The sequence below is a fragment of the Enterobacter sp. AN-K1 genome (assembly GCF_020971765.1).
Classification (GTDB): domain Bacteria; phylum Pseudomonadota; class Gammaproteobacteria; order Enterobacterales; family Enterobacteriaceae; genus Enterobacter; species Enterobacter hormaechei_C.
Genome location: NZ_CP087390.1, coordinates 4124526 through 4236289 on the forward strand (window position 1 = coordinate 4124526; position 111764 = coordinate 4236289).

Here is a 111764-nt window from a genome sequence, read left to right on the forward strand (position 1 = left end):
CCGCGGCAAGGGCGTAGCAGAAGGTTTCAAGAGCCTCGCTATTAGCCTTATCCTTCAGGATACCAGCCGTACACTCGAAGAAGAGGAGATTGCCGCTACCGTCGCCAAATGTGTAGAGGCATTAAAAGAGCGATTCCAGGCATCATTGAGGGATTGAACCTATGGCGCTTACAAAAGCTGAAATGTCAGAATATCTGTTTGATAAGCTTGGGCTTAGCAAACGGGATGCCAAAGAGCTGGTAGAGCTGTTTTTCGAAGAGATCCGTCGTGCTCTGGAAAATGGTGAGCAGGTTAAACTCTCCGGTTTTGGCAATTTTGATTTGCGAGACAAAAACCAACGTCCGGGCCGTAACCCGAAGACGGGGGAAGATATTCCCATTACAGCCCGCCGCGTGGTGACCTTCAGACCCGGACAGAAGTTAAAAAGCCGTGTCGAAAACGCAACGCCCAAAGCAGAGTAATATGAACTAACTAAAAAGGCCGCTCACGCGGCCTTTTTTCTTTGCGCTATTTGCTAAACCCGCCGTAAAATCAATGATATCTCAACCGGATAACCTATCGTCTATGCTTGATCTTGCCCGCCGCCAGCACCGCTCCGATCTTCGCCGCCTGTGTCTGCTCGGGGTGCTGTTGATTGTCGCCACCACCGTCAGCCTGTGTGCGGGCGATCGGTGGCTGGGGCCGGAAAGCTGGTTTACGCCTGAAGGACAACTCTTTGTCTGGCAGATCCGCCTGCCGCGGACGCTGGCTGTCCTTTTAGTCGGCGCTGCGCTGGCGCTGTGCGGCACGATCATGCAGGCATTATTTGAAAACCCTCTGGCGGAACCCGGGCTTCTCGGGGTGTCAAATGGCGCAGGCGTCGGGCTTATCGCCGCCGTGATGCTGGGGGGAGGCGAGCTCTCCGGCTGGGGGATTAGCCTCAGCGCCATCCTTGGCGCGCTGTTGATAACCCTTATCCTTCTGCGCTTTGCCCGCCGCCACTTATCCACCAGTCGGCTGCTGCTTGCGGGGGTAGCGTTGGGGATCATCTGTAGTGCGCTGATGACCTGGGCCGTCTACTTTTCTACCTCCTTCGATCTGCGCCAGTTAATGTACTGGATGATGGGGGGATTTGGGGGTGTTGACTGGCGTCAGGGGTGGCTGATGGTGCTCCTGATCCCGGTCATCCTGTGGACGGCGTTCCAGGCGCAGCCTCTTAATATTCTCGCGCTGGGCGAAACGTCTGCTCGCCAGCTCGGGATGCCGATTGGATTCTGGCGCAACGTGCTGGTTATCGCCATTGGCTGGATGGTAGGCGTAAGCGTGGCGCTGGCGGGGGCGATTGGCTTTATTGGGCTGGTGATCCCGCATATGCTGCGCCTGTGCGGCATTACGGACCACCGAACCCTGCTCCCGGCCTCGGCGGTTGCCGGGGCGGCAACGCTGCTGGTTGCCGATATCATCGCCCGGCTCGCCCTGACGGCCGCTGAGTTGCCCATAGGCGTGGTGACCGCAACGCTGGGCGCACCGGTCTTTATCTGGCTACTATTAAAAGCTGGACGTTAAAACACAACCTGTAAGTCAACCTGAGGGAATGCTATGCAGTCTGATATTCTGAATACCGAAGTGACGACCATTGACGGCGAGAAAACCACGCTGGAAGGCTACAAGGGCAAGGTGCTGCTCATCGTGAACGTGGCGTCGAAATGTGGCCTTACGCCGCAGTATGAACTGCTGGAAAACATTCATAAAGCCTGGGAAAAAGACGGCTTTACCGTACTCGGCTTCCCGTGCAACCAGTTCCTGGGCCAGGAGCCGGGCAGCGAAGAGGAGATTAAGACCTTTTGCAGCACAACCTATGGCGTGACGTTCCCGATGTTCAGCAAAATTGATGTGAACGGGGAAAATCGTCATCCGCTGTATGCCAAACTGGTGGCCGCGGCGCCGACCGCCGTTGCGCCTGAAGAGAGTGGTTTCTATGAGCGTATGGCAAGTAAAGGCCGCGCGCCGCTCTATCCGGATGATATTCTGTGGAACTTCGAAAAATTCCTGATTGGCCGTGACGGTCAGGTCGTGCAGCGTTTTTCGCCTGACATGACGCCTGAAGATCCTATCGTGATGGAATCAATTAAGCTGGCGCTGGCGAAATAATGACGCTGCTGATGCAGCTCACGGACGTTGCCGGCAAGGGGCGTCTTGAGCCTGTTACCGCCGAAGTCAACGCAGGTGAAATCCTTCACCTGGTTGGGCCAAACGGCGCCGGAAAAAGCACGCTACTGGCGTGCATGGCGGGGCTGACCACCGGGGAAGGAAAGATTACCTTTCTCGGGCAATCGCTCGTCGACTGGCTACCCGCTACACTTGCCTCCCGTCGAAGCTATCTGGTTCAGCAGCAGGTTCCGCCCTTTGCGATGCCCGTCTGGCACTACCTGACGCTGCATCTGCCTGACAAAAATCAGGTGGGATTGCTCAACGAGGTTGCTGCGGCACTCGGGTTAGACGACAAGCTTACCCGGCAGGCAAATCAGCTTTCCGGCGGCGAGTGGCAGCGCGTGCGTCTGGCGGCCGTTATCCTTCAGATCCATCCGGCGGGAAATCCTCACGGGCGGTTGCTGCTGCTGGACGAGCCGATGAGTGGGCTGGACGTTGCCCAACAGGCAGCGCTGGATACCCTGCTCAGCGCGCTGTGTCGCAAGGGGATTGCCATTGTGATGAGCAGCCATGATTTAAACCATACGTTGCGCCACGCGCATCGGGTGTGGTTGCTGGCGCGTGGCAAGCTGATTGCCAGCGGAACGCGCGACAGCGTGCTGACGGCCGCCAATCTTGCGAGCGCTTACCACATGTCGTTCCGGAGGCTGGATATTGAAGGCCACAAGATGCTCATTTCCACGGCGCAGGAATAACCTTTCTTGCACAGCTGCATAGATGCACGCTAAATTACCGAAAGAACAAAAAAAGCAGAGGATTCGTCTGAAATGCGATTCTGGTTTCTCCTTGTTGCGGCGCTCTTTCTTGCAGGATGCAGCAGCCATCGTGCACCTCCGCCCAACCCACGGCTTTCCGATTCCATTACGGTCATTGCCAGCCTGAACGATCAGCTCAGCAACTGGCGCGGCACACCTTATCGCTACGGCGGCATGAGCCGGGGCGGGGTGGATTGCTCGGGATTTGTGCTGATGACCTTCCGCGATAAATTTGACCTCCAGCTTCCGCGTGAAACGCGTATGCAGGCGAAAATCGGCACTGAAATTGATAAAGACGAGCTCCTGCCCGGCGATCTGGTCTTTTTTAAAACGGGCTCCGGTGAAAGCGGCCTTCATGTCGGCATCTATGATACCGATAATCAGTTCATTCATGCCTCGACCAGCCGTGGCGTGATGCGCTCCTCTCTGGATAATGTTTACTGGCGTAAAAACTTCTGGCAGGCCAGACGTATTTAACCGCTGCATAAAAATGCAGTGCGGAGGGCCTGGCGGTGAAAATAGACGTCAGGCTTTTCTTGCGGGTTGATTAAAGTTAAATTTTTGCCCAATTATTTATGTCCGCATGTGCCTGTTTTATCTAAAACTGGCTATTATTCAATAACCAGGATAAAATTAATTTAGATTCAGGGAAAAATCTGAAAATTAATACGGAAAGAATGAAATTAATCTTATTAAAATCAAGACAGTGGAATTGTGCCTGCAATTGCTCCAGGATGTTCTCTCTCATCTTTAATGCAGGACAAGCGCGATGATTATTACGCTAGATAATGCTTACCAGTCTGAACTTTTACTCCTTCCGGCGCGTGATAGTGCAGGTTTGCTTAAAGGTTTAGAGATTTTGGTTAACTTTACTGGCGTGGGTGCGGACGTACGGATCCCGACTGAACTGGTTATCCCACATCTTTCTCAGGAAGATGAATTAGCGCTGTTTCAGGAGAAACTGCAATTACTCGATACCTGTAAGCTATTTTTTATTCAGCATCAGTTAATTGCATGGATCAATATTACACCTGCAATTGTTGAGTTTTTATTAACTAATGAGAACGCTGTTTCAATCCTCGAGCGTTATCCGTTTCTTGAGTTTACTGTTAATGAGAACTATCCAGGTTTAAATAACGGGAAAGACGATACCTGTCTGGCAAGAATGGCGATCCATTTCCCCTTAGTACTGGCTAACTTTGGTGCAGGGGCATCTTCCCTTAAACCGGTTTATGATGGTCTGTTCAAACGGGTGATTCTGGATAAAAACTTTATCCAGCAGCGCGCGTCGGCACTCTCGTTTGAGCCTTTTATGCGCGCCATTCTCTGGCAGATCGCGCCGCATTGTCAGTCGGTCATGGTCTCGGGAATTGACGATCACGGCATCTTAGAACGCGTGCTGCCCTTCAATTTCGGTGCAATGCAGGGAAGCCTGTGGCCTGCCGTCCCGGCAGAGCGGGTCACGACTCTCGTTCAGCAATAACCCCTTTCTTCGCCCGTGTTTACGTCCAGGGAAACCCTCTACACTTAAAGCAGGAGGACTTATGACCCTGTCTTTTACTGCTCACTGGCACGATGAATTACCCGGCTTTTACACCGCGCTTAAGCCAACGCCATTACAGAACGCGCGTCTTATCTGGCATAACGATGCATTAGCGGATTCGCTTGGCATCCCTTCGACGCTTTTTCAGCCAGAAAAAGGCGCCGGCGTCTGGGGCGGCGAAACGCTGCTCCCGGGCATGAAGCCGCTGGCTCAGGTCTACAGCGGACATCAGTTTGGCGTCTGGGCGGGACAGCTCGGCGATGGCCGCGGCATCCTGCTGGGTGAACAACTTCTGCCGAATGGCGAAACGCTCGACTGGCACCTGAAAGGGGCAGGGCTAACCCCGTACTCACGCATGGGGGATGGCCGCGCGGTGCTGCGTTCAACCATCCGTGAAGGTCTGGCTTCCGAGGCGATGCATGCCCTGGGGATCCCTACCTCACGCGCGCTTTCCATTGTCACCAGCGACACGCCGGTGGCCCGTGAAACGATGGAGCAGGGAGCGATGCTGGTCCGCGTTGCGGAAAGCCATCTGCGTTTCGGTCATTTTGAACACTTCTACTATCGCCGCGAGCCGGATAAGGTCCGCCAGCTTGCCGATTACGCCCTTCGCCGTCACTGGCCGCACCTGCAAAACGAGCCGGACCGCTATGTTCTCTGGTTCCGGGATATTGTCGCGCGCACTGCCGCAATGATTGCCCGCTGGCAGGCCGTCGGCTTTGCCCACGGGGTGATGAATACCGACAACATGTCCCTGTTAGGGCTGACGTTTGACTACGGTCCGTACGGCTTCCTTGATGACTATCAGCCGGGTTACATCTGTAACCATTCGGACTATCAGGGGCGTTACCGTTTCGACAACCAGCCTGCGGTGGGGCTGTGGAACCTTCAGCGGCTTGCGCAAAGCCTGTCGCCGTTTATCGACGTCGATGCCCTGAACGATGCGCTGGACAGCTATCAGGAGATCCTGCTGCGAGAATATGGTGTGTTAATGCGCAACAAGCTGGGGCTGATGACGCAGGAAAAAGGCGATAACGCGCTATTGAATGGGCTATTTGCCATCATGGTGCGTGAAGGCAGCGACTATACCCGAACCTTCCGTATGCTGAGCCAGACCGCGCAGCAGAGCGCCGCGTCACCGCTGCGCGACGAGTTCATCGATCGTCAGGCGTTTGATGACTGGTTTGCCGTTTACCGGACGCGTTTACAGCAGGAACAGATTGATGACGATACCCGCCAGACGCGGATGAAGGCGGTTAACCCGGCGATGGTGTTGCGCAACTGGCTGGCGCAGCGGGCCATTGAGCAGGCAGAGCAGGGGGATTATACCGAGCTGCATCGGCTGCATATCGCCCTGCGCACGCCGTTTGCCGACCGGGAGGATGACTATGTCAGCCGCCCGCCGGACTGGGGCAAGCGGCTGGAAGTGAGCTGCTCAAGCTAAGGGGCGAGAAAAACCTGCGGTGCGGCGTGCGCCGGATGTCTGCCGACGTGCACCTGCGCACCGTACCAGTGTGCCAGCGCGTCGGCCTGCAAAACCGTCTCCGGTATGCCCTGAGAAACAATCCTGCCGTTGTGTAACAGCAGGATCCGGTCCGACCATAATGCGGCAAGATTGAGATCGTGCAGCACCACGCAGGCGTGAAGATGGCCCTGACGGGTCAGCGATTTCAACAGGCGCAGCAGATGCTGCTGGTGGTAGAGATCCAGCGCTGAAGTGGGTTCGTCGAGAAACAGCCAGCCGCGCGGCGTTCCGTCACGCCACAGCTGCGCCAGCGCGCGGGCGAGCTGGACGCGCTGCTGCTCGCCGCCGGAGAGGGCATGATAACGCCTGCCGGCCAGCGGCAGGCAACCGGTCAGCTGCAACACCTCACGCACAATCGACGGTTCCGGGTGACGCGTCCAGGGCGCACGCCCCATGCCAACGATCTCCTCCACCTGCCAGTCAAATCCAGGCTGAGACTGCTGGCGCATCACTGCCCGATAGCGGGACAGCGTCTGCGGATGCCATTCATCCAGCGCTTTTCCCGCCAGCGAACAGCCGCCGCTGTCGGGTTTCAGGTAGCCGGTCAGCAGCCGCAGCAGCGTGGATTTCCCCGCGCCGTTGGGGCCGATCAATGTAACCAGCTCTCCCTGCGACAGTGACAGCGAAACGTTATCTGTCAGCGTGCGGCCAGATCGGATAAAAGTAAGATTTTCAGCCGTATAACGTTCAGCCATGCTGTTCTCCACGACGAAAAATGAGCCATAAGAACCAGGGTGCACCAAGGATACTGGTGAGCAGGCCGACCGGCATTTCTGCCGGAGCGACCAGGGTGCGCGCGACCGTATCCGCCACCAGCAGCAGTAATGCGCCCGCGAGTACCGTGCCGGGGAGGGTTGCCCGGTGATCGGCGCCCAGCCACATGCGCATCAGGTGCGGCACCACGAGTCCGACAAAGCCAATCACGCCGCTGACGGCGACAGCCGCAGCGACCAGCAGGGCGCTGCATAACAGTAATATTCGCTGTACAAGGGCAACGTCCACGCCAAGGTAATGCGCTTCCTCCTCACCCAGTTGCAGTAAATTTAATGCGCTGGCACAACGCCAGATCGCCAGAACGGCAGGCACCATCAGCGAGGTCACGGCGAGCAGCGTTGACCACTGTGCCTGACCAAGACTTCCCATTCCCCAGAGTGAAAGCTGACGCAGCTGGGCGTCATTGCTGACCCACGAAAGCACACCCACTGCCGCACCGCACAGGGCATTGATGGCGATACCCACCAGCAACAGACGTGACAGAGAGGGGTCACGCTGCTTGCTGAGCAGGAAGATCACGCCAGTGGCTGCCAGCGCCCCAAGAAATGCCGCCAGCATAGGGGCGTAAAGCATCACCAGCGCAGGCAGCGAGAGCGGGAGCACCACCCACAGGGCGACGGCCAGCGCCGCACCGCTGCTGATCCCGAGCAGGCCCGGGTCGGCCAGTGGATTGCGGAACAGCCCCTGCATGACGCAGCCGGCGAGCGCCAGCGATCCGCCAATCACCAGCGCCAGCAGTACGCGGGGCAGACGGATGGTAAGCCAGATCTGGCGTAGTGTCTCATCGCTGCCGCTCCACAGCACGTTCACCGGCAGGCGTAACGCCCCAAAACCGGTGGCCATGAACGTCATGACGGTAAGCAACCCCGCCAGAAGCCATAACGATAACGTGATGCGCCGGGACATCAGGGCAGTTGCTCCGCTCTGGCACGCAGCTGTTGTATGGCTTTCGGCGTGCGGACGCTGAAGCCCAGCAGGGCCATATCATCAATAGCCAGCATCTGCTTGCTTCGTCCCGCTGGCGTTTGCGCCAGGCCGGGCAGTTTCCACAGATTTTCTTCGCCGCCCAGCGCGTTAAGACCGTCCTGCGAAATCACCACCAGATCCGGCTGGCTGGCCATCACCCCCTCCTGGGAAAGCGGCTGATAGCGGGTAAAGCCCTGCATGGCGTTCTGCAACCCGGCGGCGCGTATTGCCGCATCCGCGCCGGTCTGTTGCCCGGCCGCCATTGCGGTCATTCCGCCGTGGCTGAGGATAAACAGCACCCGCTTGTTGAGCGGTGTTGAGGGCAGTGCCGCCAGCGCCTGACGCAGCGAGTTGCGCAGGGTTTCCCCTTGCGCCTCATGATGCGTCGCCTGAGCTATCACCTGTACTTTTTCGTCAATCGCGCGCAGGTCAGGCGTGCCGGGAACGGTAACCACCCGGACGTGGCTCTGTTCAACCTGTTTCAGCGCCAGAGAGGGCTGCGCCTGGTCGCTTGCCAGCACCAGCGTCGGGCGTACGGACAAAATTCCCTCCGCATTCAGCTGGCGAAGATACCCCACGTCAGGCAGCGCATTTGTCGCCTGCGGCCACTGGCTGGTACTGTCGCGCGCAACCAGAGAAGACTCCGCGCCGAGGGCGTAGACGATCTCCGTCACGTCGCCGCCGAGGGCGACAATTCTCTCCGGCGCGGCGACGGCGACCAGCGGCAGGGCGCAGAGCAGGGCGAACCAGTTTTTCATGCGGCCAGCCCTTCTGGCGTCAGGGCGTCAATCTGGCGGCGCCACTGGCTCTGCTCAGGCTCGCCTTCGGTACGCTGCCCGTAGAGCTGGGCGATCTGAGTGCCGTCCGCAGCAAACAGCTCCAGGCTGGTAACGTGTCCGTCCGCCGTAGGCTTGCGCGTTACCCACGTCTCGGCGATAGTCTCCTCCAGCAGATGCAGGGTAAAGGTTGGGTTGAAGATGTTCAGCCAGCCCTTCATGGGCGTCAGTTTTTCCACCACACCGGTGAAGATCTGCACGCAGCCGCGGTTGCCGACGAAGATCATGATTTCGTTTCCGTCCTGTCGCGCCGTCTCCAGCAGCTGTGCCAGCGCGCTGTTATCCACCTTACAGGCCAGATCGTCACTCACCAGACGAAACGCCTGCTGGCGGCTCAGGTTATGGCGCTTCAGTAAGCTAAAGAACTGATGCACATCGGTCATGGCGCGCCACTCTTTCTCCACCGAGCCTGCATCAGCACCGTCGGAATGCGCAGGGGCATCGACAGCCTTCAGTGCCAGAGTGGGGTTATCGGCAATGATAAAACGGGTCAGCACGTCGCCCCAGGCGGCAACGTCGGTGTGATCCGTGGTGTAGACCTTCAGTAAAGCGTCGCCCTGATGATCGAAGAACTGAATGCTCTGACGTTCGCCGCGGGAGGTCGTTTCACTTATGTGAAACGCGCTCGCCCACTGGTTGAGGAACAAACGCAGATCCAGCGCGCGCGGATTCAGCACCAGTCCGGCGTGGCCGCCGAGGTGCTGGTTAGTAAACGCCCCGACCTGTTCGTGAACGGCGTATTCGTTACGGCAGATGCATTTGGTTTCCCCCACCGACTCCAGCGCTGCCAGAATCTCACGGATTTCACCGCGCAGCCGCCAGGCGTCGTGTCCAACGCGCGCAAATGCCAGCTCTGCTTCGCTGATGTGCATTAATCCGGCGATATCACGGGCGTACTTACCCGGATGTTCTTCTTTAAGCTCAAGCCAGCGTGTGTAGTGACCCATAATCTTATCCTTCTGAATCGTTGCCCCGAAGGGAATTACCATTGATAACTGACGAAGATCTTGCCGTTGCGGCCATCCTGCGGGATGCCTTGTGGTGACCAGTAGGCTTTGTCGAAGGCGTTCCCCAGCACGAGGGTGGTGGTGATGCCTTTGAACTGCTGCTGGCCTTTATAGCTGACGTAGAAATCATTCACTGCGTAGCCAGGCTGCTCGCTGTAGCTGCTGCTGATGTGCGTTGAACGTTCGACGAAGGTGCCGATCCAGCCCACGGAGAAGCCGCTTTGCGCCACGGGGATATCCAGCTTGCTGGTGACGGTGTCCGGGTTGATGCTGGAGATGTATTCGCCCGTGTCGGTATCTTTCCCGCGTGTGCGGTTGTAGGCCACGTCCAGGTTGAACAGACTGGTCGCGTAAGTCGCCATCATGTCCCAGCCCCAGATTTTAGCATTTGGTACGTTATAGGACATGGTGGTGGCCGCCGCAAAATCGACGGTAGTGGAGATGTAATCTTTCGCTTTGGTGTCGAAGTAGCTGGCTTTGAACTCCAGCGCGTCGTTGGCGAGCAGCAGATCGTCAAAACGTAGCCCAAAACCGAACTCCTGGGTTTCGTTAGTTTCCGGACGCAGGTTCGGGTTCGGCACCCAGTAGTTGGTGTAGAAGCTGCCGATAGAGAAGTGCTTCGAGTCGTTATACATCTCGCCCATCGTTGGCGCACGGAAGGCCTGGGCGTAAGAGCCGAACAGCATCAGCCAGTCGGCTGGACTCACGGTTAACCCGGCGCGTGATGACCACTTATCCGCATCCACGTCGTCGTAACCGTCGCTGCTGCCGCGGTAGTTGTCGTAACGCGTCCCGCCGAGAAGCGTTACCGGCAGGTCGCGCAGAGTGATCTCATCCTGCAACCAGCCGGAGCTGAAGTCGATTTTCGCGTCCGGGAAGCCGGTGGTCGCGCCGCCAGGGTGTTGCTCCTGACGATAGTATTCCCCGCCGTAGGTCAGCAGGTGCGAGGCGAAGGAGTCGCTGAACAGGCGGGTGCGGTTTTCCACTTTGCCGCCTTTGGTAGTCTGCTTACGGAACTCGCCGCTGGCGTCGATGTTCTGGGCGTTGATCCGCGCTTCGGACCAGTAAATTTTCGCATCGGCGTTCAGCCAGTCGTTTCCGGCTGGCGCAATGCGGTAGCCAAGCTGGGCATCGCGCTGAATGGTGGAACGATCGGTCATCGGGTTACTGCTGCTGGCATCCGTGGTCTGCGGATTTTTCGGCTCCTGCGCGTCGTTGTTGTAGTAGCGCAGGGAGCCACTCAGCGTCTGCGCCGGATCGATTTTCCAGCTGCCTTTCGCCAGCATATTGTTGATGGATTCGTCGTTTGGCGCCCTCGCGCCGTCACTCTGGCGAATGTCGCCGCGATCGCGGCTGGACCAGGAGACCAGACCGTCCAGGGTATCGGTGCGGCCATAGGCGCTGGCACCCATCCCGATGCTATGATCGCCCGTTGCACCGGTAGCAAATACGCGATAGCCGCTGTTTTTACCTGCATCCAGCAGATCGCTGGCGTCGACGGTGTCATACGAAATTACGCCGCCCAGCGCGCCGCTGCCGTACAGCAAGGCGGAAGGACCACGTACTACTTCAATACGTTTGATCAGCGCCGGATCGAGGAACGTGCTGTTCAGGTGTCCGGTATCAGTGCCCTGGCGCACGCCATCCACCAGTATCAGCACGCCACGGCGGTCATAGCCCCGGAGGTTAACGTCCTGACCGTTGGTGCGCCCGGTGCCGTCCAGCATCAGACCGGGCACCTTGCGCAGCAGGTCGGCGGCGGAGCTGGCGGTCTGGTTTTCCGGCGCGGTGGCGTCAATCACGCTCACCATCATGGGGGCTTCAAAGGCGCTGCGGGCATTGCCGGTGGCGGTGACGGTGATCTCGTCTGCGGCGGCAAACGTAACGCCCGGCAGGGTGCTGACAATCGCCAGCGCCAGAAGAGACGGGCGTAAAGACGCGGATTGCAGGTGTGGCATAGCAACTCTCCATAAGAATTGAAAAGCGCTGGCTGCCTGGGGATCACCTGGGTGGCTGGCGAATGTGTTGTCTGGTTTATTTAGTCAGGATCAGTTTTCCGGCATTGGTCTGGCGCAGCAGGTAGTGCTGGCCGTCATGCTCGATAATGACCCGTCCCTCCTCACCCAACAGGCTTTTGCTGTCGATTCGGCGATCGGTGGGAGCAGGGGACGGTGCTGTGTGTGTTTTTGTTGGCGTTGCCGCGCTGTTATCGGTAGGTGACATAATGTTTATAAATAACAATCAATGTAACAATGATAATCATTATCAATAAACTGCAAATTCACGGCAAGCGTTTTTGTGAAAATTGTGTGACGGGATCAAATTTGGGGGAGAGGTGCGGTCTGATGCCCTCACCCCGACCCTCTCCCACGGGGAGAGGGAGAAGGGCACGTACCGTAGGCCGGGTAAGCGCAGCGTCACCCGGCAGGATTTTAAAAGCGTGTGTCCACGGCTGAAGCCAGCATCTCCAGCAGCAGCTCGCTGTCTTCCCAGCTCAGGCACGGGTCGGTGATCGACTGGCCGTAGACCATTTGCTGTCCGGCGACGATCTTCTGCGTGCCTTCTTTGATAAAACTCTCCGCCATAATTCCTGCAATGGCGGTCGAGCCGCTGCGGATCTGCTGGCAAACTTCCTCGCAGACGTCCAGCTGGCGGCGGTGCTGTTTCTGACAGTTGCCGTGGCTGAAATCCACCACCAGATGCTCCGGCAGGTCAAATTCCGCCAGCGTTTCGCAGGCGGCGGCAATATCTTCTGCATGGTAATTCGGTTTTTTACCGCCACGCATAATGATATGTCCGAACGGGTTGCCGCTGGTCTGGTAGATGGTCATCTGGCCGTTTTTATCCGGGGAGAGGAACATATGGCTGGCGCGTGACGCGCGGATGGCATCTACGGCAATTCGGGTATTGCCGTCCGTTCCGTTTTTGAAGCCCACCGGGCAGGAGAGCGCCGACGCCATTTCACGGTGGATCTGGCTTTCGGTGGTACGTGCGCCAATCGCGCCCCAGCTAATGAGGTCGGCAATAAACTGTCCGGTCACCATATCCAGAAATTCGGTGGCAGTTGGCACGCCCAGCTCGTTAACCTGTAACAGCAGCTTGCGCGCCAGCGTAATACCGTGATTCACCCGGTAGCTACCGTTCAGATCGGGATCGGAAATCAATCCTTTCCAGCCCACGACGGTACGGGGCTTTTCAAAGTAGGTACGCATCACGATCTCCAGGCGATCCTGATACGTGCCGCGCAGCGTCTGAAGGCGTTGTGCATAATCCATTGCCGCGTCGAGGTCGTGGATGGAGCAGGGGCCAATCACCACCAGAAGACGTTTGTCTTCACCATTGAGAATTTTTTCGATGCGGCGACGGGAGGCCGTCACATGGTCCGCCACCTCGGCGGAAACGGGATGCAGCCGGGCCAGTTCAGCCGGTGTGACCAGGCTATCAATGCGCGCGGTGCGCAGTTCGTCGGTTTTGTTCATGGAATGTCTCAGAAATTTTTTGCTTCATCGGCAGACTACCGGGAAGTGATGGCCATCACCTTAAACCAATCCCTGCTGATTTCAAGTTCGGGGCACGTCGCCCCGAGGATGGCATGATAATAACTGAAACTGGATTAATGTACTAGCATATTAGTACATGCGGCGATTCAGCCCCATGATATCGAGGATCTTGGTGGCAATTTCTTCTACTGAATAGTTGGTACTGTTCAGCCAGGGAATTTGATTTTTCCGGTATAGCGCTTCGACTTCGGAGACTTCCATTCGGCACTGGCGCATCGAGGCGTAGCGGCTGTTCTCGCGACGTTCTTCGCGGATCGCTGCCAGTCGTTCCGGGTTGATGGTCAGCCCAAACAGCTTATGCTGGAGCGGCTTGAGCGCGGCGGGCAGCACCAGGTTATCCATATCATCGGCAATAAAGGGGTAGTTGGCGGCGCGAATGCCAAACTGCATGGCCAGGTAAAGGCTGGTGGGGGTTTTACCGCAGCGCGACACGCCGAGCAAAATCACCTGCGCCTGGTCGAGATTGCGCAGGGAGATCCCGTCGTCGTGCGCCAGGGTGTAGTCAATGGCGGCAATACGCGCATCGTATTTGGTCAGGTTACCGGGGTTCAGCCCGTGGGTACGGTGGGCGATCGGCGTCGGGTCGAGCTTCAGCTCGCTTTGCAAGGGAGCAACCAGCGCCTGCACGATGTCCTGACAGAAGCCCTCGCTTTGCAAAATGATGTTGCGGATCTCAGGGATCACAATGGAATAGAACACCAGCGGACGAACGCCGGTCTGCTGGTAAATGGCGTCGATCTGGTCCTTGACCGCTTTGGCCCGGCTCTCATTTTCCACGAACGGCAACGTGATGCTGTTTATCGATACCGGAAACTGCGACATCACCGCGTGTCCCAGCACCTCGGCGGTTATCGCCGTCCCATCAGAAATATAAAAAACGTGGCGATCGACAGCATTATCCATTTTATCCACCCTGAATAGCGTACGTAATTGCCTGAAAGCATAAATTAAAAAAGTTAATTTCACAGCAAAGAACTTATCTGAATTTAAAATGAAATGGTGTTTTTGATTTTCCTGAAAAGTGGATTTCATTTTTCGAATAGCGGCTTTATTTCTATGGTTTTTGCCGGAATCTATAGGAATCATCGGGTTAGCGAGTGCCGGGAAACTGTCCGAAAAGTTGAAAATTTAAATTGCTTACACGATTCACCGTTTTTTTAGCGGAAATAAATATGCCAGTATAAATACGTAGTCAGGTGTTTCTTACTCCGATCAAATATCACAAAAGGATTGTTTCGATGTCCAACAATGGCTCGTCACCGCTGGTGCTTTGGTATAACCAACTCGGCATGAATGATGTAGACAGAGTTGGGGGCAAAAATGCCTCCCTGGGTGAAATGATTACAAATCTGTCCGGTATGGGTGTCTCCGTACCTAACGGGTTTGCCACAACCGCCGATGCGTTTAACCTGTTTTTAGACCAGAGCGGTGTAAACCAGCGCATTTACGACCTGCTGGATAAAACGGATATTGATGATGTCACCGAGCTTGCCAAAGCCGGCGCGCAAATCCGCCAGTGGATTATCGACACACCTTTCCAGCCGGAACTGGAAAAAGCCATTCACGACGCGTACAACCAGCTCTCCGCTGACGACGCGCAGGCCTCCTTTGCCGTGCGCTCTTCCGCCACCGCGGAAGATATGCCGGACGCCTCTTTCGCCGGTCAGCAGGAAACGTTCCTGAACGTTCAGGGCTATGACGCGGTGCTGGTGGCGGTGAAGCACGTCTTCGCCTCCCTCTTCAACGACCGCGCCATCTCCTATCGCGTCCATCAGGGCTATGACCACCGCGGCGTCGCGCTCTCCGCAGGCGTACAGCGCATGGTGCGTTCCGACGTAGGCTCTTCCGGCGTGATGTTCTCTATCGACACTGAATCCGGCTTCGACCAGGTGGTGTTTATCACCTCCGCGTGGGGTCTGGGCGAAATGGTGGTGCAGGGGGCGGTAAACCCTGACGAATTCTACGTGCACAAGCCTACGCTGGCGGCTAACCGTCCGGCAGTGGTACGTCGCACCATGGGCTCGAAAAAAATTCGCATGATCTATGCTCCGACGCAAGAGCATGGCAAGCAGGTCACCATTGAAGATGTGCCGCAGGAGCAGCGGGATCGCTTCTCACTGACCGACGCCGAAGTGGAAGAGCTGGCGAAGCAGGCGGTGCAGATTGAAAAACACTATGGCCGTCCAATGGACATCGAGTGGGCGAAAGACGGACACACCGGCAAGCTGTTTATCGTGCAGGCGCGTCCGGAAACCGTACGTTCACGCGGTCAGGTCATGGAGCGCTACACCCTGCACGCGCAGGGCAAAATTGTCGCGGAAGGCCGCGCAATTGGTCACCGCATCGGTGCCGGTCCGGTGAAAGTGATCCACGACATCAGCGAGATGAACCGCATTCAGCCTGGCGACGTGCTGGTGACCGATATGACCGACCCGGACTGGGAACCGATCATGAAAAAAGCGGCTGCCATCGTCACCAACCGCGGCGGCCGTACCTGTCACGCGGCTATTATCGCCCGTGAGCTGGGGATCCCGGCGGTAGTCGGCTGCGGTGATGCCACCGAGCGCATGAAGGACGACCAGAAGGTGACGGTCTCCTGTGCCGAAGGCGATACCGGCTACGTGTATGCCGATATCCTCGACTTCAGCGTGAAAAGTTCCAGCGTGGATACCATGCCGGACCTGCCGCTGAAGATCATGATGAACGTCGGCAACCCGGACCGCGCGTTTGACTTCGCCTGCCTGCCGAACGAAGGCGTGGGCCTGGCGCGTCTGGAATTTATTATTAACCGTATGATCGGGGTGCATCCGCGTGCGCTGCTGGAGTTCGACGACCAGGACGCAAAACTGCAAAACGAAATCCGCGAGATGATGAAGGGTTACGACTCGCCGAGAGAGTTCTATGTGGGTCGTCTGACGGAAGGGATCGCCACGCTCGGCGCGGCCTTCTACCCGAAACGCGTGATCGTGCGTCTGTCGGACTTTAAGTCCAACGAATACGCCAACCTGGTGGGCGGTGAACGCTACGAGCCGGAAGAAGAGAACCCGATGCTGGGCTTCCGCGGCGCCGGACGCTACGTGTCGGAAAGCTTCCGCGACTGCTTCGCGCTGGAGTGCGAGGCGGTAAAACGCGTGCGCAATGACATGGGGCTGACCAACGTGGAGATCATGATCCCGTTCGTGCGTACCGTGGACCAGGCGAAAGCGGTGGTGGACGAGCTGGCGCGTCAGGGGCTGAAGCGCGGCGAGAACGGGCTGAAGATCATCATGATGTGCGAAATCCCGTCCAACGCCCTGCTGGCCGAGCAGTTCCTGGAGCACTTCGACGGCTTCTCCATTGGCTCGAATGACATGACGCAGCTGGCGCTCGGCCTGGACCGCGACTCCGGCGTCGTCTCTGAGCTGTTCGATGAGCGTAACGAGGCGGTGAAAGCGCTGCTCTCCATGGCCATCCGCGCGGCGAAGAAACAGGGTAAATATGTCGGGATTTGCGGCCAGGGTCCTTCTGACCATGAAGACTTTGCGGCCTGGCTGATGGATGAGGGGATTGATAGCCTCTCCCTTAACCCGGACACCGTGGTGCAGACCTGGCTGAGCCTGGCAGAGCTGAACAAGTAAAACCTGCACAACCTGAAAAAGGCGAGGATATCTGTCCTCGCCTTTTTTATTTTCCTGCGAATATGCTCACCATCACAAATAAAGCAAAAAACCAAATATCATAATTTATCTGTTAATTTAGACAATTGTTAGCGGGCAGGGCGTTGCTAATACTTGAGCCTTACCGCGTACATCCGTCGGGATGATGCGCGACTGGTTGAAATACGTTTTAACCTGATAAAAAGGCAAATAACAATGACAATCTCCTCTGTATTACGTACCAAAGATAAAATAGGTTATGGCCTCGGCGATATGGCCAGCGCGCTGGTCTGGCAAACGGCAACGTTATTTCTCGCTTATTTCTATACGGACGTATTCGGTTTGCCTGCGGCCATTATGGGCACCATGTTTTTAGTGGTGCGCGTGGTCGATGCGTTTGTCGACCCGTGCATTGGCGCGCTGGTGGACCGCACTCAGACCCGCCACGGTCGTTTTCGTCCCTGGCTGCTCTGGTTTGCCATTCCGTTTGGCGTGAGCTGCCTGATTACCTTCTACGTACCCGATGCCGGGGCGACGGCAAAAATTGTCTATGCCTGCGTAACCTATGCCATCCTGAGTCTGATCTATTCCGCGATTAACGTCCCTTACTGTGCCATGCCTGGCGCGCTGACGCTCGACCCGCGCGAACGCCACTCGCTGCAATCCTGGCGCTTTGGCCTGTCGTTTATCGGCGGGTTGATTGTAACCGTCATCGCGCTGCCGCTGGTCTCATTATTAGGACAGGGGAATGTGCAAAAAGGCTATTTCTATGCCATGAGCCTGATGGGGCTGCTGGGTATTGTTTTATTCTTCTGCTGCTTCTTTATGACCCGGGAGCGTTACTCGCCGCGCAATGACACCTCCGGCTCGATGCTGACGGATTTAAAACTGCTGGCCGCCAATAGCCAGTGGCGAATTGTTTTTCTGTTTAATATTTTACTGTTAACCGCCGTCGTGACGCGTGGCTCTGCGACCATGTATTACGTTAACTATGTTCTGTTACGTCCGGAACTGGTTTTTGCCTTTATTGTTTCCGGCATGGTGGCCTCCTTAAGTGGCGCATTATTATCTGAACGTCTGCTGGGGAAATTTGACCGGGTGCGTGCCTATCAGTGGACCATTATTTCTTTCGTTATTTTTGGCGCGCTGATTTTCTTCATTCCGCCTTCGCAGGTGTGGCTGATATTCGGTCTGAATATTGTGTTTAGTTTTATTCAGAACCTGACCACGCCGCTGCAATGGACCATGTTCTCCGATGTGGTGGACTACGAAGAACACCGTAGCGGCCGCCGCCTTGACGGGCTGGTCTTTTCTACCGCCCTGTTTGCCATCAAATTTGGGCTGGCGCTGGGCGGGGCGGTGGTCGGTTGGGTGCTTGGCATGGTGGATTACGCGCCGGGTCAGGCAAACCAGGCGCCTCACGTTCTCGCAACCATCAATGCCCTGTTCACCCTGATCCCCTGCGCGCTGTTCCTCTGCATGGTGGCGCTCCTTGCCATCTACAAACTTAACAGCCGACTGGTGGACAGCATCGCCCGCGAGCTGGCCAGCAAACGCGATAGTCGAAACGATACGGGGCAGCTCAGCCCGGCAACCCAATCCGCACTACAGGAGTAAACCATGACTGCGATCTACAAGGACGCGGGACGTTCCGTACACGAGCGTGTCGCTGATTTACTGGCGCGTATGACGCCGCAAGAGAAATTTGCCCAGATGCACGCGTACTGGCTGATCCTCGATGAACACGGCAACCACCGCGAGCGCAGCGATCTGAGCGATGAATTCGCCGGCGTGAGTGAACAGGCGTCCCTCAGCGAAAGGCTGAAGCTGGGCGTCGGGCAGATCACCCGCCCGCTCGGCACGCACATTGTTGATGCAAAAACCGGCGTGCGTGCCGCCAACCGCCTGCAACGCATGATGATGGAGGAGACCCGGCTCGGCATTCCGGCGCTGTTTCATGAGGAGTGTCTGGTGGGGCTGCTGTGCAAAGATGCAACGCTGTTCCCGTCGTCGCTGAACTACGGTTCTACCTGGGACCCGGCGCTGGTGCAGCGCGCGGCGGAGCAGATTGGCAAAGAGGCCCGGTCTGTCGGGTGCCAGCACGGGCTGGCCCCGGTGCTGGATGTCTCGCGCGATGTGCGCTGGGGACGGACGGAAGAGACCTTTGGGGAAGATCCGTGGCTGGTAGGGGTGATGGCGACGGCGTACGTGAAGGGGTTGCAGGGCGATAAGCGCGATCTGCTGGCGACCCTGAAACATTACGTCGGCCACTCCTTCAGCGAAGGGGCGCGCAATCATGCGCCGGTCCATCTCGGTTTCAGCGAGCTTAACGATACCTTCCTGCTGCCGTTTGAGATGGCGGTAAAGCTGGCCAACGCCGGTTCGGTGATGCCAGCCTATCACGACATTGATAATCAGCCAGGGCACAGCGACCATTTTCTGCTCACCACCGTGCTGCGTGAACAGTGGGGCTTCGACGGCATTATCGTGGCGGATTACGGCGGCGTCAGCCTGCTGCACCAGCACCACGGGATTTCTCACGATCCAGCACAATCGGCGGCGCTGGCGTTTAACGCCGGGCTGGACGTGGAACTGCCGAAGGATGACTGCGCGCGTCATCTGGCTGAAGCGGTAGAGCGTGGGCTCATCTCAATGGCGAAAGTGGATGAGATTGTGGCGCGCGTGCTAAGTGAAAAATTCCGTCTCGGGCTGTTTGAAAAACCGTACGCCGACGAAGACGGTATCGATTTGCAGAATGAGGCGACCCGGCAGGTGGCGCGCGAGGTGGCAACAAAATCGATCACGCTGCTGGAAAATAACGGCATTTTGCCCCTCGGCGGAAAACCCCGTGTAGCGGTAGTGGGGCCGACGGCGGACGATCCACTGGCGTTACTGAGCGGCTACAGCTTCCCGGTTCACCTGATTATCAGCGATATGGTTGAAGAGACCTCGCAGGTGACTACCCCGCGCGCGGCGCTGGAACAGTACCTTGGCGCATCACAGATACGTTACGCCAAAGGGTGTCTCATTATCGAAAAACGGATGGCGGGCGCGCCGGTGTTCCCGGGCGACAGCGGCGGTAAGCCGATGCAGCAATCGCCGGTTTCACAACGCACGGATTTGATCCCCGACGCCGTGAGCGCGGCAAAAGAGAGTGACATGGTGGTGGCCTGCGTGGGCGACCTCGCCGGGCTATTCCAGAGCGGCACCGTGGGGGAAGGTTCGGATACCGATTCGCTGGATCTGCCGGGCGTGCAGCAACAGCTGCTGGAGGCGCTGGTGGCAACCGGTAAGCCAGTGATTGTCGTCATGACGGGTGGGCGTCCTTATAACCTTCAGGGGCTGGAAGAGAAGGTGGCCGCGCTGATGATGGCCTGGGCGCCGGGGCAGGAAGGGGGCTGGGCGATTGCCGATGTCTTAACCGGCCGCGCGGAGCCGCAGGGCAGGCTGGTAGTGAGCGTGCCGAAAAACGCCGGGGCGATGCCGTACTACTATAACCACAAGCTGAAAAGCGGCGGCACGCCGTTTGCGTTCCATTTCGGCGCACTTTACCCGTTCGGTTACGGTCTCGGCTGGACGCAGTTTCGCTGGGGCGCGGCCCGCCTGACGGAAAGCCGCGTCCCGATCGACGGAGAGGTGGCGTTAAGCGTCGATATCACCAACACCGGCGAGCGCAGCGGCAGCGAAGTGGTACAGGTGTACGTACGCGATAAGGTCGCTACGCAGGTGCGTCCGCTTCAGGAGCTGAAAGCGTTCCAGCGCGTTACGCTTTTACCGGGAGAAACCGCCACGCTGACCTTTACCCTGCCGGTGGAGATGTTTAATTTCACCCGCCGGGACGGGAAGCGGATTGTCGAGCCAGGGGAATTTGAGCTACAGGTTGGCGCGTCCTCGGCGGATATACGCGAGGTGGTGAACGTGCTGGTAACCGGGGAGACGCGGGAGCTGGCGGGGGAATGGCGTATGCTCAGCCGCTGTGACATTACACGGGCGTAAAAAGGATAAAAAAAAGCCCATCGTGGGAGATGGGCAAAGACTACACACAGCAATTCGTTGTTTCACTCAGGGGATTTCCATGCTTATAAATCAAGGTGTTGATTTATAACCGTGTCTTAATAGTAGGCATGCCAGGATTTTGAGTCGATCGGATTCGTCTCAATAGTTAAAGGCAGGTAAAGATTTCTTGAAGAGAATGACGGTTTTAGGCAGAAAAAGGCGGGTCTGACCAGTGTGCAGAGAATAAATAGTTTAGCAACGTTTAAGTATTGCTGTGGAGAGTGTAGCCGGGTAAGCGTTAGCGCCACCCGGCCTACGTTCTTACTGCGCGTTCTTATCTTCCAGTTCTTCAAGTTCGCTTAAGATGACGTCAGGGTCGGTTCCCGGCGGCGGCACTTCATGCACCCAGGCGGAGAAGAGACGCCAGGTTACCGCAAGCAGCACCGGACCGATGAACAGGCCAATCATGCCGAAGGCAATTAACCCCCCGATCACCCCGGACAGGATCAGAATCAGCGGCAGGTCAGCGCCCATGCGGATGAGGAGGGGACGGATCACGTTATCCATGGTGCCCACCACGCAACTCCAGACCAGTAGCACCGTGCCCCAGGTCGTGTCCCCCGTCCAGTAAAGCCAGATAATGCAGGGAACCAGCACCAGCAGCGGACCGAGCTGAGCCAGACAGGTCATCAGCATGACGACGGTGAAAATGGTGGCATAAGGTACGCCGGAAATTGCCAGCCCGATTCCGCCAAGTACAGCCTGCACCAGCGCTGTGACCACCACGCCGAGCGCTACCGCGCGGACGGCCTGGGCTGCCAGCAGCACGGCCGCATCGCCGCGTTTACCTGCCAGTCGGGTGGCGAAATGACGTACCCCCAGCGCAACCTGCTCGCCGCGCCAGTACAGCAGGGCGCTGAAGACCAGCATCAACGTACAGTGCATCATGAAGCGACCAATGTGCGCAGCCTGCCCCACAAACCAGGTGGTGGTTGTGCCGATGTACGGACGCACTTTGGCCATCAGGGCGCTACCGCCCATCTCCAGCAGGCTGTGCCAGCCGCTGTACAGTTTTGCGCCCACAACAGGAATACTGTTCAGCCACGCGAGATCCGGCAGCGTCATATCACCGCTGGTGACCGCGCGAATAACCGGGCCGCTACTGTCAACCAGGCTGTTAACCAGCAGTGCAATGGGAATAATAAACAGCAGGAACAACAGCAGCGTCATCACCAGCACGGCCAGGCCGCGGCGACCAAACAGCAGTTTCTGCAAACGTAAGAGTAAAGGCCAGGTTGCGACGACGACGGTCGCGGCCCAGGCAAATCCGAGCACGAAAGGACGAACAATCCACAGACACGCAATAATCATAATGGCTAAGAACAGCACCGACAGCAGTATCTGCGCGACATCCCTGGGCTGACGAAGATTGACCATAAACGAAACTTTCCTTAAATGAACACCAGCAAGGCTGATGGGAATATAAACCGCATCTCTCTAATCATTAGTGATTTCAGCGATTTTTGACAGGCGGATTTTGCCCGTAATTCTACGAAGCACATAAGAAAAAAATGTGATAAAACTTTCCAGACACAACGCAAACGATTTCACACTATTCTCATTAGGGTCGACAGCAATGATCCCACAGATTTCTCAGGCACCGGGCGTCGTTCAGCTGGTGCTTAATTTTTTGCAGGCACTGGAGCAACAGGGTTTTACAGGTGACACCGCCACCGATTATGCCGACAGGCTGACGATGGCGACCGATAACAGTATTTACCAGCTTCTTCCCGATGCCGTCGTTTTCCCGCGCTCTACCGCCGATGTGGCGCTCATCGCCCGTCTGGCGTCGCAGGAGCGTTTCAGCACCTTGGTCTTTACCCCACGCGGCGGCGGGACGGGTACCAACGGGCAGGCGCTGAACCAGGGCATCATCATTGATATGTCCCGCTATATGAACCGCATCATTGAGATCAACCCGGAAGAGGGGTGGGTGCGAGTGGAAGCGGGGGTGATCAAAGATCAGCTGAATCAGTTTTTGAAACCTTACGGCTATTTTTTTGCGCCAGAGCTTTCCACCAGTAACCGCGCGACCATTGGCGGGATGATCAACACCGATGCCTCGGGGCAGGGCTCGCTGGTCTACGGCAAAACCTCCGATCACGTTATGGGTGTGCGGGCGGTGCTGCTGGGGGGCGATATCCTCGATACCCAACCGATGCCGATCGAACTGGCCGAAACGCTGGCAAAAGAGAGCACCACCAGCGGACGGATTTATCGTACCGTGCTGGAGCGCTGCCGCGAAAATCGCGAACTGATCCTCAACAAATTCCCGAAGCTTAACCGCTTCCTGACGGGCTACGATCTGCGCCATGTCTTTAATGACGATCTGAGCCAGTTCGATCTTACCCGCGTACTGACCGGGTCAGAAGGGACGCTGGCCTTCATCACCGAAGCGCGTCTGGATATCACCCGGTTGCCAAAGGTGCGCCGTCTGGTGAATGTCAAATACAACTCCTTTGACTCCGCGCTGCGTAATGCACCGTTTATGGTGGAGGCGCGGGCGCTGTCGGTGGAAACCGTCGATTCAAAAGTTCTGAACCTGGCCCGGGAAGATATCGTCTGGCATTCGGTGAGCGAACTGATTACCGACGTGCCGGATAAAGAGATGCTCGGCCTGAACATCGTCGAGTTCGCCGGGGATGACGCAGAGCTGATTGAGAGCCAGGTAAGCACGCTCTGCCAGCGTCTGGACGAGCTGATTGCCCAGGGGGAAGGCGGCGTCATTGGCTGGCAGCTGTGTAACGATCTCTCCGGCATCGAGCGAATCTACGCGATGCGTAAAAAAGCGGTGGGGCTGCTCGGCAACGCGAAAGGGGCGGCGAAGCCTATTCCGTTTGCGGAAGATACCTGCGTGCCGCCGGAGCACCTTGCTGATTATATTGTGGAGTTTCGCGCGCTGCTCGACAGCCATGGTCTGAGCTATGGCATGTTCGGGCACGTGGACGCGGGTGTGCTGCACGTGCGCCCGGCGCTGGACATGTGCGACCCGCAGCAGGAGATCCTGATGAAGGAGATCTCCGACCAGGTCGTGGCCCTCACGGCCAAATACGGCGGCTTGTTATGGGGCGAGCACGGCAAAGGATTCCGCGCCGAGTACAGCCCGGCGTTTTTTGGCGAACAACTTTACGCCGAGCTGCGTAAGGTGAAAGCCGCTTTTGATCCCGATAACCGCCTCAACCCGGGAAAAATCTGCCCGCCGGAGGGCATCGATGCGCCGATGTTGCAGGTGGACGCCGTCAAGCGCGGCACCTATGACCGACAAATTCCGATTGCGGTACGCGCTTCCTGGCGCGGCGCGATGGAGTGCAACGGCAACGGGCTGTGCTTCAACTTCGATGTGAAAAGCCCGATGTGTCCGTCGATGAAAATCACCAGCAACCGCATTCATTCCCCGAAAGGGCGTGCCACGCTGGTGCGCGAATGGCTGCGCCTGCTGGCCGACCGCGGCGTTGACCCGCTCAAGCTGGAACAGGAGCTGCCGGAAAAACGCGCCAGCCTGCGCGGGCTTATCGAACGCACCCGCAACAGCTGGCATGCGAACAAAGGTGAATACGATTTCTCGCATGAGGTGAAAGAGGCGATGTCCGGCTGCCTGGCGTGCAAGGCGTGTTCAACCCAGTGCCCGATTAAAATTGACGTACCGGAATTCCGTTCCCGCTTCCTCCAGCTGTACCACACGCGTTATCTGCGCCCGATGCGCGATCATCTGGTGGCGACGGTGGAGAGTTACGCGCCGCTGATGGCCCGTGCGCCAAAAACCTTTAACTTCTTTATCAACCAGCCGCTGGTGCGCAAACTGTCAGAAAAACATATCGGCATGGTGGATCTGCCGCTGCTGTCGGTGCCATCGCTCCAGCGTCGGCTGGTGGGGCACCGCTCGGCGAACATGACCCTGGAACAACTGGAAGCATTAAGCCCTGAGCAGAAAGCGAAGGTGGTGCTGGTGGTGCAGGATCCGTTTACCAGCTATTACGATGCGCAGGTGGTGGCCGATTTTGTCCGACTGGCCGAGAAAATCGGCTACCAGCCGGTGGTGCTGCCGTTCTCGCCGAACGGCAAGGCGCAGCACATTAAAGGCTTCCTCACCCGCTTTGCGAAAACCGCGCAGAAAACTTCAGATTTTCTGAATCGCGTGGCGCAGCTCGGTATGCCGATGGTGGGCGTCGATCCGGCGCTGGTGCTCTGTTACCGGGATGAATATAAGCAGACGCTCGGCGATAAGCGCGGTGATTTTCAGGTCTTACTGGTACACGAGTGGCTGCCTGCGGTGCTGACGCAAACGCCCTCTCAGGAGGTGAGTGGAGAAGCCTGGTACCTGTTTGGGCACTGCACCGAAGTGACGGCGCTGCCGATGGCGCCTGCCCAGTGGGCTTCTATCTTTGCCCGGTTTGGCGCGAAGCTGGAAAGCGTTAACGTGGGCTGCTGCGGTATGGCCGGAACCTACGGCCATGAAGTCAAAAACCACGCTAATTCGCTCGGCATTTACGAGCTGTCGTGGCATCAGGCGATGCAGCGCCTGCCACGCAACCGCTGTCTGGCGACGGGCTACTCCTGCCGCAGCCAGGTGAAACGGGTGGAAGGTAACGGCGTCCGCCATCCATTGCAGGCTTTACTGGAGATTATCGGATGATCTGGAAACGTGCGGTCACGCTGGAGGCCTTAAATGCCATGGGCGCGGAGAACATGGTCGGTTTGCTGGATATCCAGTTCACGCGCATTGGCGACAACGAACTGGAAGCGACGATGCCGGTAGACAACCGTACTCATCAACCGTTTGGCCTGTTGCACGGCGGCGCGTCCGTCGTGCTGGCCGAAACGCTGGGGTCGGTGGCGGGCTACCTGTGTACGGAAGGAGAGCAGAAGGTGGTGGGTCTGGAGGTCAATGCCAACCACATCCGCTCCGTTCGCAGCGGGCGCGTGCGCGGCGTCTGCCGGGCGCTGCATGCCGGAAGCCGTCATCAGGTGTGGCAGATTGATATTCTGGACGAGCAGGATCGCCTGTGTTGTTCATCCAGGCTGACGACGGCCGTTGTGTAAAGTTTCCGGATGTCTTGTTTTTGGTCAAAAATTAGCCGCCTGATTGTGATATACTGGTCACGTTTTGAACATAAGCGAGGACATCATGGATACTGAAATAACCCCAACACAGCTGGCAATTGAATATTTACGTCGCGATAAAAGCAATCTGTCTCCCGCCCAGTACCTGAAAAAGCTGAAACAGCTTGAGCTGGAATTTACGGATTTGCTGGCGCTCTCTTCAAACGAACTGAAAGAAGAGATCTACTTTGCCTGGCGGTTGGGCGTTCACGTCCATTAAGCAGTGAAGAAAAGGCCGCAAGCGCGGCCTTTTTTGTGTCTGACATTCAGTATCTGGCAGGCAGTTTGTTAATTTTAATCAGCCGGCCTTCTTCCATTTCGATGAACCCACCCGTTTTCAGATCAGCCAGGATCCGCATTACGCCACTGCGGGAAAGATGGGTTTTATCCCTGATATACCTTTCCGCCGTCACGCTGCGTCGGTAGCTGTCATCTTCCTGCATCAGCAGCACGAGCTGCTGGCGAATCATCTCGTACGCGGTTGGCGCGCCTTTCGGCATGACGTTGTGATAGAGGCGGTTATAGACAAACATCAGATGATTAGAAAGCAGCCCCCACAGCGCCTTCTCTTTGATAATTTGAGCCACCCGATCGGTCGTGAGCACACCAATCAGGCAAGGCGTTACCGTTCGGAGGTAGTCATTAAAATAAATGTCCGTCAGGTTAGCGAGGCCAAACAGGGCGGGACTGCGCGCCGTTGAAAGCATCATGTCGTCGCTTCTTCTGTATATGGCGACCGTGCCATCAAGAATTAAATAACACATGCTCTGCCCGTCAACCTGGAGATCAAGTTGCTCGCCGGGATCGGTTTTATGCGTGGCGCAGTGCGGCTGTAAATGAGAAATCAGTTCCTGAGCATAGGGAGAGCCGCGATGCGATGGTTTGTCAGAAGACATAGCGTTAACCTGGAAAGAGACTGTACTCTCTATAGTGTCGCTCTTCTTTTCCACCTTCTCCAGAGATAAATACAGCCTCAGTACTTACGGGGTAAGTGATGGATCTCAACTAGTACGCCACGCTCCATGGTGATGTATTTCCCCGTCCGCAACTCCGCGAGGATCCGCATAATGCCGCTGCGTGAAAGATAGGTGCGGCTTTTGATATAGGCTGCGGCGGTAATGTTTTGTCTTATGGCTTCCGGCTCCTGCATTAACTCAACCAGTTGAAAGCGGATAATGTCATAAGCCGACATTTGCGATATCTGGGCACAATGTTCGTAGACGCGCGATGCGGTGTAGATCAGCAGGTTTGAGAAGTGCTCCCATAAATTCTGTTGTGCGACAACATGATTGAAACACGCCAGCGAAACGCTGGCCACCTCTGAGGTTTCCAGCGCTCTGACGTACAGGTGTTCAGACGATAACTGGCTGCTCACGCCGAGTATAAATGGCGCGGATTCAGAATTTAAGACGATACCGTCCCCGCGACGGTGCAACGCCACGCTGCCATGCAACAGTAAAAAGCATTGACGGGTATCGCCGGAGCAATAATGGATAATTTCTCCTCTGGCAATAATGCTTCTCTCCGCATGCGGCAAAACATTATCGATTATTTTTTCAATGTGCTTAAAAGGCTTAGCGCCGAGCACTGTTGACTTATCAATATCTGACTCAGGCGCGAAACGGGTATTCATGTGAAACCTCACTGACTGATGCGATCATTTTTTGATCGGCATAAAGAATTATCTTAAAAACCAGCAGATCAGGGAATGTTTGCGGCGAGTCTAATTATAGACTCGCTTTTTTTTGAGTCTTAATTAATTGAAATTGAAACCTTTTTTATTCAGGTCTAAAAGTAGACTTTGGCCATTATTCTTAAGGTGTTTCCGAGTGAATATGTTTTGTAATTGTTAAAAGAGGGTCTACAGCTAGACCTCAAAATTGATTGTATGCGGAAAAAGAGTTGTATAAATTTTGACTCGTCGGAAGGTCTTTTGTTTCTGCAACTGAATGTCGGTAATAAATAAAGTAATACGGGATATAAAATTATGAATACAAAATTGATGATGGCAATGTTAGCGGCAGGTTCTGTACTCACCATGACCAATGCATTCGCAGCGGCCGGTACCGTTAATTTTAACGGGAATATTCTGGATTCTGCCTGCGACGTTGATGTGGCATCCCAGAATCAGGTGGTGGTATTAGGCGATTATTATAAAACGGAATTCCCGACAACCGGGGCGAGAACGGCTGCGACGCAATTCAATATTATTTTGAAAAACTGTCCGGTAACGGTCACCAATGCAAAAGTCCGTTTTGACGGCACGCCGGATTTAACCAACGCTAGCCTGCTGGCGATTGATACGTCCGTGGCGGGGGCGGCCACCGGGGTGGCGATTAACCTGATGACGGCAGATAAAGCCGATCTGCCGCTGCACGGCAGCAACAGCTATATTTACCCGCTCAGCAGTACGGCTGATAATACGCTGAACTTCTACGCGCAGTATATCTCCACCGCGGCATCCGTGACCGCGGGCCCGGCTAACTCGGTCGCAAACTTCTCAGTGGTGTACAACTAAGTCATTGCAGTAATCAGCAGGGGGCCGCCCGGCCCCTTGTTTTATGAGGTATTAAAATGCGTTTTATCACGACAATGGGCCTGGCTATGGCGCTGTTACCGCTGACGTTAACATCCGTCAGTGCAGGAGTAATTATTGGCGGCACCCGTATTATTTTCGATGGGGCTAAAAAAGAGGCGTCAATAGGTATTATTAATCCTGATAACGTTCCTTATTTAATCCAGTCGTGGATAGATGTTCAGGATGAACAATCGGGTAAAGCGCCTTTTATTATTACGCCACCACTGTATCGGCTGGACGGCGGGCAAAAAAACCTTGAGCGTATTGTCATGACCGGCTCGCTGCCACAGAGGCAGGAGAGTTTATTCTGGCTGAACATTAAAGCTATTCCGTCAGCCTCAAAGCAGATGAACTCGCTACAAATTGCCGTCAAAACGCGCATCAAATTAATTTATCGACCAGAGACTCTTCGTGCGTCTACCCCCGAGGAGCAAGCCAATAAATTAACCTGGCATCGTGCGGGGAATTCCCTTCAGGTTAATAACCCTACGCCGTACGTTATCAATTTCAATGAAATTACGTTGGGTGATAAGAAACTTGACGATGTCACGTACGTGATGCCTTCAGGCTCAGCCCGTTTTCAGTTACCGAACGGAACCAGTGGCAATACGCTGACGTTTAAAGTCATTAACGATTATGGCAGCCCTGGCGAATTACACCGGGCCAGTTTGTGATCCTTACGCGTTTATCAGGTGTTCGTCATGACAACGGCATTGAATACAATGCAGCCTGCGCGCCTGGCAATATTTATTGCCCTCGCGCTTGCTGGTGTCTCTCCCACACTGTATGCCAGTGAGACGTTTAATACGGAACTGGTAGAGCTGGATAATCCCGGAATGGGGAAAGCGGATTTATCTGCCTTTGAATCCGGCTCGCAGGCGCCCGGGACATACCACGTTGATATTATTCTTGACGATCGGCTGCTGGAAACGCGGGATATTCGTTTTATGGCAGTGAAGGATGCTAACGGCAGTGAAACGTTGCAGCCGTGCCTGAGAAACGGGCAGTTAAAAGCGTGGGGCGTGAAAACGGCGCTTTTCCCACAGCTTGCCGCCGGGGAAGGTGAATGCGCCGATCTCAGGGCGATCCCACAGGCCAGCGCGGATTTCCAGTTTGGCGCCCAGCGTCTGGCGATTAGCATTCCACAGGCGGCTATAGACCTGCCAGCGAGAGGTTACGTTCCGCCGGATATGTGGGATGAAGGCATTACCGCGGCCATGCTCAACTACAGCCTGAGCGGGGCAAACAGCCGGGCAAGAAGCGGGGCAGGCACCCGCAGCGACAGCCAGTATGCAAACCTGCGGCCGGGGATCAACGTCGGTCCCTGGCGGTTACGCAACTACACCACCTGGTCCCGCGATGCGTCCGGCCAGGATAAGTGGGACAACGTCTATACCTGGATGCAGCGCGCGATTAATCCCCTGCAAGCCCAGCTTACGCTCGGAGACAGTTCCGCGCCTGCCGATGTCTTTGACAGCATGCCGTTTCGCGGCGTCCAGCTGGCGTCTGACGACGATATGCTGCCGGATTCCCTGAAAGGCTATGCGCCGGTGGTGCGCGGTATTGCGCGAACTAACGCGCAGGTCGTGGTGCGTCAGAATGGCTATCAAATCTACCAAAGCTATGTGGTGCCGGGCGCGTTTGAGATCGCGGATATGTATCCCACCGGCGGCGCGGGCGATCTTGATGTCACGATCGTCGAAGCTGATGGTAGGGAGCAACATTTCACCCTGCCGTACGCTTCGCTGCCGGTCCTGCAACGGGAGGGGCGCCTGAAATATGCCCTTACCGCCGGGCAGTATCGCTCGTATAACCGTAGCGTGGAGAAAACCCCCTTCGGGCAATTGACCGGAATTTACGGCCTCCCTCACGGTATAACGCTCTATGGCGGCGTCCAGGGGGCAGATAAGTACCAGTCGGCGGCTCTGGGGGTGGGCAAGAATATGGGCGATCTCGGGGCGATATCCGCAGACGTCACTCAGGGCTGGTCAACGCCGGAGCATGCCGCGAAAACAAACGGTCAGTCGTGGCGGGCCCGATACAGCAAGAATTTTATCAATACCGGTACCAACTTTTCGATTGCCGGGTATCGCTACTCGACCCGCGGCTATTACGGCATGCAGGACGTCCTCGATTCTTACGGCGACAGCAGCGCGCTTCAGGACAGGCGACGTAACCGTGCCGAGCTGACGATGAGCCAGACGCTGGGGGATAACCTGGGCGCGCTTACCCTCACTGCGGCGCGGGAAGATTACTGGAATGACGGTAAGTCGATGGCTTCGTGGAGCGTCGGCTATAGCAACTACTGGCACAACATCAGCTATGGCCTGACATGGACCTACAGCAAAAATGTCCGCTCAGCGTCAGAAACCCGCGACAGCCAAAAAAACGCTAACCACGACCAGCTTCTGGCGTTCAACGTCAGCATTCCGCTGGATAAATTTTTGCCGCAGACATGGGCTAACTATGGCATGAACGCCAGCGGGAATAACGGGACGACGCATAACGTCGGCCTGAACGGGGTAGCGCTCGAGAACCGTGCCCTGAGCTGGAACGTACAGCAGGGATACGGCACAGAGGGCGTGGGCTATACCGGCAATGTTAACGCGGACTACAAAGGCGCCTATGGCGAAGTCACGGCAGGTTATGGTTATGACAAAAACAGTGAACGCCTGAATTACGGGCTGCAAGGCGGCATTCTCGCCCATGCTGATGGCATCACGCTTTCCCAGCCGCTGGGGGAGACCAGCGTCTTAATCAAAGCCCCTGGCGCCCACGACGTGGATATCCGCAATCAGCCCGGTGTACGGACAGATCTTCGCGGATATACGGTCGTGAGTAACCTTTCTGTCTACCGGAAAAACGATCTCACCCTCGACCCGGAAACGATGCCGGACGATGTCGAGCTGGAGATCAACACCCGCACGGTGACGCCGACGCGGGGAGCGGTGGTGAGAGCCGATTATCTGCCGAAGTCAGGTCGCCGGGTGCTGATGACCTTGACCGACAACGACCGCGCCGTTCCGTTTGGGGCGGTGGTCACCCTTGTGGGTGATGACAGCGGCAGTTTTATTGTCGGCGATCGCGGTCAGGTCTATTTAACCGGGATGCGCGAGCAGGGAACGTTAGTCGCTACATGGGGAAGTCAATCCAGTCAGCAATGCCGCGCTGATTTCACGCTGCCGAATCACTCAACGTACGGTGGGATCGCTGATATGCACGCCACCTGCCGTCAGGAACGCTAACATGAAATGTCTTAACGCGATGCTGCTGCTCTGTTTGCTCGCGGCGGCAAATATGGCTCGTGCCGGTACCTGCACCACCATCACCCCGCAGCTTTCCACCCTGTCCGTGGGGACGATCAACGTGCAGCGCGATGCGCCTGTCGGCACGGTGGTATTTTCCGGCGCGGCGTCAGCCACAGGCTCCTATCTTACCGGATGTACGAATCCGCTGATGCTGGGATTCAGCCTGCGCTACAACGGCGCCACGTTGAGCAGCTACGGCAACCATGTTTACAACACGAACGTCAGCGGGATAGGGATACGCTTTTCTTCCAACGGCTATTTTGAAAACCCGAGCAATACATTTTCCTACAATGCGCAGACCTCCTATGTGGACTGGTACGGCGGGAGGATTGAGCTGGTGGTGACGGGCCCGGTCTCATCGGGGGTATTAACCCCCGGGACGATCGGCGTCGTGACGCTTCAGGGAAGCGATGGCCTCTACCGTGACGGTCTGACCACGCAGCTCACCTCCGGCACCATCAATGCGCTGGCGTGCACGGTGAATACGGCCCAGCTGACGTTTCCGATAGGGGATATTCCCGCCTCGGCGTTCGGCTCCACGGTGGGCACCACGCCGATGGGGGCACAGAACACGCAAAACCTGGGCTTAACCTGCGCCGCCGGAACCAATATTACGGTCTCGCTCAGTGGAATACAGAACCCGGACAGCGCCAATACCAGCGTGATGGCCTTAACCGGGCAGGGAAATGCCGGCACTGCGAAAGGGGTGGGGGTGCAGCTTATCTATAACGGTGCTCCGCTGGTGATGAACAGCCGACTATTCTTGCGGCGGTCTGACGGGGGGCAAGAGACGTTGCCATTAACGGCCCGATATTACCAGACGTTACCCCGCGTGGAGTCAGGTTCAGCGAATGCCTCCGCCACCCTTAATGTGACCTACCAGTAGCAGGTAAGAAGATGAAAATAAGATGCAGGACACTGATTTTACTTGCTTTACTCAGCGGGAAGGTATGCTCCGCTGATAGCGTCAACATCGGTGTGACGGGAAATATCGTTGCGTCGCCGTGCATATTTAATGGCGGCAGTAACAGCCTCGATGTCAACCTGGGCAATATTCAGGCAACCAATATGGCGACGCCGGGCTCAACATCGGATCCGGTGCCTTTCAGTCTGCTGTTTACCCAGTGCCCAACCGGAACGCAGAGTGTGACCGTCGCTTTCACCGGCAGCCCCGATCCCGAGGCGGGTGCGGACTATTTTATGAACAGCGGTTCGGCCACGCATGTGGCGATAGCCATGCGCGATGCCCAAACCGGCGCGCTTAAAGGAACAGGCACCAGTATGACCCAGACCATTGCCGCGGACAGAACCGCGACAATGGCTATGCTGGCCTCGGTAAAATCTATGCCGGGAGGCGCCACGCCGGGGAGCATCATTGCGGTTGTGGTGATGACGATGCAGTACAACTAAATGCCGGTGATAAGCCTTTTTTAAAGACGTTGGTGTGAACTATGTTAAATATTCTGATTCAGGAAACGGATCTGTTTTTTCAGGCTGGGCTACAGAGCTTTTTCGAAGATTTTTTTAAGCATAACTTTCATCGCTCCATCACATTTCACCTGGCGCTGACCAATGAAAACGTCAGCCAGGCCGATATTATTGTTCTTTCATTATGTCAGGGGGAAACGCTGACCTGTTTTCCGGAGTTACTGGCCCGGCAAAAAGGAATTGTGATAGGTCTCGTCGACGATGAGCTGCGCTTTTCGGCGCTGCCTTCCTGCTTTCAGGACATTATTTTTCTTCCGCGCCGGGCGTCGCTTGACCGTATTAGCGGCGTTCTGTTTATCGCGTGGTTCAGGACGCAATTACCGGGTTACACGTTGAATAAAAAGACCTGTTTCGACTGCCAGCATAAAGGTTTATCCCGGCAACAGATTCGTATTATGGTCAATTTTTACCGGGGGCTGTCGGTGGTGCAGACCGCGAACGCGTTGAAGATGAGCGAAAAAACGGTCTTTACCCATAAATATATGATGATGCAGAAATTTAATCTGCGAAGCGATTACGAGCTGATCGTACTGTTGAGAAGGCTGATGGAGAAAAAGAGCCGTCCGAACCTGCTTCGCGATTACCTGGAAAATAATTATGCACAACAGATAACGTAAAACAGCAGCGGATAGCGGGCCGGGCAGCGATAGCCGCCACCCGGCAATGCATTTAAACGTTAACCGCAGCGATCAAACGCGTCTTCATGGTCTGGTACGCGCAAGCCGCAAAATCCTCCGCCCAGCGCTGGTCCTCGATCGCCTCCAGCTGCACGGCGCAATATTTCGTTTCCGGCGTTCTGGAGATCGGGTCGAGATTATCCTGCGTCAGCTCATTACAGGCGCCAATCCACCACTGGTAGGTCATATAGATTGCTCCCGCATTGATGCGCTCGCTGATGCTGGCGCGCGTGATCACTTTACCCCGGCGTGAACGTACCCAGACCAGTTGGCCCTCGGCAATCCCCCGTTCATCCGCGTCGGCCGGGTTGATCTGCACCCGGCCCGGCTCGTCGGCCAGGCTTTGCAGCGCCGCGCAGTTCCCGGTCATTGAGCGACAGGAGTAGTGACCCACTTCGCGCACCGTGCACAGTACCAGCGGGTAATCCGCATCCGGTATCTCCGCCGGGGCGCGCCAGGGGGCGGCAAATAACTGGCCTTTGCCAGTGGGGGTGTCGAACTGATTATCCTTGTACAGGTAGGGAGTGCCGGGATGATCGAGGGTGGGACAGGGCCACTGCACATGACCCATCTCGCCCATTTTTTCGTAGGTCACGCCGTAGAAGAGGGGGCACAGCTCGCGCATTTCGTCCCAGATCTGCTGGTTATCCTCGTAATGCATGGGATAACCCATCTCCGTGGCCAGCAGGCTGATGATCTCCCAGTCGCGCTTCACGTTGCCGCTGGCCTCAATGGCTTTGCCGAAACGCTGGAAGCCGCGATCGGCACAGGTGAACACGCCGGCGTGCTCTCCCCATGAGGTGGCAGGGAGCAGCACGTCAGCCACCTCTGCCGTTTTGGTCATAAAGATGTCCTGAACCACCACAAAATCGAGCGCCTCAAAGCCGCGGCGGACTAGACCCAGATCGGCTTCTGTCTGAAGCGGATCTTCCCCCATGATGTAATACGCTTTGATCTTTCCTTCCAGCGCGAGATGCGGCACTTCGGTGATACGCGTCCCGACGCGATCGTCCATCCGGTTGACATTGATTTTCCACGCATCGGCAAATTTCAGTCTGACCGCCGGGTCAGTGACGTCCTGGTAGCCGGGGAACATATTGGGCAGAACGCCCATATCGCAGGCACCCTGAACGTTATTTTGCCCGCGAACCGGACCCACGCCGACGGCAGGGCGGCCCAGGTTGCCGGTCAGCAGCGCCAGGCTGGAGAGACCTTTCACCACATCGACCGCCTGACCAAACTGCGTGACGCCCATCCCCCACATCACCGTTGCTGAAGGCGCCGCTGCGAACATGCGCATTGCCTGACGAACATCCCGCGCGCGGATCCCCGTCAGATGTTCAACCTGCTCGGGTGCGTAATCTTTTACCGTCAGCCGGTACGCCTCAAGCCCTTCGGTAAAGCGGGCAACGTAGTTTTTGTCGTACAGTTCCTCTTCCAGCAGGACATAGCCAAAGGCATTGACCAGCGCCATGTTACTGCCATTTTTTAGCTGAAGATGAAGATCGGCAATGCGTGCCGTTTCAATATGACGCGGATCGCAGACGATGATTTTAGCGCCATTTTCACGTGCTTTAAGCACGCGTCGGGCGACGATGGGGTGAGAGTCGGCGCAGTTATAGCCGAATACCAGCAGGCATTTTGAGTTTTCAATATCGTTAATGGAATTGCTCATGGCGCCGTTGCCGAGGGTCTCCTGTAAACCGGCAACGGACGGACCGTGACAGACGCGGGCGCAGCAGTCGACGTTGTTAGTATTCAGCACCGCTCGGGCAAATTTTTGCATCACATAGTTGGTCTCATTGCCCGTTCCCCGTGAGGAACCCGTGGTCATAATGGACCGAGGGCCATACTGTTCTTTGATGCTTTTAAGCCTGTGAGCGGTATAACGAATGGCCTCTTCCCAAGTAACAGGGGTAAAGGCCTCGCCTTTGCTGTAGCGGATCATGGGCTGCGTCAGACGGGGGGTAAGCAGCCGTGTGTCGTTAAGAAAGTCCCAGCCATAGAAACCTTTCAGGCAAAGCGTGCCCTGATTGGTTACGCCATCAGCGGCTTCGGCACGGATAATGCGGTTATTTTTTACGACGAGGTTTAGTTTGCAGCCTGCACCGCAGTAGGGGCAGACGCTGGCGATTTTTTTCATCAATAACAGACCTGTTAAGAAATGAAGCAATGTTTACTGGAAAGCCCAGTCCTTTAGCGGACTAAGCAGGATCCATGCCACATTCAGCGTTCTTGATTAACAGGGCGTTAGAGGAGAGAGGGTGTGTCATCGTCAGTCTGTTCGTCAGAATTGACGATGACACGCTATCCGTAGGGATGGGGGAGGCGTTAAAGATCGTCCATGGTGTAACCGACGACAATTTCCAGCGTCTTGCGGATCACATCCGCCTTAACGACATCGTCGGTGGATTCCAGCGTCTGGATTAGCCAGAGAATGATCGCTTTGTTGGTCAAATGACCTTCGGAAGCGAGAACACAACGAACCGCAGTCGAAAAAATGGCAGACTCTTCAGCAAAGCGATCGCCTGCGTGACGGAAATACTCCGACAACGCGCTATCTAAAAAGGCGGAGTGGTATTCGGGTTGAAGCTGAATATTTTGTCTCATTTGTTCTCACCGTAGCTGTAAAGTTGTAGTCAATGTATCTTTTTAGGATCGGACGGTTTTCCATTTCCAAATAACGGCACTACATTGTCTCGGTTATTTTTGAGAGATCCCTCTCTCTGTATTCGTCCTTGTGCGGTTCTGCGACCTTTAAAAGCGACCGTGCCAGAGCTGATTTCAGCTATCACTCGCGCTAATGTCTCCCGCCGCTGGGGATCCGTTTCATATGCTTGCATGTTACGCAGACGCTGAACCAATCCCTCGGTCGTCACGGGACCGCGCTCCTTCAATAGTGAAAGAGCGGCTTCTCCAATAAGCTTGTCGATCAGTCTGTCCGCATCACTGCTGTTCATGACATTAACGTTCGAAGAGCAGGCCAAGAAGCATGTGATAATGATGTTCCTCTTCCGGGCCATTGGCCTTTTCAAGGCGACTCAACAGTTTTGTGCAGAGCGATTTGCGATTCAGATTTCGCCCGTCGCTAAGGATTTCAACAACAACCTGACCCAATGTTTCCTGTTGGGTTGGAAGCGCGGCTTTTTCGAAATACTGCGCAATCGCTGTTGCCGAGTCTGCGAGGTGTCCGTTCTGCTGCATGTTTCGCTCCTGTAAATTTTCGTAATCAGTAACGTTACATTTAAGGTATACATAATTTTCAAATCTGTACATTTAAAATGTACAATTTTTTAAATATTTTTTAAATATTTTATAATATATTTTATAAAATCATTATTTATCATATGCTTATTATTATACGATTTACTGCGGGATTCACAAGATATATTGTACAATCCGAAGCGGCATCGGAGAGTTGTACAAGCCCGTAAATGACGCAAAAAAGCCGTGTAAATCGTTGAGATGTAAATTATTTGTTGGGCAATTAATGTGCTATAACAGAGTTTTCCCCACGTGTTTTCGTGGTCACCCCCTCAATCTTCAGGATTAGCATGCTCACAACCATCATTTACCGCAGTCACATCTGCGAGGACGTTCCAGTGAAAGCGCTGGAAGACATGGTCGCTGCTGCAAATTGTCGAAATCGCCAGTTCGATGTGACGGGGATTTTGCTGTTTAACGGCACACACTTTTTTCAGTTACTTGAAGGGCCCGCTGATAACGTTAAGGAGATCTATGAGCTCATCTGCCGTGACCCACGGCATCACAACGTGGTCGAATTGTTAAGCGATCACGGGCCTTCAAGACGTTTTGGCAACGTGGGTATGGAGCTCTTTGACCTTCGTCAGTACGATACCGACGAAGTGCTGCAACAGGTACTCGATAAAGGCACAACGCGCTATCAGCTGACCTATAACGATCGCGCCCTGCAATTTTTCCGCACCTTCGTTGAGGCCACTGAAAAAGCCAACTACTTTGAGCTGCCTCCGGCTGACGCCTGGGAGTTTGTCACCGAAAATACGCCGTTATCCTCCCAGCCGACAGTAGTGGCAAAGGGCGCGGACTGTAGTTTCGCATTTCAACCTATCGTCGATCCGTTTATGCAGCAGGTAGTTTCCTGGGAAGCCCTGATCCGCACGCCGTCCGGTGAGTCCCCGGAAAGCTATTTTGCCAACCTGTCGCGTGAGGCGCTGTACGAATCGGATCTGAAGAGTAAACAGGTGGCTTTGTCGATGGCCAGCGCGCTGGGCCTACAGACTCAAACGTTGTCCATTAATCTGCTGCCGATGACGCTGGTCAATGTTCCTGGCGCCGTCGATTTTTTACTGACGGCAATTGAGGCGAACGGTTTTGTGCCGGAGCAAATTGTGGTCGAGTTCACCGAGAGCGAGGCGATCTCGCGCTTCGAAGAGTTCACCAGCGCGGTCAGACAGCTTAAAAGCGCCGGGATCAGCGTGGCCATCGATCACTTTGGCGCGGGATTCGCCGGTCTGCAACTGCTGGCCCAGTTTCAGCCGGACAGAATCAAGATCAACCGTGATTTGATTGCCAACGTGCACAAGAGCGGCCCGCGTCAGGCGATCATTCAGTCAATTATTAAATGCTGCGCGTCCCTGGAAATTCTGTTCTGTGCGGTAGGCGTAGAGTTGGCTGAAGAGTGGATGTGGCTGGAATCAGCCGGGATTTCTCAGTTCCAGGGGCACCTTTTCGCCAGCCCGCGCCTGGGGGGCATACCGGCGATTGCCTGGCCCGAGAAAAAGTACGATTTATAAAAACCTGTACGTAACTCTTAAAAGTGACCTGTACGTACGGCTAAATTTATACAACAATACATTAACGAGTGAGTGGTTCGTTGAGCCATTCACTTGTCTCAGAACGAGGAGTTAGTTATACAAATGATTTGTACAATCTGATAAGGTTGGTTTGGTTAGGTATGGAAGTATTGTGCGTGAGGGAGTTAATGGCCTATTACAGTATCGGCGAAGTGGCCGAACGATGCGGTATCAACCCCGTTACGCTGCGTGCCTGGCAGCGCCGTTATGGATTGTTGAAGCCGCAGCGAAGCGAAGGGGGTCATCGTCAGTTTGACGATGAAGATATCCTGCGTATCGAAGAGATCAAACGCCTGATGAAAACGGGTGTTTCGGTCGGTAAAGTAAAAGCGCTTCTTGAAAATACAGAAGTGATGACTCAGGGAAACTGGGCATCTTTTCAGGAAGAGATGTTAACCGTTCTGCGCTATGCCAGTCCGGCAAAACTGCGCGCCAAAATCGGCGAGTTCCGCCGTGACCATGCGATGGATGTTCTGATAGATAACATCATCACCCCTGTGCGGCAGCGAATGAACCAGGACCAGAATACGGTGCGTCACATGGCGAGCCTGCTGGACGGTGTCCTGATCGAGTTTGCCGTTGCAAGCCTGGGTGAGTCGCGAAAAAAAGCAGGTAAGGATGCGCTGCTGATTGGGTGGGAGTGCGACGACCGTACGCATTTGTGGCTGGAAGCGGCCCGTCTTGCCTACAAGGGCTGGCATATCGACGTGCTGGCTGAGCCGATTGATTCTCCACGTCCTGAACTCTTCCCCGGGCAAAAAATCTTCGTCTGGACCGGTAAAGCGCCTACGCCTCGTCAACAGGAGCAGCTCGACCACTGGCGTGAACAGGGTTTCGCCGTTTCGTTCCATCACTGATGTTAAGGGGTCCGTCAGGGCCTTTTTGTCTTTTCGAGTCAGCTTTCTTATTGGAAGATAGCTATCTCAAAAATAGGTATTTCCAATACAATTTTTATCATTGCCCGTCACCTTACCGCCTTTCTTATGAAATGCATTATTTATCAATACATTGAACAAATCTAACCATCCCATCCGCATCCCGTCACAGGGTCTATGCTTAATGAAAGTAGCCAAAAAGGGCGGTTTAGCCCAAAGCCCCTGCTCGCAGGGGGTTGAAGTGATAATCGTTATCACTAACATGGTGTTATGCCCTGGTGGCTTATCAGATGAGGTGGACCTATGGAACTGCATTCAGAAACCTTCAATCCGGCCGATTTTGCCTGGCGTGGCTTAACGCTGACGCCCGCGGCGGCGGCGCATATTCATGAGCTGGTGGCAAAAAATCCCGACATCCTCGGCGTACGCTTAGGCGTTAAGCAGACTGGCTGCGCGGGATTTGGCTACGTGCTGGATACCGTAACCGAACCTGAAAAGGACGATCTGGTCTTTGAAACCGACGGTGCAAAGTTATACGTCGCGCTACAGGCGATGCCGTTTATCGATGGAACCGAAGTCGACTACGTTCGGGAAGGTTTAAACCAGTTATTCAAATTTCATAACCCGAAAGCCCAGAACGAATGCGGCTGCGGCGAAAGCTTTGGGGTATAGGCGGTACTATGTCTCGTAATACTGAAGCAACGAGTGATGTAAACACCTGGAGCGGCGGACACCTCAACTATAAAGAGGGTTTCTTTACGCAGCTGCAAACCGATGAGCTGGCGAAAGGCATCAACGAAGAGGTCGTGCGCGCCATTTCGGCGAAACGTAACGAGCCGGAGTGGATGCTGGAGTTTCGCCTGAGCGCATTCCGCGCGTGGCTGGAGATGGAAGAACCCCACTGGCTGAAAGCGCATTACGATAAGCTGAACTATCAGGATTATAGCTACTACTCCGCGCCCTCCTGCGGCAGCTGTGATGATACCTGTGCCTCGCAACCCGGCGCGGTTCAGCAAACCGGCGCGGAGAACAGCTTCCTGAGTAAAGAGGTGGAAGAGGCGTTTAATCAGCTCGGCGTGCCCGTGCGCGAAGGCAAAGAGGTGGCGGTAGACGCCATTTTTGACTCCGTCTCGGTGGCAACCACCTACCGTGAAAAACTGGCGGAGCAGGGGATCATTTTCTGTTCCTTTGGTGAAGCCATTCACGATCACCCCGAGCTGGTGAAAAAGTATATTGGTACCGTGGTGCCGAGTAACGATAACTTCTTCGCGGCACTGAATGCGGCGGTGGCGTCAGACGGTACTTTTATCTACGTGCCGAAAGGCGTGCGCTGCCCGATGGAGCTCTCGACCTATTTCCGCATCAACGCGGAAAAAACCGGCCAGTTTGAACGCACCATCCTGGTGGCCGATGAAGGCAGCTACGTAAGCTACATCGAAGGGTGCTCCGCTCCTGTGCGCGACAGCTACCAGCTGCACGCGGCGGTGGTAGAGGTGATCATCCATAAAGATGCGGAAGTGAAGTACTCTACGGTACAGAACTGGTTCCCGGGCGACGGCAACACCGGTGGTATTCTGAACTTCGTCACCAAACGCGCGCTGTGCGAAGGCGAAAACAGCAAAATGTCCTGGACTCAGTCAGAAACCGGCTCCGCCATTACCTGGAAATACCCGAGCTGTATTCTGCGCGGCGACAACTCCATCGGTGAGTTTTACTCCGTGGCGCTGACCAGCGGTCATCAGCAGGCCGATACCGGCACCAAGATGATCCACATCGGTAAAAACACCAAATCGACCATCATCTCCAAAGGGATCTCTGCCGGTCACAGCCAGAACAGCTATCGCGGGCTGGTGAAAATCATGCCGACGGCAACCAACGCGCGTAACTTCACCCAGTGTGACTCCATGCTGATTGGCGCGGACTGCGGGGCGCATACCTTCCCGTATGTCGAATGCCGCAATAACAGCGCCCAGCTTGAGCATGAGGCAACTACGTCACGTATTGGTGAAGATCAGCTTTTCTACTGCCTGCAACGCGGGATCAGTGAAGAAGATGCGATTTCAATGATCGTTAACGGCTTCTGTAAGGACGTGTTCTCTGAACTGCCGCTGGAATTTGCCGTTGAAGCCCAGAAACTCCTCGCCATTAGTCTTGAACACAGCGTCGGTTAAGGAAAGCACATGTTAAGCATTAAAGATTTACAGGTTAGCGTGGAAGAGAAAGAGATCCTGCGTGGCCTCAATTTTGACGTCAAACCGGGTGAAGTTCACGCCATCATGGGGCCAAACGGCTCCGGGAAAAGTACGCTTTCAGCGACGCTGGCAGGACGCGAAGATTATGAAGTTACCAGCGGCTCCGTTGAGTTTAACGGCAAAGATCTGCTGGAGATGTCGCCGGAAGAGCGTGCCGGCGAGGGCATCTTTATGGCCTTCCAGTATCCGGTGGAAATTCCGGGCGTCAGCAACCAGTTCTTCCTGCAAACCGCGCTGAACGCGGTGCGCAAGTATCGCGGCCTTGAGGCGCTGGATCGCTTTGACTTCCAGGATCTGATGGAAGAGAAGATCAAGCTGCTGAAAATGCCGGAAGATCTGTTGACCCGCTCGGTAAACGTGGGTTTCTCCGGCGGTGAGAAGAAACGTAACGATATTCTGCAAATGGCGGTTCTGGAACCGGCGCTGTGCATTCTCGATGAGACCGATTCAGGGCTGGATATCGATGCCCTGAAGATCGTTGCCGACGGGGTGAACTCCCTGCGTGACGGCAACCGCTCATTTATCATCGTGACTCACTACCAGCGAATACTTGACTACATCAAACCGGACTATGTCCATGTGCTTTACCAGGGACGCATTGTGAAATCCGGTGACTTTACGCTGGTTAAACAACTGGAGGAGCAGGGTTATGGCTGGCTTACCGAACAGCAGTAATGCACTCCAGCAGTGGCACCGGCTGTTTGAAGCGCAGGGTGGAGCGCGCTCTGAACAGGCTCAGCACCATCTCCAGCAGATGCTGCGTCTCGGTTTACCGACGCGTAAACATGAGAACTGGAAATATACCCCGCTGGATGGCCTGCTGAACGGCGAGTTTGTCACCCGTCTGGCGCAGGTCAGCCCCGATCAGCGCGACATGCTGGCGCTGACCGTGGATTCCGTGCGTCTGGTGTTTGTCGACGGTCTGTTCCGTGCGGAGCTGAGCGACAGCGTGCAGGAGAGCGGGTTCGATATCGTCATTAACGATGAACGTCAGTCGCTGAACGCGCCCGTTCAGCCTGAAGTCTTCCTGCACCTGACAGAGAGCCTGTCGCAATCTATCACCCATATTCGCGTTAAGCGTAACCAGCGTCCGGCGAAACCGCTGCTGCTGATGCATATTACCCAGGGCGTTGAGGGTGATGAGATTAACACCGCCCACTATCGCCACCATCTTGAGCTGGCAGAAGGGGCGGAGGCGACGGTGATCGAGCATTACGTCAGCCTTAACGACACCCGTCATTTTACCGGTTCGCGTCTGACGATGAACGTGGCGGCCAATGCCCAGCTGCACCACATCAAGCTGGCGTTTGAGAATCCGCTCAGTCACCACTTCGCCCACAACGATATTCTGCTGGGCCAGGATGCCGCGGCGTACAGCCATAGCTTCCTGCTTGGCGGCGCGGTGCTGCGCCACAATACCAGCACCCAGCTGAACGGTGAAAACACTACGCTGCGTATTAACAGCCTGGCGATGCCGGTGAAGTCAGAAGTGTGCGACACGCGCACCTGGCTTGAGCATAACAAAGGCTACTGCAACAGCCGTCAGCTGCACAAAACCATCGTCAGCGACAAAGGACGTGCGGTGTTTAACGGCCTGATAAACGTGGCGCAGCACGCCATCAAAACTGACGGGCAGATGACCAACAACAACCTCTTGCTGGGACGTCTGGCAGAGGTGGACACCAAACCACAGCTGGAAATCTATGCGGACGACGTGAAATGCAGCCACGGCGCGACGGTCGGGCGTATTGACGATGAGCAGATGTTCTACCTGCGCTCGCGCGGGATAGACCAGCAGGCCGCGCAAAAGATGATTATTTACGCCTTTGCGGCTGAGCTGACGGAAGCGCTGCCCGATGGCGGACTTAAACAGCAGGTGCTGGCCCGTATCGGTCAGCGGCTGCCTGGAGGCGAAGCATGACATTTCCCGTAGAGAAAGTCCGGGCAGATTTTCCGGTACTGACCCGTGAAGTGAACGGTCTGCCGCTGGCCTATCTCGACAGTGCGGCCAGCGCGCAAAAACCAAATCAGGTGGTGGATGCGGAAGCCGAGTTTTACCGCCACGGTTATGCGGCGGTACATCGCGGGATCCACACCCTGAGCGCCGAGGCGACCCAGCGCATGGAAAACGTGCGCACGCAGGTTGCTGCCTTCCTCAACGCGCGTTCGCCGGAAGAGCTGGTATTCGTGCGCGGCACCACCGAAGGGATCAACCTGGTGGCTAACAGCTGGGGCAATGCGCAGGTGCACGCGGGGGATAACATCATCATCACCCAGATGGAGCACCACGCCAACATCGTGCCCTGGCAGATGCTCTGTGAGCGTGTGGGGGCGCAACTGCGGGTGATCCCCCTGAATGAAGACGGCACGCTCCAGCTGGAAAAGCTGGACGCCCTGCTGGACGACAGAACGCGGCTGGTGGCGGTGACCCACGTTTCAAACGTGCTGGGGACGGAAAATCCGGTGGCGCTGATCGTCGACAAAGCCCATCAGGTTGGTGCGAAAGTGTTGATTGATGGCGCCCAGGCGGTGATGCACCATGCGGTTGACGTTCAGGCCCTGGACTGCGATTTCTACGTCTTCTCCGGGCACAAGCTGTATGGCCCGACGGGCATCGGCGTGTTGTATGTGAAAGAGGACATTCTCCAGGCCATGCCGCCGTGGGAAGGGGGCGGGTCAATGATCGCCACCGTCAGCCTGACGGACGGCACAACCTACGCCCGTGCGCCCTGGCGCTTCGAGGCGGGTACGCCCAACACGGGCGGGATCATCGGGCTGGGCGCGGCCATTAGCTACGTCACTGAAACGGGGCTGGCGGCGATTCAGGAGTACGAACAGCAGCTGATGCATTATGCCTTGCAGGAGCTGGCCAGCGTCCCGGAACTGACCTTATATGGCCCTGCTGACCGTCTGGGTGTGATAGCCTTCAACCTCGGCAAGCATCACGCCTATGATGTGGGCAGTTTCCTTGATAATTACGGCGTCGCCGTGCGTACCGGGCATCACTGCGCGATGCCGCTGATGGCGTATTATCAGGTACCGGCTATGTGCCGCGCATCGCTGGTGATGTACAACACAACGGAAGAGGTCGACAGACTGGTGGCGGGACTAAAACGTATTCACCAGCTGCTTGGCTAACGGAGAGGCGAGAGATGGCAGATTTGCCGGACAGAGATAAATTGCTGCGCAACTTTGGGCGTTGCGCAAACTGGGAAGAGAAATACCTTTATATCATCGAGCTGGGTCAGCGCCTGCCGCCGCTCAGCGAAGAGGCGCATAACCCGGACAACATCATTCAGGGCTGCCAGAGCCAGGTCTGGATCCTGATGCAGCAGACGGACGAAGGCGTAATTCAATTACAGGGTGACAGCGATGCCGCCATTGTGAAGGGGCTTATTGCCGTCGTATTTATTCTTTATCACCAGATGTCGGCGCAGGATATTGTCGCCTTTGACGTTCGCCCGTGGTTTGAAAAAATGGCCTTAACCCAGCACCTCACCCCGTCCCGATCCCAGGGACTGGAAGCGATGATCCGCGCCATACGCGCCAAAGCCGCAATCCTTAGCTAAACTGACAGAACAGCATTCATTCTGTTTCGCGAGGTGGTTTCCACCTCGCTGGTTTTTCAGCTTTCTGACGTTTGGTCAGTGAATAAGGAATCTCAGCATGAAGCGCGCATCTCTAATAACTCTATTACTCCTTGGTTCGCTCAGTGCTGTTAATTCAGCCTGGGCGGTTGATTATCCTTTACCGCCCGCAGGCAGCCGCCTGATTGGGCAAAACCAGACATACACCATTCAGGAAGGTGACAATAAACTTCAGTCTATCGCTCGTCGCTTTAATACCGCCGCACAGCTGATCCTTGAAACCAATAATACCATTGCTCCGGTGAACCCTGCGCCAGGAACGGTCATTACCATCCCTTCCCAGATGCTACTGCCGGACACCGAGCGTGAGGGCATTGTGGTGAATCTGGCGGAGCTGCGTCTTTACTTCTATCCGCCTGGCGAAAATATCGTGCAGGTCTATCCGCTGGGTATTGGTCAGCTTGGGCTGGAAACACCGGTCAGCACCACCCGTGTGAGTCAGAAAATCCCTAACCCTACCTGGACCCCCACAGCGGGCATCAGAGCGCGCTCACTGGCCCAGGGCATTAAACTGCCGCCTGTGGTACCCGCAGGGCCAAATAACCCGCTGGGGCGCTTTGCGCTGCGTCTGGGCATCGGGAATGGGGAATATCTTATTCACGGCACCAGCGCGCCGGACAGCGTAGGGCTGCGGGTCAGCTCGGGTTGTATGCGAATGAATGCGCCCGATATCAAAGCGTTGTTTGAGCAAGTGCGCGTCGGCACGCGGGTGCAGATCATCAATGAGCCGGTGAAGTTCTCCGTCGAGCCGGACGGCAAACGTTATATCGAGGTGCACAGGCCGCTGGCGCAGGCTGAGGGCGAAAACCCACAGACGGTGCCGTTCACGCACTCGGCGGCGTTTACCGCCTTTGCAGCGCAGTCAGGTAGCGATAAAACGCTTATCGATAAAGCCCTGGCGCGCAGAGCGGGGATCCCGGTGGCCGTTTCAGCAGGCAATGGTTCGTCAGCCAGCAATTCTGTCCTGTCGGTGCAGAACAGTCGTGTCTCAGCGGCGGTGGCGGAAGGTGAGGGAGAGAAAGCGCTTCAGTAGAGGTTTGACGAAGGCAAAAAAAATGGCGCACAATGTGCGCCATTTTATTAACAGGTACTATTACTTACGGTATTTAGTAGCCTGGTTGTCCAGACGCTGGTTAGCGCGAGCTGCGTCGTCTTTAGCAGCCTGAACGTCGGAACGCATTGCGTTCACGTCGTTGCTCAGCTGGTCAACTTTAGCGTTCAGAGTCTGAACGTCAGAAGACAGCTGATCGATTTTAGCGTTGCTGGAGCAACCTGCCAGCAGAGTAGAACCCAGGATTACCGCGCCCAGTACCAGTTTAGTACGATTCATTATTAATACCCTCTAGATTGAGTTAATCTCCATGTAGCGTTACAAGTATTACACAAAGTTTTTTGGGTTGAGAATATTTTTTTGATGGGATTACGCCTATTTTTGATCGTTCGCTCAAAGAAGCAACGAAATCGGCAATTTTGACGAAAAAGCTATGTTAAAAAAGGCATTTTTCATCGGATTCATCTTAGATAAATCGCGATTAAATAGAAAAACCCGATTTGCTTTTTGAATAGTTCTGGTTAAAGGCGGGAATAAAAAAAGCGCCCCGAAGGACGCTTTTTAACAAAACAATAATTTGTTCGTGAAATATTACAGCACGTGGACAGATGCCGTGTTGGTGGTGCCGCTTGGAACCAATGCACCAGAAACCATAACCACCACGTCGCCTTTCTGAGCCAGGCCACAATCAACCAGTTCCAGCGCCACTTCTTTACCCAGACGATAGAAATCATCGGTAGAGGCAATCTCTTTCACCAGGTGTGGGATCACACCTTTGCTCAGCACCAGCTGACGCGCGGTAGTTTCGTTGGTGGTCAGCGCCAGAATGGTCGCATCCGGGAAGTATTTACGCACGGCACGCGCAGATTTACCGCCCTGGGTCGCCACGACAATCAGTGGGGCTTCCAGTTTCTCAGCGGTTTCTACCGCACCACGGCACACGGCTTCGGTGATGCGCAGTTTACGGCTGTCGTTGTTGTAATCCAGACGGCTTTTCATCACGCGGTCGGTACGCTCACAGATGGTCGCCATGATACCGACCGCTTCCAGAGGGTATTTCCCTTTTGCAGATTCGCCAGACAGCATAACGGCATCGGTACCGTCGAGGATGGCGTTTGCTACGTCGCCTGCTTCAGCGCGGGTAGGGCGTGGGTTTTTGATCATGGAGTCCAGCATCTGCGTTGCGGTGATAACCACTTTACGCGCGCGAACACATTTCTCGATCATCATCTTCTGCGCGAAGATCACTTCTTCAACCGGGATTTCTACGCCCAGGTCGCCACGCGCTACCATGATACCGTCAGACGCTTCGAGGATTTCGTCGAAGTTGTTCAGGCCTTCCTGGTTTTCGATCTTGGAGATGATCTGAATGTTCTCGCCGCCGTGCGCTTTCAGGTGCTCACGGATCTCAACCACGTCAGAACGTTTACGGATAAAGGAGGCAGCAACGAAGTCCACGCCTTGTTCGCAGCCGAAGATCAGGTCTTGTTTGTCTTTTTCAGCCAGCGCTGGCAGCGCAATGGACACACCCGGCAGGTTAACGCCTTTGTTTTCGCCCAGATCGCCGTTGTTCAGCACTTTACAGATAACCTTGTTACCTTCGATCGCCGTCACTTCCATGCCGATCAGGCCGTCATCTACCAGCACGGTGTTGCCAACAGACAGATCGCTGGTGAAGCCTTCGTAGGTCACGGCAACGATTTCGTTGTTACCCACAACGGATTTGTCGGTGGTGAAGGTGAAGGTCTGGCCCGCTTTCAGGGAAACGTCGTTACCGCCTTCCAGTTTGATGGTGCGGATTTCAGGACCTTTGGTGTCGAGCAGGATTGCCGCTTTTTTCCCGGTCTTGCTCATCACGTTGCGCAAGTTCTGGATACGCTGACCGTGTTCAGCATAGTCGCCGTGGGAGAAGTTCAGACGCATCACGTTCATGCCGGCATCCAGCATTTTGCTCAGCATCTCTTCGGATTCGGTTTTCGGGCCGATAGTACAAACAATTTTCGTCTTTTTCATGACAGTCTTAGTCTTTAAGTTGGGAAGGATATGGAAATCTCGCTCCGGGGGCGCACCGCCGCGGAGTCAAACCTGTGTTGCGAAAGAGTATATGACACGCACTAAGAATAGGTGACATCAAATGAGCGTGCAGAAGAAAGTGTGCCTGAGTGCCAGCCCAACGAAGGAGAGGAGAAGTTGTACGTTGTTTTTTGTATTCCAAGCGCTGAAACCATTCACCAGGGATTTGGCGCGCATTATACGCTGATTTACAGTAAAAAGGAAAATGGAAACAGCGTTTCAAAACAATCTGTGCAGATTCACATAAGTTTGTTATCAAGGCGTTAAGGTCTAATGTCATCTTATGACGGCAGGCGCAACGCCCGCCGTTTTTTGCTCACTTTTCCAGCGCCTGCTGAAGGTCGGCGATCAGATCCTTCGCATCCTCAATCCCCACCGACAGGCGGATAAGCTGCGGCACAATGCCGTTTGCAAGACGCTGCGCCAGAGGTATGGAGGCGTGGGTCATGCTGTAGGGCTGGCTCACCAGACTCTCCACACCGCCCAGACTTTCCGCCAGGGTAAAGAGCGTAAGATGACGGATCACCTCTGCCGCGCGTTGCACATCGCCTTTAATCACAACGGAGATCATGCCGCCCGGCAGCGCCATTTGTCTGCGTGCCAGCGCATACTGGGGATGTGACGCCAGCCCGGGATAGAACACGCGGTCTACCGCGGATGCTGCTCCAGCCATTGCGCAATTGCCAGTGCGTTGGCGCTGTGCTTCTCAACGCGCAGAGAGAGGGTGCGAATCCCCCGCAGCGTCAGGAAACTGCTGAACGGATCCAGAACGCCGCCAACCGCGTTTTGCAGATAGCCCAGACGCTCCGCGAGATCCTTATTTGCCCCGACAACAGCCAGCCCGGCAACCACGTCTGAATGACCGTTGAGATATTTAGTGGCGGAGTGGACCACTATATCGAACCCCGCCTCCAGCGGCCGGTGAATGACCGGGGAGGCGAAGGTATTATCCGCCACGCTGATCGCATTATGGCGCCGGGCAATGTCCGCGATGGCCTCCAGGTCGGCCAGTTTCAGCAGCGGGTTCGTTGGCGTTTCCACCCAGATCATGCGGGTGTCCGGGCGAATGGCGGCCTCAAGCCCGGCTACATCGTCCGGCTTAACCCAGCTCACCTGTAACCCGGTGCTGCGCTTGCGCACGTTTTCGATCAGGCGATACGTACCGCCATACACGTCGTCAATGGCGACGATATGGCTGTCTTTATCCAGCAGTTCGAGCACGGTGGAAATGGCTGCCAGCCCTGACGCGAAAGCGTACCCGCGCGTGCCGCCTTCCAGTTCGGCAATGGCGGTCTCCAGCGCGTGGCGGGTTGGATTGCCGCTCCGGGAGTATTCGTAGCCGGTATGTTCACCCGGTGCCGGTTGCGCAAACGTCGACGTGGCGTAAATTGGCGGCATCACGGCGCCGTGCGGGTCGTGATACTCACCGCTGTGAACGCTGAGGGTGGCCAGGTTTTTCATCTTTTGCTCCTTTTATTTTGTCAGGCGGTTACGCCAGGCGGTGAGTACATCACTGCGTGTGATTAGACCCAGAAAGCGATCTTCGTCATAAATAATCGCCACCAGGCCACGGTCAAAGATGGCGTACAGGGCGCTCTCCGGGGCCTGCTTATCCAGATATTCGACCTGACGCGTCATGGCCGCCGTCACGGGGAGAGAGAAGCGATCGGCATCTCCCCCGATGTGTCGCAGCAGGTCCCACTCGTCGATGATGCCGACGACCTTGTCGTTATCGAGCACCGGCTGCTGGGAGATGTCGTACAGGCGCATGCGGGCCAGCACGGTGGAAAGCGTGTCGTCCGGGGCGGCAGTCACCGTCGCGCCTTCATCGTGGCGCAGGGCAATATAGTCCGAGAGATCGCCTGCCTGCGGACGCGAAATCAGCCCCTGCTGGCGCATCCAGTCGTCGTTGAACATCTTCGAGAGGTATTTATTGCCGCTGTCGCAGGCGAAGGTGACCACACGTTTTGGCGTAGTCTGCGCCTGGCAATATTTCAGCGCCGCCGCCAGCAGCGTGCCGGTGGAAGAGCCCGCCAGGATCCCTTCCGTTTTTAGCAGATCGCGGGCGGTGGTGAACGCCTCGCCATCGGTAATGCGCCAGGCGCGGTTAACCCCTTCGATGTGCGCCAGCGGAGGGATAAAGTCTTCGCCAATCCCCTCAACCAGCCACGATCCGGCATCGTGATGGCGTCCGGTCTCAACCTGGTCCGCCAGCACCGACCCGGCCGGATCGGCAAGCACAAATTCCGTCTGCGGCGAATGTTCTGCAAACCACGCCTGTAAGCCGCCCAGCGTACCGCCGGACCCCACGCCGACGACGATGGCATCGATCTGGCCGTCAAGCTGTTCAAACAGTTCCGGTGCGGTAGTGGTGCGGTGCGCCAGCGGATTGGCCGCGTTATTGAACTGATCAATATAAAACGCGCCTGGCAGTTCGTTCGCCAGCCGCCGGGCATAATCCTGGTAGTAGGCCGGATGCCCTTTATTCACATCTGAACGGGTCAGCACGACCTGCGCCCCTAACGCGCGCAGGTGGAAAATCTTCTCGCGGCTCATTTTGTCCGGCACCACCAGGATCAGCGAGTAGCCCTTCTGCGCCGCAATCAACGCCAGCCCCAGGCCGGTGTTCCCCGCCGTGGCTTCAATAATGGTGCCGCCGGGCCGTAGCTGGCCCGTACGCTCGGCTTCATTAATCATCGACAGCGCGACGCGGTCTTTAATCGAGCCGCCGGGATTCTGGTTTTCCAGCTTCAGAAACAGCGAGCAGGGGCCGGTGTCCAGCTTGTGCAGCTGGATGAGCGGCGTACGGCCAATCAGTTCGGTGACGGAGTGGTAAAGCGTCATGGTCATGTCCTGTGAAGGGGTGATGACCGGATGATAGAACCATGAAATTTTCTCAATAAAGAACCTTTCACTGAGTTTTAGAACGGAAAGGAATAATCCTTGTGTTTTCAGATGGAAAGACAGCAAGACGTAAAGTTGTCCGGATGTGAGGATGGCTATATCCGCATAAAGTGCTGCAAAATTAGCCGATTTCGTCGGGTGAGTAAGACCTGATATGCAAATGGCAGATAATTATTGCTGATATTCATCTAAATGCTTTTCACCCGCCAGTTCGCTGCTTATTCCTGAGCATTATAAGAAATTCTTTTTTGGTCATTTAAAAGCTGATAACGGCTGTTTACTATCTTTTGGACATCCATACTGCTAAACCGCTATATGCGAAACGGATAACGAATAAGAATGATTGTACTCAGCAATATTTCGAAGGTTTTTGACAACGGGAAACAGGCGCTGACAGCCGTAGATAACGTCAACCTGACGATAGAACAGGGACAGATTTACGGGATCATCGGTTACAGCGGGGCCGGGAAAAGTACGCTGATCCGTCTGCTGAACGGTCTGGAAAAGCCCAGCGCCGGCAGCGTCACCATTAACGGTCAGGATATCTCCGCCGCGAAGGGAGAAGCGCTGCGTCAGGCACGCCTGAAAATCAGCATGGTGTTCCAGCACTTTAACCTGCTTTGGTCGCGCACGGTGAAGGAAAATATCGCCTTTTCAATGCAAATTGCCGGTGTGCCAAAAGCGCAAATTCAGGCTCGCGTTGCCGAGCTGGTGGAGCTGGTCGGCCTGAAGGGGCGCGAGAATGCCTACCCATCCCAGCTGAGCGGCGGGCAAAAACAACGTGTGGGCATTGCCCGCGCGCTGGCCAATCATCCGGACGTACTGCTGTGTGACGAAGCCACCTCGGCGCTGGATCCGCAGACCACCGATCAGATCCTCGATCTGCTCCTGGACATTAACCGTCGCTTTAACCTGACCATCGTACTCATTACGCATGAGATGCACGTGGTGCGCAAAATCTGCGACCGCGTGGCGGTGATGGAAAACGGCAAGGTGGTGGAAGAGGGGGACGTGCTGAGCGTGTTTACGCATCCGCAGCAGCCGATCACCCGGCAGTTTGTCCGCCAGGTGAGCCAGTACGCGGAGGAAGAGACCTTCAATACCGAACTGGCAAACGATCTGGAAGGCACGGTGATCAGGCTGACCTTCACCGGGCACAGCACGCACAGGCCGATCGTCGGTGAACTGACCCTGCGCTACGGCCTGCCGTTTAACATCCTGCACGGCAAAATGACGCAAACCGCCCACGGTGTTTTCGGGCAGCTCTGGGTGCACGTGGTGGCATCGGACGAACAACTGAACAATATCCTCGCCGACCTGAAGCAAAGCGATATTGAAGGCGAGGTAATCAAGCATGGCTGAAGAACTCTTTCCGCACCTGAAGTGGGATCAGCTTTGGGCTGCAACCCAGGAGACGCTTTACATGACCGCGCTTTCCGGCGTGGCGACGTTTGTCCTGGGGATCGCGCTCGGTCTGGCGCTGTTTTTAACCGCCCGCGGCGGGTTATTCCACAACCGCACGGTCTACAGCGTGATGTCGATTGTGGTGAACGTGTTCCGCTCGATTCCGTTCATCATTCTCATCGTTCTGCTGATCCCGTTCACCAAGACCGTTGTGGGGACCATTCTCGGCGCTAACGCTGCGCTGCCCGCCCTGATTGTGGGCGCGGCGCCGTTCTACGCCCGTCTGGTCGAGATTGCCTTGCGAGAAGTAGACAAAGGAGTCATTGAGGCCACGCGTTCGATGGGCGCGCGGCTGAGCACGTTAGTGTTTCGGGTTTTATTGCCGGAATCTTCACCCGCACTGGTTTCAGGTATGACGGTGACGCTGATTGCGCTGGTGAGCTACAGCGCAATGGCAGGGGTGATAGGTGCCGGCGGTTTGGGAAATCTGGCTTATCTGGAAGGATTCCAGCGCAACCATGGTGACGTCACGCTGGTGGCAACGGTGACCATTCTGATCATCGTGTTCATTATCCAGTTCTGCGGCGATGCCATTACTTCACTGTTAGATAAACGCTAATAAATACACACAGGAACCACATCATGAAAAAGACACTGACACTGATCGCCGCCGCAACCCTGAGTGCCCTGAGCTTTGCCTCCTGGGCGGACACGCTCACCGTGGGGGCGTCCAACACCCCGCACGCGGAAATTCTGGAGCAGGCTAAGCCGATTCTGGCGAAGCAGGGGATCGATCTGGAGATTAAACCATTCCAGGACTACATTCTGCCAAACACGGCGCTGGCGGGGCATGACATTGACGCCAACTATTTCCAGCACATCCCTTACCTGAACAGCGTCCTGAAAGATCACGCGGGCGATAAGGATTATGATTTTGTCAGTGCGGGCGCAATCCACATTGAGCCGATCGGTATCTATTCGAAAAAATACAAATCGCTGAAGGATCTGCCGGAAGGCGGCAAAATCATCATGCGTGATGCGGTTTCCGAGGAAGGGCGTATTCTCTCCATCTTCGAAAAAGAGGGCGTGATCAAGCTGAAGCCAGGCATCGATAAAGTGACCGCGCGCATCAGCGATATCGTGGAGAACCCGAAAAAGCTGCAATTCACCCCTAACGTTGAGGCATCTCTGCTGCCGCAGATGTACAACAACGACGAAGGTGCTGCGGTGGTGATCAACGCCAACTACGCAATTGATGCCGGTCTGGATCCGGTGCACGATCCAATTGCGGTTGAAAGCGGTGAGAATAACCCGTACGCCAACATCATTACCGTTCATCGCGGTGACGAGAAGAAGAAGGATATCGTCGCGCTGGTGAACGTGCTGCACTCCAAAGAGATTCAGGACTGGATCCGCACCAAATACAAAGGCGCAGTCATCCCGGTAAACAACTAATCTCCTGATTTTCCAGACGAAGCCCGGCGAACTACACGCCGGGCTTCTTTTTTGTATCCAGCCGACGAATGATTTAAGCTGACGGTTTAGGGCAACGGAGTGATGGCAATGGGCAATGTGACCAAAGACGAAGCGCTTTACCAGGAGATGTGTCGGGTGGTAGGCAAGGTCGTTCTCGAAATGCGTGATTTAGGGCAGGAGCCGAAACATATTGTCATTGCGGGCGTTCTGCGTACCGCGCTGGCGAACCAGCGCGTTAAGCGCAGTGAGTTGACCACCAAAGCGATGGAAACGGTGGTTAAAGCGCTGGCCGGCTAACTCGCCAGCGCTTCGCGAGCAGCTCAAGCGAGCAGCAGAGCAGGTAATAGATCACACCCGTGAAGATAAAAATGGCCGCCGGGTAAATTTGCACCCGGTTGTTGATCTGTCCCGCCACCGTGGTCAGTTCAGGAACGTTCACGATAAACGCCAGCGACGTATCCTTCAGCAGGCTGATAAAAATCCCCACCAGCGACGGCAGAATATTTCTCAGCGCCTGCGGCAGCAGCACGCGCCACAGCGTTTGCTGCGTACTGAACCCTTGAGAAAGCGCGGCCTCATTCTGGCCCGACGGCAGGGCTCTCAGTCCGGCTAACACCGAATGCATCACCGCAGCCGCGGTAAACCAGGCCAGCGCCAGCGTGACGGTCGTCGCGCCCGGGAGATCCCTGCCGGTTATCAGCGGCAGCAGATACCACATCCAGAATATCACGAAGATCAGGGGGATCCCGCGAATCAACTCTGCCCACGCAAACAGCGCACTGCGCACCACGCCGGGATAGCGCCAGGCGACGCAAGCCAGCACAATCCCGCCGGGCAGGGCAAGCGCGGCGGCGCCTGCGGCCATCAGCAGTGAGAGCAGTACGCCGCCGGGTTCTCCCGCAGCCGCACGTCCCCAAAGCAGATAATCCAGGTTTTCGACAATAACGTTAAATCCGGGGATCATGATTTTTCCTCCCTGAATGGGGGCCGAGGCGCACCAGCACGCTTCCCGTCACCATCCCGGTAAGCAAGTAGAGCACCGTACCGAAGGTGAAGGCTTCCAGTGCATGGGCGTTGTAACTTTCTATCTGGCGGACCTGGTAGGTCAGTTCGGCGAAGCCAATCCCGCTCGCGAGCGAGGAGAGCTTCATCAGGTTAAGGTACTGGCCAACGACGGGCTGCCACGCGTTAGCGAGCCCCTGTGGCAGAAGAATGTAGCGAAACAGACGCCATGAGGAAAATCCCTGAGCGAGCGCCGCCTCCCGTTGCCCGGCAGGTACGGAACGCAGCCCCGATTCCACTTCTTCAATTAAAAACGCCGAGGTAAAGACGCCTAACCCCCAGGCGGAGCATAAAAACTCTGGCGTAAACCACCAGACGTCACCGGGTAAAATGGACCAGCTGTGGTCTGCGTTCACCGCGTCACGCAGCCCCTGCGGCAACCCGTTCCAGGCGGCGAAATACCAGAACAGCAGCTGTACCAGCAGCGGCGTATTGCGAAACAGCGATACCCAGCAGCTGACGATCAATGTCCCGAAACGTCCCCCGGAAAGCCGCAAAAGCATAAAGAACAAGGCGAGCAGGCTGGCCAGCATAATCCCCGCCAGCGTCACCCACAGAGTGGTGAGAAATCCGGAGAGGATCCAGTGCAGGGGCTGTCCGGCCAGCACCCCCTGCCAGTCCAGAGCGGGCATTACAGTTGCTCCTGATGCAGCGGATCCAGCACTTTTTGCAGGAAACGCCTCGCACGGGGATGCGACGGTTGATTGAAAAATTGCGCCGGGGGCGCGGTTTCCAGAATTTTTCCGCCGTCGATAAAGACGATTCGATCGGCAATTTCCCGGGCGAACTGCATCTCATGGGTAACGACAATCATGGTGATCCCGCTGTGCGCGAGGGTTTTCATCACAAACAGCACTTCGCCAATCATTTCCGGGTCGAGTGCCGACGTCGGCTCGTCAAAGAGAATGATTTGCGGCGACGAGGCCAGAGCACGGGCAATCGCCACGCGCTGCTGCTGTCCGCCGGAAAGTTCAGCGGGGAAGCGGTGCGCCTTCTCCAGCATGCCGACCTTCTCCAGCAGCGCCAGCGCGCGCTCCTGGGCGGGCAGGGGTTTCCAGCCGTGAACGTGCTCCAGTGCCAGGGTGATGTTCTGACTGGCGGTAAGGTGGGCATAGAGATTGAACTGCTGGAACACAAACCCGACGCGGCTGCGTAACTGACGTAGCCTGCTGCCGGAAAGCTGTCCGGTCGGCTTGTGGTCGATCAGAATCTCCCCGCCGCTCAGGCTCTCAAGCTGGTTGATAAGCCGAATCAGGGTCGATTTTCCGGAACCCGAAGGGCCGAGAATGGCAACCACTTCACCCGGCATGATGGTGAGGTTAATGTCGGTTAAAACCGGATGATCGCCGTAGCGTTTGTCCACATGGCGAAACTCAACGCTGGCCTGTTCCAGAAGTGAAAAATCCGCGGCATTGGCCGCGGAGCGTGAAAATAAACCTGAGAGCATATTACCGGGCTTCTATTTTAAAGTTACGAGGCTGTGGAGCTGGGGTGCCTGGACCGAACCAGACGTCATAGATTTTTGCCGCCTGGCCGTTTTTCTCCAGGGTTACCAGCTCATCGTTAACGGCTTTCAGCAGCGCCGTTTCACCCTTTTTCACCCCCACGCCAATCTCTTCTTTACTGAGCAGGTCGGGCAGGATTTTGAAGTCGGCTTTATCCGGCGCCTGCGCCAGCAGACCGGCCAGAATGGTGCTGTCCTGGGTAATGGCCTGCACGTTGCCATTGCGCAGTGCCGTCAGCGCCAGCGGAATATCATCATAAGAGAGGACGCGGGACTGCGGAAAACGCTGGTGCAGCGCCTGTTCACCCGTCGTACCTTTTACGGCGCCAATGCGTGCCCGGCTATAGTCATCAAGCTTGTCCGGTGATTTTGCCGGAACCAGGAACTGCTGGCCGGTGACAAAGTAAGGCGTTGAGAAATCAATGACCTGTGCGCGTTCCGGAGTGATCGTGATATCCGCCACGATGAGATCCGCTTTTCCGGACTGTAGCAGCGGTATACGGTTAGCCGGATTAGTGGCGACCAGTTCAAGCTTGACGCCGAGCGATTTCGCCAGCGCTTTGGCGAAGTCCACGTCGTAACCCACGATCTCATGCGTTTTGGCATCAATCGAGCCAAAGGGTGGATTGGCATCAAACGTGGCCACTTTCACCACGCCTGCTGCCTTGATATCCGCCAGCCGATCGGCCTGCGCCTGCGCTGAAACCAGGCCCCAGGCTGCCACTAATCCCAGAACCTGCGCCCGTTTTTTAAACCCTTTCATTTTTGCAGCCATAGTCATACGCCATCCCGTTGTTTTTGTTTTACCCCGTTACGCTCCCATAAGGGAAAGCTATCGCCAAATAAGAAATCGTTCTTTGCTATGAGAAAAAAAGCATGAGTGAACAAGGTGTTAAAGAAGAGAGCAGACGGCGGGGCGCTATTTGCAGATCCTGCACATCGACAGTGGATTTTGATATTTCCCCCGGGCGCAATTTGGGTGTTTAACTGAGGACAGGTTAAGCGAGAAGGGTAATGACGATGAAAAAATGGATAAGCACGTTACGGCGGTTATTTGCGCCCCGACCAATGAATGCGGAGAACAGCGCGCAACGTGTTCTTGAGTCAATACTACCTGTCGCCAGCCTGTATGGCGTGGACGTAGCCAACATCGACCCGGAGTGGTTCCATGATAAAACGTCACGCTGAACTGCGCCGGACGCGCGAAATGTACTGGAATGAGCTGTGCGTGGTGTCTGTAAAGCGAGGATGAAGGGAAAAATACCCAGGCAAATCCTCGGTAAATGATGGCCGTTTTGTTACCACTATCTCCTTTCACAGATGGAGATAATAATGAAACGGACAGTATTAACCCCCGCGCTTTCTGCCTCTGCACTTCTGCTTACCATGCAGGCGGTACACGCTGGTCCACAGGCGCATGTTGTATGCAGTTATTCCCACACCCTCGGCGATGATGCCATTATGATGTTCGGCATGCCCAATGAGGCTATGCTGCACGATTTTTTTGGTAACGTGCACGCGGATGCTTACTCCAGCCGTGAATCTCTGCGTACCCAGGAAAAGACCACCTGCGATAACAAAGCAGACAGCTCGGCCTACTGGGCTCCGTCGCTAAAATTGCCGGACGGAACGGTAGTCAAACCCGCCTATCAAAAAACCTATTATCAGGCATCGAACGTTGACGCCTGGCCGCTTCATCCGTTTCCGCCGGGGCTGTCGCTGCTGGCGGGCGATCATCATGGCACCGCGCCAAATCCGCATATCACCTTTTTATGCGCCAATGGCAAGGGCTACACCACCAGAACGGGTGAAGTCTGCGGCTTACGCAAGGCGAAGGATGCCGTGCAGTTTAATATCGGCATTCAGTTCCCGAACTGCTGGGACGGGGTCAACCTGAAGCCCGCCCACGGCCTGGCTAACGCCACCTACGATACGAAAGGACAGTGTCCGTCCGCCTTCCCGGTGAAGATCCCGACGGTGAACATGAATATTGCGTACGTGCTCCCGACAATTAGCTCTCTGGATACCAGTAAAGTCCAGCTTTCCCTCGACCCCATCATGCATGGTAGTGAGCGTGAAGAGCGGTGGGGGAGCCTGTATACGGCGCATGCTGACTTCATGAACGGCTGGACGGAAGATGCCGCGCGATTTATGACCGACCTGTGCATGAACCGGGGAATGGATTGCGGCACCACCGTGCCGTATGGTTATTCAAAAGCGAAGGCTAACGTCTGGCTCAGCAGCATGGAACCGGCACTTTCACAGCCCGATCCCCAGGTCTTACTGGTGCAGGATAACTGGAAGAACGGTGGACGCACGAAAAACAGCGAAACATTGTCGCTGGTGAAGTTCAACATCCCTCCGCTGCCTGTCGGACAGGATCCTGCCCAGTTTAAATACCGCGTGAGAATTTATGGCGGGAAAGTGGAAACTGACGGCGCGGATCAAATCTTCTTCTATCCGGCGAGTAACGACTGGGAACCGGCCACCGTGAGCTGGCAGTCACGACCGTCCTGCAACTATCGCTCGGATGCGGTGCTGTACCTGAACCACTCCCGCGAATACCGGATGGTGGACGTGGATAAAGCGGTGCGCAAGGCGCTGGCAGAAGGGAAAACCGACATTTCGTGGTATATCGGCGGCGATCGTCAGGGAAATCACTATCAGTTTGAGACGGGGTCATCTCCCCAAAGCCTGATCCTGATGCTGACCGGGTTTAGCAAAACGCCGGAGATCTGATAGCCGGTAGTAAAAGGCATTCATAAAAAAAGCACCGGGGAGCCCGGTGCTTTTTCTTCAGATCTTGCAGGCATCGCCGCAGTCGTCATCGGCGACAATCGCCTGGGCTTTTTTATCCGCATCGTCGAGACGTTCCGCGTTGCGCTCTTCTGCTTCATCCAGCCCGTTAAAGACTAAGTTATCGAGATCAATTTCCATGTGCCACCTGCGTTATTCAGTTTTTGATACTGGCATAGTATAAGTCAAAAAAAGCGGGCCAGGCACCCCTCAGCACATATGGATAATCCCTGCCATACTCAGTGCTTTATTGCTGAGGAAAGCCGATGATTACACTCTGTAAAACCTGCGGTACCGCTTACGATGAACAGCCCAAAAACTGCCCGATTTGCGACGATGAGCGCCAGTATGTCCCGGTGACGGGCCAGGCATGGACGGACTTCGACAGCCTTACGACCACGCACACCAACAAATGGCAACAGCTGGAGCCGCAGCTGTTCAGCATCAAAACCGTTCCCGCTTTTGCCATCAACCAGCGGGCGATTCTGCTGCGTACGCCACAGGGCAATGTTCTGTGGGACTGTATCGCCAATCTTGACCCGGCGACCAGAGCGTTAGTTGACGCGCTCGGGGGGATCAGCGCGATCGCGATTTCGCACCCGCATTACTACACCACCATGCAGGAGTGGGCCGCGGCGTTTAACGCACCGATCTACCTGCACGCCAGCGATCGGCAGTGGGTGATGCGTGACAGCCCGGCGATACGCTTCTGGGAGGAGGACGCCCTGGAGATTATGCCTTTGGTGACTCTTCTGCGGCTGGGCGGGCATTTTGCAGGCGGCACGGTGCTGCACTGGCAGTCAGGCGACGGCGTGCTGCTGGCCGGTGATATTTTGCAGGTTACGCCCGGTGTGGACGCCGTGTCGTTTATGTGGAGTTATCCGAATATGCTGCCACTGCCTGTCCGCACCGTTGAGTCGGTGATTGGCCGACTGACAGGGAAAACGTACCAGCGCCTGTACGGGGCCTTTGAAGGGCAGAACATCCCGGCGAACGCGGATGAGATCGTGCAGCGGTCGGGCCAGAAATATATTGCTTGTCTCCGCTAAGGTGCGGTGGTTAAATTTTACGAGTGTGATCGCGATCATACCTAAACTAAAACAGATAAAAGAGAAATGGCTATGCAACATATCATTGAAGGTTTTCTCAGCTTTCAAAAAGAGATTTTCCCGCAACGTAAAGAGCTTTTTCGTAGTTTAGCGTCCAGTCAGAATCCCAAAGCGCTGTTCATCTCCTGCTCCGACAGCCGTCTGGTTCCGGAACTGGTTACGCAACAGGAGCCAGGACAGCTCTTTGTCATTCGAAACGCGGGCAACATTGTGCCTCCGTTCGGGCCGGAGCCTGGCGGTGTCTCTGCGACCATCGAATATGCTGTTGTTGCCCTGGGCGTGACCGATATCGTTATTTGCGGCCACTCCAACTGCGGCGCAATGAAGGCGATTGCTGACAACGCCGATCTGGAGCCGATGCCGGCCGTTTCCCACTGGCTGCGCTATTCTGATGCGGCAAAAGCGGTGGTTGAGAAGAAAACCTGGGATAAGCCAATCGATAAGGTGAATGCGATGGTGCAGGAGAACGTCTTTGCGCAGCTGAGCAATATCAAGACCCATCCGTCGGTGGCGGTAGGCCTGCGCAACAACGCCATTCGCCTGCACGGCTGGGTATATGACATCGAAAGCGGCAAAATCCTTGCCCTGGACAAGAACACTAAATCGTTCGTGTCGCTGTCGGAAAACCCGGACGTCTTCTTCGAGTAACCCGACCCCGCAGGGCAGGGAAGCTCTGTTAAAATTCCATGAATGGTAACTTCCTTCGCACGCCCGACGCAGGTTTTCCAGCCGCTTTCGCCATCGCTTTACCAATTTCAGCGCACTCAGACAAACCCTGAACAAAGGGATGATCGTGCATCAGCCAGGGGATCGCCCCAAAAGCGATGCGCCCCCGCAGTGATGCAGGCGCCAGCAACGTATAGTCTTCCCCCACGTCCGGGACGTCATCGCCGGTTTCCGCAAGCTGTTTACGCAGGGTGGGGAAGGGAATGTCCTTGTTTCTGAGTGGCTTTTGCCCGCGCGCATCAATAAACACGTCGAAGCGGTAACGCTTTTCTGCCGTGGTGATGACGGTCTGATCGCTGCCGATATCCAGGTCGTAATCATCACCGAGTGCGACCACGCTAATGATCCCTGCCTCGCGCAGCGCCAGTAACCGGCGGATAGACTGCGGTGGAATGGCGGCATAATTATCGATAAACACACGCTCCAGCCCGGATTTAAACCGCTCTCTGTCATGCTCACTGAGTGAAGGGACGATGGCCTGAACCACTTCATGCAGACGAAGCACGGTATAGCGCCAGGCAACGGTGCGTTTTTCGCGCTTGTTGCGCTCCACTTCTTTCAGATTCGCTTCGGCCCAGGTGAAAGGGCCATGCTTTTTACGATCCTCAAACCAGACATCACGAAGCGTGTCGGCATTCAGCGTACCGAGCGATATCGCCTGGCACCAGCGCGGATCGGCCAGCTCGAGCTCTTTCACCATCAGCGCAAAGATGCGGTCAAGCAGCCCGTCCGGGCCTTTGGCGATTTCACTTTCCGCCACAGACTCCGTTAACACGGACAGCGGTTCATAAGGGATAGGGCAGTAAAAGTCGGCCTCCGGCAGAACGCCCGTGCGGGACATCAGCGTGATATTTAACCCTTCGCTGCCTTTATTGACAACGAACTGCTCCCCGCTAAACCGGCCATGCTGCATCACAACCGCCATTGCAGCGTCCAGCCCGCTGAGGGAGGTACCCATGATCCCCACCTCACAGGCTCGGACCTCCGCGTCCATCAGCCCTGACCATGGGCTTGGGAAATATGCGCGGGTGGTTTCATCTTCATCAGGCCAGACGTGGCCGGTGGCAACAACCGCAAGATCAAACCGCCTTGAGAAAGGGGCATCGTTCACTGAAAGGGCCACGCCGTCTGCATCAGCCTTAATATCCGTGACTTCTGCGTTGGGGTGCACCTCGACATTAAAGCCCGACTTTTTCGCCTCAGCAACGACGGCGAGAAACCGATCGTGAAAATATTCACCCAACAGAATACGCGGCAGGAATTGCCGGTCGTGCAGCTTCTCACTATCGACGTTATAGCGGGCAAGATGGGCCGCACTCTGCTGTTTGAGCCAGTCGAGGTAGGTAATAAAAATGGGCGGGATTTCGATACTGGCGATGTTCGCCAGCATCAGCCGGGAATTATCCTCGTCGCTGTAGGGCATCCCGACACCGGGTTGGTCTGCCTTTTCGAACACGGTGATCGAAAGCGGTGCTGCGTTGTTAAGAAGTGAGTAAAAGGTGTAAATCCCTGTTGGACCTGAGCCGATAATGGCGATTTTTTTCATCGAAAGCGTTCCTGCATTTCTGAACCATAAAATAAGCGTAGCAGGAGAAAGGTTAAATCATTCAATGAAGGAAAAAAATTAAGACGTTTTGAAGAGGGGATGTTGCGCCCCTTCCTGAACTTATGGGAAGGTCAATTCAATTGACCCTGGCTGATTAGATATGATTCTGCCTGATTTCTGAAAGGAAAGACTGTTTGGTCCCAGGTTTAACGATTATCTGTATGTGATGGGGGTTAAAAAGTACGGTAACTTCGCCGGCGGGCTTGACCTGCACAGCGTCAGTGAGGAGAACCAGCTGATTTTATCAGGAGAATTCTCCATCTTACGGTCAGTGTACTTTTTAACATGCAGGCTGATGCCGCCCGTGGAAGACAGCCCTGCTCGGGCTCAAAAGATGGCATAGCACACTGTACATCGGATGGTCGTTTTGTCTGCAATGACGGAAGTCTGAGCCAGTCGAAGCGATTCTGTTCAGGTTATGGTGCCTCCGAACTGCCCCGGCAGGTAAAACCCTCCCCCTCCGCCAGGCAAGCGCAGACGAAAAAGAAAACAGCCGTGAAAGGCCAGGAGCAGCGTGTTGTAGAAAACAATGCGCAGTTCGATACACAACCGCGGCAACCTACATGCGCCCTTCTCTATATGGCCAACAAGCCCGGATTCACCCATTTACCCGTTTGTTCAGGAAATCAGTATTAATCCGCCAGTGTAAACGTTCTTTGTCTGTTATTCGAACTGATAAGACGCTTGCAGGTGGAAACCCACCTGAACGCGCTGGGCGACCTGTTACAGCGTCTGGCATTAAAGCATGCCGTTCGCACCTTCCGGCTACATGGCGAACTTACTGCATGGCTGGCGTTTATGTTTTCTGCATGATTGATAAAAGGGAGGGAAAATTATGACCAGGGCTGAAGAGTTTTGTCGTTCCTGAAATGTGAACACTGGCAGATGGATGCGCACGCATCGCTCAAAAAACGATCTTTTTCGGGCGGATACTGAGATCAGAAAAGCATATGACCTTGAACAGTAATCACATTGACTGGAGGGATATGCTAATGAAGCGACAAGATATAAACGCATTAAAGAATTTTGATTTTCTGGCACGTAGTTTTGCCCGTATGTACGCCCTGGGCCAGCCAGTTGATGTCGATGCCGTGACCGGCAATATGAGTTATGAACAGCAGGCATGGTTCCGGGAGCGATATGACCACTACCGAAAGCAGGCTGAGCGGGCGAGAGTGATAGAACTGCGATGATGTAACGAATAACGGGCTTAACGGCCCGTTGCGTTTTTTAGGTTCCAGCTACATTTTGCGGCTCCTGAGGTTGAAATATTGTGCGGTAACCTCATATAGAAAGCGGGTAAGGAATACCTGCCCGTAAGACATGAACTTTTTGAATATTCTTTTTTACTGTTCAGGAGGTACATGATGACTCTGAGAGCTTTTCCCATGTTGAACGATCTCTCCGACTCTCTGTTTGCGGACCGTTTTAACCGTATCGATCGCCTTTTTAGCCAGCTAACCGGCAGTACGCCGTTGCCCTCCACGCCTTCTTACAATATCCGGCGGGTGGGTGATAACCGCTATGAACTGACGCTGAGCGTGCCGGGCTGGAAAGAGAGCGAACTGGAAATTGAAACCGTTGGCGGTCAGCTGAATATCAGCGGTAAACGTGAAGAAGAGAAAACCGAAAACGGCGAAGAAGGGTGGATCCATCGGGGTATCAGCCGCAGCGACTTCCGGGCCAGCTATAGTCTGCCGGAGCATGTGAAAGTAACCGGCGCTTCGCTGGAAAACGGCTTGCTGGCGATTGAATTACACCAGGATATCCCGGAAGAAGAGAAACCGCAGCGCATCGCCATCAACAACAACCCGGCGATTGAACATAAGCCGTAATCATTGATTGACGTTGTTTTCACGCCCGGCAAACGCCGGGCGTTTTGCTAACCTGATGGGGCTTATGCCATTCCGCTCTTTCGCTGCACGCGCGGGCTGGAAGTCACTTTCGATGTGCTTAAAAGGTTTGCTGCCTCTGCATGAGGCTGAACGGGAATGAAATGTGCGAGAAAACAGATTGGTGCGTCTGAATGGACTCGAACCATCGACCCCCACCATGTCAAGGTGGTGCTCTAACCAACTGAGCTACAGACGCAGAATGGTGCGTTCAATTGGACTCGAACCAACGACCCCCACCATGTCAAGGTGGTGCTCTAACCAACTGAGCTATGAACGCATTGTGTTGTCGGTGACAACGGGGACGAATATTAGCGGCACAGCCCCAAGGTGGCAAGAGGGAAAATGCATTTTTCTCTCTGATTTCACGCGATTGCTTCATTACCGCGCAAAGTGAAGAGAAAGTAGCCGCCAGCCGGCGGCTACTGTGTCATTAACGTGCAGCGCGCTGCAAAATTACCGCAGACGGCTGACGTTGCAGGAAGCGCATACGCAGCATCATCATAATGGCCGCAGACGTTAAGCCGATGATAAAGCCCATCCAGAATCCGGCTGGCCCCATGCGATCCACCACCAGATCCGTGAGCGCCAGAATGTACCCGCACGGCAGACCTAGCACCCAGTAAGCGATAAAGGTGATGAAGAAGATGGAACGCGTATCTTTATACCCACGCAGCACGCCGCTGCCAATCACCTGGATGGAGTCAGAGATCTGATAAATGGCCGCCAGCAGCATCAGATGCGAGGCCAGGGTCACTACCTCCGGGTTGTCGTTATAGAGCAGGGCAATTTGCTCACGCAACAGCACGGTAAAGAGCGCGGTACAGACTGCCATGCAGACGCCGACGCCGAGGCCGGTGCGGGCTGCCGTTTGCGCGTCCAGCGTCGAGCCTTGCCCCAGACGGAAGCCCACGCGAATCGTCACCGCGGCAGCCAGGGACATCGGCAGGACGAACATCAAAGAGCTGAAGTTCAGGGCGATCTGGTGTCCTGCGACATCAATAATCCCTAACGGCGAGACCAGCAGGGCGACGACGGCAAACAGCGTCACTTCGAAGAACAGCGCCAGCGCAATGGGTAACCCCAGCTGAATGAGACGGGTCATGAGCGTCCAGTCGGGTGCGCTGAACGAGGCGTCGTTACGAATGTCACGCATGGATCGCGCATGTTTAATGTAGGTGAGCATACAACCGAACATCACCCAGTACACCGCAGCCGTTGCCACGCCGCAGCCCACGCCGCCGAGTTCCGGCATGCCAAAATGACCGTAAATGAAGATATAGTTCACGGGAATGTTCACCAGCAAGCCGATAAAGCCCATCACCATGCCCGGCTTGGTTTTTGCCAGCCCTTCACACTGGTTACGTGCCACCTGGAAGAACAGATAGCCGGGCGCGCCCCAGAGCAGGGCGCGCAGATAACCGACCGCCTTATCCGCCAGCGCCGGGTCGATATTATGCATGGCGCGAATAATATACCCGGCGTTCCACAGGACGATCATAATCAGGACGGAGACCCCCCCGGCCAGCCAGAAGCCCTGGCGCACCTGATGGGCCACGCGGTCCCGTCGACCGGAGCCGTTAAACTGCGCGATAACGGGCGTCAGCGCCAGCAGCAGGCCGTGACCAAAAAGAATGGCCGGAAGCCAGATTGAGGTTCCGATCGCCACGGCGGCCATATCGGTGGCGCTGTAACCACCGGCCATTACCGTATCCACAAATCCCATTGCGGTTTGGGCTACCTGCGCGACGATCACCGGTATGGCCAGTGCCAATAACTGACGCGCTTCGATCATATACTTCTGCACGTGAACACCTTTGTATTGTAGTTATTTGAGAGACTAAAAAGGCCGCCGTTACTGGCAGCAAGAAGAAAAAACAGAGGGATGCCAGCTATTGTAGCGGGGTTTAACTAATTATCTAGTGAAAAAATCGCCAGAAATTGCGCATCACTGGCAACCTGTTTTTTCAACTGTTATTGTGGTGGGATTATACGGTGTCATCGCCGTTCGGAATGAACAGGAGCTGTAAGCATGTTTACTGGTATTGTGCAGGGCACTGCCAAAGTGGTGTCCATTGATGAAAAACCGAATTTCCGCACTCACGTAGTTGAGCTGCCTGAATATATGCTCGACGGCATTGAAACCGGGGCGTCGATAGCGCATAACGGCTGCTGCCTGACGGTGACCGAAATTAACGGTAACCAGATAAGCTTTGATTTAATGAAAGAGACGCTGCGTATCACTAACCTGGGTGAGCTGGTGGTGGGAGATATCGTTAACGTTGAACGCGCGGCGAAATTCAGCGATGAGATTGGCGGGCATCTGATGTCGGGCCATATTATGACCACCGCAGAAGTGGCGAAAATCGTGACCTCGGAAAATAACCGTCAAATCTGGTTTAAGGTGCAGGATCCGTCATTAATGAAATACATCCTTTATAAAGGATTTATTGGCATCGATGGGATTAGTCTGACCGTCGGTGAAGTGACGCCAACGCGTTTTTGCGTGCATTTAATTCCTGAAACGCTGCAACGTACTACGCTTGGGGCAAAAAAACTGGGGCAGCGCGTAAATATCGAAATTGATCCCCAGACCCAGGCGGTCGTGGATACCGTTGAGCGCGTACTGGCGGCGAAAGAGGCGGCGATAATTAAAACCATGGAAGAAGAATAAAAAATAACCCCGGTTAACCGGGGTTATTTTTTCAGCGAGCCACACGCAGACCGTGCTCAATCCCACGACTAAACACCACCTGCCACAGCTGTATATCCCGCGCACGGAACGCGCCCGCACAGGCATTCAGATAATAGCTAAACATCCGTTTGAATCGTTCCGAATAGTTGTCGGCGATTTCAGGCCATGCAGCCTGGAAACGTTCATGCCAGGCCATCAGGGTGGTGTCGTAATCTGCGCCGAAGTTATGCCAGTCTTCCACAATAAAATGCGGTTCGCTGGCGTTCGCAATCTGGCGAACAGAGGGTAAACAGCCATTCGGGAAGATATATTTGTTGATCCAGGGATCCACATTGTTATCGGTGCGTTTAGAGCCGATGGTGTGTAGCAGGAAAATTCCCTCAGGCTTCAGGTTACGATCGGCGACCTCGAAGTAAGTCTTGTAGTTCTTCGGCCCCACGTGCTCGAACATACCTACGGAAACAATGCGATCGAACTGCTCGTTCAGGTCGCGGTAGTCCTGAAGCCGAATATCAACATCCAGACCCAGACAGCGTTCCTGCGCCATCTTCTGCTGTTCAGCCGAAATCGTGACGCCGACTACGCTGACGCCGTAATTTTTAGCCATAAACCAGGCAAGACCACCCCAGCCACAGCCGATGTCCAGCACACGCATACCGGGCTGTAACTGCAATTTATCGCAGATCAGTTGCAGCTTGTCCTGCTGCGCCTCTTCCAGGGTCGTCGCTTTTTTCCAGTATCCGCAGGAGTACTGCATTAAAGGATCGAGCATACGGCTGAACAGATCGTTGCCCAGGTCGTAATGCTCTTTACCGACGATCCACGCCCGTTTTTTACTTTGCAGATTGAACAGGCGGGCGGAGGCGATACGTAAGGTATCTTTGAAATGACGAGGGAGCTGTTTTTCAAGACCGGCGCGTAATACGCTGGAGAAGAACATATCCAGCCGCTCACACTCCCACCAGCCGTCCATATAGCTTTCACCCAGCCCTAACGACCCCTCCTGTAACACGCGTTTGAAAAAATCGGGATGCTTTATCTGGGGATCGGAGGGGGATGAGCCATTAATCGTAATGCCCGCACGTCCCAACAGTTCACTGACGATCCGGGACCAGTTATCGTCCGGAACGCTGACTTCTTCTATACACGATGAACTCATAGCTTCTCCATCACCTTGCTGTGATCAGAACCTTAAAACAGCGTAGACGCTTTTTTGGTTTGTGAGAAATCTCACGGTAAATGCCCGCGAGGCTAATATCCGACGTAGAACAGAGGAAGGGAGATAACCCTTGCCGAAATGCCTTCCATGGTAAAACGGGAGCGCTCCGGCTCCCGTTAACACTTAATATTTATCGTATTTAATCGAACCAAATTTAGTATAGGCCGCAAAATTTGGTGATTCAACAGAAAATTGTTAGCAACCTAATCACTGGTATTTAACATAGTTTCCCGCGCAATCAGGCGTGCGACGTTTCTGTCTGCGCGTTTTCACTCTGCTCGCGATGGGCTGAGGACTGCATCCGATAGCCCAAACCCGACAGCGCAACGGTGACCAACATCACGCTGGTGGTGGTGAGCAGCGGGGTTGCAATCAACGCAGAGACCACGAGACTTGCCAGGAAGCACAGGCCAAGTTGCAGGGTATTTTGCAGCGCGGCAGCGCGGCCTGTCGCCTGCGGAAATGGACGCAACGCCTGGGCTACAACAATAGGGTAGATGGCCCCGTTAGCGATCGCCATGACGCAGAACGGAATCAAAATTTCTGCAAGCCCGGCGCCGGGAATAAAGCCGACAGCCCAGGTCGCAATCACGCTTAGCGCATACAGCACCAGCAGCCAGGGCAGCATCTGTTGGCCTTCCCATTTTTGCAGCGCGGCGCGACAGCCATAGCCACCCACCAGGAAGGCGATGGTCTGTGGTACATAACTCAGGCCGATAGCCGCCGGGCTGTAGCCCATGTCATGCAGAATGAACGGCGAACCGGTTAGCCAGGCAAAGAAGCTGGCAGAGCAGGCAGCATAAATCAGCACGTTACCGCGATAGGCTTTCGACCACAGTAAAGAGGTAAAGGTGATGGGCTTTGCGTCCGGATGCGTCTCTTTTTTATGCGCAGGTTTAAGCCCGAAAGCAGGCAGCATCAGGACCAGCGTAATAGCAAAGAGCGTGGCGAAGATGGCCTGCCAGTCGAAATGCGCCAGGATCCAGCTGCCCAGTAACGGGGCAAGCGCCGGCGACAGGCCGACCAGCGGCATAATAGTGGCGAATATGCGGTTAGTGCGCGAGGCGGGGTAGTAATCGGTCACCAGCGCCTGCCAGGTCACCGCTGCGGCGCAGACACCGACCGCCTGAATAAAGCGCAGCGCCAGCAACCAGGCGGCATCGCGGACCCACAGCATGCCCAGACAGCCTACGGCAAAAATCGCCAGCCCCAACAACAGGACGGGCTTACGGCCAAAACGATCCGAGAGCGGCCCCCACAGCAATTGCGCAAAAGCAAAGCCAGCGAGGAACAAACTTAAACTGGCGCTGATGGCGGCGGCAGGGGTTTGCAAATCTTCCTGCATCGCGGCGAACGCGGGCAGATACATATCGGTCGCCAAAAAGCCCAGCACGCTCAAGCCGCCGAGCCAGACTAAAAATCCTTTCCTGGGTTGCACTTTTTTTCTCCTGAGGAGGCAGGTGTACGTTGGCGCAGAGTGTAGGGAGTGCAAAGCGGCTTGTGAAACGCTAATATTTGGCGGGTGCATTCAAAAAATTTGCAGGCTAAAGATGTGGTCAGATTATTCCCTTGAAGTGGTTGATGCCGTGGCGCGTAACGGCAGCTTTACCGGTGCCGCCCAGGAGCTGCATCGCGTTCCCTCGGCTATCAGCTATACGGTGCGCCAGCTGGAAGCGTGGCTGGCGGTCCCGCTGTTCGAGCGGCGCCATCGCGACGTGGAGCTCACGCCTGCCGGAGCGTGGTTTTTGAAGGAAGGGCGGTCTGTTATCAAAAAAATGCAGATCACCCGTGAGCAGTGCCAGCAGATCGCCAACGGCTGGCGCGGGCATCTCGCTATCGCGGTGGATAACATCGTTAAGCCGGAGCGGACCCGGCAGATGATCGTCGATTTCTATCGTCATTTTTCCGACGTCGAACTGCGTGTTTCGCAGGAAGTGTTCAACGGCGTCTGGGATGCGCTGGCGGACGGCAGGGCGGAGATGGCGATTGGTGCAACCCAGGCGATCCCGGTTGGGGGGCGCTACGCGTTTCGCGACATGGGCATGCTGAGCTGGACCTGCGTGGTCGCACGCGATCACCCGCTGGCGGCGCTGGAAGGTCCGCTGAGCGATGACACCTTACGCAACTGGCCCTCGCTGGTGCTGGAAGATACCTCCCGCTCGCTGCCCAAGCGCATTACCTGGCTGCTGGATAATCAGCGCCGCGTGGTCGCGCCGGACTGGGAGTCGTCGGCCACCTGTCTGAGCGCGGGGCTGTGCGTTGGCATGGTGCCGGTGCATTTTGCGCGCCCGCGCATCGATGCGGGAGAGTGGGTGGCCTTGACGCTGGAAAACCCCTTCCCGGATGCCGCGTGCTGTCTGACGTGGCAGCAAAACGACGTCTCGCCCGCCATGGCCTGGCTGCTGGATTATCTGGGCGACAGCGAAACGCTGAACCGGGAGTGGTTGCGGGAACCAGCATAGCTGGCCCCGTAATGAGATTAACGACGGTAGTCGCGGAACGGACCGTCCGCAACGGAACGGCGTTCAATCAGGCGCGGGTGAACTTCAATGGACTGGGACTGTTCACGCTTGTTGACGATCCTGTCCAGCAGCATGTTGAAGGCCGTTTCACCCAGCGAATCTTTCGGCTGGTGAATGGTGGTCAGCGCCGGGGTAAAGAAGCGGGCGTTGCGCACGTTGTCATAGCCGATCACAGAGATATCCTGCGGGACGCGCAGGCCGAGTTCATCCGCCGCGCAGAGCGCGCCCATCGCCATGATGTCGCCGCCGCAGAACACCGCGGTAGGGCGATGCGGCTGGGAGACGATCTGCTGCATGGCGCGATAGCCCGACTCCGGCTCGAAGTCGCCCTGAACAATCCAGTTTTCCGGCACGGTGATCAGCGCCTCTTCCATCGCTTTCATGAAACCGGCCAGACGGCCAGCCCCGGTGTTACGCTCCAGCGGACCCGGGATCACGCCAATTTCACGATGACCGCGTTCTACCAGATAACGCCCCGCCATGTAGCCGCCTTCAAAGGCGTTATCAATAACGGAGTCGGTGAAGTCTGCGCGCGCTTCGCCCCAGTCCATGACCACCATCGGAATGTGGCGATACTCTTCCAGCATGGAAAGGACCGACTCGGGGTATTCAGAACACATTACCAGCAGGCCGTCGACGCGCTTTTGCGCCATCATTGACAGGTAAGCGCGCTGTTTTTCAATGTTGTTCCACGCGTTGCCCAGAATCAGGGTATAGCCTTTCTGGAAGCAGTTTTTTTCAACGGCTTCGATGATTTCAGCAAAGTAGGCCGCTTCACTGCTGGTGGCCAGCAGGCCAATCGATTTGGTGTGATTAACCTTCAGGCTGCGGGCGACGGCACTTGGCGAGTAGTGCAGTTCTTTGATTGCCGCCCAGACGGCATTACGCGTCTCTTCAGCGACGAAACGCGTTTTGTTAATAACATGTGATACGGTTGTGGTGGAAACGTTTGCGCGTTTTGCTACGTCTTTAATTGTTGCCATTAAATGTCACTCCAGACCATATCCTAAGCTCCTGAAAAAATTGAAGGTAAACGTTTGCCTTCTCTCACCCTTATCACGCAAACATGAGTTGCGACACGCCGGGAAAACGACACAGGACGTCAGGAGGGGGTCAGTGGCCGGTACGCTAATAAATTTAGCGTGGAATTTTGTCCTATCTTGATGAAAAGGGGAAGAGGTAAAGTGGATATCCGCTTAAATCCTGGAAGATTTTTGACCTGAACTGTGTAAAAATGAGCAAGCTCACTTTTCGTAGGGTGAATAAAAGGAGAAAAATTGATGAGTACCGATCTGAAGTTTTCGCTGTTTACCACCATTGTTGTTCTTGCCCTGATTGTTGCGGGTGGTTTAACCGCTGCGCTGCACTGATTCAGGAGGGGGGAGAACCTTCTCCCTCTCTTGCCGCTATTGTTACCTCTCCGGCAAAAATCTTTTGCCAAAATGTTAACTTCTCATTTTTTGTGATTGATGTCATGCTTTTGACTTCTTAGTTCTGTGCCGGGTTATGGCACGGTATCCGGAGTCTCTTCATGAAAATCAATTTTCCCCTGCTGGCCCTGGCGATTGGCGCCTTTGGGATTGGCACCACTGAATTCTCCCCTATGGGGTTATTGCCTGTTATCGCCCGGGGTGTGGACGTCTCAATTCCTGCGGCCGGTATGTTAATTAGCGCCTACGCGATTGGCGTGATGGTGGGCGCGCCGCTGATGACGCTGCTGCTTTCCCACCGCGCTCGCCGCAATGCGCTGATTTTCCTGATGGCGATTTTCACTCTCGGAAATGTGCTTTCCGCGATTTCGCCCGATTACACCACTCTGATGCTTTCGCGCATTCTGACCAGCCTCAACCATGGCGCCTTCTTCGGACTGGGCTCGGTTGTTGCCGCCAGCGTGGTGCCAAAACATAAGCAGGCCAGCGCGGTAGCCACTATGTTCATGGGCCTCACCATCGCTAATATCGGCGGCGTTCCCGCTGCCACCTGGCTGGGAGAAGCCATCGGCTGGCGTATGTCTTTCCTCGCAACCGCCGGACTGGGCGTGGTCGCGATGGTTGCGCTGTTCTTCTCACTGCCGAAAGGAAGTGCGGGAGAACGTCCGGAAGTACGTAAAGAGCTGGCGGTGCTGATGCGTCCTCAGGTGTTGTCCGCGCTGCTCACCACGGTACTGGGGGCGGGGGCGATGTTTACGCTCTACACCTATATCTCCCCGGTGCTGCACGACATTACCCACGCAACGCCACTCTTTGTTACCGCGATGCTGGTGCTGATTGGTGTCGGGTTCTCGATTGGCAACTATCTCGGCGGGAAATTTGCCGACCGCTCCGTCAGCGGGACGCTGAAAGGTTTTTTAACGCTGCTGATTGTCATCATGGTGGCGATCCCGTGGCTGGCGCGTAACGAAGTGGGTGCCGCGATTGCCATGGTGGTGTGGGGCGCCACAACCTTTGCCGTGGTGCCACCGTTGCAGATGCGTGTAATGCGCGTTGCGCACGAAGCGCCGGGGCTCTCTTCGTCGGTGAATATCGGTGCGTTTAACCTGGGCAATGCGTTGGGGGCCGCAGCGGGCGGGGCGGTGATCTCCGGTGGTTTGGGTTACAGCTTTGTGCCGGTGATGGGGGCGATCATTGCTGCACTCGGCCTGCTGCTGGTGATGATGTCTGGTCGTAAACAGCCTGAAGCGGTGTGTACGGCGGAATAAACAAAAACGCAGAAGGGCTGCCCCTTCTGCGTGTCTCTTACGCGGCGAAGTTCTTCGCAACAAATTCCCAGTTAACCAGTGCCCAGAAGTGTTCCAGGTAGTTCGGGCGCGCATTACGGTAATCAATGTAATAGGCGTGTTCCCATACGTCCACGGTCATCAGCGGCGTGGCGCTGGTGGTCAGAGGGGTACCCGCATTAGAAGTGGAAACGATAGCCAGTTTGCCATCAGCCTCTTTTACCAGCCAGGTCCAGCCGGAGCCAAAGTTTTTAACGGCTGCGTCAGTAAACTTCGTTTTAAAATCCGCGAAACTGCCGAACGCGGCGTTAATCGCTGCCGCCAGCTCACCGGTAGGTTCTCCGCCTGCATTGGGGGCCAGGCAGTGCCAGTAGAAGGTGTGGTTCCACACCTGTGCGGCGTTGTTGAATACGCCGCCGTCTGAACTGCGCACGATCTCTTCCAGCGTTTTGCCTTCAAAATCGGTGCCCTTGATCAGATTGTTCAGGTTGGTGACATAGGTCTGGTGATGCTTGCCGTAATGGTACTCCAGGGTTTCCGCGGAAATGTGCGGGGCCAGGGCGTCTTTTGCATACGGTAGTGCAGGTAATTCGAACGACATTGCTTCTCTCCTTATAGTTTTATACGTTGCCAATAACCCTACAGACAACAAGGACAGAATAGCAAATTGAAAGGGTATGCAAAAGAGGAACTTACCCTGCCATGGAGGCGGCAGGGCAGGGTTTAGCGAATGGTTTTTGGCGTCATCACGCGGCGCGCACCCACATAGTGGCGCACCCAATAATCTTCGCTGAGAGAGGTGATCTGAATGTCCTGACCGCTGCGCGGTGACTGGATAAATTTACCGTTACCCACATACACCCCAACGTGATCGGCCGTACCGCGTCCCTGGGTGCGGAAGAACACCAGGTCGCCATTTTGCAGTTCGCCACGGTTTACAGGCGCGGCGTCGCGCAGATGGTACATCTCATTGGCGGTGCGTGGAATGCGAAACTTCACCAGATCTTTATAGGCATAATAAACCAGCCCACTACAGTCAAAACCGGTGCGCGGAGAGGTGCCACCCCAGCGATACGGTTTACCTATTTGCCCCATCAGTTTGTTCATCGCCGTTTTTTGCGCTTTCTGCATACGCGCTTTATGCACGTCAGCCAGCTTCGTCACTTTTGCGCATTTCGTTTTATGGCCCTTGCGCACGGTGCATTTTTCATTCACCAGGCTGGCGGTCGTGCGGGTGGTTTTGTGCGTGCCGGAACGGAGAGTTTTGGGTTTACTGGAGGCGGTCTTTTTGGTCTGAGCGGTGGTTTTCTTCTTTACTGTTTTACTGGTGGTTTTTTTCTTACGTTCTGTGGTTTTTGCCAGATGCGATTTTTGTACAGCAGAATGCCGCGCCTGTTCAGAGGCGTTCGCCGCTGGCGTAAATGAGAGTGTGGTAAACAGTAAAGCACAGAGCGTCATCGAGATTTTAGTTATCCGCGCCACTGGGCAGTCCCCTGATAAATGCAGGCCACAATGCATACCCGCGTGAGATTTACAAAACCTGTCGATTCTAATCCATAAATTCAGAAGAAGTTAATAGCATTTTTCATTCAAAAATTATGTTTCGTTAGCAAGTGCAAAAAAATTCACCATTCTGACGCACTCCTGTTCGCTCCTTAAGCAAAACCGCACCCCGTCTGGGGATAAACGACATTAGCAATGCAACTTTATGCGATAAGCGATAAAATAATTAGACGTGACAAAAATGTTATTTTCCGATGTCGGCCTGACCCGCTACAATGTCAGACTGATGCCGTAACAGAAGTTAAAGGAAGCAAGACATGAGCACCACTATTGAAAAAATTCAGCGCCAGATCGCTGAAAACCCGATTCTCCTGTACATGAAAGGTTCTCCGAAGCTGCCAAGCTGCGGCTTCTCCGCGCAAGCGGTTCAGGCGCTGTCCGCCTGTGGTGAGCGTTTTGCTTACGTTGATATCCTGCAAAACCCGGACATTCGCGCTGAACTGCCAAAATACGCCAACTGGCCGACCTTCCCACAGCTGTGGGTTGATGGTGAACTGGTCGGCGGATGCGACATCCTGATTGAAATGTATCAGCGCGGCGAACTGCAACAGCTGATCAAAGAGACTGCGGCGAAGTATAAAACCGAAGAGCCGGACGCAGAGTAAGTTTTCTGCGGATATAAAAAAGCGACCACATTATGTTGGTCGCTTTTTTTTGCCTGTGGGACTGTTGATTACCCAACCTACGATTGAAGATCGGCCTCGTCGCCCATCGGCAGCGGCCAGCCGCCGAGACGTTTCCAGCGGTTGACGATCTCACAGAACAGCTCCGCCGTACGCTCGGTGTCGTATAACGCGGAATGCGCCTGGGTGCCGTCAAACGCAATACCCGCCGTGATGCAGGCTTTAGAGAGCACGGTTTGCCCCAGCGCCAGGCCGCTCAGCGCGGCGGTGTCGAAGGTCACAAACGGATGGAATGGATTACGCTTGAGCGAGGCACGCTCGGCGGCAGCCATAGTGAAGCTGTGATCAAAGGTGGCATTGTGGGCCACCATGATGGCGCGGCTACAGTCATTCTCTTTCATGCCTTTGCGCACCATTTTGAAAATGGCGTGCAGCGCCTCGTATTCGCTTACCGCCCCGCGCAGCGGGTTTGTCGGATCGATACCGTTAAAGGCCAGCGCCTCTGGCTGTAAGTTTGCCCCTTCAAAGGGTTCAACGTGGAAATGCAGCGTGGTGTCCGGTACAAGCCAGCCCTGTTCATCCATCTTCAGCGTGATGGCGGCAATCTCAAGCAGCGCATCGGTTTTAGCGTTAAATCCGGCTGTTTCAACATCAATGACAACGGGATAAAAACCACGAAAACGGTCGCACAGACCGGTAAATTGAGCGTTATCGGACATCAGGGTCTCTTACAAGGGGGAAAAAGCAGTGCGCATTATGGCAAATTTTGAGAGGGGATGCAGCAAAACAACGGGCGCATAGTGCGCCCTGCGGGATCAATTGCCCAGGCCGCGACCAGCGTCTTTGGCTTCGATCAGTTCGATTTTATAACCGTCCGGATCTTCCACAAACGCAATTACGGTGGTACCGCCTTTAACCGGACCGGCTTCACGGGTGACGTTACCGCCATTGCTGCGGATACGTTCGCAGGCTTCGGCGGCGTTATCCACTTCCAGCGCGATGTGGCCGTAAGCTGTACCCAGCTCGTAGCTGTCCACGCCCCAGTTGTAGGTCAGCTCGATGACCGCTTCATCAGATTCCGGGCCGTAACCGACAAACGCCAGAGAGTATTTATATTCCGGATTTTCGCTGGTGCGCAGCAGCTTCATGCCCAGAACGTTAGTGTAGAAATCGATGGAACGTTGCAGGTCGCCAACGCGCAGCATGGTGTGAAGTAGGCGCATAATTTCCTCATTAACCAGTGGAATGGATTATCTTTTTGAACAGAAACGATGTTTTAGTATAGCGGCGAAAGGTCGCCGCTATCAATGTACAAAGCGGGATTACAGTGAAGGGTAGTCGGTATAACCTTCCGCGCCGCCGCCATAGAAGCTTTCAGGACGCTGCGGGTTCAGTTCGGCTTTTTTCTGCAAACGGGCAACCAGATCCGGGTTAGCAATGTAGTCACGGCCAAAGGCCACGGCGTCGATCAGGCCTTTACCGATCAAATCCTCGGCTTTCTCTGCCGTATACGCACCCGCCCCGATAATCACGCCGTGGAAGCGCTCGCGCACTTTCTGACGGAAGGCTTCACTGTAAGGCTTGCCGCCTGCCCAGTCCGGCTCGGACATGTGCAGATAGGCGATACCGCGTTTCGCCAGCTCTTCAATCAGATACAGCGCGTCTGCTTCTTCGTTCGGACCGTTGTCGACGTTCTGGAAAGTACCGATCGGGGAGACACGAATACCAAGGCGGTCTGCGCTCCACTCATTACAAACAGCATCAACCACTTCAAGCACCAGACGCGCGCGGTTTTCAACGCTGCCGCCGTACTGGTCGGTACGCTGGTTGGAAGACGGGGACAGGAACTGATGCAGCAGGTAACCGTGCGCAGAGTGCAGCTCAACCAGGTCGAAGCCCGCTTCACGGGCGTTGGCGACGGCCTGACGGAAATCATTCACAATACCCGGGAGCTCGTCCAGCTCCAGCGCGCGTGGCGTGGTGGTGTCGACGCGGATCGCATTACCGTTTTCATCGCGCAGGGAAGTGCGGGTATTGGCGTTCAGGGCAGAGGCAGAAACCGGCGCCTGACCGCCAGGCTGGATGCTGCTGTGTGAGATACGACCGGTGTGCCACAGCTGAACCGCAATACGGCCATCTTCAGCATGCACGCCTGCGGTGATTTTTTTCCACGCGGCGATCTGTTCCGGGCTGTGCAGACCCGGTGCACCGGCGTAGCCTTTTGCCTGAGCAGAAATCTGCGTGGCTTCGGAGATAATCAGGCCCGAGCTGGCGCGCTGACGGTAATACTCACCCATCAATGGCGTTGGGATATCGCCCGGCTCGATGCTGCGCAGACGGGTAAGTGGGGCCATAAACACGCGGTTTGGGGCAGTAACGGCACCCACTTTCAGTGGGGTAAACAGCTTTTCAGCGGACATAACGGCTCCTGAGTAGACCAGTCGACTAGTAAAAGGGTAAATAAAAACGCCGGCTACACGCCAGGCGCGGTAATACAGTTTTTCACATGCGCCAGCGCGCTTTCGAGCGGCACGGCGCTGCGAGACATTTTTGCTTGCAGGTTGGCGCCTAACCAGAGGGAATAGAGCACCTGTGCCTGCGTGAGCGGATCGCCGGAGAAGGAGAGCGTTTTTTCATTGCGCCCGCTCTCCAGCGCCTGAGCCAGCAGGGCAATCACGCCGCTGGCTCCTTTATCCATGGCGGTGCGCATATCTTCGGAGAGATCGCACACTTCGGCAGACAGTTTTACCGTCAGGCAGCCGCTGATGATGCCCTGCTGACAGAACTGCGTCAGCGTTTCCTGATAGTAGTTCAGAACACGATCCCGGTAGTCACCTTTACTGCTGGCGAAGTGGGTTGCCAGGCGCTGATGGTAGCTGGCGTAGTGCCGCTCCAGCATGGCAACGCCAAACGCCTCTTTGGATCGAAAATAGTGATAAAACGATCCCTTAGGTACTTCAGCGGTTTTTAACAATTCGCTCAGCCCCATACCGGTAAACCCGCGATGCATGCAAAGGCGCTCGCCGGTAGCCAGCAAATGTTCTCGTGTATCGTGTTCAGTGTGTCTGCTCATGCCCTTACTCTAATAGACCGTTCGGTCTAATGCAAGCCCGCTTAGCGACGACATTGCGACAGAATATCCAGCTGCGGTTGATAAACCGCTGATTTCACGTCCATCATGCCCAGAACGGTGGCGAATAAATTGTCCTGTGAAACCGCCTCTTTTGCGGCATGGTCACGCAGGCAATCCGTGTTTACGCCGAAGTTTTTCGCATAATCCGGGGAGAGCCAGAACATAAACGGAATATGCGTTTGCTGCTCCGGGGCCAGCATATACGGCGTACCGTGCAGGTAAATTCCGCTTTCACCCAGCGATTCACCGTGATCGGAGAGGTAAATGAGCGCCGTGTTCATGTTGGCCTGCCGGGCTTTTAGCGCGTCGATGGTTCGGCTGACCACGCTGTCGGTATACAAAATCGAGTTGTCATAGGTATTGATCAGCGACTGATGATCGCAATCCTGAATTTCATTGGTATCGCAGGTTGGGGTGAACTTGCGAAAGCTGTCCGGATAACGGTTGTAGTAGGCCGGACCGTGGCTGCCCATCAGATGAATAACCAGAACCGTATCCTGCTTTATTCCATCCAGTACGTTGTCCAGACGGTAGAGGTTGACGTCGTCGATACAGGATTTGTCCTTACAGAACTGATCCAGTTTCCACTGGGTCATGTCCGTGTGCAGCACGCGGTCGCAGGCGCCTTTACACCCGCCGTCGTTGTCGCGCCACAGCAGGTTGAAACCGGCATGGTTAAGTACATCGAGCAGACCTTCCTGGTGATGGGCGAGGTCCGCGTCATATTTTTTCCGCGTCATGCCGGAGAACATGCAGGGGACGGAAACGGCGGTTTCCGTGCCACAGGAGGAGGCCTGGGGGAAGTTGATGACATCCTGCTTTTTCAGCTCGGGGTTGGTTTCACGCGGGTAACCATTTAACGAGTAGTTTGCGGCGCGGGAGGCTTCGCCCACCACCACAATCAGCACGGTTTTCTTGCGTTGGCTGGAAATCAGCGCGCCTTTATGAGCATCCTCGCCAATGCGGACCAGCGTCTGGTCGCCGGCAAACCAGCGCATTTTGCTGTATTTCACCACGGCGCTCACGTAATTCGCCGGGGTGACCATTTTGACGATGCTTTTGTTATTGCGGAACAGCGAAGCATAGTCTTTATAAAACACCGCCGCGACCAGGATGATCACCAGCAACGCGCCCAGCATAGCGGCGACACGCGTCAGGAGGGCATACCACCATTTTCCGGTGCGAATGCGCGTCAGGGCTAAAATAATCGATGGAACCAGACCCGCAACGACCAGCCACAGGATCATCTGCGGCGTCACCAGGGCAGTCGCTTCCTGGGAATTAGTTTCGAACACGTTCACAATCATGTTCTGATCGATAACCGTGCCATAGGTATACATAAACCAGGTTGCGGCGGCGCATCCCAGGGTCAGGACAATCATGAGCGGCTTGCGAATAAAGGGAATATTCAGCAGGCTGAAGACAATCACCCAGCCGCAGAACAGCACCAGCGGCACGCTGGCAGCAAACAGGAGATCGTGCAGATGCGCAGGCGCAATGATTGACCAGCTGCGCTGGATAAACAGTGCATTCAGTACGGTGAAGAAAAGTGCACAGCCCAGAGTAAATTTTATATCGTTACAGTGTAACTTTTTAGTGAACCACATGATGACCAGACCATTCGTTATTTCAATGCGGCGAGTATAAGAAGGGAAGATTAGCGAAACCTTAATGCTCTGTTTGTGGCGGACATCCTTGCACGCAAGCCATTTAGGGTCTTCACTGTAGGGAATAATGACGTTCTGGAGGTAGGTGTGGCAGAGCAACTGGAGTTTTTCCCTGTCCAGAGCCCGTGCCGGGGTATTTGCCAGGTAGATGAACGAGGATACTGTCGTGGCTGCATGCGCACGCGCGATGAACGTTTTAACTGGCAAAATTTCAGCGACGCGCAAAAGCAGGAGGTCTTACGGCTCTGTCGACAGCGTCTGCTGCGTAAAATTCGTGCAAACAAAGCGGTTGAAAGCGTAGAACCTCAGCAACCTTCACTGTTTTAGCAGGGTAATTGCGTATACTGGTGACATGACTTCCTTGAGGAAAATGTTATGGTTCAGCGTATTACCCTTGCCCCGCAGGGCCCGGAATTCTCCCGATTTGTTATGGGCTACTGGCGCCTTATGGACTGGAATATGTCTCCGGTCCAGCTGGCGGACTTTATAGAAGAGCATCTCGATCTCGGGATCACCACCGTCGATCACGCTGATATTTATGGCGGCTATCAGTGCGAGGCTGCCTTTGGCGAAGCGCTGAAGCGTGCGCCGGCGCTGCGTGAACGTATGGAGATTGTGACCAAATGCGGTATTGCCACCACAGCAAAACCGGAGCATGCGCTTGGGCATTACATCACTGACAGCGCGCATATCGTTAAAAGCGCCGAGCAGTCACTGATTAACCTGGCCACCGATCGTATCGACCTGCTGCTGATCCACCGACCCGATCCGTTGATGGATGCGGATGAGGTCGCGGAAGCCTTCCTGACGCTTCACCAGAGCGGCAAAGTGCGCCATTTTGGCGTGTCTAACTTCACCCCGGCACAGTTTGCGCTATTGCAGTCTCGCCTGCCGTTTACGCTGGCGACGAATCAGGTGGAGATCTCGCCTGTTCATCAGCCGCTGCTGCTGGATGGCACGCTCGACCAAATGCAACAGCTGCGCATCCGTCCAATGGCATGGTCCTGTCTGGGAGGCGGCCGCCTGTTTAACGATGAGGCATTCCAGCCGCTGCGTAACGAGCTTGAAACGGTGGCGCGCGAACTGAATGCGGAGAGTATCGAGCAGGTGGTTTACGCCTGGATCCTGCGCCTGCCGTCTAAACCGCTGCCAATTATTGGCTCCGGCAAAATTGAGCGCGTCCGCGCTGCGCTTGTGGCTGAGGAGCTGGATATGACGCGTCAGCAGTGGTTCCGCATCCGCAAGGCGGCGCTGGGCTACGACGTACCCTGAGCACGCCTGAACCTGACTTTCCGGTGAAATCTGCGCCGCTGGTATAGACTTAAGGTGCAAAAAATAACCCGTGGAGGTCTTATGAAGCGTTTTGCTCTGGCAATGGTCACGCTGGTTGTTTGTGCAGGTGCGCAGGCAGCCAGCGAGGACGTTGAAATGAATCTCGTCACTTCTCAGGGGGTAGGCCAGTCCATCGGGACGGTGAAAATCACCGAAACCGATAAAGGGCTGGAATTTGCTCCCGATCTCAAGGCTCTTCCACCCGGCGAACATGGTTTTCACGTTCATGCCAAAGGCAGCTGTCAACCCGCAATGAAAGAGGGGAAACCAACAGCTGCGGAAGCCGCAGGGGGGCATCTCGACCCGCACAACTCCGGTAAGCATGAAGGCCCGGAAGGGATGGGGCACCTCGGCGATCTGCCGGTGCTGGTGGTAAATAACGATGGTAAAGCCACCGATCCGGTTGTGGCGCCACGACTCAAAAAGCTTGACGAGGTCAAAGGCAAGGCGCTGATGGTCCACGTGGGCGGCGATAACATGTCCGATCAGCCTAAACCGCTTGGCGGCGGCGGGGCGCGCTATGCCTGCGGGGTGATCTGATCGCCAATCGTTCCGGGTGGCGGCGCCTGTTCAAGCTGTGACAGGGAGCAGTGCAGCCGCCAGATAATGGACGCCAGATCGCGGGCCGCAGGCTGATGATGGTGCGCCAGCGCGTCGCAAATACGCTGAAGCTCGGCGAGCGTGACGCTCAGGGGGCGCTGCTGCACCCCGCGCTCGCTCATCACATCTCGGAGCATGGAAATACAGTTATCACGGACCTGCGACAGCGGATCGGAACGCGTCTCCCAGGCGCGCAGCTGCCACACCACGTGCGAACAGTTTAACAGCACCACGCCCCAGCGCAGCAGCCAGCGACGGGAGAGTGAATCCTGGCTGTTGTTCAGCTGGCTGACATGATGGTAAACCAGCGATTCATACTCGCTTTCGCGCAGATGCGGCCTGCGGCTCAGCTGATCGACAAAACCCCTGCGCAACTCCCGAATATGCCTGCGGCTTTTACGCGCGTCCGAGCCCGGGCGTAGCACAGCGAAAGCCAGCCACGCCAGCCCCACGCCGAGGATCTTCGCCAGGTTGTCGTTGAGAAAATCAGCGTAATCGTAAACCGGTGGATTCGTTACAGAGATAAATGAGCCCATAAAAACAATCAACTGACCCCACAGACCGGCCAGTTTAGGCATTTGCAGTTTGAGCAACTGCATGGTGGTTAATAGCGGGAAGAGAAACAGCAGAAATTGCCAGAGGTCGGTTATCTGCACCATCAAACCAAATTTCACCACGAAGCTGAATAGCGACAGCAGTACCAGCGTACGCAGCAGAAGCGTCAGGGAATTAAAGGGGGAAGCGGCGACGGAATAGAGCACGCAGCTGATTGCAGCAAGCGTCAGGGCCGCACTGCCCGCATCCCATTGGGTGGTGATGGCCCATGCGCCCACGGCCGTTAACGCGCAAAACGTACGAAAACCGCTCCACAGCGCCTCCATTGCGTCGGTATGGCGCGCCAGAGCAGGACTACCGGGAACGGAAAATTCGGTGACGGGCGTGGCATTCTCGACGGCTTTTAACCAGCGGCTGCTGCGCAGATACAGGCGGCAGAAATAGTTCAGACGCTGCCAGAAGGCACGGTGCCTGTAGTCATATTCATCCGTTGGGGCGAGCGGCGCGATAATGCGGGCCACGGTATAGATATCGGCATCCGGACGCGCAAGAGCGGCGAGCAGCGCCTCGATAATCTCCCGGGTATGGGCTGGCGGTGCAGGCCAGTTCAGCAACATCCGGCGAAGGCTCGAGATCGCGCTCGTCATCCGCAATTGCTGGTGCAGTAAATAGTTCAGAAGCGTGTTCTGGCGACGAAAACGGTAGTGGCTCCAGAAAGCCTGGATGCGCAACAGGTTCATGGTCAGGATCTGGCCGATGACCTTTTCGTGCGCGAGGCGGATGTCATCGCTGCTGTCAGGCTGCCAGAGCAGGCTGGCATGTTCCAGCAAACGTGCGTGCATCGTTTTAAGGGCGGTGATAAGCGTAGTGCCATCTGAGGTACTGGGCAGGATCATCATCATGACGCCCCCGCACAGAATGCCGACCATCACTTCACACACGCGTGCCTGGGCGATATCCCACAGCTCGGTGGTGTCCAGCACGTTGACGACCGGAAAGGCGATAATGGCCGCGGTGTAACCCGCCAGTTGAAACGCATAGGCAACGTTATTGGTAAAATGGGCGCAGGCCCAGGTACACAGCCCCAGCCATGCCGACATGCTTAACAGAAAGAGCCAGGGATCGTTCAGGGTATGGCCGGCAAGAAGCAGTGCGGCGGTTGCCCCCAGCAGGCTACCCGCCACGCGCCCGAGGCTTTTACTGATAACGCCCCCGACGGTAGGGAAGCTGACGACCGCCGCAGAGGTCATCGCCCAGTAAGGCTCATCCAGATTCAGATAATAGGCAACCGTAAGCGCAAGGCACATGGCGATGCCGTTGCGCAGCGCATAACGCCACTGCGGCCGTGTCGCTTTTATCCACGGCGTATTGCGCCAGGAGAAAGCCCCCAGGTTCATCATCGCGATCCGATGGCGACGGTGCAGGTTGTGCCAGAGACCAGGGTAATGTCTTTCGGCAGTTGATCAAACTCGACGCGAACAGGCACCCGCTGAGCCAGGCGCACCCACGGGACGTTGGGTTTGATGTCAGGCACCAGGCCAGAATCGGTTTCCACGCTCTGATCGTATATTGCCCGACCTATGCTGCTAACGTGACCCTGTAACGTTTCTGCGCCGCTGTAAAGCGTGATCCGGGCAGGCGCTCCCTCGCGGATATGGCGCAGCTTGGTCTCTTCAAAATAACCTACAACATAGAAAGAGTGGCTATCGACCAGGGCGAAGACCGGCTGGCCTGTGGTGGCGTAATCACCCACACGGGTAGACAGGCTCGTGATCCATCCATCCACCGGGGCTTTGACCATGGTCTGGGTCAGTTGCCACTCGGCCTGTTTCAGCGTTGCCTCTGCAACCTTCAGGCTGGCCTGCATGGCTTTTACATTGATATTGGCGGTATCGAGATCCTCCGCAGAGATGTAATTTCTCGACAGATGGCGGCGGCGTTCGGCTTCGTTATTGGCTTTTGCCAGATCTGATTGAGCTTTTGCGAGCTGCGCCTGGGCATTAAGCACCGCAATGTGGAAAGGGGTCTCATCGATGCGAAATAACACATCGCCCGCATGAACGTACTGGTTGTCCTTCACCAGCAGCGCGCTGATACTGCCGGACACCTGTGGCGTGATGCTGACCTGTTCCGCGCGGATCTTGCCGTCACGCGTCCAGGGCGACTGCATGTAATAATTCCAGAGCCACCAGCCGGCCATCACCGCCAGCGCTAAAACGAAAAGAGTGGAAAAATATTTTAACGTTTTCAATGCTATTCTCACCACACGGTTAACACGGCAAGGCCAAGACAGACGGAGAGGGTAAACAGGGAGAGATCCATTAACATCGGGTGCCAGATTTCACCAGAATACATCCAGTCGCGCAGCAGACGATGCGCAATGAGCCAGATTACAAAACCGACCATTACGGCTTTAAACAGTGGCGGAAAGTAGACCGATGCGCCAACAATCAAATCCTGGAGGGGCAACCCTGCGGAGAAGGAAAACAACGTCACAAGCAGCGATCCTTTGCGGTGGAATGAGGGCCACATTGGCAGATTTCAATGCGATGGCGCATTACCATTCAGTGTAAATCATCCTTTAAGGAATGATGAATACCGTGATTGCATTTGTTTTGGCAATACAAATACTGCAAACTATTCTAAAATCACTATAATCACTTAGCAAGCTAATTATAAGGAGATGAAATTGGAATCGCCATTAGGTTCTGATCTGGCAAGGTTGGTACGCATCTGGCGTGCTCTGATTGACCATCGCCTGAAACCTCTGGAACTTACGCAGACGCACTGGGTTACGCTGCATAACATTCATCAGCTCCCGCCCGATCAGTCACAGATCCAACTGGCAAAAGCGATTGGTATTGAGCAGCCTTCTCTGGTGCGTACCCTTGACCAGCTGGAAGAGAAGGGACTCATCTCCCGACAAACCTGCGCCAGCGATCGTCGCGCCAAGCGGATTAAATTGACGGAAAAAGCGGCCCCGATTATTACTGAGATGGAGACCGTCATCAGTAAAACGCGAGGGGAGATCCTGGCCGGTATTTCCCCCGCTGAGCTGGAGATGCTGATCGGACTCATCGCCCGTCTTGAACAAAACATCCACGATTTACAGTCGCGCGACTGACGTTATTCACAGGCCTTGCTGGTGCAAGGCCTTTGTCATGTTCTGAACACCACCACCCGGTTGCGGCCCGTCTCTTTTGCCTCGTACATGGCTTTATCCGCGCTTTCCACACAGGTTTCAGCGCTGGTCTCCGGCGAGGTGGCGGTGAATACCCCCATACTGATAGTTATCGGTTCCGGGAGATAACCGCCGCTGCTAACGTTGTCGAAACCGCTCAATTTGAGACGTATGCGTTCGGCAACCTGTTGCGCAAGATCGGAAGGGGTATTTGTCAGCATGAGCACAAATTCTTCGCCGCCGATCCGCGCTGCGATATCCTGCGGTCGCACTGAATCGGTCAACAGGTTTGAGACAAACTGTAAAACCTTATCCCCCTGCAAATGGCCGTAGCAGTCGTTAATGCGTTTGAAACGGTCAAGATCGCTCACGATCACCGATACCGGGTGCGCCAGGGTTGCTGTACTCAGCGCGTGGTTTAATGAATCATAGAAATAGCTACGATTATACAGACGGGTGAGGGGATCGCGGATCGAGTTTTGATAAGACTGCTGATATTTTACATGCGAGTCACGATACAAATTAAATACATCGGAAAGTAAGATGAAGATAATGATTAATGTAGCGACAGTTTCGAATAACCGTGCCCGGTACCATGAAATATCTTCAGCGTGTCCGCCTAACAATAGCATGAGCAGGGTGACGATATAACAGACGCATAAAAAATTGCCGCCGACCCAAAACAAATTCCTCACGCGGGTAATGGCCATCAGGGTGATTAACGTTACTACCCACAGGACGATCAAAATGATATTAATCGCCTGGCTCCAGAGAACCATAAACTGTCGGGTTTCATTGTCTACCAGGTCCAGTGTGAGCAGGGTTGAATGGCTGGAATAGAACAATGCCAGCCCAAGCATACTGCCCGTAAAGAGCGAGGCGCCGACAACGATACCGATGTGGGTGCTTCGTGAGAGAGCGGACGTACGCAGGGTATACAGCAATGCCGAGATGATTATCAGCACCGCCATTAAAAAGTGGCGGAACATATAGAAAATCATGGCGTCATTATAGTTCGCCACGTTGAACTGATAGAGATCAAGCCAGGCCGGGAAGCTGGACAGAGTCCCCACCATCAATAACGCTGAGCCGGCAAAGGCCAGGGCAATGGGAACAAGATATAATCGCCTTCTGTCGCACCAGTATTTCATTGCCATAAAACAGGCAATAAACAGATGAAACACCAGAAGAAATATCGTCAGCGTAGGGAAAAACAAAGGTGAAAACGAAGGAACCCATTCAACAAGTTTTATAAAAAAAGCTTGTAATACGGCAATGATAACAATGCATCCAAGCGCGAAGGCCACAAAGCGGTTCTTTACAAATCGACAGATCGCAAGCATAGAGAATTTAAAAATTAAAAAAGAAAAGAGATTGCGAAGAGTCTAAGTGAGGGAAATAAAAAATACTTTGCGCACGGACAAGAACAGATGAAATGAATAATTCACCGTGTGAATGTATTGTGCAAATATATTGTTGGAAACGATGATTTTGTTAAATGGATGCGGTCTGAACAGACCACATCCATCAGGATATTAGCGCGGGGAGACGGTAACCTGGCTGCCGTTGCTTGCCAGTACAACACGCTGGCCAGCAGAGAAGCGGGTGTTACCCTGTTTCTGCACAACCATAATGGTGCTGCCATCGTCTTTACGGATTTCCAGCTCAACGCCCTGAGTTTTGTTCATCGCGCCCTGAACGCCCTGACCCGCTACGCCGCCTGCAACTGCGCCCGCTGCGGTAGCCAGAGAACGTCCGGTGCCGCCGCCAATGGTATTACCCAGGAAACCACCCAGCACAGCACCACCGATTGCGCCCACCACGTTCGTGTCATCGCCACCCTGAATCTGAACAGGACGGGCATTAACGATAGTACCGTATGTCACGTTCTGTACCTGTTTAGCTTCAGAAGCACTATATACGTCGCCGGAGAGTGAACTGTCATTCACACAACCCGCCAGTGTTAAACCAATCAGCGAAACGCCCAGTACACGTAAAATCATTTGACTCTCCTGTTCACCAAAAAACGCCCGGTTGGGGCATCCGTTATGGCTAAATTATATGGCATTCCTGACCACAGTTCATATCTTTGCATGCCGAATAGATAAATTTTACTTCAGCAGGGCTTAACGGGACATAAACAAAAACCGTCTGTGCTACAGGTCTGAGATTGTTAAAAAATATTATCACCGCATAGCAAAGCCGCGTTATTTATGATGGAGTGTTTGCACTTAGCCCATGTAACGTAAGGAAAGCGCATGAAATCGGGTCGCTATATCGGTGTGATGTCTGGTACCAGTCTTGACGGTGTGGATGTCGTTCTGGCCGCCATTGATGAAAACATGGTGGCGCAGCAGGCAAGCCTGACCTGGCCTATTCCTGTCTCGTTAAAAGAAGAGATCCTGAACATCTGCCAGGGACAACAGCTGACGCTTTCCCAACTGGGCCAACTGGATGTGCGTCTGGGGGCGCTGTTTGCTGAGGCGGTACTGGCCCTGATGCAGCAGGAAAGACTCCACCCGCAGGATATCGTGGCAATAGGTTGCCATGGGCAGACCGTCTGGCATGAACCTGTCGGCGAGGCGCCGCACACGATGCAAATTGGCGATAACAACCAGATTGTGGCAAAAACCGGCGTGACGGTGGTGGGTGATTTCCGTCGTCGCGATATGGCCCTCGGCGGGCAGGGGGCGCCGCTGGTTCCGGCATTTCATCAGGCGCTGCTGGCGCACCCGGTAGAGCGCAGGATGGTCCTGAACATCGGCGGGATCGCCAACCTGTCGATGCTTATTCCCGGGCAGCCCGTGCGGGGGTACGATACCGGACCCGGTAATATGCTGATGGATGCCTGGATCTGGCGTCAGAGCGGCAAAGCCTACGACAAAGACGCGCAGTGGGCCAGCCAGGGGAAAGTGATCCTTCCCTTGCTGCAAACCCTGTTAAGCGATCCTTTCTTTGCTCTGCCCGCGCCGAAAAGCACGGGGCGGGAATATTTCAACTACGGCTGGCTTGAACGTCAGCTGGCGCGCTTCCCCGGCCTTGCGCCTCAGGATGTGCAGGCTACGCTGACGGAGCTCACCGCGGTATCGATTTCTGAACAGGTGTTGCTGAGCGGCGGATGTGAGCGCTTGCTGGTATGCGGAGGCGGAAGCCGCAACCCGCTGGTGATGGCACGCCTCGCCGCCTTGCTGCCAGGCACCGAAGTCACGACCACTGATGAAGCCGGGATCAGCGGAGACGATATGGAAGCGCTGGCCTTCGCCTGGCTTGCCTGGCGTACGGTTGCCGGTCTGCCGGGGAATTTACCCTCCGTAACCGGTGCGCGGGAGGCGAGCGTCCTTGGGGCCATTTTCCCCGCAAACCCGCGCCATAATCAGAGTTAACTGAAATTCAGCGGGAGGCGTAACCCGTAAAATAGGGAAAAACAGGAGGGCGGTTAGGCCCTCCAGGACCAGGATAGTCTTCGGAATCTGCCCATGAAAAAACTTCTTCTCATTGCTGTACCTTTTCTTATGACCGGATGCAGCGTCTATAACCAGTTCGTTGAGCGTATGCAAACCGATACGCTGGAATATCGTTGTGATGAAAAACCGCTGACGGTGAAGCTGAACAACCCGCATCAGGAAGCCAGCTTTGTTTATGACAATAAGTTGTTAACGCTGAAGCAGGGAATGTCGGCCTCCGGTGCGCGCTACTCAGACGGGATCTACGTCTTCTGGTCGAAAGGCGACAGCGCCACCGTCTACAAGCGTGACCGCATTGTGCTGAACAATTGTCAGCTTGAAAATCCGAAGCGTTGAGATTTTTGAAGGGGGCGCGCACAATAGCGCCACCCAATCTCACTTTCAGCTAACGCCATGTCAGATAACGACGAACTACAGCAAATTGCGCATCTGCGCCGTGAATACACCAAAGGCGGTCTGCGCCGCCAGGATCTTCCCGCCGAACCGCTGGTGCTTTTTGAACGCTGGCTGAAGCAGGCCTGCGAAGCGAAACTGGCTGACCCGACGGCAATGGTCGTTGCCACGGTTGATGAAAATGGTCAGCCGTATCAACGCATCGTTCTTCTCAAGCATTATGACGAGAAAGGGCTGGTGTTCTACACCAATCTTGGCAGTCGTAAAGCGCATCACCTTGAAAATAATCCGCGTATTAGCCTGCTCTTCCCGTGGCATATGCTGGAGCGCCAGGTGATGGTCACCGGCAAGGCGGAGCGCCTCTCTACGCTCGAAGTGGTAAAATATTTCCACAGTCGCCCGCGCGACAGTCAGATCGGCGCCTGGGTCTCTAAACAGTCCAGCCGAATCTCAGCCCGCGGTGTGCTGGAAAGTAAATTCCTCGAACTCAAACAGAAGTTTCAGCAGGGTGAAGTACCGCTGCCGAGTTTCTGGGGCGGGTTCCGCATCCCCATTGAGCAGATGGAATTCTGGCAGGGCGGTGAACACCGCCTGCACGACCGCTTTTTATACCAGCGCGACAACGGTGGCTGGAAAATCGACAGACTGGCCCCGTAATCCCCAAAATTTGTTGATTTAAGCGCTAGCGCACACCGCGCTGGCGCTTTATTCTATGGTCCTTTCGCATCAGGCGAAAAGTCGTGTACCGGCAAAGGTGCAGTCGTTTATACATGGAGAATTTGATGGCAAGCAGTAACTTGATTAAACAATTGCAAGAGCGGGGCCTCGTGGCCCAGGTGACTGACGAGGAAGCGTTAGCAGAGCGACTGGCGCAAGGCCCGATCGCGCTCTATTGCGGCTTCGATCCCACCGCTGACAGCTTGCATTTGGGGCATCTTGTTCCATTGTTATGCCTGAAACGCTTCCAGATGGCCGGCCATAAGCCTGTCGCACTGGTTGGCGGCGCGACCGGTCTGATTGGCGACCCAAGTTTCAAAGCCGCTGAGCGTAAGCTGAACACCGAAGACACCGTGCAGGAGTGGGTGGATAAGATCCGTAAACAGGTTGCACCGTTCCTGGATTTCGACTGCGGTGACAACTCTGCGATTGCGGCGAACAACTACGACTGGTTTGGTGGCATGAACGTGCTGACGTTCCTGCGTGACATCGGCAAACACTTCTCTGTTAACCAGATGATTAACAAAGAAGCAGTAAAGCAGCGTCTTAACCGTGACGATCAGGGTATCTCTTTCACGGAGTTCTCCTATAACCTGTTGCAGGGGTATGACTTCGCCTGCCTGAACAAACTGCACGGCGTCTCTCTGCAAATTGGCGGTTCCGACCAGTGGGGTAACATCACCTCCGGTATCGATCTGACCCGTCGCCTCCACCAGAATCAGGTGTTTGGTCTGACCGTGCCGTTGATCACCAAAGCCGACGGTACCAAGTTCGGTAAGACCGAAGGCGGCGCGGTATGGCTGGATCCGAAGAAAACCAGCCCGTACAAGTTCTACCAGTTCTGGATCAACACGGCGGATGCCGACGTTTATCGCTTCCTGAAGTTCTTCACCTTTATGGATATCGAAGAAATCAATGCGCTGGAAGAAGAAGACAAGAACAGCGGTAAAGCACCACGCGCCCAGTACGTGCTGGCGGACGAAGTGACTAAACTGGTTCACGGCGAAGAAGGTCTGGCGGCGGCGAAGCGCATTACGGCTAGCCTGTTCAACGGAACCCTGAGCGATTTAAGCGAAGCGGATTTCGAACAGCTGGCGCAGGATGGCGTGCCGATGGTTGAGATGGAAAAAGGCGCCGATCTGATGCAGGCGCTGGTGGACTCCGAGCTCCAGCCGTCTCGCGGTCAGGCGCGTAAAACCATCGCCTCTAACGCGATCACCATTAATGGCGAAAAACAGGCCGATCCGGAATACACCTTTACCGAGAACGACCGTCTCTATGGTCGCTACACGCTGCTGCGTCGCGGTAAGAAAAATTACTGCCTGGTCTGCTGGAAGTAATTAAAAGTATGCAGGGGCGTGGGAAACCACGCCCCTTTTGTTTTGACAGGGTTTGGTAAGTACAACATGAAGAACATCCTCGCCATTCAGTCCCACGTTGTGTTTGGACATGCTGGCAACAGCGCTGCGGAATTCCCGATGCGCCGCCTCGGCGTTAACGTCTGGCCCCTCAATACCGTCCAGTTCTCGAATCACACCCAGTACGGTAAATGGACCGGCTGCGTAATGCCGCCGTCGCATCTGACGGAAATCGTTCAGGGGATTGCGGATATCGACCAGCTTAAACGCTGCGATGCCGTACTGAGCGGCTATCTGGGTTCGGCGGAGCAGGGGGAACATATCCTCGGCATTGTGCGCCAGGTGAAAGCGGCAAACCCCGCGGCGAAATATTTCTGCGATCCGGTGATGGGACATCCGGAAAAAGGCTGCATCGTAGCGCCGGGCGTTGCGGAGTTTCATGTCCGTCATGCATTGCCCGCCAGCGATATTATTGCCCCCAACCTGATTGAACTTGAGATCCTGTGCGAGCATCCGGTCAACAGCGTAGAAGAGGCTGTAAGCGCCTCTCGTGAGCTGATCGCCCAGGGGCCAGAGATTGTGCTGGTTAAGCACCTGGCACGCGCAGGGTTGAGCCAGGACCGTTTTGAAATGCTGCTGGTGACGAAGGATGAAGCCTGGCATATCAGTCGACCGCTGGTGGATTTCGGTGCACGTCAGCCTGTCGGGGTCGGGGATGTGACCAGCGGTTTGCTGCTGGTGAAGCTATTGCAGGGCGCGAGCCTGCGCGATGCGCTGGAGCACGTCACCGCAGCCGTTTATGAAATCATGATTGCGACGAAGACGATGCAGGAATATGAGCTCCAGGTCGTCGCGGCGCAGGATCGCATCGCGAAGCCGGAGCACTATTTTAGCGCAACGCAGCTTTAGAAAACGCCCGGCGCCGCTGCGCTTGCACGGGCCTACGGAATTTATAGGCCGGGTAAGCGTCAGCGCCACCCGGCAATCCAGGCCGCTCGGTTAATTCAACCCTTCCGCTTTCAGCGCCGCTGCCACCGCAGGACGCTCCGCCACGCGCGTCATATACGATGCGACATGGTCTAATCCTTCCATGTTCAGCTTAACCGCGCGCGCCCAGCGCAGAACGGTAAACAGATAGGCATCGGCGATGGTGAAACGCGAGCCACAGATCCACTGGTCGTCTTTCAGCGCGTCGTTAACGTACTGCAACTTTTTCTCCAGCAGCGCGCGCACGGTAGGTTTGTACTCTTCCGGCGTGTCCGGGCGGAACAGGGGCGTAAAGCCTTTGTGCAGTTCGGTGGCAATATAGTTCAGCCACTCCAGCGTTTTATAACGCGCAATGCTGCCGGTGGGGGCAAGGAGCTGACGATCCGGTACGTTGTCCGCCAGGAATTGCATAATCGCCACCCCTTCGGTCAGCAGGGTGCCATCATCCAGCAGCAGGGCCGGAACCTGGCCTTTTGGGTTAATCGCAAAAAAGTCATCCCCGTTTTCCAGACGCTTTTTCATCAGGTCAACGCCGTCCAGCGTGAAATCTTTACCGCTCTCGCGAAGCGTAATATGGGAAGCAAGAGAGCAGGCGCCCGGTTTATAGAACAGTTTCATCGGTAACTCCTTTTTGCTGAGGTTCCAGCTATGTTAGTGCGCGTTCGGATAAAAAAAAAGCCGCTAATCAATTAGCGGCTTCTGTTCAGTCGTTTCCCGATGACATTACGCGTTCGCGGTTTTGATCGCTTTAGCGGATTTGTCGTCGTCCTGCGTCATACGATTCAGTTTAGGTGCGGTCAGCAGCATCAGCACGGCAATCACGGCGGTCGCGATACCAATTTGCATGAACACGGTGCCGTAGACATTCAGGGAAACCAGCGGGTCGGTAACGTTGTCTGGTACCGCCATCAGGTTCGCAATCTTACCTGCGATGATAGCCGCGCCAGCGGTGGTCAGGAACCAGCTACCCATGATGAAGCCCATCAGACGCTGAGGGACCAGCTGCGCAACCATCGCCAGGCCCAGACCGGAGATCATCAGTTCACCGATGGATTGCAGCGCATAGCTCAGGATCAGCCAGTTAACAGACACGATACCCGCGTCGGTCGCGAATTTCGTCCCCAGCGGCAGCACCAGGAACGCGCCAGAGCACAGCACCATACCGATAGCGAACTTGTGCGGCATAGGCAGACGGTCGCCCATCTTGTTATAGATAGCGGCCAGAATCGGGCTACCAATCATGATCCAGAACGGGTTCAGGGCCTGATATTGCTCCGGCTCGAACGCGATACCAAGGATGGAGTGCTCAACGTTGCGGATAGCGAAGAAGTTCAGAGACGTTGGCATCTGGCTGTACAGAACGAAGAAGATGATCGCTTCCAGCATCAGGATGAACGCCACAATCATCTTACGACGTGCCGCACCCTGCATCGCAAAGGCTTCTTTCGCGAAGATAAACACGATACCCAGCGCAACCACGCCCAGTACGGCACGTGCAACGCCCTGGTTGTGCAGCAGCCAGGTGGCGACAGCGGCAAGGATCACGATGCCGACGATGGTTGCCAGCAGTTTGCCCATGTGCACGGGTTCGAAGTCTGGTTTTGAACCATAGTCTTTAACCCAGCTACGGCAGAACAGGAAGTTCACAACGGTGATCAGCATACCCACGAAGCTCAGCGCAAACGCTACGCTCCAGCCGAATTTTGCGGCCAGCCATGGGGTTGCCAGCATAGAGAAGAAGGAACCGATGTTGATGGACATGTAGTACATGGTAAATGCACCGTCCAGACGTGGGTCATCTTTGCTGTAGCAGGTAGAGAGCAGGGAAGACGGGTTCGCCTTGAAGAGGCCGTTACCTACCGCGATGGTAGCCATGCCCATGTAAACCACACCTGCATCGTGCCCGGACCAGGCAACCAGCCCATAGCCAATCGCCAGAACAACGGCGCCCAGCATAATGACTCGTTTAGTACCGAGAACTTTATCGCCTAACCAGCCGCCGATAGCGACCAGGCCATACACCAGGGCGCTGAAGGAAGAGAACAGCGTGATGGAATCAGCTTCAGACATACCCAGCTGTTTAACCAGGTAAACCGCCATGATCCCTTGCAGGCCGTAGTAGCCAAAACGTTCCCATAATTCGATCGAGAAAATGAGATAGAACGCTTTAGGCTGTTTGAAAGCGTTAAGACTTACGCTCTCATCTGTTGGTTTATTGTTTGCAGTAGACACATATACCTCTTTTTTTACATCCCATATTAACGGGGGTGTTCATAGCGTGATGACCGTAGTCCATCCGCTTTATAGTTATATTGGGAGGGGAAACGGCGGGTAATGTTCACTATCCAGCCCCATCTGGCAATACGTTTGTAATAATCTGTTACATATAACTCTGGCGGTATAATCATCGGTTCATGCAAATGTTATACAGCGTTAAATCTCATCCGTTCAAAATTGATGGTTTTTTTCACTGTAAACGACCCTGTTCAACGGCTGTATGGCGATATGTTCTGCTATTTTGGGTGATTGGCAGTGATATAGCCCATATTCTGAAAAATGACTGGTCTTATGTGCGGTGTGGAATCGATGAAATCTTGTCTGACAAAGGGGGTGGGCGGGTTTTAACAACAAAAATCCAACATCAGGTTATCAGAGTGATCGCGATCACAGATGTATAGAAATTTTTGGTGATGAAAAAACTATTAACCTGTTTGAGTGTTAAATGACCGAAGAATCGACAATGCGTAAAGGAGAAAGAGAGGGCAATTTATGGTCAATCGGGAAGATATCAGAGCCCTTGTTAATTTTAAGGGCTTGAACAGGTAAGAAGTAAGGTGGTTTACGCTCAGGGATAGACTTTTTCTTTGTATTCGCAGAGATCTTCGATAATGCAGGAACCGCAGCGTGGCTTACGGGCAATACAGGTATACCGTCCGTGCAGGATCAGCCAGTGGTGGCAGTCCACCTTAAATTCCGCAGGGACCACTTTTAACAGCTTCTCTTCCACCTCTTCCACGTTTTTACCCGGCGCGAACCGGGTGCGGTTAGAGACGCGAAAGATATGGGTATCCACGGCGATGGTCGGCCAGCCAAACGCCGTGTTCAGCACCACATTTGCCGTTTTACGCCCGACGCCCGGCAACGCTTCCAGCGCAGCGCGGTCTTCCGGGACTTCGCCGCCGTGCTGCTCCAGCAGGATCCGGCAGGTCTTAATGACGTTTTCGGCCTTGCTGTTAAACAGGCCAATGGTCTTGATATAGGATTTCACACCTTCAACGCCCAGCTCCAGCATGGCCTGCGGCGTATTGGCGACAGGGTAGAGCAGGGCCGTGGCTTTGTTGACGCTCACGTCCGTCGCCTGTGCAGAGAGCAGCACCGCGATCAACAGTTCAAACGGCGAGTTAAAATTCAGCTCTGTCGTTGGATGAGGATTCTCATCGCGCAGGCGCGTCAGGATCGCAATGCGTTTCTCTTTATTCATACTGCTTTCTCGGGGATCCCTTCCTGTACGCTGCGCTCAGCGGCGCGGCGTTTACGTTTTTCATCAATCAGGTATTTTAACGCCAGCATCATCCCAAGGCCAATGAAGGCTCCAGGCGGCAGCATGGCCAGCAGGAACGGAGTGTCCGTATGGAACACCTCAATACGCAGCGACTTCGCCCAGCCGCCAAGCAGCGCGTCCGCACCGTCGAAGAGCGTACCGTTGCCCAAAATTTCACGCAGAGAGCCGAGGACGAACATGGCGGCAGTCGCGCCCATGCCGATGGAAAAACCATCCAGCGCGGATATGGCCGGATTGTTTTTCACCGCAAAGGCTTCAGCGCGGCCTACGACAATACAGTTAGTCACGATAAGCGGAATGAAAATCCCGAGCGACTGGTACAGGCCAAATGCGTAGGCGTTAATCAGCATTTGCACCACGCTGACCACCGACGCAATGATCATGACATAGATCGGAATACGGATTTCCGACGGCGTCCAGCGGCGCAAAACAGAAATGGAAAAGTTAGTCAGGGTCAGCACCAGCGTGGTCGCCAGCCCCAGCCCGAGCGCGTTGGTGGCGGTAGACGTCACCGCCAGCAGCGGACACAGCCCCAGCAGCTGTACCAGCGCGGAGTTGTTCTTCCAGAGACCCTGGACGATAACCTCTTTAACCTGGCTCATGGTCACTCCTCACAGGTGGAAAGATGATTGATCTGCGCGGGCAGCGTTTCGGCATACAGCCCGGCGCGCTTGACGGCGTTGACCACCGCGCGTGGGGTAATCGTGGCACCCGTGAACTGGTCAAACTCGCCGCCATCTTTTTTCACCGCGAAAGCAGGATCGTCTTCGCCATGAATCATCTTTCCGGCGAAGTGTAAGATCCAGTCGCTTAAGCGTGTTTCAATTTTGTCGCCAAGGCCCGGCGTTTCGTGATGCTCCGTCACGCGCGTGCCCAGCACGGTGCCGGAAAAATCGCTGCCCACCAGCAGCTGAATCGCACCGGAGTAACCGTCCGGCGCGGTGGCTTCCATGACGGCACCCACGGGATTATCGCCCTTGCGGGCAATATAAACGCGATGGGGTCCTTTACCGAGCTGCGGAGCCTGCACGACAAAGCAGCTTTTTTGCAGGTCATTATCGTAGAGGTCGGATGGGATCACCTGATCGAACAGCGTCTTTTGCTGCTTCATTGCCTGCTCTGCAATGGTAGTTTTCGTCAGTTCATTTACCAGCGCGGTCAGCCCGGTGAGGGCGGCAGCGAAGATCGCCAGCGTAACGCCGTGTTTTTGCATTGTTTTTAGCATGGCGTGACCCTTAGCGATGACCGTACACGCGTGGCCGCGTGTAGTAGTCGATGAGCGGAACGGTGATGTTAGCCAGCAGCACGGCAAATGCCACGCCGTCCGGATAACCGCCAAAGCTGCGAATAAGCCAGACCAGCAAGCCCGCCAGCGCGCCGAAAATCAGACGACCACGGTTGGTGGTAGACGCGGTGACCGGATCGGTCAGAATAAAGAATGCCCCGAGCATGGTCGCGCCGGAGAGCAGATGGAGCTGCGGGCTGGCCAGTGACTCAGGTGAGATGACCCAGCCGAGCGTCGAGCAGACGGCCAGCGTCACCAGGAAGCTCACCGGAATATGCCAGCGGATCGCCTTCTGTTGCAGCAGGAACGCGCCGCCCAACAAATAGGCCAGATTGACCCACTGCCAGCCAGCACCCGCCAGTACGCCGCTGTAAATAGACGATTTCATCACCTGCTCCACGCTGTGTCCGGCACGCAGGGAGGTTTTGAAGGTATCGAGCGGGGTGGCCTGGCTGATGCCGTCCACGCCCATGCGAAGCGCGTTCATATCTGCGCCCAGCGCGGTGTGGCCGGTAAAGATAACGTGCAGGGCATCCATAAAGCCGGGGACGGTGGCGGCGATCTCATGCGGCGGCAGCCAGCTGGTCATCTGTACCGGGAAGGAGATCAGCAGTACCACGTAGCCAATCATCGCCGGGTTAAACGGGTTATGGCCCAGCCCGCCGTACAGCTGCTTGGCGATGATCACCGCAAACACCGTTCCCAATACCACCATCCACCACGGGGCGAACGGGGGAATGCTGATGGCCAGCAACAGGCCGGTCAACAGGGCGGAGTTATCGCTCAGGATGCGAGTCACTTCCATTTTGCGCAGCTTCAGGATCGCTGCTTCCGCTGCGACGGCACTGGCGCAACCCAGAACTAACTGGAAAAGCGTACCCCAGCCGAAAAACCAACACTGTACGGCAATACCTGGCAGCGCGGCCAGGCACACCAGCATCATAATACGCGATGTCTGGCGCTGGTTATGGGTATAAGGGGAACTTGCAATTCTGAAAACCATTTAATCCTCGTTAACGGCTTGCTGCGCGGCTTTCTTTGCCTGAACGCGCGCAATCGCGGCGGCGACTGCGGCTTTGCGTGGATCGTCGTTGGCGGCCGCAGGCCGTTCGTCCTGCTGTGCCGCTTTTCGTGCTTTGGCACGGGCGATGGCCGCTTCAACGGCGGCTTTACGCGGGTCGACAGGCGCTTCACTCTCTTCGGCAGGCTGAACCTGTGCCGCTTTTCGTGCTTTGGCACGGGCGATAGCGGCTTCAACGGCCGCCTTGCGCGGATCCGTCGCTTCCTGTTCAACCACCACTGTCTGCTGACCGGCCTTACGGGCTTTTGCCCTGGCGATAGCCGCTTCCACTGCCGCTTTACGCGGGTCGATATCGGCTTCCGGTTTGGCGTGTTGCGCTTTCTCCGCCTGACGCGCGCGAGCTTCGGCTTTACGCGCTTCGCGGGCCGCAATCGCTTCGCTGTTGTCCGGTCTTTCTCCCGGAGCGATCACAACCGTCTGGGCGGCGGTGGCTTTCTTCTCGCGCACGCGGGCCAGGGCTGCGTTAATGGCATCCTGATCTTTCGCCGCAGGCTGGACGGCAGCCTGCTTATGGCGTTCCTGACGGGCTTGTTTCTCGCGCTCCAGTCGCGCCTGACGCGCTTCAAAGCGGGCCTTCGCTTCAGCGGCACGTTTTTCTTCCATGGAGATGGCGTAGATTTCGGCTTTCTCCTGACGGAAGTATTGCACCAGCGGAATATTGCTTGGGCAGACCCAGGCGCAGGCACCGCATTCAATACAGTCAGCCAGGTTATGCGCCTGGGCTTTATCGTGCAGCTGGCCTTTGCTGTACCAGTACAACTGCTGCGGCAGTAAATCTGCCGGGCATGCGTCCGCACAGGCGCTACAGCGTATGCAGCCTTTCTCTTCCTGCGTTTCGCCCATCTCCGTTGGGGAAGGGGCGAGCAGGCAGTTGGTAATCTTCACCACCGGCACATCCAGCCACGGCAGGGTAAAGCCCATCAGCGGGCCACCCATAATGACCAGTTGATCGCTACCCGGGCAGAAGCCAGCCTGTTCCAGCAGATGACGCACCGGCGTACCCAGACGCGCCCAGACGTTGCCGGGACGGGAGACGGACTCACCGGTCAGCGTGACGACGCGCTCGGTCAATGGCTCGCCGTCAATCACCGCACGTTTCACCGCGTAGGCGGTTCCCACGTTTTGCATCAGCACGCCGATGTCGGACGAACGGCCCCCGTGGGGGACCTGTTTGCCGGTCAGGATCTGCGTCAGCTGTTTTGCCCCGCCGGACGGGTATTTGGTCGGGATCACTCGCAGGGCGATATCGTGGCTGTCCGCCAGTACCGCACGCAGCATCGAAATGGCCTGCGGTTTATTGTCCTCAATACCGATCAGCACTTCGCGGGGTTGCAGAATATGCGCAAGAATGCGAATCCCTTCCACCACCTGCGCGGCACAGTCCTGCATCAGACGGTCATCGGCGGTGATGTACGGTTCGCACTCGGCGGCGTTGATGATCAGCGTTTCGATTTTATCGCCGCCGCCGTGAAGCTTAGCGCCGGTCGGGAAGCCTGCGCCTCCCAGACCCGCCACGCCGAACTGATGAATGCGTTCAATCAGCGCTTCACGGCTGTGGGAACGGTAGTCGCTCCAGCCGTCACGATCGATCCAGCGGTCTTCACCATCGGCTTCAATGATCACGCTCAGCTCAGACAACGCCGACGGATGGGCAACGGTATGGGGGGCAACAGCCACCACCTTACCGGAAGTCGGGGCATGTATCGGCAACATCCGTCCGCGACCAAAGGTCAGCGGCTGGCCGCGAAGAACGCTATCGCCTTCTTTCACGCACAGTTCACCTTCCGCGCCGATATGCTGTTTAAGGGGCATAACGTAACGGGTCGCCAGCGGGATCTGGCGCAGCGGCGTGCCGTTAGACTGCGATTTCATCTCAGGCGGATGAATGCCGCCGTCGAAATCCCAGATCTTCTCTTTTCTGAAGGCAGAAAATAACTTAAGCATGTTGTTCCACAGGAATATTGCGAACCGGAATGGTCTGAAGGTCCCACTTCCAGCTTTCAGTAGTCGTTTCAACCGGGCGTAGTTCTATACACTGCGTCGGGCAGGGCGCCACGCAGAGATTACAGCCGGTGCACAGATCCGCCACAACGGTGTGCATCGCGCGCGTTGCGCCCACAATGGCGTCAACAGGACACGCCTGAATACATTTGGTGCAGCCAATGCAGTTGGCTTCGTCGATGACAGCAAGGGCACGAACGGGCTCCTGGGCCTGTTCATCGCCGTCGACAGGCTGGGGATCGACGTTCAGCAGGGCAGCTATTTTAAGCATGACCGCTTCGCCACCCGGTGCGCAGCGGTTGATCTTTTCGCCCTGCACGCCCACCGCCTCAGCGTAAGGGCGGCAGCCAGGGTAGCCGCACTGCCCGCACTGGCTCTGCGGTAAAAGTTCATCAATTTTTTCAACCACCGGATCGTCCTCCACCGCAAACCGGCGGGAGGCATAACCCAGAATGATGCCAAAGACGAGTCCCAGTACGCTGATGGACGCGATGGCAATCCAGATAGCACTCATTACAACTTCACCAGACCACTAAAGCCCATAAAGGCCAGAGACATTAAACCTGCGGTCACCAGAGCGATGGCGTTACCGCGAAACGGCGCGGGAATATCCGCCGCGGCCAGACGCTCGCGAATCGAGGCGAACAGGACCATAACAAAAGAGAAACCGACCGCCGCGGAAAAACCGTACAGCGCCGATTGCAGGAAATTATGCCCAAGGTTGATATTGAGCAGCGCCACGCCCAGCACCGCGCAGTTGGTGGTGATGAGAGGCAGGAAAATGCCCAGCAGGCGATACAGGGCAGGGCTGGTTTTCCGCACCACCATCTCGGTAAATTGCACCACAACCGCAATGACCAGAATAAAGGACAAGGTGCGCAGGTAGAGCATGTCCAGTGGGATCAGGATCCAGGTATCAATCAGCCATGCGCAAATGGAGGCCATCGTCATCACGAAGGTGGTCGCCAGCCCCATGCCCATTGCCGTCTCCAGCTTTTTGGAGACGCCCATAAACGGGCACAGGCCAAGGAACTTCACCAGTACGAAGTTATTAACCAGCACAGTTCCGACAAAGAGCAGTAAGTAATCGGTCATTATTTAGCCTGAAATAAAATAGCCGCCTATTATCGGATAAACGACAACAGGCCACAACAGGTTAACTGTAAGGTTATTACGGGTTGACAAAGGTCTTCTTAACGCGCGTCGAACGCTTGAAATAAGGGACCAGAAGCGCCGTCGCCAGTAGCGGAAACAGTAACTGGCGAACCGCCAGCGCGTCAGACACTGGCGAGAAAGCGAATGCTTTGACAGCCAGCAGCACGGAGACCAGCAGCCAGATAATGTAATGTTTTGGCACGTTTTTGCGGCGTTTGAAGAAGGCGATAGTCAGCCACAGCGTGTAGTACCACATCGCGATCGCGAAAACGAACGACACAAACCACGTTGCAATATTGAGCGCACTCTGGGACATCAGTGTCTGGATAGCATGAGGCGTAACCAGTGCGGTGGTGTATAGCAACAGCGCCAGCGAAGCGCTTAATAATGCCACCAGCAGCCATGCCAGCGGGGCGATTAACCAGCCCCCAATTCTCTCTCCAGGCAATGCGGTCATACGCTCTCCCATAGTCTGCGCGAAATGTTATACAGAAATTTGCAGGGCGGAGAGTATATAACATTTCACGCCGAAGGCTACTTTCTTATACAACGTAACGCCATACGGATTTAGGCACTTCCCCCACATTGAACAGACGACCGCCAGAGACCAGTTCGGCGCGACGATGGTCAGCAGCGCGGTACATATTGATGATGTCCTGATTATCCGACAGCGTGTAGTTCAGATGGTCAAACAGTTTTTCCAGGCTTTCAAGGGAATTGATCTTGCGAAATTTTAATAAATAGTCCTGAACTGTCATGTTAATAAGTTTCCATATAAAAGGGTAATACCCATAAAGGTAATGCGTTCGAATAATAAACGGATTAATAAAGACGTAAACTGTCCACTCGGGTAACGCGACGAAATTAGGAGTTTTCTTTGCGAAGATTCAGGCATCAGCAGATGCCTGGAAGAGAAGGGTAACCCCGTTCATTACGGCTGGCAATACGTTCCATGACGTAATGTGTCACGCTTTATGACGACACGGCTTACTTTTGTTGTGCGACAGTAACAGGCTCCGGCGGCTGGTAGTTATCGATATGGCTGGCAATGCCGAGCAACACGACTGAAACCCCAAGGACAATCCATCCCGCTAATTCAATGATTCGATTAATTATTGACGACATAATTTGTGTTTGTAATTTATCCATAAATACAGATTACAAATGTTACAGCGCCCTTTTCGCCAGAGCAAGCGCTTTGGGAACGATTCCCCGAACCCATATACACACTTTAATGCGAGGTAACAAAAAACGCTGTCGCAAGATGCTATTTTAACTCACAGGGCACATTATTAATCTGTGCGTTAAGCACAAGGCCAGTGATAAATAAGCGCACAGCGAGGGGGCAAACGATGAGTGAAAACATCCGCGTCGGTCTTATTGGCTACGGGTACGCAAGCAAAACCTTTCATGCACCGCTGGTTGCCGGCACGCCGGGAATGGAACTGGCGGCTATCACAAGCAGCGATGAGACTAAGGTCCGCGCCGACTGGCCAGCCGTGCCGGTGGTAACGGAGCCTAAGCATCTGTTTAACGATCCTAATATTGACCTTATTGTCATTCCTACTCCTAACGACACTCATTTCCCCCTGGCGAAAGCGGCGCTGGAGGCAGGGAAACATGTTGTTGTCGATAAGCCCTTCACCGTGACGTTGTCACAGGCGCGCGAGCTGGATGCGCTGGCGCGAAGTCTGGGTCGGTTATTATCGGTCTTTCACAATCGGCGCTGGGACAGCGATTTCCTGACGGTTAAGGCGCTGATAAACGAAGGTACGCTCGGCGAAATTGCCTTTTTTGAGTCGCATTTCGATCGTTATCGTCCGCAGGTGCGAGATCGCTGGCGCGAGCAGGCGGGACCGGGTAGCGGCATCTGGTATGACTTAGCGCCGCATCTTCTCGATCAGGCCGTTCATCTGTTTGGTTTGCCCGTGAGCATGACGGTCGATTTAGCGCAGCTCAGGCCGGGGGCGCAGACCACCGACTATTTCCATGCCATTTTGAGTTATCCGCAGCGGCGCATTGTGCTGCACGGGACAATGCTTGCGGCGGCGGAATCGGCCCGCTATATCATTCACGGGGCGCGCGGCAGCTATGTGAAGTTCGGCCTGGATCCGCAGGAAGAGCGCCTCAAAAATGGCGAACGCTTACCGCAGGAGGACTGGGGCTACGACATGCGCGACGGGGTGGTGACGCGTGCGGAGGGGGAGGTACTGGTTGAAGAGACGGTATTGACCCTGCCGGGGAACTATCCAGCGTATTACGCCGCCATTCGTGACGCGCTGAACGGTTCAGGTGAAAATCCGGTTCCGGCGAGCCAGGCAATCCAGATTATGGAGCTGATCGAGCTCGGGATCGAATCTGCCAAACATCGCGCAACGCTCTGTCTGGCATAAGTGCCAAACGCTTTCGTAGGCCGGGTAAGCGCAGCGCCACCCGGCAGTAAAGAGGACTACTGAGCAACTTTATCGCGCAGCGCCTGTTTCTCTTCAGGCGTCAGGAAGGCGATCTCCAGCCCGTTGATTTGCGCCTGACGGATCTGCTCGCGGCTCAGCCCGGCCTGTGGTGCGGCGATGTTGTATTCGTGAATAATATCCACGCCCTGAACCGCCGGATCGTCCGTGTTCAGCGAAGCCAGCACCCCGTGCTCGAGGAAGGTTTTCAGCGGGTGTTGCGCCAGCGACGCCACTGTACTGGTCTGAATATTGGAGGTCAGGCAGGATTCGATTCCAATACGTTGTTCGGCGAGGAAATCCATCAGCGCGCGATCTTCAATGGCTTTCACGCCATGACCTATACGTTCCGCACCCAGTTCACGAATGGCCTGCCAGATGCTTTCCGGCCCCGCGGCTTCCCCCGCATGAACGGTAATATGCCATCCTGCATCACGTGCGCGGTTGAAATGAGACAGGAACAGACTGCCCGGGAAGCCCAGCTCGTCACCGGCCAGGTCGATGGCGGTGATCTGGTCGCGATGCGCCAGTAATGCTTCCAGCTCCTGAAGACAGGCCGCTTCACCGAAGGTACGGCTCATAATGCCGATCAAACGCGCCTGAACGTCAAAGGTTTTGCAGCCTTCACGCACGCCTTCAATGACCGCTTCAACCACGCCCGCTACGGGGAGGTTGTGGGTCATCGCCATATAGCCCGGGGAAAAACGCAGTTCGACATAGTGCAGGCCGTTGCGCGCGGCATCTTCGATGTTTTCAAAGGCGACGCGGCGACAGGCATCGACCGAGGCCAGCATTTTCACGCCCCAGTCGAGCTTGCTCAGAAAACTCACCAGATCCGGTTCGTTCGACGTGACCTGAACATGCGGGATCAGGGTTTCAAGCGTTTCGGCAGGGAGGGTTAAATTGAACTGGCGACCAAGATCGAGAATGGTTTGGGCACGAATGTTTCCGTCGAGGTGGCGGTGAATATCAGTTAAAGGCAGGCGTGTATCAATCATGGTCGCACTCTTTGCTGGTTAAAGTGCGCCATATTATAAAAATAAAACGGGGTAAAAAGCTATTTGCGCAAGGGAATATTCCGTTGCGCAAATGATTTACAGCAGAGTGTTGATGCCAGCGATAAGGCGTTGAACGCCCTGTTCAAGCTTACTACGCGGACAGCCAGCGTTCAGACGCACATAGCCTTTACCTTCATCCCCATAGGTATATCCCGGCATGATGGCCACTTTTTGCTGATCAATCAGCACGTTTTGCAGCGTATTGTCATCAATGCCAAGCGGGCTGAGATCGATCCATGCCAGATAGGTGGCCTCGGGCGGTTGCCAGTTGAGTGTCGGAAATGCAGTATTCAGTTCGTCAGCAATGTAGCGCAGGTTTTCTTCGAGATAGGTCCGCAGCGCGTCCAGCCAGGGTTCTCCCTGTCGGTAGGCAGCAATATGCGCGGTCAGCGCCAGCACGGAAGGGGAAGAGAGTCCGTCCCGACCTTTTAATGCATTCAGATAGGCGCTACGGCTGGCGTCATCGGCGATAAGCCCCCAGGCACCCGTCAGCGCCGGAATGTTGAAGCTTTTGGAACCCGAGGTCAGCAGCGCCCATTTACCGCGCGCAACCTCATTCCACGGGGTATGACGATGCGTGCCCCATACCATGTCCATATGAATTTCGTCGCTGATCACCGCTACGTCATAACGTTCACACAGGGCCGCCATTGTGGTCAGCTCTTCCCGCGTCCAGACTTTGCCGGTCGGGTTTTGCGGGCTACACAGCAGCAGCACCTTGTTTTCCGGTTTTGACAGCGCCGCTTCCAGCCCGGCCATATTGCCCTCCCAGCCATGCGCTGTTTTCTGCATCGGCACGGAAACAACGGTACGCTGGTTGCCTTCGATGGCTTTATAAAAGGCATCGTAAGCCGGGGTATGGACCACCACGCCGTCGCCAGGCGAGGACCAGAGGCGGATCAGCTCCGAGACCATATAAATGACCGACGGCCCATACACCACGGTTTCGGTATCAATCTGACTGTTAAAGCGTTGCCGGAACCAGTGCGCCACGGCGGCCAGAAATTCGTCATTTTTCCAGCGACTGTAGCCAAACACCCCGTGGTTTATTCGCTGGTGCAGCGCATCGGTAATGCAGGGGGCGGTGGCGAAATCCATATCAGAGATGGTGAAGGGCAGCAGGTCGGCAGCGCCAAAACGGTCAGCGACATAATCCCACTGGGTACACCAGGTGCCGTGTCGATCCACGACGGTAGAAAAATCAAACATGACGGTGCTCCGTAAAGTAAAACCCCCTCATGACGAGGGGGGCGAGACATCAGGCTTCGACGGTTCGCATCAGGGTTGCCAGCTCATCCTTCACTGACTGTACCTGCGGGCCAATGACGACCTGCAAATTGTGCTGATTTAACTGTACTACGCCAATAGCCCGGTTAGCTTTAAGTGCGTTGGTATCCACTTTGGACATGTCCGCCACCGACAAACGCAGGCGGGTGATGCAGTTATCCAGAGAGGTAATGTTATCCGCACCGCCCAGCGCCGCCAGAATAGCCGGCGTGTTATATCCGGATTTCCCAACGGTACCAGCTACCGCCTGTTCAACGCTGGTGGCCGTATCGGTATCGCGGCCAGGCGTTTTCAGGTTAAAGCGGGTGATGGCGAAGCGGAAGATCCCGTAGTAAACCGCGAACCAGATGGCGGCCACAACCGGCACCAGATACCACTTGGTGGACAGACCGTGCAGGATACCGAAGACCACGAAGTCAATCACGTTACCGTCGGTGTTACCTATGGTCACACCGAGCACAGCCATCACGGTAAAGCCCAGGCCCGTCAGTACGGCGTGGATGAGGTACAGTACCGGCGCTACGAACAGGAACAGGAACTCGATAGGTTCTGTCGTACCGCCCACCACGCAGGCAATAACGCCGGAGATCAGCAGACCTTTAATTTTATGACGATTTTCCGGACGGGCACAGTGGTACATCGCCAGCGCAGCGCCCGGCAGGCCGCCGAGGAAGGCAGGCATTTTACCCTGAGAGAGGAAACGCGTCGCACTTTCAGAGAAGCCGTGAGTGGTCGGGCAGCTCAGCTGGGCCTGGAAGATGGTCAGCGCACCGCTAACGGAATGACCGCAAACGTCCATGGTACCGCCGGCTTCGGTAAAGCGGATCAGGGCAACCAGGATATGCTGTAAACCAAATGGCAGCAGCAGACGTTCACCCGTACCGAAAATCATCGGGCCGAAATCACCCGCGCCATTGATAATGCGGCCGATACCGGTGATCCCCATGGCAAAAATCGGCCAAATCAGAGGGATGATCAGACCAAACAGACCCATCACAACCAGCGTAATGATTGGCACAAAGCGGGTCCCGCCGAAGAAGGCCAGCGCATCGGGCAGGCGGATGTTGTGGAAGCGCTCGTGCAGCATCCAGATAATCACCCCCGCGATCACGGCTCCAAGGATCCCGGTATCGATGGACTGAATACCAATCACGCTCTGAATGTTATTGGCTTTCAGTACCGCCGCGTCGGTCGTCGGCAGGATCCCTTTGGCAGTCAGCCAGAAGTTAACCGCAAGGTTCATCACCGCATAGCCAACGAAGCCCGCAAACGCCGCCACGCCTTTGTTTTCGCGCGCCAGACCCAGAGGAATGGCGATACAGAACATTACCGGCAGGAAGCTAAAGGCAAAAGAGCCGACCTTGCTCATCCAGATGAAGATCGCCTGAAGTACCGGATTTCCGAGGAAAGGGATCAGGGTAATGACGTCGTGGCTGCTTAACGAGCTGCCGATCCCCAGCATGATCCCGCAAAAAGAGAGAAGCGCCACGGGCAGCATAAAGGTTTTACCCAGTTGCTGGAAAAACTCCCACAGCGATATTTTTTGTGCTGCTTTCGTCGTCATAAAACGACTCCTTAAATGGTAGAAAGAGATTTAACGACCTCGATGGGGCGAGAAGATAAAACGTTTTATCAAACTTTAGTGCGCGCTAAATCACATTCTCAGGCTTTTACTGGTAGTATAAAGATAACGTATTGATAAAACGTTTTAGCGATCTCATTATCAAGGAGTCACGCCACCACATGGCTGTAGCGAAAAAGATCACCATCAACGATGTCGCGCTGGCGGCGGGGGTTTCCGTCAGCACCGTTTCGCTGGTATTGAGCGGGAAGGGGCGCATCTCTCCTGCAACGGGTCAGCGCGTCAACGAGGCCGTTGAGCAGTTAGGCTTTGTGCGTAATCGCCAGGCGTCGGCGCTGCGCGGTGGGCAAAGCGGGGTGATAGGGCTGATCGTTCGCGACCTCACGTCGCCGTTTTATGCAGAATTGACCGCCGGGCTTACCGAGGCGCTTGAAGCGCAGGGGCGAATGGTTTTCCTGCTCCACGGTGGGCGCGAACCGGAGCAGCTGCTCTCCAGGCTGGATATGCTGCTGACGCAAGGGGTGGATGGGGTGATCGTGGCCGGCGCGTCCGGCGTGGGCAGTGAATTGTGTGAGCGCGCGGCGCAGAAAGGCGTACCGCTGGTGTTTGCCTCGCGCGCCAGCTATCTCGACGAAGCCGATACCCTTCGGCCAGATAACATGCAGGCCGCGCAAATGCTGACCGAGCATCTTATTCATCGCGGCCATCAGCGCATCGCCTGGCTCGGCGGTAAAAGCTCGTCCCTGACGCGTGCCGAGCGGGTGGGCGGTTACTGCTCCACGCTCATCAAATACGGCCTGCCGTTTCACAGCGAATGGGTGGTGGAGTGTGAATCCAGCCAGAAAAAAGCCGCGGAAGCCATCGGCACGCTGCTTCGCAACAGCCCGACGATCAGCGCGGTGATTTGCTATAACGACGTCATTGCGATGGGGGCGTGGTTCGGTTTAATCCGCGCCGGACGCCAGAGCGGTGAGGGCGGGGTAGAAACGTTCTTCGGCCATCAGGTGGCGCTGGGGGCATTTGCGGATGTCGGTGAAAATGCGTTAGACGATCTCCCCATCGTCTGGGCGACGACGCCGGCTCGTGAGATGGGGTACACCCTGGCAGACAGGATCATGCAGCGCATTGAAAATACGGACGTGCAGGCCGGGCATCAGATTGTGGCTGCGCGGTTAGTGACGGTGAAGTAAACGCTTTGCTTGCATGGGCCTACAACGACTCAGGATCGGAGGCCGGGTAAGCGTCAGCGCCACCCGGCAATAAAAAACCCCTCATGCGAGGGGTTTTTCGTTTACTGCTGCGGTACTGCCGGCGGCGCTGCCGGTTCAGCCGGTGCCGGCATGCCCAGCGTCGGCATACCAAACATACCGACAAACTCTTCCAGCGGCATTTTGTCGCCGTTGAGCGTCACCTGGCCATTCGCATATTGCAGGCTGGTGGAAATGGTGTTGTCTTCCACCTTCGTGATGCGGAACATCTGGCCCATCGCCGCCAGGCCTTTCACCTGTTGGTTTGCCAGTTTGCCTGCATCTTCTTCACCATACCCTTCAAGTTTCGCAATCTGCGTCATGAACTCGGTCGCCATATCCATCGGGATGGTCAGCTTGCTGTCGAGCGATTTCACGCTGCGGTCAACTTCCTGCGCCAGGGTCTGCGGTTCGCCGGTCGCAGCGGCCGGATCCTTCAGGAACAGCGACAGGTTGAAGTTGGTTTCGCCTTTGCCGTTTTTCCAGCTCAGTGGCGCAACGGTAATCACCGGCTCGCCCTTCAGCAGGATCGGCAGGTTATTAAACAGCACCGTCATCGCCTGCTGCTGGTACGCCTGCGGGTTCTGTTGCAGGGCGGCATCGGTCAGCAGAGCCTGGCTCTCTTTACTGTATTTCTGACTGAATTCATGCCACGCCTGGCCGTCAATGTTGCCGATTTTCAGAGACAGCTTACCGGTACCCAGATCCTGATTCTGTACTTTCAGGCTTTTCAGGCTGTAATCCAGCTGGGTGTTGATGCTTTTACCGTCTTTGGAGACGTCAGACTTACCGTCCAGATCCATGCCTTCCAGCACCGCCATCTCTTTGCCTTCGATCGCAATGGCGATCTTATCGAGGCTCAGTTTCTGGTCGCCGATACGCTCATCAAAATCGGTCATACGGCTATTGCCGCTGGCTTTAAGGTTGTTGAAGGTAAGCTGAACCTTCTGGTTATATTCATTGACTGAATTCACCAGGCCGCTGGCGGCATCGCCGGTCAGGGAGACATTCTTGCCGTCGCGATCGGCATCAAGCTGGAAATTACCGCCGCTGAAGGCGACTTTGTCAGTGCCTTGTTCGTAATTCAGGGCTTTCAGGTCGATGTCGGAATGCGTATCACC

Annotated in this window: 112 protein-coding genes, 2 tRNA genes, 1 other RNA gene and 1 pseudogene (2 of these 116 cut by a window edge); 56 read left to right on the plus strand and 60 right to left on the minus strand. The window is 55.4% G+C overall.

Features of this window, described 5'->3' with window-relative positions:
• The 8 genes from pheT to selO all read left to right on the plus strand — a co-directional run.
• Nucleotides 1–157, plus strand: the end of a protein-coding gene (gene pheT / locus LOC22_RS19590) for a phenylalanine--tRNA ligase subunit beta (RefSeq protein WP_015570734.1). The gene continues 2231 nt to the left of window position 1, outside the view; the window shows 157 of its 2388 coding nt (coding positions 2232–2388); its start codon lies off the left edge, out of view; its stop codon occupies nucleotides 155–157.
• Nucleotides 158–161: 4 nt separating this feature from the next.
• On the plus strand, nucleotides 162–461 hold the full coding sequence (ihfA, locus tag LOC22_RS19595) for an integration host factor subunit alpha (RefSeq protein ID WP_003857805.1): 300 nt from the start codon (nucleotides 162–164) through the stop codon (nucleotides 459–461).
• Nucleotides 462–564: 103 nt separating this feature from the next.
• Complete coding sequence (gene btuC / locus LOC22_RS19600; protein ID WP_017693588.1) at nucleotides 565–1545, plus strand: vitamin B12 ABC transporter permease BtuC; 981 nt, start codon at nucleotides 565–567, stop codon at nucleotides 1543–1545.
• A 33-nt stretch (nucleotides 1546–1578) separates the two neighbouring features.
• Nucleotides 1579–2130, plus strand: a complete 552-nt coding sequence (locus LOC22_RS19605) for a glutathione peroxidase (RefSeq protein WP_015570732.1) — start codon at nucleotides 1579–1581, stop codon at nucleotides 2128–2130.
• Entirely contained in the window at nucleotides 2130–2885 is a 756-nt protein-coding gene (btuD, locus tag LOC22_RS19610) for a vitamin B12 ABC transporter ATP-binding protein BtuD (protein WP_015570731.1), read from the plus strand. Before LOC22_RS19605 ends, btuD begins: the two co-directional genes overlap by 1 nt.
• Before the next feature lie 72 nt (nucleotides 2886–2957).
• Nucleotides 2958–3422, plus strand: coding sequence for an NlpC/P60 family protein (locus LOC22_RS19615; RefSeq protein WP_015570730.1), 465 nt, complete (start codon nucleotides 2958–2960; stop codon nucleotides 3420–3422).
• 292 nt (nucleotides 3423–3714) lie between these two features.
• Entirely contained in the window at nucleotides 3715–4428 is a 714-nt protein-coding gene (locus tag LOC22_RS19620; RefSeq protein ID WP_045349033.1) for an EAL domain-containing protein, read from the plus strand.
• Nucleotides 4429–4489: 61 nt separating this feature from the next.
• Nucleotides 4490–5932 carry a protein adenylyltransferase SelO gene (selO, locus tag LOC22_RS19625; protein ID WP_039270979.1) on the plus strand — a complete coding sequence of 481 codons (1443 nt, stop codon included), beginning with the start codon at nucleotides 4490–4492 and terminating at the stop codon, nucleotides 5930–5932.
• Here the strand turns inward: selO and LOC22_RS19630 are convergent.
• The 8 genes from LOC22_RS19630 to ppsR all read right to left on the minus strand — a co-directional run bounded on the left by LOC22_RS19630 (nucleotide 5929) and on the right by ppsR (nucleotide 14059).
• Nucleotides 5929–6708: a heme ABC transporter ATP-binding protein gene (locus LOC22_RS19630; RefSeq protein ID WP_193041962.1), complete on the minus strand. Its 780-nt coding sequence runs from the start codon at nucleotides 6706–6708 to the stop codon at nucleotides 5929–5931. The two genes, selO and LOC22_RS19630, sit on opposite strands and share 4 nt — an antisense overlap.
• Nucleotides 6701–7693, minus strand: coding sequence for a FecCD family ABC transporter permease (locus LOC22_RS19635; RefSeq protein WP_017384648.1), 993 nt, complete (start codon nucleotides 7691–7693; stop codon nucleotides 6701–6703). Before LOC22_RS19635 ends, LOC22_RS19630 begins: the two co-directional genes overlap by 8 nt.
• The gene (locus LOC22_RS19640; protein ID WP_230239141.1) at nucleotides 7693–8511 is read right to left on the minus strand and encodes a heme/hemin ABC transporter substrate-binding protein; all 819 of its coding nucleotides are present in this window, start codon (nucleotides 8509–8511) and stop codon (nucleotides 7693–7695) included. The genes LOC22_RS19635 and LOC22_RS19640 overlap by 1 nt, the downstream gene beginning before the upstream one ends.
• A complete protein-coding gene (gene chuS, locus LOC22_RS19645) occupies nucleotides 8508–9536 on the minus strand; it encodes a hematinate-forming heme oxygenase ChuS (protein ID WP_023296351.1) in 1029 nt (342 codons plus the stop codon). The genes LOC22_RS19640 and chuS overlap by 4 nt, the downstream gene beginning before the upstream one ends.
• A 35-nt stretch (nucleotides 9537–9571) precedes the next feature.
• Nucleotides 9572–11554 (minus strand): TonB-dependent hemoglobin/transferrin/lactoferrin family receptor, encoded by a 1983-nt coding sequence (locus LOC22_RS19650; protein WP_023303529.1) that lies wholly within the window; start codon nucleotides 11552–11554, stop codon nucleotides 9572–9574.
• Nucleotides 11555–11630: 76 nt separating this feature from the next.
• Entirely contained in the window at nucleotides 11631–11819 is a 189-nt protein-coding gene (hemP, locus tag LOC22_RS19655) for a hemin uptake protein HemP (protein WP_015570723.1), read from the minus strand.
• 209 nt (nucleotides 11820–12028) lie between these two features.
• Complete coding sequence (gene aroH / locus LOC22_RS19660) at nucleotides 12029–13075, minus strand: 3-deoxy-7-phosphoheptulonate synthase AroH (protein ID WP_032670070.1); 1047 nt, start codon at nucleotides 13073–13075, stop codon at nucleotides 12029–12031.
• Nucleotides 13076–13225: 150 nt separating this feature from the next.
• Entirely contained in the window at nucleotides 13226–14059 is an 834-nt protein-coding gene (gene ppsR / locus LOC22_RS19665) for a posphoenolpyruvate synthetase regulatory kinase/phosphorylase PpsR (RefSeq protein ID WP_017384644.1), read from the minus strand.
• Between the two features lie 335 nt (nucleotides 14060–14394).
• Here ppsR and ppsA point away from each other — a divergent pair, with 335 nt between their 5' ends.
• From ppsA to LOC22_RS19680, 3 genes are all read left to right on the plus strand, one after another.
• Nucleotides 14395–16773 carry a phosphoenolpyruvate synthase gene (gene ppsA, locus LOC22_RS19670; RefSeq protein ID WP_017384643.1) on the plus strand — a complete coding sequence of 793 codons (2379 nt, stop codon included), beginning with the start codon at nucleotides 14395–14397 and terminating at the stop codon, nucleotides 16771–16773.
• A gap of 234 nt (nucleotides 16774–17007) precedes the next feature.
• The gene (locus tag LOC22_RS19675; protein WP_032648070.1) at nucleotides 17008–18408 is read left to right on the plus strand and encodes an MFS transporter; all 1401 of its coding nucleotides are present in this window, start codon (nucleotides 17008–17010) and stop codon (nucleotides 18406–18408) included.
• 3 nt (nucleotides 18409–18411) lie between these two features.
• Nucleotides 18412–20787, plus strand: coding sequence for a glycoside hydrolase family 3 N-terminal domain-containing protein (locus tag LOC22_RS19680; RefSeq protein WP_230239142.1), 2376 nt, complete (start codon nucleotides 18412–18414; stop codon nucleotides 20785–20787).
• Between the two features lie 5 nt (nucleotides 20788–20792).
• Here LOC22_RS19680 and rprA read toward each other — a convergent pair.
• Nucleotides 20793–20900, minus strand: an RNA gene (gene rprA, locus LOC22_RS19685) — antisense sRNA RprA.
• Nucleotides 20901–21108: 208 nt separating this feature from the next.
• On the minus strand, nucleotides 21109–22224 hold the full coding sequence (gene ydiK / locus LOC22_RS19690; protein ID WP_015570721.1) for an AI-2E family transporter YdiK: 1116 nt from the start codon (nucleotides 22222–22224) through the stop codon (nucleotides 21109–21111).
• 199 nt (nucleotides 22225–22423) lie between these two features.
• Between ydiK and LOC22_RS19695 the strand changes: the two genes are divergently transcribed.
• The 3 genes from LOC22_RS19695 to LOC22_RS19705 all read left to right on the plus strand — a co-directional run bounded on the left by LOC22_RS19695 (nucleotide 22424) and on the right by LOC22_RS19705 (nucleotide 26167).
• Entirely contained in the window at nucleotides 22424–25480 is a 3057-nt protein-coding gene (locus tag LOC22_RS19695) for an FAD-binding and (Fe-S)-binding domain-containing protein (protein ID WP_230239143.1), read from the plus strand.
• Entirely contained in the window at nucleotides 25477–25887 is a 411-nt protein-coding gene (gene menI / locus LOC22_RS19700) for a 1,4-dihydroxy-2-naphthoyl-CoA hydrolase (RefSeq protein ID WP_023296356.1), read from the plus strand. Before LOC22_RS19695 ends, menI begins: the two co-directional genes overlap by 4 nt.
• 85 nt (nucleotides 25888–25972) lie before the next feature.
• On the plus strand, nucleotides 25973–26167 hold the full coding sequence (locus LOC22_RS19705; protein WP_003857766.1) for a YdiH family protein: 195 nt from the start codon (nucleotides 25973–25975) through the stop codon (nucleotides 26165–26167).
• 46 nt (nucleotides 26168–26213) lie between these two features.
• Here LOC22_RS19705 and LOC22_RS19710 read toward each other — a convergent pair whose 3' ends face one another.
• On the minus strand, nucleotides 26214–26843 hold the full coding sequence (locus LOC22_RS19710) for a helix-turn-helix domain-containing protein (protein WP_023296357.1): 630 nt from the start codon (nucleotides 26841–26843) through the stop codon (nucleotides 26214–26216).
• 77 nt (nucleotides 26844–26920) lie between these two features.
• Complete coding sequence (locus tag LOC22_RS19715; protein ID WP_015570718.1) at nucleotides 26921–27580, minus strand: winged helix-turn-helix transcriptional regulator; 660 nt, start codon at nucleotides 27578–27580, stop codon at nucleotides 26921–26923.
• 354 nt (nucleotides 27581–27934) lie between these two features.
• On the opposite strand from LOC22_RS19715, the gene LOC22_RS19720 reads away from it, so the two are divergent.
• From LOC22_RS19720 to LOC22_RS19745, 6 genes are read left to right on the plus strand one after another with little or no spacing between them, the layout of a single operon-like run.
• A complete protein-coding gene (locus tag LOC22_RS19720) occupies nucleotides 27935–28465 on the plus strand; it encodes a fimbrial protein (RefSeq protein WP_015570717.1) in 531 nt (176 codons plus the stop codon).
• Nucleotides 28466–28521: 56 nt separating this feature from the next.
• Nucleotides 28522–29199 carry a molecular chaperone gene (locus LOC22_RS19725; RefSeq protein ID WP_230239144.1) on the plus strand — a complete coding sequence of 226 codons (678 nt, stop codon included), beginning with the start codon at nucleotides 28522–28524 and terminating at the stop codon, nucleotides 29197–29199.
• Nucleotides 29200–29226: 27 nt separating this feature from the next.
• A complete protein-coding gene (locus LOC22_RS19730) occupies nucleotides 29227–31770 on the plus strand; it encodes a fimbria/pilus outer membrane usher protein (RefSeq protein ID WP_230239145.1) in 2544 nt (847 codons plus the stop codon).
• 1 nt (nucleotide 31771) lies between these two features.
• Nucleotides 31772–32719 (plus strand): fimbrial protein, encoded by a 948-nt coding sequence (locus LOC22_RS19735; RefSeq protein ID WP_203453320.1) that lies wholly within the window; start codon nucleotides 31772–31774, stop codon nucleotides 32717–32719.
• Between the two features lie 11 nt (nucleotides 32720–32730).
• Nucleotides 32731–33243, plus strand: coding sequence for a fimbrial protein (locus LOC22_RS19740; protein ID WP_033487127.1), 513 nt, complete (start codon nucleotides 32731–32733; stop codon nucleotides 33241–33243).
• A gap of 41 nt (nucleotides 33244–33284) precedes the next feature.
• Complete coding sequence (locus tag LOC22_RS19745; RefSeq protein WP_032670990.1) at nucleotides 33285–33938, plus strand: helix-turn-helix transcriptional regulator; 654 nt, start codon at nucleotides 33285–33287, stop codon at nucleotides 33936–33938.
• A gap of 52 nt (nucleotides 33939–33990) precedes the next feature.
• Here LOC22_RS19745 and fdhF read toward each other — a convergent pair whose 3' ends face one another.
• The 4 genes from fdhF to ycgZ all read right to left on the minus strand — a co-directional run bounded on the left by fdhF (nucleotide 33991) and on the right by ycgZ (nucleotide 37202).
• Nucleotides 33991–36141: a formate dehydrogenase subunit alpha gene (gene fdhF / locus LOC22_RS19750; RefSeq protein ID WP_230239146.1), complete on the minus strand. Its 2151-nt coding sequence runs from the start codon at nucleotides 36139–36141 to the stop codon at nucleotides 33991–33993.
• A gap of 188 nt (nucleotides 36142–36329) precedes the next feature.
• On the minus strand, nucleotides 36330–36608 hold the full coding sequence (locus LOC22_RS19755; protein ID WP_003857748.1) for a biofilm/acid-resistance regulator YmgB/AriR: 279 nt from the start codon (nucleotides 36606–36608) through the stop codon (nucleotides 36330–36332).
• Nucleotides 36609–36637: 29 nt separating this feature from the next.
• Entirely contained in the window at nucleotides 36638–36958 is a 321-nt protein-coding gene (locus LOC22_RS19760; protein WP_032648090.1) for a hypothetical protein, read from the minus strand.
• A 4-nt stretch (nucleotides 36959–36962) separates the two neighbouring features.
• Nucleotides 36963–37202 carry a regulatory protein YcgZ gene (ycgZ, locus tag LOC22_RS19765; RefSeq protein ID WP_017384632.1) on the minus strand — a complete coding sequence of 80 codons (240 nt, stop codon included), beginning with the start codon at nucleotides 37200–37202 and terminating at the stop codon, nucleotides 36963–36965.
• A gap of 350 nt (nucleotides 37203–37552) precedes the next feature.
• On the opposite strand from ycgZ, the gene LOC22_RS19770 reads away from it, so the two are divergent.
• The 9 genes from LOC22_RS19770 (at nucleotide 37553) to ldtE (ending at nucleotide 46640) form a co-directional block, all read left to right on the plus strand.
• Nucleotides 37553–38773: a diguanylate phosphodiesterase gene (locus LOC22_RS19770; RefSeq protein WP_015570710.1), complete on the plus strand. Its 1221-nt coding sequence runs from the start codon at nucleotides 37553–37555 to the stop codon at nucleotides 38771–38773.
• A gap of 188 nt (nucleotides 38774–38961) precedes the next feature.
• Nucleotides 38962–39690 carry a MerR family transcriptional regulator gene (locus LOC22_RS19775; RefSeq protein ID WP_015570709.1) on the plus strand — a complete coding sequence of 243 codons (729 nt, stop codon included), beginning with the start codon at nucleotides 38962–38964 and terminating at the stop codon, nucleotides 39688–39690.
• 321 nt (nucleotides 39691–40011) lie between these two features.
• Nucleotides 40012–40380: a Fe-S cluster assembly scaffold SufA gene (sufA, locus tag LOC22_RS19780; protein ID WP_003857741.1), complete on the plus strand. Its 369-nt coding sequence runs from the start codon at nucleotides 40012–40014 to the stop codon at nucleotides 40378–40380.
• An 8-nt stretch (nucleotides 40381–40388) separates the two neighbouring features.
• Complete coding sequence (gene sufB, locus LOC22_RS19785; protein WP_003857739.1) at nucleotides 40389–41879, plus strand: Fe-S cluster assembly protein SufB; 1491 nt, start codon at nucleotides 40389–40391, stop codon at nucleotides 41877–41879.
• Between the two features lie 9 nt (nucleotides 41880–41888).
• The gene (gene sufC, locus LOC22_RS19790) at nucleotides 41889–42635 is read left to right on the plus strand and encodes a Fe-S cluster assembly ATPase SufC (RefSeq protein ID WP_003857736.1); all 747 of its coding nucleotides are present in this window, start codon (nucleotides 41889–41891) and stop codon (nucleotides 42633–42635) included.
• Entirely contained in the window at nucleotides 42610–43881 is a 1272-nt protein-coding gene (gene sufD, locus LOC22_RS19795; RefSeq protein WP_230239147.1) for a Fe-S cluster assembly protein SufD, read from the plus strand. The genes sufC and sufD overlap by 26 nt, the downstream gene beginning before the upstream one ends.
• A complete protein-coding gene (sufS, locus tag LOC22_RS19800) occupies nucleotides 43878–45098 on the plus strand; it encodes a cysteine desulfurase SufS (RefSeq protein WP_032619799.1) in 1221 nt (406 codons plus the stop codon). The genes sufD and sufS overlap by 4 nt, the downstream gene beginning before the upstream one ends.
• 14 nt (nucleotides 45099–45112) lie before the next feature.
• Nucleotides 45113–45529, plus strand: coding sequence for a cysteine desulfuration protein SufE (gene sufE / locus LOC22_RS19805; protein ID WP_015570705.1), 417 nt, complete (start codon nucleotides 45113–45115; stop codon nucleotides 45527–45529).
• Between the two features lie 97 nt (nucleotides 45530–45626).
• Nucleotides 45627–46640 carry a L,D-transpeptidase LdtE gene (gene ldtE / locus LOC22_RS19810; RefSeq protein ID WP_230239148.1) on the plus strand — a complete coding sequence of 338 codons (1014 nt, stop codon included), beginning with the start codon at nucleotides 45627–45629 and terminating at the stop codon, nucleotides 46638–46640.
• Between the two features lie 60 nt (nucleotides 46641–46700).
• On the opposite strand, the gene lpp is transcribed toward ldtE, so the two are convergent.
• The 4 genes and pseudogenes from lpp to LOC22_RS19830 form a co-directional block, all read right to left on the minus strand.
• Nucleotides 46701–46937: a murein lipoprotein Lpp gene (gene lpp, locus LOC22_RS19815; RefSeq protein ID WP_001082307.1), complete on the minus strand. Its 237-nt coding sequence runs from the start codon at nucleotides 46935–46937 to the stop codon at nucleotides 46701–46703.
• A 312-nt stretch (nucleotides 46938–47249) separates the two neighbouring features.
• Nucleotides 47250–48671, minus strand: a complete 1422-nt coding sequence (gene pykF, locus LOC22_RS19820; protein ID WP_015570703.1) for a pyruvate kinase PykF — start codon at nucleotides 48669–48671, stop codon at nucleotides 47250–47252.
• Between the two features lie 376 nt (nucleotides 48672–49047).
• Nucleotides 49048–50192: pseudogene (locus tag LOC22_RS19825) on the minus strand (trans-sulfuration enzyme family protein).
• Nucleotides 50193–50204: 12 nt separating this feature from the next.
• Nucleotides 50205–51575, minus strand: a complete 1371-nt coding sequence (locus LOC22_RS19830) for a pyridoxal-phosphate dependent enzyme (RefSeq protein ID WP_230239149.1) — start codon at nucleotides 51573–51575, stop codon at nucleotides 50205–50207.
• Nucleotides 51576–51974: 399 nt separating this feature from the next.
• Here LOC22_RS19830 and LOC22_RS19835 point away from each other — a divergent pair, with 399 nt between their 5' ends.
• The 4 genes from LOC22_RS19835 (at nucleotide 51975) to fumD (ending at nucleotide 54812) form a co-directional block, all read left to right on the plus strand.
• A complete protein-coding gene (locus LOC22_RS19835; RefSeq protein ID WP_017384622.1) occupies nucleotides 51975–52997 on the plus strand; it encodes a methionine ABC transporter ATP-binding protein in 1023 nt (340 codons plus the stop codon).
• Nucleotides 52990–53658, plus strand: a complete 669-nt coding sequence (locus LOC22_RS19840; RefSeq protein WP_017384621.1) for a methionine ABC transporter permease — start codon at nucleotides 52990–52992, stop codon at nucleotides 53656–53658. The genes LOC22_RS19835 and LOC22_RS19840 overlap by 8 nt, the downstream gene beginning before the upstream one ends.
• Nucleotides 53659–53681: 23 nt before the next feature.
• Nucleotides 53682–54494, plus strand: coding sequence for a MetQ/NlpA family ABC transporter substrate-binding protein (locus tag LOC22_RS19845; protein ID WP_003857677.1), 813 nt, complete (start codon nucleotides 53682–53684; stop codon nucleotides 54492–54494).
• Between the two features lie 108 nt (nucleotides 54495–54602).
• Entirely contained in the window at nucleotides 54603–54812 is a 210-nt protein-coding gene (gene fumD / locus LOC22_RS19850; protein ID WP_003857676.1) for a fumarate hydratase FumD, read from the plus strand.
• On the opposite strand, the gene LOC22_RS19855 is transcribed toward fumD, so the two are convergent.
• From LOC22_RS19855 to LOC22_RS19870, 4 genes are read right to left on the minus strand one after another with little or no spacing between them, the layout of a single operon-like run.
• Nucleotides 54793–55479 (minus strand): amino acid ABC transporter permease, encoded by a 687-nt coding sequence (locus LOC22_RS19855; protein ID WP_015570700.1) that lies wholly within the window; start codon nucleotides 55477–55479, stop codon nucleotides 54793–54795. The two genes, fumD and LOC22_RS19855, sit on opposite strands and share 20 nt — an antisense overlap.
• Nucleotides 55463–56209: an amino acid ABC transporter permease gene (locus LOC22_RS19860; protein ID WP_023303553.1), complete on the minus strand. Its 747-nt coding sequence runs from the start codon at nucleotides 56207–56209 to the stop codon at nucleotides 55463–55465. Before LOC22_RS19860 ends, LOC22_RS19855 begins: the two co-directional genes overlap by 17 nt.
• Entirely contained in the window at nucleotides 56209–57024 is an 816-nt protein-coding gene (locus LOC22_RS19865) for an amino acid ABC transporter ATP-binding protein (protein ID WP_017384620.1), read from the minus strand. The genes LOC22_RS19860 and LOC22_RS19865 overlap by 1 nt, the downstream gene beginning before the upstream one ends.
• Nucleotide 57025: 1 nt before the next feature.
• Nucleotides 57026–57856 (minus strand): ABC transporter substrate-binding protein, encoded by an 831-nt coding sequence (locus LOC22_RS19870; protein ID WP_044488997.1) that lies wholly within the window; start codon nucleotides 57854–57856, stop codon nucleotides 57026–57028.
• 245 nt (nucleotides 57857–58101) lie between these two features.
• Here LOC22_RS19870 and LOC22_RS19875 point away from each other — a divergent pair, with 245 nt between their 5' ends.
• Together LOC22_RS19875 and LOC22_RS19880 are read left to right on the plus strand one after the other, a co-directional pair.
• Complete coding sequence (locus LOC22_RS19875) at nucleotides 58102–58269, plus strand: hypothetical protein (RefSeq protein WP_032619795.1); 168 nt, start codon at nucleotides 58102–58104, stop codon at nucleotides 58267–58269.
• Nucleotides 58270–58413: 144 nt separating this feature from the next.
• A complete protein-coding gene (locus LOC22_RS19880) occupies nucleotides 58414–59820 on the plus strand; it encodes a DUF1996 domain-containing protein (protein WP_063157919.1) in 1407 nt (468 codons plus the stop codon).
• A 57-nt stretch (nucleotides 59821–59877) separates the two neighbouring features.
• On the opposite strand, the gene LOC22_RS19885 is transcribed toward LOC22_RS19880, so the two are convergent.
• Nucleotides 59878–60018 (minus strand): hypothetical protein, encoded by a 141-nt coding sequence (locus LOC22_RS19885; protein WP_003857665.1) that lies wholly within the window; start codon nucleotides 60016–60018, stop codon nucleotides 59878–59880.
• A 125-nt stretch (nucleotides 60019–60143) separates the two neighbouring features.
• On the opposite strand from LOC22_RS19885, the gene LOC22_RS19890 reads away from it, so the two are divergent.
• Nucleotides 60144–60926 (plus strand): MBL fold metallo-hydrolase, encoded by a 783-nt coding sequence (locus LOC22_RS19890; protein ID WP_230239150.1) that lies wholly within the window; start codon nucleotides 60144–60146, stop codon nucleotides 60924–60926.
• Nucleotides 60927–60998: 72 nt separating this feature from the next.
• The gene (locus LOC22_RS19895) at nucleotides 60999–61634 is read left to right on the plus strand and encodes a carbonic anhydrase (RefSeq protein ID WP_015570694.1); all 636 of its coding nucleotides are present in this window, start codon (nucleotides 60999–61001) and stop codon (nucleotides 61632–61634) included.
• A gap of 28 nt (nucleotides 61635–61662) precedes the next feature.
• On the opposite strand, the gene LOC22_RS19900 is transcribed toward LOC22_RS19895, so the two are convergent.
• A complete protein-coding gene (locus tag LOC22_RS19900; protein ID WP_230239151.1) occupies nucleotides 61663–63258 on the minus strand; it encodes an FAD-NAD(P)-binding protein in 1596 nt (531 codons plus the stop codon).
• 750 nt (nucleotides 63259–64008) lie between these two features.
• On the opposite strand from LOC22_RS19900, the gene LOC22_RS22265 reads away from it, so the two are divergent.
• The 3 genes from LOC22_RS22265 to LOC22_RS19910 all read left to right on the plus strand — a co-directional run bounded on the left by LOC22_RS22265 (nucleotide 64009) and on the right by LOC22_RS19910 (nucleotide 65153).
• The gene (locus LOC22_RS22265; protein WP_254909560.1) at nucleotides 64009–64131 is read left to right on the plus strand and encodes a hypothetical protein; all 123 of its coding nucleotides are present in this window, start codon (nucleotides 64009–64011) and stop codon (nucleotides 64129–64131) included.
• A 179-nt stretch (nucleotides 64132–64310) separates the two neighbouring features.
• Nucleotides 64311–64511: a cell surface composition regulator GlgS gene (gene glgS, locus LOC22_RS19905; RefSeq protein WP_023303558.1), complete on the plus strand. Its 201-nt coding sequence runs from the start codon at nucleotides 64311–64313 to the stop codon at nucleotides 64509–64511.
• A gap of 171 nt (nucleotides 64512–64682) precedes the next feature.
• Nucleotides 64683–65153 (plus strand): Hsp20 family protein, encoded by a 471-nt coding sequence (locus LOC22_RS19910; protein ID WP_026080712.1) that lies wholly within the window; start codon nucleotides 64683–64685, stop codon nucleotides 65151–65153.
• 179 nt (nucleotides 65154–65332) lie between these two features.
• Here the strand turns inward: LOC22_RS19910 and LOC22_RS19915 are convergent.
• The 3 genes from LOC22_RS19915 to mdtK all read right to left on the minus strand — a co-directional run bounded on the left by LOC22_RS19915 (nucleotide 65333) and on the right by mdtK (nucleotide 67017).
• Nucleotides 65333–65409: transfer RNA gene (locus tag LOC22_RS19915), tRNA-Val, on the minus strand.
• Between the two features lie 4 nt (nucleotides 65410–65413).
• Nucleotides 65414–65490 (minus strand) — tRNA-Val (locus LOC22_RS19920).
• Nucleotides 65491–65643: 153 nt separating this feature from the next.
• The gene (gene mdtK, locus LOC22_RS19925) at nucleotides 65644–67017 is read right to left on the minus strand and encodes an MdtK family multidrug efflux MATE transporter (RefSeq protein ID WP_230239152.1); all 1374 of its coding nucleotides are present in this window, start codon (nucleotides 67015–67017) and stop codon (nucleotides 65644–65646) included.
• A 225-nt stretch (nucleotides 67018–67242) separates the two neighbouring features.
• Between mdtK and LOC22_RS19930 the strand changes: the two genes are divergently transcribed.
• Complete coding sequence (locus tag LOC22_RS19930) at nucleotides 67243–67884, plus strand: riboflavin synthase (protein ID WP_015570688.1); 642 nt, start codon at nucleotides 67243–67245, stop codon at nucleotides 67882–67884.
• Nucleotides 67885–67915: 31 nt separating this feature from the next.
• Here LOC22_RS19930 and cfa read toward each other — a convergent pair whose 3' ends face one another.
• Both cfa and punC read right to left on the minus strand, forming a co-directional pair.
• Nucleotides 67916–69064 (minus strand): cyclopropane fatty acyl phospholipid synthase, encoded by a 1149-nt coding sequence (cfa, locus tag LOC22_RS19935; RefSeq protein ID WP_017384609.1) that lies wholly within the window; start codon nucleotides 69062–69064, stop codon nucleotides 67916–67918.
• A gap of 298 nt (nucleotides 69065–69362) precedes the next feature.
• Nucleotides 69363–70562: a purine nucleoside transporter PunC gene (gene punC / locus LOC22_RS19940; RefSeq protein ID WP_063405505.1), complete on the minus strand. Its 1200-nt coding sequence runs from the start codon at nucleotides 70560–70562 to the stop codon at nucleotides 69363–69365.
• 112 nt (nucleotides 70563–70674) lie between these two features.
• On the opposite strand from punC, the gene punR reads away from it, so the two are divergent.
• Complete coding sequence (gene punR, locus LOC22_RS19945; protein WP_003857638.1) at nucleotides 70675–71586, plus strand: DNA-binding transcriptional activator PunR; 912 nt, start codon at nucleotides 70675–70677, stop codon at nucleotides 71584–71586.
• 17 nt (nucleotides 71587–71603) lie between these two features.
• Here the strand turns inward: punR and purR are convergent, their stop codons facing one another.
• On the minus strand, nucleotides 71604–72629 hold the full coding sequence (gene purR / locus LOC22_RS19950; protein WP_003857634.1) for an HTH-type transcriptional repressor PurR: 1026 nt from the start codon (nucleotides 72627–72629) through the stop codon (nucleotides 71604–71606).
• A 297-nt stretch (nucleotides 72630–72926) separates the two neighbouring features.
• Here purR and LOC22_RS19955 point away from each other — a divergent pair, with 297 nt between their 5' ends.
• Together LOC22_RS19955 and LOC22_RS19960 are read left to right on the plus strand one after the other, a co-directional pair.
• Nucleotides 72927–73016: a YnhF family membrane protein gene (locus LOC22_RS19955; protein WP_003857632.1), complete on the plus strand. Its 90-nt coding sequence runs from the start codon at nucleotides 72927–72929 to the stop codon at nucleotides 73014–73016.
• Between the two features lie 161 nt (nucleotides 73017–73177).
• Nucleotides 73178–74344 carry an MFS transporter gene (locus LOC22_RS19960; RefSeq protein WP_230239153.1) on the plus strand — a complete coding sequence of 389 codons (1167 nt, stop codon included), beginning with the start codon at nucleotides 73178–73180 and terminating at the stop codon, nucleotides 74342–74344.
• Nucleotides 74345–74381: 37 nt separating this feature from the next.
• On the opposite strand, the gene sodB is transcribed toward LOC22_RS19960, so the two are convergent.
• Nucleotides 74382–74963 carry a superoxide dismutase [Fe] gene (gene sodB, locus LOC22_RS19965; protein WP_023296387.1) on the minus strand — a complete coding sequence of 194 codons (582 nt, stop codon included), beginning with the start codon at nucleotides 74961–74963 and terminating at the stop codon, nucleotides 74382–74384.
• Nucleotides 74964–75085: 122 nt separating this feature from the next.
• Nucleotides 75086–75844 (minus strand): C40 family peptidase, encoded by a 759-nt coding sequence (locus LOC22_RS19970; RefSeq protein WP_017384605.1) that lies wholly within the window; start codon nucleotides 75842–75844, stop codon nucleotides 75086–75088.
• A gap of 338 nt (nucleotides 75845–76182) precedes the next feature.
• Between LOC22_RS19970 and grxD the strand changes: the two genes are divergently transcribed.
• Nucleotides 76183–76530 (plus strand): monothiol glutaredoxin 4, encoded by a 348-nt coding sequence (gene grxD / locus LOC22_RS19975; protein WP_003832760.1) that lies wholly within the window; start codon nucleotides 76183–76185, stop codon nucleotides 76528–76530.
• A gap of 77 nt (nucleotides 76531–76607) precedes the next feature.
• Here the strand turns inward: grxD and rnt are convergent, their stop codons facing one another.
• From rnt to eptA, 5 genes are all read right to left on the minus strand, one after another.
• The gene (gene rnt, locus LOC22_RS19980) at nucleotides 76608–77267 is read right to left on the minus strand and encodes a ribonuclease T (protein ID WP_003857625.1); all 660 of its coding nucleotides are present in this window, start codon (nucleotides 77265–77267) and stop codon (nucleotides 76608–76610) included.
• A 96-nt stretch (nucleotides 77268–77363) separates the two neighbouring features.
• Entirely contained in the window at nucleotides 77364–77771 is a 408-nt protein-coding gene (gene gloA / locus LOC22_RS19985; protein ID WP_003857623.1) for a lactoylglutathione lyase, read from the minus strand.
• Between the two features lie 99 nt (nucleotides 77772–77870).
• Nucleotides 77871–78968, minus strand: a complete 1098-nt coding sequence (locus LOC22_RS19990; protein ID WP_230239154.1) for an alkene reductase — start codon at nucleotides 78966–78968, stop codon at nucleotides 77871–77873.
• A gap of 53 nt (nucleotides 78969–79021) precedes the next feature.
• Entirely contained in the window at nucleotides 79022–79621 is a 600-nt protein-coding gene (locus tag LOC22_RS19995; protein WP_047737601.1) for a TetR/AcrR family transcriptional regulator, read from the minus strand.
• A 41-nt stretch (nucleotides 79622–79662) separates the two neighbouring features.
• Nucleotides 79663–81288 (minus strand): phosphoethanolamine transferase EptA, encoded by a 1626-nt coding sequence (gene eptA / locus LOC22_RS20000; protein WP_230239155.1) that lies wholly within the window; start codon nucleotides 81286–81288, stop codon nucleotides 79663–79665.
• Nucleotides 81289–81435: 147 nt separating this feature from the next.
• Between eptA and LOC22_RS20005 the strand changes: the two genes are divergently transcribed.
• The 3 genes from LOC22_RS20005 (at nucleotide 81436) to sodC (ending at nucleotide 83220) form a co-directional block, all read left to right on the plus strand.
• A complete protein-coding gene (locus LOC22_RS20005) occupies nucleotides 81436–81675 on the plus strand; it encodes a DUF1289 domain-containing protein (RefSeq protein WP_032619785.1) in 240 nt (79 codons plus the stop codon).
• Between the two features lie 48 nt (nucleotides 81676–81723).
• Nucleotides 81724–82620 carry an aldo/keto reductase gene (locus tag LOC22_RS20010; protein ID WP_045142537.1) on the plus strand — a complete coding sequence of 299 codons (897 nt, stop codon included), beginning with the start codon at nucleotides 81724–81726 and terminating at the stop codon, nucleotides 82618–82620.
• Between the two features lie 81 nt (nucleotides 82621–82701).
• Nucleotides 82702–83220 carry a superoxide dismutase [Cu-Zn] SodC gene (gene sodC / locus LOC22_RS20015; protein ID WP_023303563.1) on the plus strand — a complete coding sequence of 173 codons (519 nt, stop codon included), beginning with the start codon at nucleotides 82702–82704 and terminating at the stop codon, nucleotides 83218–83220.
• Here the strand turns inward: sodC and LOC22_RS20020 are convergent.
• The 3 genes from LOC22_RS20020 to LOC22_RS20030 are packed head-to-tail and all read right to left on the minus strand — an operon-like array spanning nucleotide 83199 to nucleotide 86331.
• A complete protein-coding gene (locus LOC22_RS20020; RefSeq protein ID WP_026080711.1) occupies nucleotides 83199–85232 on the minus strand; it encodes an FUSC family protein in 2034 nt (677 codons plus the stop codon). The genes sodC and LOC22_RS20020 overlap by 22 nt on opposite strands.
• On the minus strand, nucleotides 85232–86092 hold the full coding sequence (locus LOC22_RS20025; RefSeq protein ID WP_026094311.1) for an HlyD family secretion protein: 861 nt from the start codon (nucleotides 86090–86092) through the stop codon (nucleotides 85232–85234). The genes LOC22_RS20020 and LOC22_RS20025 overlap by 1 nt, the downstream gene beginning before the upstream one ends.
• A 2-nt stretch (nucleotides 86093–86094) precedes the next feature.
• Complete coding sequence (locus LOC22_RS20030; protein WP_003857607.1) at nucleotides 86095–86331, minus strand: DUF1656 domain-containing protein; 237 nt, start codon at nucleotides 86329–86331, stop codon at nucleotides 86095–86097.
• A gap of 187 nt (nucleotides 86332–86518) precedes the next feature.
• On the opposite strand from LOC22_RS20030, the gene slyA reads away from it, so the two are divergent.
• Complete coding sequence (slyA, locus tag LOC22_RS20035) at nucleotides 86519–86959, plus strand: transcriptional regulator SlyA (protein WP_006808997.1); 441 nt, start codon at nucleotides 86519–86521, stop codon at nucleotides 86957–86959.
• A 35-nt stretch (nucleotides 86960–86994) separates the two neighbouring features.
• On the opposite strand, the gene LOC22_RS20040 is transcribed toward slyA, so the two are convergent.
• A complete protein-coding gene (locus LOC22_RS20040) occupies nucleotides 86995–88359 on the minus strand; it encodes a GGDEF domain-containing protein (protein WP_017384595.1) in 1365 nt (454 codons plus the stop codon).
• Between the two features lie 192 nt (nucleotides 88360–88551).
• Complete coding sequence (gene slyB, locus LOC22_RS20045) at nucleotides 88552–89019, minus strand: outer membrane lipoprotein SlyB (RefSeq protein ID WP_003857604.1); 468 nt, start codon at nucleotides 89017–89019, stop codon at nucleotides 88552–88554.
• 255 nt (nucleotides 89020–89274) lie between these two features.
• Between slyB and anmK the strand changes: the two genes are divergently transcribed.
• The 5 genes from anmK (at nucleotide 89275) to pdxY (ending at nucleotide 93857) form a co-directional block, all read left to right on the plus strand.
• Nucleotides 89275–90399, plus strand: a complete 1125-nt coding sequence (anmK, locus tag LOC22_RS20050) for an anhydro-N-acetylmuramic acid kinase (protein WP_015570673.1) — start codon at nucleotides 89275–89277, stop codon at nucleotides 90397–90399.
• A 93-nt stretch (nucleotides 90400–90492) separates the two neighbouring features.
• Nucleotides 90493–90816: a C-type lysozyme inhibitor gene (gene mliC / locus LOC22_RS20055; RefSeq protein ID WP_015570672.1), complete on the plus strand. Its 324-nt coding sequence runs from the start codon at nucleotides 90493–90495 to the stop codon at nucleotides 90814–90816.
• A gap of 57 nt (nucleotides 90817–90873) precedes the next feature.
• Nucleotides 90874–91530, plus strand: a complete 657-nt coding sequence (pdxH, locus tag LOC22_RS20060) for a pyridoxamine 5'-phosphate oxidase (protein ID WP_003857601.1) — start codon at nucleotides 90874–90876, stop codon at nucleotides 91528–91530.
• Nucleotides 91531–91655: 125 nt separating this feature from the next.
• Nucleotides 91656–92930, plus strand: a complete 1275-nt coding sequence (tyrS, locus tag LOC22_RS20065) for a tyrosine--tRNA ligase (protein ID WP_017384594.1) — start codon at nucleotides 91656–91658, stop codon at nucleotides 92928–92930.
• A gap of 66 nt (nucleotides 92931–92996) precedes the next feature.
• Nucleotides 92997–93857 (plus strand): pyridoxal kinase PdxY, encoded by an 861-nt coding sequence (gene pdxY, locus LOC22_RS20070; protein WP_015570669.1) that lies wholly within the window; start codon nucleotides 92997–92999, stop codon nucleotides 93855–93857.
• A gap of 90 nt (nucleotides 93858–93947) precedes the next feature.
• On the opposite strand, the gene gstA is transcribed toward pdxY, so the two are convergent.
• The 12 genes from gstA to blr all read right to left on the minus strand — a co-directional run bounded on the left by gstA (nucleotide 93948) and on the right by blr (nucleotide 104132).
• A complete protein-coding gene (gene gstA, locus LOC22_RS20075) occupies nucleotides 93948–94553 on the minus strand; it encodes a glutathione transferase GstA (protein ID WP_003857598.1) in 606 nt (201 codons plus the stop codon).
• A 105-nt stretch (nucleotides 94554–94658) separates the two neighbouring features.
• Nucleotides 94659–96167 (minus strand): dipeptide/tripeptide permease DtpA, encoded by a 1509-nt coding sequence (gene dtpA / locus LOC22_RS20080; RefSeq protein ID WP_017693548.1) that lies wholly within the window; start codon nucleotides 96165–96167, stop codon nucleotides 94659–94661.
• A gap of 613 nt (nucleotides 96168–96780) precedes the next feature.
• Nucleotides 96781–97416, minus strand: coding sequence for an endonuclease III (gene nth / locus LOC22_RS20085; RefSeq protein ID WP_015570668.1), 636 nt, complete (start codon nucleotides 97414–97416; stop codon nucleotides 96781–96783).
• Nucleotides 97413–98099, minus strand: coding sequence for an electron transport complex subunit E (locus LOC22_RS20090; protein ID WP_003857592.1), 687 nt, complete (start codon nucleotides 98097–98099; stop codon nucleotides 97413–97415). Before LOC22_RS20090 ends, nth begins: the two co-directional genes overlap by 4 nt.
• A 2-nt stretch (nucleotides 98100–98101) precedes the next feature.
• Nucleotides 98102–98722 carry an electron transport complex subunit RsxG gene (gene rsxG / locus LOC22_RS20095; protein ID WP_017384591.1) on the minus strand — a complete coding sequence of 207 codons (621 nt, stop codon included), beginning with the start codon at nucleotides 98720–98722 and terminating at the stop codon, nucleotides 98102–98104.
• A gap of 10 nt (nucleotides 98723–98732) precedes the next feature.
• On the minus strand, nucleotides 98733–99785 hold the full coding sequence (rsxD, locus tag LOC22_RS20100) for an electron transport complex subunit RsxD (RefSeq protein WP_015570666.1): 1053 nt from the start codon (nucleotides 99783–99785) through the stop codon (nucleotides 98733–98735).
• Nucleotides 99786–101807 carry an electron transport complex subunit RsxC gene (gene rsxC / locus LOC22_RS20105; RefSeq protein WP_015570665.1) on the minus strand — a complete coding sequence of 674 codons (2022 nt, stop codon included), beginning with the start codon at nucleotides 101805–101807 and terminating at the stop codon, nucleotides 99786–99788. It lies immediately after the preceding gene.
• Nucleotides 101800–102378, minus strand: coding sequence for an electron transport complex subunit RsxB (gene rsxB, locus LOC22_RS20110; protein WP_015570664.1), 579 nt, complete (start codon nucleotides 102376–102378; stop codon nucleotides 101800–101802). Before rsxB ends, rsxC begins: the two co-directional genes overlap by 8 nt.
• Nucleotides 102378–102959, minus strand: a complete 582-nt coding sequence (gene rsxA, locus LOC22_RS20115) for an electron transport complex subunit RsxA (RefSeq protein ID WP_000133206.1) — start codon at nucleotides 102957–102959, stop codon at nucleotides 102378–102380. The genes rsxB and rsxA overlap by 1 nt, the downstream gene beginning before the upstream one ends.
• Before the next feature lie 76 nt (nucleotides 102960–103035).
• On the minus strand, nucleotides 103036–103476 hold the full coding sequence (locus LOC22_RS20120; RefSeq protein WP_017693547.1) for a DUF2569 domain-containing protein: 441 nt from the start codon (nucleotides 103474–103476) through the stop codon (nucleotides 103036–103038).
• A gap of 85 nt (nucleotides 103477–103561) precedes the next feature.
• Nucleotides 103562–103777 (minus strand): transcription modulator YdgT, encoded by a 216-nt coding sequence (ydgT, locus tag LOC22_RS20125; RefSeq protein WP_000217941.1) that lies wholly within the window; start codon nucleotides 103775–103777, stop codon nucleotides 103562–103564.
• A gap of 229 nt (nucleotides 103778–104006) precedes the next feature.
• Complete coding sequence (gene blr / locus LOC22_RS20130) at nucleotides 104007–104132, minus strand: division septum protein Blr (RefSeq protein ID WP_151884424.1); 126 nt, start codon at nucleotides 104130–104132, stop codon at nucleotides 104007–104009.
• 239 nt (nucleotides 104133–104371) lie between these two features.
• Here blr and LOC22_RS20135 point away from each other — a divergent pair, with 239 nt between their 5' ends.
• A complete protein-coding gene (locus tag LOC22_RS20135; RefSeq protein ID WP_017693546.1) occupies nucleotides 104372–105412 on the plus strand; it encodes an oxidoreductase in 1041 nt (346 codons plus the stop codon).
• Nucleotides 105413–105468: 56 nt separating this feature from the next.
• Here the strand turns inward: LOC22_RS20135 and add are convergent, their stop codons facing one another.
• The 3 genes from add to malX form a co-directional block, all read right to left on the minus strand.
• The gene (gene add / locus LOC22_RS20140; protein ID WP_015570661.1) at nucleotides 105469–106467 is read right to left on the minus strand and encodes an adenosine deaminase; all 999 of its coding nucleotides are present in this window, start codon (nucleotides 106465–106467) and stop codon (nucleotides 105469–105471) included.
• Nucleotides 106468–106563: 96 nt separating this feature from the next.
• Nucleotides 106564–107736, minus strand: coding sequence for a MalY/PatB family protein (locus LOC22_RS20145; RefSeq protein WP_023296393.1), 1173 nt, complete (start codon nucleotides 107734–107736; stop codon nucleotides 106564–106566).
• Nucleotides 107737–107785: 49 nt separating this feature from the next.
• Nucleotides 107786–109378, minus strand: coding sequence for a maltose/glucose-specific PTS transporter subunit IIBC (malX, locus tag LOC22_RS20150; protein ID WP_023324552.1), 1593 nt, complete (start codon nucleotides 109376–109378; stop codon nucleotides 107786–107788).
• A gap of 179 nt (nucleotides 109379–109557) precedes the next feature.
• On the opposite strand from malX, the gene LOC22_RS20155 reads away from it, so the two are divergent.
• The gene (locus tag LOC22_RS20155; RefSeq protein ID WP_017384586.1) at nucleotides 109558–110586 is read left to right on the plus strand and encodes a Mal regulon transcriptional regulator MalI; all 1029 of its coding nucleotides are present in this window, start codon (nucleotides 109558–109560) and stop codon (nucleotides 110584–110586) included.
• A 101-nt stretch (nucleotides 110587–110687) separates the two neighbouring features.
• Here the strand turns inward: LOC22_RS20155 and LOC22_RS20160 are convergent, their stop codons facing one another.
• On the minus strand, nucleotides 110688–111764 hold the 3' portion of the coding sequence (locus LOC22_RS20160) for a YdgA family protein (protein WP_039270897.1). The gene runs 450 nt beyond the window's last position; the window shows 1077 of its 1527 coding nt (coding positions 451–1527); its start codon lies beyond the right edge, outside the window — the gene reads right to left on this strand; the stop codon is at nucleotides 110688–110690.

What these genes read in the sequence shown, in the direction of transcription:
- ydgT (WP_000217941.1), bottom strand. Translation starts at nt 103,777, where the DNA reads ATGACAGTTCAGGACTATTTATTAAAATTTCGCAAGATCAATTCCCTT.
- ihfA (WP_003857805.1), top strand. Translation starts at nt 162, where the DNA reads ATGGCGCTTACAAAAGCTGAAATGTCAGAATATCTGTTTGATAAGCTT.
- fdhF (WP_230239146.1), bottom strand. Translation starts at nt 36,141, where the DNA reads ATGAAAAAAATCGCCAGCGTCTGCCCCTACTGCGGTGCAGGCTGCAAA.
- LOC22_RS19855 (WP_015570700.1), bottom strand. Translation starts at nt 55,479, where the DNA reads ATGATCCCCGGATTTAACGTTATTGTCGAAAACCTGGATTATCTGCTT.
- LOC22_RS20155 (WP_017384586.1), top strand. Translation starts at nt 109,558, where the DNA reads ATGGCTGTAGCGAAAAAGATCACCATCAACGATGTCGCGCTGGCGGCG.
- sufA (WP_003857741.1), top strand. Translation starts at nt 40,012, where the DNA reads ATGGAACTGCATTCAGAAACCTTCAATCCGGCCGATTTTGCCTGGCGT.
- LOC22_RS20020 (WP_026080711.1), bottom strand. Translation starts at nt 85,232, where the DNA reads ATGAACCTGGGGGCTTTCTCCTGGCGCAATACGCCGTGGATAAAAGCG.
- LOC22_RS19960 (WP_230239153.1), top strand. Translation starts at nt 73,178, where the DNA reads ATGAAAATCAATTTTCCCCTGCTGGCCCTGGCGATTGGCGCCTTTGGG.
- btuD (WP_015570731.1), top strand. Translation starts at nt 2,130, where the DNA reads ATGACGCTGCTGATGCAGCTCACGGACGTTGCCGGCAAGGGGCGTCTT.
- fumD (WP_003857676.1), top strand. Translation starts at nt 54,603, where the DNA reads ATGGGCAATGTGACCAAAGACGAAGCGCTTTACCAGGAGATGTGTCGG.
- LOC22_RS19640 (WP_230239141.1), bottom strand. Translation starts at nt 8,511, where the DNA reads ATGAAAAACTGGTTCGCCCTGCTCTGCGCCCTGCCGCTGGTCGCCGTC.
- ycgZ (WP_017384632.1), bottom strand. Translation starts at nt 37,202, where the DNA reads ATGCAGCAGAACGGACACCTCGCAGACTCGGCAACAGCGATTGCGCAG.
- LOC22_RS19615 (WP_015570730.1), top strand. Translation starts at nt 2,958, where the DNA reads ATGCGATTCTGGTTTCTCCTTGTTGCGGCGCTCTTTCTTGCAGGATGC.
- pdxY (WP_015570669.1), top strand. Translation starts at nt 92,997, where the DNA reads ATGAAGAACATCCTCGCCATTCAGTCCCACGTTGTGTTTGGACATGCT.
- LOC22_RS19720 (WP_015570717.1), top strand. Translation starts at nt 27,935, where the DNA reads ATGAATACAAAATTGATGATGGCAATGTTAGCGGCAGGTTCTGTACTC.
- LOC22_RS19705 (WP_003857766.1), top strand. Translation starts at nt 25,973, where the DNA reads ATGGATACTGAAATAACCCCAACACAGCTGGCAATTGAATATTTACGT.
- LOC22_RS20120 (WP_017693547.1), bottom strand. Translation starts at nt 103,476, where the DNA reads ATGACCGCATTGCCTGGAGAGAGAATTGGGGGCTGGTTAATCGCCCCG.
- LOC22_RS19845 (WP_003857677.1), top strand. Translation starts at nt 53,682, where the DNA reads ATGAAAAAGACACTGACACTGATCGCCGCCGCAACCCTGAGTGCCCTG.
- LOC22_RS19630 (WP_193041962.1), bottom strand. Translation starts at nt 6,708, where the DNA reads ATGGCTGAACGTTATACGGCTGAAAATCTTACTTTTATCCGATCTGGC.
- menI (WP_023296356.1), top strand. Translation starts at nt 25,477, where the DNA reads ATGATCTGGAAACGTGCGGTCACGCTGGAGGCCTTAAATGCCATGGGC.
- sodC (WP_023303563.1), top strand. Translation starts at nt 82,702, where the DNA reads ATGAAGCGTTTTGCTCTGGCAATGGTCACGCTGGTTGTTTGTGCAGGT.
- LOC22_RS19735 (WP_203453320.1), top strand. Translation starts at nt 31,772, where the DNA reads ATGAAATGTCTTAACGCGATGCTGCTGCTCTGTTTGCTCGCGGCGGCA.
- LOC22_RS19755 (WP_003857748.1), bottom strand. Translation starts at nt 36,608, where the DNA reads ATGAGACAAAATATTCAGCTTCAACCCGAATACCACTCCGCCTTTTTA.
- LOC22_RS19710 (WP_023296357.1), bottom strand. Translation starts at nt 26,843, where the DNA reads ATGTCTTCTGACAAACCATCGCATCGCGGCTCTCCCTATGCTCAGGAA.
- LOC22_RS19605 (WP_015570732.1), top strand. Translation starts at nt 1,579, where the DNA reads ATGCAGTCTGATATTCTGAATACCGAAGTGACGACCATTGACGGCGAG.
- btuC (WP_017693588.1), top strand. Translation starts at nt 565, where the DNA reads ATGCTTGATCTTGCCCGCCGCCAGCACCGCTCCGATCTTCGCCGCCTG.
- LOC22_RS19650 (WP_023303529.1), bottom strand. Translation starts at nt 11,554, where the DNA reads ATGCCACACCTGCAATCCGCGTCTTTACGCCCGTCTCTTCTGGCGCTG.
- LOC22_RS19895 (WP_015570694.1), top strand. Translation starts at nt 60,999, where the DNA reads ATGCAACATATCATTGAAGGTTTTCTCAGCTTTCAAAAAGAGATTTTC.
- glgS (WP_023303558.1), top strand. Translation starts at nt 64,311, where the DNA reads ATGAAGCGACAAGATATAAACGCATTAAAGAATTTTGATTTTCTGGCA.
- mliC (WP_015570672.1), top strand. Translation starts at nt 90,493, where the DNA reads ATGAAAAAACTTCTTCTCATTGCTGTACCTTTTCTTATGACCGGATGC.
- ldtE (WP_230239148.1), top strand. Translation starts at nt 45,627, where the DNA reads ATGAAGCGCGCATCTCTAATAACTCTATTACTCCTTGGTTCGCTCAGT.
- sufB (WP_003857739.1), top strand. Translation starts at nt 40,389, where the DNA reads ATGTCTCGTAATACTGAAGCAACGAGTGATGTAAACACCTGGAGCGGC.
- LOC22_RS19840 (WP_017384621.1), top strand. Translation starts at nt 52,990, where the DNA reads ATGGCTGAAGAACTCTTTCCGCACCTGAAGTGGGATCAGCTTTGGGCT.
- LOC22_RS19955 (WP_003857632.1), top strand. Translation starts at nt 72,927, where the DNA reads ATGAGTACCGATCTGAAGTTTTCGCTGTTTACCACCATTGTTGTTCTT.
- pykF (WP_015570703.1), bottom strand. Translation starts at nt 48,671, where the DNA reads ATGAAAAAGACGAAAATTGTTTGTACTATCGGCCCGAAAACCGAATCC.
- gstA (WP_003857598.1), bottom strand. Translation starts at nt 94,553, where the DNA reads ATGAAACTGTTCTATAAACCGGGCGCCTGCTCTCTTGCTTCCCATATT.
- ppsA (WP_017384643.1), top strand. Translation starts at nt 14,395, where the DNA reads ATGTCCAACAATGGCTCGTCACCGCTGGTGCTTTGGTATAACCAACTC.
- LOC22_RS19930 (WP_015570688.1), top strand. Translation starts at nt 67,243, where the DNA reads ATGTTTACTGGTATTGTGCAGGGCACTGCCAAAGTGGTGTCCATTGAT.
- LOC22_RS19730 (WP_230239145.1), top strand. Translation starts at nt 29,227, where the DNA reads ATGACAACGGCATTGAATACAATGCAGCCTGCGCGCCTGGCAATATTT.
- sufS (WP_032619799.1), top strand. Translation starts at nt 43,878, where the DNA reads ATGACATTTCCCGTAGAGAAAGTCCGGGCAGATTTTCCGGTACTGACC.
- selO (WP_039270979.1), top strand. Translation starts at nt 4,490, where the DNA reads ATGACCCTGTCTTTTACTGCTCACTGGCACGATGAATTACCCGGCTTT.
- slyB (WP_003857604.1), bottom strand. Translation starts at nt 89,019, where the DNA reads ATGATTTTACGTGTACTGGGCGTTTCGCTGATTGGTTTAACACTGGCG.
- rsxG (WP_017384591.1), bottom strand. Translation starts at nt 98,722, where the DNA reads ATGCTAAAAACAATGCAAAAACACGGCGTTACGCTGGCGATCTTCGCT.
- LOC22_RS19770 (WP_015570710.1), top strand. Translation starts at nt 37,553, where the DNA reads ATGCTCACAACCATCATTTACCGCAGTCACATCTGCGAGGACGTTCCA.
- aroH (WP_032670070.1), bottom strand. Translation starts at nt 13,075, where the DNA reads ATGAACAAAACCGACGAACTGCGCACCGCGCGCATTGATAGCCTGGTC.
- LOC22_RS19745 (WP_032670990.1), top strand. Translation starts at nt 33,285, where the DNA reads ATGTTAAATATTCTGATTCAGGAAACGGATCTGTTTTTTCAGGCTGGG.
- sufC (WP_003857736.1), top strand. Translation starts at nt 41,889, where the DNA reads ATGTTAAGCATTAAAGATTTACAGGTTAGCGTGGAAGAGAAAGAGATC.
- add (WP_015570661.1), bottom strand. Translation starts at nt 106,467, where the DNA reads ATGATTGATACACGCCTGCCTTTAACTGATATTCACCGCCACCTCGAC.
- purR (WP_003857634.1), bottom strand. Translation starts at nt 72,629, where the DNA reads ATGGCAACAATTAAAGACGTAGCAAAACGCGCAAACGTTTCCACCACA.
- tyrS (WP_017384594.1), top strand. Translation starts at nt 91,656, where the DNA reads ATGGCAAGCAGTAACTTGATTAAACAATTGCAAGAGCGGGGCCTCGTG.
- LOC22_RS19890 (WP_230239150.1), top strand. Translation starts at nt 60,144, where the DNA reads ATGATTACACTCTGTAAAACCTGCGGTACCGCTTACGATGAACAGCCC.
- chuS (WP_023296351.1), bottom strand. Translation starts at nt 9,536, where the DNA reads ATGGGTCACTACACACGCTGGCTTGAGCTTAAAGAAGAACATCCGGGT.
- eptA (WP_230239155.1), bottom strand. Translation starts at nt 81,288, where the DNA reads ATGTGGTTCACTAAAAAGTTACACTGTAACGATATAAAATTTACTCTG.
- hemP (WP_015570723.1), bottom strand. Translation starts at nt 11,819, where the DNA reads ATGTCACCTACCGATAACAGCGCGGCAACGCCAACAAAAACACACACA.
- LOC22_RS20135 (WP_017693546.1), top strand. Translation starts at nt 104,372, where the DNA reads ATGAGTGAAAACATCCGCGTCGGTCTTATTGGCTACGGGTACGCAAGC.
- LOC22_RS19620 (WP_045349033.1), top strand. Translation starts at nt 3,715, where the DNA reads ATGATTATTACGCTAGATAATGCTTACCAGTCTGAACTTTTACTCCTT.
- sodB (WP_023296387.1), bottom strand. Translation starts at nt 74,963, where the DNA reads ATGTCGTTCGAATTACCTGCACTACCGTATGCAAAAGACGCCCTGGCC.
- LOC22_RS20090 (WP_003857592.1), bottom strand. Translation starts at nt 98,099, where the DNA reads ATGAGCCAGGTTAAAGAGGTTATCGTCCAGGGTCTCTGGAAGAACAAC.
- LOC22_RS19635 (WP_017384648.1), bottom strand. Translation starts at nt 7,693, where the DNA reads ATGTCCCGGCGCATCACGTTATCGTTATGGCTTCTGGCGGGGTTGCTT.
- rsxB (WP_015570664.1), bottom strand. Translation starts at nt 102,378, where the DNA reads ATGAGTGCTATCTGGATTGCCATCGCGTCCATCAGCGTACTGGGACTC.
- LOC22_RS19990 (WP_230239154.1), bottom strand. Translation starts at nt 78,968, where the DNA reads ATGTCCGCTGAAAAGCTGTTTACCCCACTGAAAGTGGGTGCCGTTACT.
- LOC22_RS19775 (WP_015570709.1), top strand. Translation starts at nt 38,962, where the DNA reads ATGGCCTATTACAGTATCGGCGAAGTGGCCGAACGATGCGGTATCAAC.
- LOC22_RS19865 (WP_017384620.1), bottom strand. Translation starts at nt 57,024, where the DNA reads ATGCTCTCAGGTTTATTTTCACGCTCCGCGGCCAATGCCGCGGATTTT.
- LOC22_RS19860 (WP_023303553.1), bottom strand. Translation starts at nt 56,209, where the DNA reads ATGCCCGCTCTGGACTGGCAGGGGGTGCTGGCCGGACAGCCCCTGCAC.
- LOC22_RS19880 (WP_063157919.1), top strand. Translation starts at nt 58,414, where the DNA reads ATGAAACGGACAGTATTAACCCCCGCGCTTTCTGCCTCTGCACTTCTG.
- slyA (WP_006808997.1), top strand. Translation starts at nt 86,519, where the DNA reads ATGAAATTGGAATCGCCATTAGGTTCTGATCTGGCAAGGTTGGTACGC.
- LOC22_RS19875 (WP_032619795.1), top strand. Translation starts at nt 58,102, where the DNA reads ATGAAAAAATGGATAAGCACGTTACGGCGGTTATTTGCGCCCCGACCA.
- punR (WP_003857638.1), top strand. Translation starts at nt 70,675, where the DNA reads ATGTGGTCAGATTATTCCCTTGAAGTGGTTGATGCCGTGGCGCGTAAC.
- LOC22_RS19870 (WP_044488997.1), bottom strand. Translation starts at nt 57,856, where the DNA reads ATGGCTGCAAAAATGAAAGGGTTTAAAAAACGGGCGCAGGTTCTGGGA.
- rsxC (WP_015570665.1), bottom strand. Translation starts at nt 101,807, where the DNA reads ATGCTTAAGTTATTTTCTGCCTTCAGAAAAGAGAAGATCTGGGATTTC.
- gloA (WP_003857623.1), bottom strand. Translation starts at nt 77,771, where the DNA reads ATGCGCCTACTTCACACCATGCTGCGCGTTGGCGACCTGCAACGTTCC.
- LOC22_RS20010 (WP_045142537.1), top strand. Translation starts at nt 81,724, where the DNA reads ATGGTTCAGCGTATTACCCTTGCCCCGCAGGGCCCGGAATTCTCCCGA.
- malX (WP_023324552.1), bottom strand. Translation starts at nt 109,378, where the DNA reads ATGACGACGAAAGCAGCACAAAAAATATCGCTGTGGGAGTTTTTCCAG.
- rnt (WP_003857625.1), bottom strand. Translation starts at nt 77,267, where the DNA reads ATGTCCGATAACGCTCAATTTACCGGTCTGTGCGACCGTTTTCGTGGT.
- sufD (WP_230239147.1), top strand. Translation starts at nt 42,610, where the DNA reads ATGGCTGGCTTACCGAACAGCAGTAATGCACTCCAGCAGTGGCACCGG.
- sufE (WP_015570705.1), top strand. Translation starts at nt 45,113, where the DNA reads ATGGCAGATTTGCCGGACAGAGATAAATTGCTGCGCAACTTTGGGCGT.
- LOC22_RS19885 (WP_003857665.1), bottom strand. Translation starts at nt 60,018, where the DNA reads ATGGAAATTGATCTCGATAACTTAGTCTTTAACGGGCTGGATGAAGCA.
- LOC22_RS19715 (WP_015570718.1), bottom strand. Translation starts at nt 27,580, where the DNA reads ATGAATACCCGTTTCGCGCCTGAGTCAGATATTGATAAGTCAACAGTG.
- rsxD (WP_015570666.1), bottom strand. Translation starts at nt 99,785, where the DNA reads ATGGTTTTCAGAATTGCAAGTTCCCCTTATACCCATAACCAGCGCCAG.
- anmK (WP_015570673.1), top strand. Translation starts at nt 89,275, where the DNA reads ATGAAATCGGGTCGCTATATCGGTGTGATGTCTGGTACCAGTCTTGAC.
- nth (WP_015570668.1), bottom strand. Translation starts at nt 97,416, where the DNA reads ATGAATAAAGAGAAACGCATTGCGATCCTGACGCGCCTGCGCGATGAG.
- LOC22_RS19725 (WP_230239144.1), top strand. Translation starts at nt 28,522, where the DNA reads ATGCGTTTTATCACGACAATGGGCCTGGCTATGGCGCTGTTACCGCTG.
- LOC22_RS19740 (WP_033487127.1), top strand. Translation starts at nt 32,731, where the DNA reads ATGAAAATAAGATGCAGGACACTGATTTTACTTGCTTTACTCAGCGGG.
- LOC22_RS19835 (WP_017384622.1), top strand. Translation starts at nt 51,975, where the DNA reads ATGATTGTACTCAGCAATATTTCGAAGGTTTTTGACAACGGGAAACAG.
- rsxA (WP_000133206.1), bottom strand. Translation starts at nt 102,959, where the DNA reads ATGACCGATTACTTACTGCTCTTTGTCGGAACTGTGCTGGTTAATAAC.
- lpp (WP_001082307.1), bottom strand. Translation starts at nt 46,937, where the DNA reads ATGAATCGTACTAAACTGGTACTGGGCGCGGTAATCCTGGGTTCTACT.
- grxD (WP_003832760.1), top strand. Translation starts at nt 76,183, where the DNA reads ATGAGCACCACTATTGAAAAAATTCAGCGCCAGATCGCTGAAAACCCG.
- ppsR (WP_017384644.1), bottom strand. Translation starts at nt 14,059, where the DNA reads ATGGATAATGCTGTCGATCGCCACGTTTTTTATATTTCTGATGGGACG.
- LOC22_RS19995 (WP_047737601.1), bottom strand. Translation starts at nt 79,621, where the DNA reads ATGAGCAGACACACTGAACACGATACACGAGAACATTTGCTGGCTACC.
- LOC22_RS19675 (WP_032648070.1), top strand. Translation starts at nt 17,008, where the DNA reads ATGACAATCTCCTCTGTATTACGTACCAAAGATAAAATAGGTTATGGC.
- LOC22_RS20040 (WP_017384595.1), bottom strand. Translation starts at nt 88,359, where the DNA reads ATGCTTGCGATCTGTCGATTTGTAAAGAACCGCTTTGTGGCCTTCGCG.
- LOC22_RS19680 (WP_230239142.1), top strand. Translation starts at nt 18,412, where the DNA reads ATGACTGCGATCTACAAGGACGCGGGACGTTCCGTACACGAGCGTGTC.
- LOC22_RS19830 (WP_230239149.1), bottom strand. Translation starts at nt 51,575, where the DNA reads ATGACGCTTTACCACTCCGTCACCGAACTGATTGGCCGTACGCCGCTC.
- LOC22_RS19910 (WP_026080712.1), top strand. Translation starts at nt 64,683, where the DNA reads ATGATGACTCTGAGAGCTTTTCCCATGTTGAACGATCTCTCCGACTCT.
- LOC22_RS19900 (WP_230239151.1), bottom strand. Translation starts at nt 63,258, where the DNA reads ATGAAAAAAATCGCCATTATCGGCTCAGGTCCAACAGGGATTTACACC.
- ydiK (WP_015570721.1), bottom strand. Translation starts at nt 22,224, where the DNA reads ATGGTCAATCTTCGTCAGCCCAGGGATGTCGCGCAGATACTGCTGTCG.
- LOC22_RS19760 (WP_032648090.1), bottom strand. Translation starts at nt 36,958, where the DNA reads ATGAACAGCAGTGATGCGGACAGACTGATCGACAAGCTTATTGGAGAA.
- pdxH (WP_003857601.1), top strand. Translation starts at nt 90,874, where the DNA reads ATGTCAGATAACGACGAACTACAGCAAATTGCGCATCTGCGCCGTGAA.
- LOC22_RS19695 (WP_230239143.1), top strand. Translation starts at nt 22,424, where the DNA reads ATGATCCCACAGATTTCTCAGGCACCGGGCGTCGTTCAGCTGGTGCTT.
- LOC22_RS20145 (WP_023296393.1), bottom strand. Translation starts at nt 107,736, where the DNA reads ATGTTTGATTTTTCTACCGTCGTGGATCGACACGGCACCTGGTGTACC.
- cfa (WP_017384609.1), bottom strand. Translation starts at nt 69,064, where the DNA reads ATGAGTTCATCGTGTATAGAAGAAGTCAGCGTTCCGGACGATAACTGG.